The sequence below is a fragment of the Paraburkholderia unamae genome, from assembly GCF_003268775.1.
GTDB classification, from domain to species: Bacteria; Pseudomonadota; Gammaproteobacteria; order Burkholderiales; family Burkholderiaceae; genus Paraburkholderia; species Paraburkholderia unamae.
Genome location: NZ_QLSU01000005.1, coordinates 114,536 through 228,254, shown reverse-complemented (window position 1 = coordinate 228,254; position 113,719 = coordinate 114,536). Strand labels below are relative to the sequence as shown.

The window sequence follows — 113,719 nt, the reverse complement described above, 5'->3', positions numbered from 1 at the left end:
CCTGCTGGAGGCGCAGGATCGTCTCCAGGCCCGTGAATTCGCGCGGCGCGAAACCCGTGAGGTCGACGATGCCCGCATAGGCCGCCTCCGGCTTCACGAGGCGCGAGGCCTCGTGCGCCGTGCGGGCGGTCGCGAGCTCCCAGCCGCGGCTCTTCAGGTACGCGCCGAGCAGCGGGTCGGGCGTGCGCGCGACGTACAGCAACGTGCGCTCGAACTCCGGCGCCGCTTTGGCGTCGCGCGCGGGGCCGGCGTCGTGCGCTTCGTCGTGCCGCGCCGCGCCGCCCGAATGCGGCGGGCCGGTCACGGCGAGCCGCTGGCCCGCTCCGGCGAACGGTGTCACGGTGGCGCCCAGGTGGGAGGATTCACGCACGATCGGCCTCATGTCATCAGAAGGTATAGGGGAAGCGCACGCCGACGACGAAGTTCGGCGCGTCGGGCGTGAGGCCAACGGACACCGCGCCGTTGATCGTCAGATGCTTGTTGACCACGTGATTCAGGCCGAAGTTGAGCACCGAGGCGGTCGTCTCGCTGCCAGGCACGCCGGTCCACGCACCGCCCGGCTGCTTGGTCTTCGACTGCGGCTCGATCGCCATGGTGTACGAGATGCTGGCCGAATCCTTGTCGGAGAAGGCGAGGGCGACGCCGCCGCCGAACTGGATGATGTCGCCGAGCTTCACATCGGCGGGCTGGGTCTGCCCGATCACCGAGGAGATGTCGGCGAACGAGCGCGAGATGTTGTACGTGTACGAGAAGCTGCCGAACAGCACCACCGGGTCATAGGTCTTCAGCACCGAGACGCCGGCCGTCACGTTCCAGAAGCCCGTGCCCGTGGGCAGCTTGCTCGGCGCGACCAGGTTGGTGTTGTCGGGCGTGATCTGCTGCACCTTGATGCCGAACGGCGAAGTGCCGGTGGGCGTCTTCACGCGCAGGCTGCCGACCACGTCGGGAATGTTGTTGGTTTCCTTCAGGAACTGGTAGTAGATCCCGAAGTTCACGTCGCCGATGGCGTTCGAGTTGACCGACGCATCCGTGAGCGTGCTGGCCGAGCCGCCCGCGCCGCCCACGATGAAGGTGCTGTGCCGGTAGACGTACGGCACGTCGACGTCCACGCTCATGCGGTCGGTGATGCCGTAGCGCGTATCGAGATCGGCCGTGATCTGGTGCGATTTGGTCTGCCCCAGATTGATGTTGCCGAGGAAGATCGCGTCGAGCGCAAGGAACCCCGAGAGCTGCAACTGGCGGCGATCGTAGTAGGTGTCGCTGATGCCCCAGTCGAGCGTGAGCTTGTGGTCGAACAGCGGCGCATGCTCGCGCTGCACGACGGCTTCCTCGGCCTGCGTGCGGGTGGGCTCGGCGTTCTTCTGCGTTTCGCCCACCGTCGGGTTGACACCGACCGGCGCGCCTTGCTGCGGGCCGCTTGCGGCCGACGTGCCGGTTGCGCCGCTGGTCGGCCCGGCATCGGGTGAGGGCGGGTTCACGGGCACGCCCGTGGCGGTGCCCGTGAGCGCGCCCGGCGCCGTGGCGCCTGGCAGCGCCTGGGCGAGCGGCGGCAAGGGCACCGGCAGGCCGTCGGCGCCGGGCTGCTCGGCGACCGTGGCGTCGGACGCCGCGTCGGGCGCGCCCGCGCCCGGCATGCCGCGCCCGCGTTGCGCCATTTCGAGGTTCGTCACCTGGCGCTCGAGCGACTGGATCTGCCGCTGCTGTTCGTCGACCACACGCATGAGCGTGTTCAGCCGATCTTCGATCGACTGGCTTTGTAGCGCTTGCGCATGGGCGGATTGCGAGAGCGCGAACAGCAGGACCGCTGCTGGGATGGCGGCCAGCGCCACGTGGGGCGCGACCGTCCTCGACATCATCTTCATTGTTCTTCCCCCGGGATCGGGCGCGACGCGGAACCCCCTGGTCCCACGCCTGCGCACGTCGATGCACCTCATTCAATGTGTTGCTTTTCTCACGGGGCCGACGCCCGCGTGGTGGTCTCCTTTTTCATGCGTCTCGTCCCTCACGAGCCCCTTGGTTAGTGGAGGTTTCGCAGAGCCTGTAGTACGCCGATCTGCCGGATCATTTGCGACGACATCTGCTGCGTTTGCAGACTCAGTTGCAACTGGTTGGCGACCTGCTGGTTATTGCCTGCGACCTGGAGCAGCTGGGCGATCGCGCCGGCCTGTTGCGCGTTGCCCGGCACGATGTTTTGCGTGGCGATGCCCGCCGGCGTTTGCAGCGTCACGTTGACGCCGTTACTGCCGAACGAGATGCCCGCCTTGATGCTGCCGTTCGCGTTCGAAGCGGACGCGCTCGACTGGTTGGCCGCGCCTGGCAGGTTGGCGATCTGCGGCGCGTTGTTGTCGTAGGCGATGGTTGCGGCGTTGGCGCCCGCATTGCCGTTGCCGGCCACCTGGGTGATCTGCGAAACGCCGTTGACCGTCACGTTCTGGCCACCGGTGGCCGTCGCGTTCGGATTGGCGCCGCTGCCCGCGAGCGTGGTCCCGTTCTGCGTCGGGTCGATCACGTTCGCGTACGTTTTCACCTGCGCGCTCATCTGGTTGGCCGCGTTCTGGGCGACGGCGAGCGTGCCTTGCGCGACAGCCGTCGCGCCGTTGGGCAATTGCCACTGAGAAAGCAGGTTCAGAACGAACCCGGAAATCATGTCGCTGCCGGCATATTTGCCGGTCTGATGCGCGAGCACGTCGTCGTCGACGGTCTCGCAGCGGATGCCCTGCGCTTGTCCGTCGGCGTTCGCGAGAAACGCCGGCACCGGCTGCGGTAAGCCGATGCTGTCGGCCGCTTGCGCACCGCTCGAAAAAGCGCAGGCGAGCGCGGAGACGGCTGCCGCGATGCCACACTGTGAGAGGTTGCGTTTCATGATTCTTAGGACTTCAGAACATGACGGCCTTATCGAGGCCGTATTCGAAGAAGGGAGTCGCGGCCGTGCCATTGAGCAGTGCGTTTTCACGCAGCTTGAGCGCGAGCGACTCGTTGTTCTGCAACAGCGGAGAGTCCTCCAGGAACGGTTTGCCGAGCACCGCGAAGACGAGCCCGTTCCACGTCTTCGCGAAATCGTCCTCAGCGACGATACGGTTGCCGAGCGCGGGGTCCGCGATGAAGATGCGGCTGTTCTCGGCGTGCTTGACGATCACGAAGTGCTCATAGCCATCGATGTTCATGAGCACCAGCACGGGGATTTGCAGGTGGTAGAGCGCGTCGGTGTTGACGCGAAAACCGCGGCCGCGCAAGCCGATCGTCTCGACGAACTTCTTCATGTCGAGCATGGAGAAGCCGTTCTTGACGACCACCTCGGGCGTGGAGAACACCATCATGCGGCGGATCAGCTCAGGTTCCGGGATGTCGATGCCGTAGCCGTACTTGAGCAGCGTGGCGAGCGCGGCGGCGCCGCAGCTGTAGTCGTACTGCTGGTTGACGATGCTGCGATAGCGAATGTCCCGCATCGAGTGGATCGGAAGTTTGATCGGCACACCGATGAGGTTGGTCGCGTCGAGCGTCGACTGCGCGTGCACGGGCACGAGGGCCGCGGTGGCGGCAAGCGCCAGCGCGACAGCGCACATCCTGGACGCCGGGGACGATACGAGCCCGGACATGGTGGTCTCCTACCTTTTGGTTCACGCGCCGGCTTGCGTGAAACCGCCGGCGCGCGGTGCTGCTTGATATGGCAACAGCGGTATTACCGGGGCCCGACCTGACTTGCTGCCTGACTTGTGCCTGAGTCGGGCCCGTTACCTGCGGTCCTGCTGGCCGTGCTTAGTGGCCGTTGTTCATCGCGGCGATTGCCATGCCGTTGTGTTGCAGGTTGCCGATGCCGCCCGCGATGTTCACGCCGATGTTGCCGGTCGCGTTGGCGAGCGAGTTGGCGCCGAGGGTGGCCGTGCCCTGGAACTGGCCGGTTGCCGTCATGCCGGCGTTCTGCACGTTGTTGTCGGTCGCAACCATCGCAACCGTCGAGGCCGAACCCGGGCTTGCCGTCGTCACGGAGCCGGCGAGGCTGTTGTTCTGCGCGTTGCCGATACCGGATGCGACGTTCACGCCGACATTGCCCGAAACGTTAGCGAGCGAGCCGTCGCCGACCGACGCGTTCAGATTGAAGTTCTTCACGTTGGCCTTACCGCTGGAGGCTTGCGTGTTGAAGATCTGTGCGTTGCCGAAGACGTTGCCCATATCGACGGAAGCGAGCGCGACATCGTTGCTTTGCGCGTTGTTGATGCCTTCCGCGATGTTCACGCCGAGGTTGCCCGTCACGCCGGTTGCCGCGTTGCTGCCGGTGGTCGCGTCGAGCGTGCCGGCCTGTTGTGTGTTGATGTTCGCGGTGACCGAGCCGGTGGTGTGCTCGTCGACGGTGTTGAGCGTGTCGCTCACGTTATAGCCCCAGCCGTTGCTCGAGCTCGAGCTTCTCGAGGACGAACTCTTGTGCGAGTCGGCGCTCGTGCTCGATTCGCTGGACATGTGCGAGGACGCGTCCTTCGAGTTCTTCGAGTATTCGCTCGAAGCGCTGACGCTGGCCTTGAGCGAGCCGCTCGCCGACCCGTCGGCGTACGCCGTATTGGCGCTCGACGAGGTGCTGCTCTTGCTGTTGGTGTCGCTGTTGTTCCAGCTATTGCCACGCTTCGTGGTGTCGCTGTTGTCGTGCGAGCTCGCCGTCGTGTGCGACGTGCTTTCCGAGCCGCTCAGGCTGAGGCTCGACGAACCGTTCCTCCAGTTGCCCTTGTTGGACCACGAGGCGCCGAGCTTCAGGTCGCCGCTGCCCTTTTGCGAGTTCATCGAGTTGTTGCTGCCCGTGCTGCTGTACGTGCTCGTGCTGTTGTTGCTGCCCACGTCGCTCGACTTGTTGGTGCTCGACGAGTCGCTCGTGCCGCCGTTGTCCGTCTTCACGTGATACGAGGCGCTGGCGCTCGCGCTGAACGAGGCGCCGAAGCTCGAATTGCCCGATGCGCTCTTCGAATTCGAGCTGCTCGAATCGTGCGTGCGTGACGAGCTGCTCGACGACGAGTCGCTGCTCGACGACATCGAGTTGGAGTACTTGTAGAAGGAGTTGTCGCCCGTGCCCTTCACGCTGAAGTTGGTGTTGTTATAGGTCGTCGTCACCTTGCCGCTCAGATAGCTCTGAGCTTGCGGAAGGAGCGTGCCGCCGCCGGTGGTCTGGTTGTTGTTGATGACCGCGCCGGCAGTGCTCGAGACCGAGACGCAGCCGAACAGCGTGACGAAGCCTTCGATCCCGACACCTTCGGTGACGCCTGTGGCGTTAAAGAGGTACGCCATGTTCGATGGAACCGCATAAGCGGAACCTGCTGCCGAAGCAAGAACTGCCGCTGCTATGAGGGTGCGCTTCATGATTTCGCTCCGATACTGAGTGGTCAGTTAAAAAAGAGTGCCCGCCGGGGGACGGAGCACAAAACTGTTTGCCGTAGCATTACCGGCGCCGGCCGTCTGGTTCACCTGCACGAGGCCCGTCGCATTCCTGAATGCCGCACCGTCGATGCGTACCTCACGAATGCCCCCTGCCTGGGCCATTTGCCCCTGACCGCCGTTCGCTGCGGCCGCCGCGGACAGTTCTCCGTCCGAGACCGTCGCAACACCAATCGCTCCAGTGCTGATGAGGGCACTGTTGCGCTGGACATTGCCCACGCCCGCCGACTGATTCACCATCATTGCGCCGGTCGTGTTTGCAAAAGCTCCTGCACCAATCGTCGCGCTCGCGTCCTTCACGCGCGCCGAGACGGTGGCTAGCTGCTCGTCGCCATTCACGTTGATGGCGACGCTGCCGCTCGTGATCGTTAGCTGGTTGGATTGCGCGTTGTCGATGCCCGCTGTTTCGTTCACCGTAAGCGCGCCTTTGGTCGCGGTGCCGGCGTTCGGGGCGATGACCGCCGTTGCGCCGACCGTGGCCTGGGCCTGGGCGTGCGCGGCTCCCGCGAAGGCGAGCGCGGCGGCGCAGGCGAGCGCCGTGGGGATCGAATTGCGGGCCGCCGCGCGGGTCGCGCGCAACGTGTCGAGCAGACTGGGCAAGCGGCTCATTTCATGCCTCCCATCGCGCCCGTGAGCGGGGCGAGCGCGCCAGTGATCGTCGAGGAAATCGTGCTTCCGAGGCCGCCGCCGACGCCGGCGCTCGCGCCGGGGCCCGCGGCCGTGTTCGAGCCGGTCGCGTTGCCGGCGAGAATGCGCGTGATTGCCTGCACGCCAGCGGCCTGTGCGCTCATGGCGCCGTTCGTATTCACGCCGCTCGAGCCGTGCGCGTTGACGAGGTCGGTGTCGGTCACGAGCGCGGCCATTGCCGGGTCGAAGCTGTTCTTCGGAAACGTCGTGGCGCGCACGAGCACCGGGTCCTGGTTCTTCGGCACGTTGGCGAAGGCGCTGCGGGGCGTGATGTCGCGTTCGACGATGATGTCGCCGGGGTTCGTCACCTGCTGGGCGGCTACGCCCGTCGTGACACCCGCCGCCAGGACGCCGCACAGGGCGGCGGCGGCCTGGACGAGACGCCGGCTTGCGCCGTGCGTCAGCTTGCGTGCTGTCATCTCGGTCTCCTGTCGGCCCTGGTTGGCGCTTTCGCGTCGCCCGAGGCCCCATGTCCGGGCGCCGCTTCTGTTGCGGCGCGCCTGACACCGCGTCGCAACAGAAGCGGCGCGGTTTCCTATCTCATCGTTACTTTCTCGTGTAGCTCGCGAGGTTGCCCTGCGCGCTTTGGGTGGCGTCCACGGGAATCGGCAGCGGCGCCGGCGGCGCGATTTCATCCCACAGCGTCACACTGTTGTTTCCACGCATCAGTTGCGGCGTGGCCGCCACCATCACCATCCCGACGGCGCCGCCGCGCTGGCGCGAGAGCGTCTGGTCGTCGAGCGTGCCGGCGCCGGCGAATACCCCGTCGTCGCCGAAAGAAACCGGGTCGGCGGCGGCGCTGGCGGCTGTGATATTTGTTGCGTTTGTGTCGTCCGTGCCGACCGTGTCATTTGTGCCGGTCGCGGCAGACAGGGCGCTCGCGTCGAGCGTCGCGGGAATGAGTGCGCCAGGTGTTGCAGTAACGACATCCGGGGCGGCGCTCACGAAGCTGCCGACCTCTGCTTGCGCGGGCTGCGCGTCGTCCAGGGCCCCGGCCAGAGCGGCGGGCGAGAGGACGAGGAACGCGGCGGGAACGAGCACGGCGGCAAATGCGCTGCCGTAGCTAAAAACACTGCGCCGGACTGGCTTGACGATGAGTCGCATGGCGTATCTCCTGGTGCGGGACATTTAGCGAAACGTGTGCCATCGCCCGCAATCCATTGATACGCTTCGAGCCGCGCTATTTTCTGCAAATTTTGAATGGCGGATATTCGCCAAAATGTTTCAGTGCTGAAACGTGAGGCCGTTTAAACCCGTTGGCAATGCCATCCGGTTTCAAAGGAGAACGTTTGCGCGTCAGGCGCTTAACTATTGAGGGAATGGAAACATCCGTAATTATTTCTGCACTGACAAAATACCGGGAAAGACATGGAAACATTTCCATCGGTCCCTAAACCATTCCGTCCGCATAAATTCTATCCAAGTGCCCTGAGGCTATAGTAAGCTTCAGAAAAAGCCGTAATGCCAAAAAGAAAAAGCCCACAACTGGGCAAGTTGACACACACGCCACAACTCGGGGATTCACTGTCAGCAAAAGCAAGCGCGTTTACTGTTTCTCAGGCGCGCGAAAGGGGCTTTTTGCTGCGTGTCTGTACATTCAGGTGCGTGCCGTCATTCCCAAACGATAGTGTTGGCAAGAGGATCTGAATAATGGAACCTGCAACGCGGCAATTGGTGTACGTGACGCGAAATCCGGTCGAAGCGTTGAACCAGCGGTTCCACGAGCGTGGCTGGCAGGTGGAAGTCGTTGGCAACGCACGGGACGCACGACGCGCGTTACGCACGGGAATGCCTGCGGGGGGACTGCTCGATCTTTCAAGCGAATTCCACCTGCACGAGATCGGTTCGTTCGAGCCGTGCCTGACGTTGCCTAACGTGGGCTGGGTCGCCGCGACCACGACCGGCCAGTTGCAGGATGCCAACCTGCGCCGCCTCGTGCGCGATTACTGTTTCGATTACGTAACGGTGCCCTGGAGCGGCGAGCGTATCGTCGATTCAGTCGGTCATGCATATGGCATGGTTTCGCTCGGCGAGGCCGCATCGAACGACACCACGGGCGGCACGGAAGGCGAAATGGTCGGCTCGTGCGAGGCGATGCTGGCGCTGTTCCGTTCGATCCGCAAGGTCGCCATGACCGATGCGCCGGTGTTCATCTCGGGCGAGTCGGGTACGGGCAAGGAACTCACGGCGGTGGCGATCCACGAGCGCTCGTCGCGCCGCAATGCCCCGTTTGTGCCGATCAACTGCGGCGCGATTCCGCCGCACCTGTTGCAATCGGAACTGTTCGGCTACGAACGCGGCGCGTTCACGGGCGCGAGCCAGCGCAAGATGGGGCGCGTCGAGGCGGCCAACGGCGGCACGCTCTTTCTCGACGAAATCGGCGACCTGCCGATGGAAAGCCAGGCGAGCCTGCTGCGCTTTCTCCAGGAAGGCAAGATCGAGCGCCTGGGCGGCCACCAGTCGATGCCGGTGGACGTGCGCATCATCTCCGCCACGCACGTGGACATGCGCGCGGCGATGGTGGAAGGGCGCTTTCGTCAGGATTTGTATCACCGCCTGTGCGTGTTGCAGATCGACGAGCCGCCGCTGCGTGCGCGCGGCAAGGACATCGAGCTGCTCGCGCGGCACATGCTCGAACGCTTCAAGAAGGACGGCAGCCGCCGCCTGCGCGGCTTCTCGCCCGACGCCATCGCGGCGCTGCACAACTACAGCTGGCCCGGCAACGTGCGCGAGCTGATCAACCGCGTGCGCCGCGCCATCGTGATGTCCGAGGGCCGGGCGATCACGGCGCGCGATCTCGAACTCGGCGATTACGTCGAAGTGGTGCCGGTTTCGCTCGCCCAGGCGCGCGAAGCCGCCGAGCGCCAGGCCATCGAGCTTGCGCTGCTGCGCCACCGCGGGCGCCTGGGCGACGCCGCGCAGGAGCTTGGCATCTCGCGCGTGACGCTGTACCGGCTGCTGTGCGCGCACGGCATGCGCCACATGGAGAGCGAGCCGCTCGCGCCGCATCCCGGCGGCCTGGCTTCGGGCGCTTGAGGCCGGACTGGCTGCTTTGCGGTTGCATGGAGCAGAAGGCGGCTGAAAGCGCCGGGTTCGGGCTTCGCGCACCGACCGCGCACGGTGGCCGCCGTGGATGTTGCCGCGCCCATTGCGTGGCGTCTGAACTCGCTGCGCCTGGTTTCGCCGCGAGCTTTCCCTTGGGCTCCCCGTAGCCCGTCCTGTGGGCGTTTCGCCCTTGTCCCCGATTCGGTATGGGCACGCGCTTTTGGCGCGGCCGACCCCGGACGCGCGCGCCGGGTAAAATCCTCCTTTTCCATCCTGAATCCGAACCGGGCGCCCTGTGCCCGACGAGGGAACCGCGCATGAAACAGTATCTCGAGCTCGTCCGCTCGATTCTCGACACCGGCACCTGGCAGGAAAACCGCACCGGCATCCGCACGATCAGCCAGCCGGGCGCGATGCTGCGCTTCGACCTGCAAGAAGGCTTTCCCGCGGTGACGACGAAAAAGCTGGCATTCAAGTCGGCGGTGGGCGAGCTGGTCGGGTTTTTGCGCGCCTCGCGCAGCGCCGCGGATTTTCGCGCGCTCGGCTGCAAGGTCTGGGACGCCAATGCGAACGACAACGCCCAGTGGCTCGCCAATCCGTACCGCGAGGGCACGGACGACCTGGGCGACGTCTACGGCGTGCAATGGCGGCGCTGGCCCGCCTACAAGGTGCTCGACGCCGAAGCCGCCGCGCAGCTCGCCGACGCCCAATCGCGCGGCTACGCCGAGGTGGCGCGCTTTAGCGAGGACGGTCGGCAGAAAGTGCTGCTTTACAAGGCCGTCGACCAGCTGCGCCAATGCCTCGACACGATCATGAAAAACCCGTCTGACCGGCGGATTTTGTTTCATGGCTGGAACCCGGCCGTGCTCGAGGAAATCGCGCTGCCGGCTTGCCACCTGCTGTACCAGTTCTTGCCGAACCCGGTGAAGCGCGAAATCTCGCTGTGCCTTTATATCCGCAGCAACGACGTGGGTCTCGGCACGCCGTTCAACCTCACCGAGGGCGCGGTACTGCTGCATCTCGTGGGCCGGCTCACGGGCTATACGCCGCGCTGGTTCACGTATTTCATCGGCGACGCGCATATCTACGAAAACCAGCTCGGCATGCTCAACGAGCAGTTGCGCCGGGAGCCTTTCGCGAGTCCGCGCCTGGCCATCTCGGAGCGCGTGCCCGAGTACGCGAAAACGGGCGTCTACGAGCCGGAATGGCTCGAGAAGGTGGAGCCGTCCGACTTTTCCCTCGTCGACTACCGGCATCACGAGCCGCTCACCGCGCCGATGGCGGTGTAACCCCGGCGTGAATCCGCGATAAAAAAAGCCCGCGAACGGCGACGTTCGCGGGCTTTGTCGTTTGCGGCGCGGCGATCAGCCGTGGTGGTGGTCGTCGTGATTGCCGCCGCTTGCGCGCTCTTGCGGATGCGGCGCGGGTTGCGGACGCGCCTGAGGCTGCGGCTGCGGGTGAAATTCCGCGCGTTGCTGCGGTTGGGGCTGCGGCTGCGGATGGAATTCCGCGCGCGGTTGCGGCTGCGGACGCGCCTCGGCGCGCTGCTGGGGCTGCGGTTGCGGACGGAATTCCTGATGCGGTTGAGGCTGCGGCTGCGGGCGGGCCTCGGCGCGCTGTTGCGGCTGGGGTTGTGCCTGCGGGTGGAACTCCGCTCGCTGCTGCGGTTGAGGTTGTGCCTGCTGGCGGAACTCGGGGCGCGCCTCGGCTTGCGGTTGCGGGCGGGCCTGCGCCTGTGGCGGCACCTGCGGGCCATGCTGCGCCGCCGCCGGTTCGGGCATCCGTTGCTGTGGCTGCTGCTGTGGTTGCTGCGGTTGTGCACGCCCTTCGTTACGCGGCGCCTGCATGGCCAGCGCGGTCGGTCTGCCTGCCTCGTTGCCGGGCGCTTGTCCGCCTGCTTGTGCGCCTGCTTGTCCGCCCGGCTGTCCGCGCATGGCCAGCGGCGTATGCGGCTGCGTCCAGGCCGGCTGGTGGGCTTCGCCGCGCGGACCGTTCGCTACGTTGGCCATATTCGCGCCACTCGGACCCGGCTGGCCGGCTGCGGGCATGCCGCCTTGCGGCCGCCCGGCGAACTGCGGCGGGTGCGGCACGCCATGATCCTGTGCGGCGGCTGCGGGCATGCCGGGCTGGCCGTGCCCGGCGCCTCGCTGCATGGCGTTGAAGGCCGGTGCGCCCGGAGCGGGTGCGCCGCCAGGGACGCCCGGCCGGCCCGGCTGCGCCTGCCCTTGCGGGCCAGAGGGCCTTCCGGCCGCGCCGACGACGGGCGAATGCGGCGGCACGACCCGCACGTTCTGCGCGGGCCACGCGCCGTGCGCGGCAGGGGAGAAAGGCGAGAACGAAGCATGTGCCGGAGCCGAGACGCGCACCACCGGCGCGCCCGCGCCCGGCACGGTGCCGCCCGAGTGGGCGAAACGCTGCGCGAGGTTGTCGTGGAACGCGGGCGGCGCGACCGGTGCGCGCGTGGCGACGACCTGGCGCTGGTTGAGCGCCGCGGGTGGCCGGTAGTCCGCGCGGCGCAGGTTGGCGCCGAAGCTGCCTTTGACCGGCGCGATGCCGGGCGTGCCCGGCTCGATGCGCGCGTTGCGCCACTGCTGCGGATCGACGTGCTGCGCGAAGCGCGAGGTCTGCTGCCCATGGACGAAGGCCGTGGCCGGCACCGCGGTCACCGCGCCCGGCACGCGATAGTTCACATAGGTGTTGTGAACGTTGATGTTCGTGATGTTGACGTCGCGCCGATAGTTGTTGACCACGACGGTCTGGTTCACACGGTCGTAGTAATGCGGACTCCAGCCGCCCCAGTGCGGATGCCACGGCTCGCCCGGCCCGAGCGCGAACCACGCGACGCCCGCCGCCGCGACGCCGCCCACCGCCAGATTCACGCCCCAGTCGGCACCGCCGCCTCCACCGCCGACGAACGCGACCAGCGCAGGCGCGTAGACGGGTGGGGCGCTCTCCACGATCGGTCCCGGCACCCAGGCCCATGAATCGTCCACGTAGGCCCAGCGGCCGTAGTGATAAGGCGCGAAGCCCCACGGCGCGTCGTCGACCCAGGTCCAGCCCCAAGGCGCTTGCCAGACCCAGTGACCGTCGTGATAGGGCGCCCAGCCCGCGGGCACCGAACTCGGTGTCCAGACTTCGCCGTACTGCGGGTCGCTGCGCCACGTGCCGTTGTTGTCGAGATCCTGATAGCCGGGCATGTCACGCGAGACGTAGCGCGCCGAGACCGAGCGGTCTTCGGCCTGGTCGCGCGCGAGCCCCCACTGGTCGAAGGCGTCGGGCGCCGGTGCTTCGTTGCTCGCCACCTGCTGGAGGTCGGTGCCGCCGAAGCGCATCTGCTGGCCGGCCGTCATCGGCATCTGGCCGTTCTCGCCGTACACGGTCACGTTGCCGCTGCGCACGGTTACGGTCGTGGTGCTGCCGTCGGGCGCGACGTCCACGCGATAGTCGCCGGGGCTCGTCACGCCCAGCGCGAGGTTCGGCGTGTCGATTTCATAAGTCGTGCCCTGCGGAATTTCGCGCACGCGCGTGGAGAGCGTGCCTTGCGCCACTTTCAGTTGCGACGTCTGGTCGTCGAGGTTGAGGACGTCGAGGCTCGTTTGCGCGCCGAGGCGCACGGCCGTCGATCCGATGTGAAGCTCGGAGCGCCCGTTGGCATCGTTCCAGAGCTGGTCGCCCGTCGTGAGCGGGCGGTTGAGCTGCGCATACGACCAGTCGCTTGCGCCGGCCGGCTCGGTGGTCACGGCGCCGGCCATGTAGTCGAGGCGGGCGACGCGGCCAGGCGGATCGACGCTCGCGGCGCCCGGCGCGGGCCCGGCGTCGGGCGGCGCGGCCTGTGCGAAAACCGTGGGCGCGGCGGCGAGGTTCAGCGCGGCGAGCGCGGCCAGTGCGAACAGGGTGCGGCGGGTTGTGCGGCGAAACCGGGTGATCGTGATCGTAGGCGGCGTGGGCGTCGTAGGCGTGCGCGTTGTCATGTTCGTTCTCCTGTCGGCGGGACCGGGCGCTTGAGCGCTTGCTCCCACCCCATGCAGGGCACTGTATCCGGCGCGCGTGTTTCCATGCGCACGCATTTGTTAAGGCTTATGCAGGAGATGTAACAGAACGTGTGACGGAGGGCGAAACGCGAGATTTTGCGGGCGAAATCGGCGAAGTTGTTGGGTATTTGTCAGCTTATATTGGCGTGATTTGGCGCGGATTGGCGCTCTAAACCGCCACTAGCGCGTCGAACTCGCGCTGCCCCTTGGGCGTGATGCGCAGCACGCGCGGGCGACTCGTGCGCTCGATCCAGCCGCCCTGCGTCCACGAATCGAGCAGCGCCGCGCCCAGCGCGCCGCCCAGATGCGGCCGCCGCTCGCTCCAGTCGAGGCAGGTGCAGGCAAAGCGCCGCCGCCGCGTATGCAGCGCCGCGACGTCGACACCCCAGGCGGCGAGACGCGCCGCGCCTTCGGGCGTGGCTTCGAGCGTGTCGCCGTCGCGCACGAGCAGGCCGCCTCCCACGAGGCGCTCGAACACCTGCACGGCGACTTCACCGGCCATGTGGTCGTAGCAGGTGCGTGCGTGCCGCATCTCCAGCGGTACTGTGCGGACCGGGCGCGGCGCCGGACGCTGCGCGGCCACGACGTTGGTCGCGTGGGCGACGTTCATGAGCGCCTCGATGGTGGCGGCGATTTCAGGCGTCGCGATGCGGTAGTAGCGGTGGCGTCCGCGCACGTCGAGCGCGAGCAGGCCGCCGTCGGTGAGGCGCGCGAGGTGGCCGCTCGCCGCCGAAGGCGAGAGGCCCGCGATCATCGTGAGCTCGCCCGCGGGCCGCGCGCTGCCGTCCATGAGCGCCCAGAGCATGGCGGCGCGGCCGGGGTCGGCGAGCAGGGCGGCAACGCGCGCGAGACCCGGGAAATGGCTCGATTCGTCGGTAGCGGGGAGATTCATGGCAGTTTCCTGTTTCGTTTCGATGACGCCCACATCGTGACTCTAGCGAAACCGCGCAATCGACGTTTCACGGCGAGATGAAGTATCGATTGCAGGCACGTGGCTCCAGGCATGCGGCGTCGCGGACTGCGGTGCGCCGGGCCCCCGCGCTAGAATGGGTTTCTTTACGCAAGCCGCTTTCCCGTCATGAAACGCTTTCTGGTTCTTTTCGCTCTCGTTGCGCTCGCGCCCCTGTGTGCGGCCTGTGCGCAGGGCGGCTCCATGCCCTCCAGCAGCGGGAGCGGCATCACGATGTACGGCACGATCGACCAGGGCATCGCCGTCCACAACTGATCGAACCGTTGTGTATCGCAGTCGGATGGATTGGCAGAAATTGATGCAAGTTTGACCTGACTGCCATGCGCGTGCGTGCGATCATGGGGCGTCCTCTTTCGGATCGCCCCCAACGCCATGCCGCCCCAGACGTCCCATGCTTCCCCTGTCGCCGCTGCGCGGCACGTCGTGTTCGCCGTTGCGCCAGACCTCGTGCTGCTCGACGCCTGCGGTCCCGTCGAGGCTTTCTGGCGCGCGGAACTGGGCATGCGCGCTTTCCACGGCGCGCCTCAAGGCGAGCCCTGCGCCTATCGCACCACGCTCGCCTCGGTGGCGGGCGGCGTGCTGCCGACTTTCGCGGGCATGCCCATCGTCACCGAGCGGCTCGACGCGCTCGACCCCGCCACCATCGACACGCTTATCGTGCCAGGTGTCCCCATCGACGACGCCACCGTGCTCCAGCCCGAACTGGTCGCCTGGATCGCGGCGGCCGCGCCGCGCGCGCGCCGCGTCGCCTCGGTCTGCACGGGCGCGTTCTACCTCGCGGCGGCGGGGCTGCTGGACGGCCGCCGCGCCGCCACGCACTGGCGCAATGCCGCGCAGCTCGCGAAACGCTTTCCCCAGGTCGAGGTCGATCCCGAACCGATCTTCATCCGCGACGACCGCGACGGCCGCGCCGTGTGGACGTCGGCGGGCGTTTCGGCGGGCATCGATCTCGCGCTCGCGCTGATCGAGGAGGACTGCGGTCACGCGATCGCCATGCAGGCGGCGCGCCGCCTCGTGGTGTTCATGAAGCGGCCAGGCGGGCAGTCGCAGTTCAGCGAGGCGCTCACGGCGCAGGCCACGGCGGGCGGCGCCTTCGATGCGCTGCACGGCTGGATGGCCGCCAACCTGCACGGCGAGCTGAACGTCGAGCGGCTTGCCGAGGAAGCCTGCATGAGCCCGCGCACCTTTGCGCGCCGCTACGTCGAAGCCGTGGGGCGCACGCCCGCGCGCACCGTCGCGGCCATGCGCGTGGAGGCCGCCGCGCATGCGCTCGTGCAGTCGCGCCGCCCGCTCAAGCGCATCGCGGCCGACTGCGGCTTCGGCACCGAGCAGAATCTGCGGCGTGCCTTCGAGCGCAGCTACGGCGTGCTGCCGCTCGACTATCGCGCGCGTTTCGCGGCGAACTGACAGCGCGTTCACGGCGCGTTGACGGCAAGTTGAGCTCGCCCGCAGCCGGCTTCAGCATTGCGCTGCGGCTGTCGTGTTGCGCTCGTATAATCGACGGCTCCTTACCCCACAATTCGAGCCGCCAGAGCCGAATCGCCATGAGTAAAGCCGATATGAAGACGCCTACCCAGCCGCTGGACCGTTCGGAAACGACATTCCGGTTCCTCGCCGAACCGACTTCGGTGAATTTCGGCGGCAAAGTGCACGGCGGTGCGCTGATGAAGTGGATCGACGAGACGGCGTATGCCTGCGCGGCCGTCTGGTCCGGCCGCTATTGCGTGACGGTGAGCGTGGGCAACATCCGCTTTCGCCGGCCGATTCTCGTCGGCAACATGGTCGAGCTGCGCGCGCGCGTGGTCGCCACGGGCCGCACCTCGATGCACATCCACATCACCGTGCACGCGGGCGACCCCAAGAGCGGCCAGTTGCGTCTCACCACGGACTGCCTGATCGTGTTCGTCGCCGTCGACGAAAACGGCAATCCCATTCCCGTGCCGACGTTTGTGCCGGAAACGGAGGAGCAAAAGCGCCTCGCGAAATACGCGCTCGACGTGCGCGACGCGCTCGACGCGATCATCGAACTGAAGCCCGAGGAAGTGGCCAAGGGCGAAGTGTGAAGCCCACGACGCAAGCCATGCGCTGAACACGCATGAGAAAACGGGCGGCGAAGGTCGAAACCTCGCCGCCCGTTTTGCGTTCAGAACGCGGGATCAGGCTGGGATCAACTCCGCGATCCGGTACCCACCATCTCGCCCGGCTTCACCCATTCGTCGAATTGCTGTTCGCTCACGTGCCCGAGCGCGAGCGCCGCGGCCTTGAGCGTGGTGCCTTCCTTGTGCGCCTTCTTGGCGATCTGCGCGGCCTTGTCGTAGCCGATGTGCGGATTGAGCGCCGTCACGAGCATGAGCGACTCGTTGAGCAGCGCGTCGATGCGCGAGCGGTTCGGCTCGATCCCCACGGCGCAATGATCGTTGAAGCTGAGCGCGCCGTCGGCGAGCAGGCGAATCGATTGCAGCACGTTGTGCGCGATCATCGGCCGGAACACGTTCAACTCGAAGTTGCCGCTCGCGCCGCCCATGTTCACGGCCACGTCGTTGCCGAACACCTGGCAGCACAGCATCGTCACGGCTTCGGACTGCGTGGGATTGACCTTGCCCGGCATGATCGAGCTGCCCGGCTCGTTTTCGGGAATCGACAGTTCGCCGAGGCCGCAGCGCGGGCCGCTGGCCAGCCAGCGTACGTCGTTGGCGATCTTCATGAGGCTCGCGGCCACGGTCTTGAGCGCACCGTGCGCGAACACGAGCGCGTCGGCGGCGGCCATCACCTCGAACTTGTTCGGCGCAGTAACGAAGGGCACGCCCGTGAGCTTCGCAATGGTTTCGGCCACCTTGTGCGCGAACTGCGGGTGCGCGTTCAGGCCCGTGCCGACCGCCGTGCCGCCTTGGGCGAGCTCGTAGAGGTGCGGCAGCGACGATTCCACATGCTTGATGCCGTGATCGAGCTGCGCGACATAGCCCGAGAACTCCTGGCCGAGCGTAAGCGGTGTGGCGTCCTGGAGGTGCGTGCGGCCGATCTTCACGATGTCGGCAAAGGCTTTCGCCTTGGTGTCGAGCGTGTCGCGCAGCGTCTTGAGCGCGGGCAGCAGATGCTTGACGATGCCGTACGCGGCGGCCACGTGCATGGCCGTGGGGAACACGTCGTTGGACGACTGGCCGCGGTTCACGTCGTCGTTCGGGTGCACCTTGCGCGCCTCGCCGCGCTCGCCGCCCAGAATCTCGCTCGCGCGGTTGGCGATCACCTCGTTGAGGTTCATGTTGGTCTGCGTGCCGGAGCCCGTTTGCCATACGGCAAGCGGAAATTCGCCGGGGTGCTTGCCCGCGATGATCTCGTCGGCGGCCTGCACGATGGCGTGCGCCTTGGCTTCGTCGAGCACGCCGAGCGAAAGATTGACCTCGGCCGCGGCGCGCTTGATGGTGGCGAGCGCGGTGATGAGTTCGGGCGACTGCTTCTCCGTGGAGATGCGGAAGTTTTGCAGCGAGCGCTGGGTTTGCGCGCCCCACAGCTGCTGGGCGGGCACGGCGATTTCGCCGAAAGTGTCGCGCTCCATGCGGACGTTTTCGTTGCTTGCGGTCATGTGAGACTCCGGTGATTGAGGCGGCGCCGTTGGCTTGGGCTGTTCGCGCTTGTTGCGAAGGCGCCGCTTTCGTGACGGGTTCGTTTCCGCGTGGTGGCTGGGCTGCGGCGGCGCGGCGCGTGGTGCTCGGGCGGCTGCGCGGCCGGTGCGAAGGCGCGGCGGCGCTCGGTGCGCTGAGGGCGGCTTCGTGGCTGGCTCGACGGCGGAGGGTACGACGTACTGCACGTGTAGCACGTATTGCACGTATTGCACGTATTGCACGTATTGCAGGACCGACGGACTCGCTGCGACGCGCGGCGGGGCGATGGATCGCTCCGCCGTCGCGCTCACAGCTGGCTGTCGACCGGCAACAGCAAGAATAGCCCGGTTAGAAGATTTCGGTAGAAACCCGCACCAGGATCGAGGTTGTAGGTGCGGATCACGCCGTCTTCCTCATCGGTCCAGACGAGCGGCGAGGAGATCGCGCTGCCACGCATCGAAGCGAGCTGGTAGGGCGTCGCGAGCGTCACGCGGTAGCTCACTTTCGGCGAGGTCGCGAGCGCGAAATAGCCGGCCACCTCGTGCGCGATGGGCGGACTTTCGACGGCAAGCGCAAGCTCGGTATTCAGGTTCGCCGAGCGTGGATCGAGATTGAGCGAGCCGATCACGAGCGTGCTTTCGTCGATCACATAGGCCTTCGCATGCAGGCTCGCGCGCGAGCGCGAACCGACCACGCCGAAGCGCCGCTGCCCGGTGCGTTCGGGCTGGCGCGGCTTGAATTCATAAAGCTCGGCGCCGGCCTTGAGCATGGGCACGCGGTACGGGCTGTAGCCGGCCTGGACCGCGACGGCGTCGGTGGCCGCGAGCGAGTTGGTGACGATCGCCACGCGCACGCCCTGCGAGGTGAGCGTGCGTATTTCCTGCACGCCCGTGTCGTGCGGCACGAAATACGGCGAGAAAACCAGCACGCTGCTTTTCGCCTGATGGATGCGATCGAGCAGCGCGCGCATGGCGTCGCCCATCTCGCCATGCTCGGCGCCCGCGATCTTGCCGGGCGAGTCGGCCACGAACTCCCATTTCGCCCAGTTCAGGCCGAGCTCGCCGCGCGTGATCTGCTGCGCGAGCGGCGTGGCGTTGAGCGGCTTGGCGTTGTACGGATCGGCGGTTTCGCTCCAGTGCTTGCGCAGGTCGTCGCGCGCGGTGTCCAGATCGTGCGGATCGAACTTCTGATGATTGAGCACGCTCAAGGGGTACGAGATCGAGCTGTTCCAGTAAGCGTCGAAACTTGCCGAGACGTCTTGCGCGACCGGGCCCGCCGCGAGCATGTCGAGATCGGTGAACTGCAACGTCGGGCTCGCGCTGAAGTATTCGTCGCCGAGATTGCGGCCGCCCACGATCGCGAGCTCGTTGTCGACGATCGTCGCCTTGTTGTGCATGCGGCGCGTGAACTGGTCGACGTTCGTGAAGAAGTTGCGCGTGCGCAGGAGCATCGATTCGCTCGTGCTGCCATACGGATTGAACACGCGGATCTGGATGTTCGGATGGCTGTTGAGCGCAGCCATCAGACGGTCGATGTCGTGGAAGTTCAGGTCGTCCACGAGCATGCGCACATGCACGCCGCGATCGGCCGCATAGAGCGCCGAGCCGAGCAGCAGCTTGCCGGTGGTGTCCTCGTTGGCGATGTAGTACTGCATGTCGAGCGTCTTCGTCGCCGCCCGTGCGAGCGCGATGCGCATTTGCAGCGAGTCGGTGCCGGTGGCGAGCAGGCGAAAGCCCGACTGGCCGGGATGCGCGGCCTCGGGCGCGGCGAGCGCGAGGCCGAGCGGCGTGGCGCTCGCCTCGGACGCGGGCAGGGCCGAGGTGGTCTCGCGCGGGTAGTCGGTGGCGGGCGGGCGTGTCGCGCAGCCTGCGACGAGCGTGAAGCAGAGCAGCGCAAAAAGCGCGCGAAGCGTGCGCGGCGCGTGAGGCGCCGGCAACGGCGGCAGGCGGCGCGAAAAAACGGCGGGCAGGGCGAAATGCGCGGCCAAGCTGGATCTCCTTTGCGAACGTCGCATCGTGGGATGGTTCGTTTTCATTGCACGGCCTTCGCGGGGATTCTACGGGAAGCCGCCCGCCGTGCTTGCGGCAGCGGGCAAGCTGGCTGAGCAATTTTCGAACCTCATCGGCAGGGCGGCAAGGCGTGACGATTACGCTTGCAGCCCGGCCGCAAGCAGCGGCGCTCGCCGTGGCGCGACACTGCGCGCACGGCGAACAACAGGAGCGTGCGACGGAAGCGGAAGCGGAAGCGCTGGCGCGCTCGCGCATTGGGCGGCGCGTGCGGCGTGAGCGTCGAGACGCTCACGCCGGTGTTGCGTGGTCAGCCGCGCTCGGGCGTGGCGCGGGCGGCGCCTTGCGCGTCGCGCGAGCTGCCGCGCGCCGGCTTGCCGGCCCAGTAGCCCGCGAGCACCGAGCCCGAGAGGTTGTGCCACACCGAAAACAGCGCGCCGGGCAGGGCGGCGAGCGGCGAGAAGTAGAGCTTGCCGAGGGTCGCGGCGAGCCCCGAGTTCTGCATGCCCACTTCGATGGCGAGCGTGCGGCACACGGATTCGTCGAAGCCGAGCAGTCGGCCCCCCCAGTAGCCGCCGAGCAGGCCGATGCCGTTGTGCAGCACCACGCCGAGCGCGACGAGCGGGCCGACCGTGGCGATGCTCGCGTGCGTGCCGCCCACGACGGCCGCGATGATCGCGAGGATCGACACCATGGAGACGAGCGGCAGCACCGGCTCGACGCGGCGCACGAGGCCGCCCGCAAGGCGGTTCACGACGAGGCCGATCGCGATCGGCAGGCCGACGATTTGCAGGATGCTCATGAGCATGCCGTGCACGTCGACGACGATCGAGGCATCGACGTAGAGACGCGTGAGGAGCGGCGTCGCGAACACGCCGACGAGCGTGGAGAGCGCGCTGATCGTCACCGAAAGCGCGACGTCGCCGCGCGCGAGATAGATCATCACGTTCGACGCCGTGCCGCTCGCCACACTGCCCACGAGCACCATGCCCGCGGTGAGGTCGGGCGGCATGTGCAGCACCTTGGCGATCGCCCAGGCGGCGAGCGGCATGACGAGGTAGTGCAGGAAGATGCCGGCCGCCACGGGCGCGGGGCGCGTGAAGACGCGCTGGAAGTCGGCGAACGAGAGTGTCACGCCCATCGCCAGCATGATGATCATCAGGAGCGTGGTGACGTGCGGCGCGATTGGCGCGACGAGGCCCGGATCGAAGTACGCAAGCAGTGAAACGAGGACAGCCCAGAGCGGGAAGAGTCGGGTGATCGGGGCAAGCATGAAAGGGTGGTCCGTGAGAGGGGTTCGTTTTAGGTCGTGGCGCGCGTTGCCTCGCCGTGGCGGCGGGGCTGTCTCCTTTGTCGGCGGGACCTGGCGCTTTAGCACCCGGCCCCCTCCATGCAGCGCACGGTTCCTGCCCTCGTGGGACGGACGGCGCATGGGGCGCCAGCCGCCTATTTTAACCGCTTGCTTAACCCGTCACCTCGCACCCCTTATCTGGCCATTACGTGGCCATTACCTGGCTTGGGCGAGCAGGCTCATGCGGTGAAAGCGCCATGTCATGAGCACGGCGACCGTGGTGAGCCCCGCCGCGAGGCCCCACCAGAGGCCGAGCGCGCCAAGGCCGAAGTGGAACGCGAGCGCGTATCCCAACGGAAAACCGATGCCCCAGTAACCGAGCGTGGCCGCGACCATCGGCACGCGCGTGTCCTTCAGGCCGCGCAGGCAACCCGAGCCCACGGTCTGCGCGCCGTCGACGATCTGGAAGATGGCCGCGACGCCGAGCAGCGTGGCCGCGAGCCCGACCGTGTTGGCGTTGGCCGGATCGTCGAGATGCAGATAGAGCCCGACGATCCAGTGCGGCGCGAGCACCATCACGAGCGCCGAGAGCGTCATGAAACCCACACCGAGCGCGAGCGCGACGAAACCCGCGTGGCGCGCCGCGCGCGGCGCGCCCGCACCGATCCAGTAACCCACGCGCACGTTGGCCGCCTGGCCGATCGCGAGCGGCACCATGAAGGTCACGGAGGCCACGTTCAGGGCGATCTGGTGCGCCGCGAGCGGCGTTTCGCCGAGCAGGCCCGCGAGCAGGCCGGTGGCGAGAAAGAGCGTCGCCTCGACGGCATAGGTGATGGCGACCGGCCAGCCGATCGCAAACAACTCGCCCATGAGCGGCGCCGTGGGCCGGCGCGCGATCACGAAACGCTGGTGCGAGGGGCGCAGGTGCAGCAGGGCCATCAGCACGAACGCCGTGAGCCAGACCGTTGTGGTCGTGGCGGCCGCCGAGCCGAGAAAGCCCAGTCGCGGCAGCCCCCACACGCCGTGGATCAGCCCGTAATTGAGAAAGCCGTTGCTGAACACGCTCGCAATCGACACCCACAAGAGGCGCCGCGCCGCGCCGATGGCGGGCAGGAACGAGCGCATGAGCCCCACGCCGATCAGGCTCGCGGGCGCGCCCCAGCGCAGCACGGCCGTGTATTCGCCGATGTGATGGGCGAGCAGCGTCGGCTCGCCGAGCGCGCGCAGGATCGGCTCCGCGAACGAGAGCAGCGCGAAGGCGGGCAGCGAGAGCAGCAGCGAAAGCGCGAAGCCCGTCCAGTAGATGTGCGGCACCTGGCTTTCGTTGGCGGCGCCGCGCGCCTGCGCGACGCTCACGCTCACCGAGGTCAGCACGCCTTGCAGCACGGTCACCACGACGAAGAACATGTTCGCGCCGAGGCCGCCCGCGGCGAGCGCGTCGGCGCCCAGCGAGCCGAGCAGCACGGTGTCGGTGACGCTCATCGCCATCTGCGAGAGCTGGGCGATCGCGAGCGGTCCGGCGAGGCGGGCGGTGTCGGCGGCGTGGCGGCGCAGCGTGGGCGATGTGGAAACGGCGCGGCCGGAAAGCGTGGTTCGGGTCATGAAAAACAAGCGGCGCGAGATACGCGCCGCAAGGCTCTGAGTACGGTTGTCTGTCGAAACTGAAAGCTTATTGCGCGGCGGTCGCGTTGTCGATCCGCGCGCTCAAATACGGTGCATGGGTGTCGCTTGCGCGCAATTCCGGTCGGGCGCTTTGATGGGCGCATCGATCGGCACTTTAATCCGGCTCTTTGATGGCAATGCGCGTGTCGCCGAGCAGCACGACCTGGCCCGCGCGGATCTTGCAGGTCTTGCGCAGTTCGACCTCGCCGTCCACTTTCACCGCGCCCGAGGCGACGACCTGCTTGGCCGAGCCGCCGCTGTCCGCGAGGCCGGTGATCTTCAGGAGGTTGTGCAGTTCGACGTAGTCGCCGGTGAGCGTGAAATCGAGATTGGGCATGGCGGATCGGCATTCAGATGCGCGCGGGAGGCGCGCGAAGGGTGAGCATCATAAGCGATCGCCGGCTTGCCGCGGCCCTCTGTGGCGTACACGCTGCTGTCACATCTCGGGGCCAGATGTTATGAATTCGTCAGAAAGTGCAACGTTGAGTAACGTTGCGGGACCGCGCGGCGATCTTCAGACCAAAATGGTTTCACCCGGATCGACAGCGCCGCCCAACCTTGCTCATTCGTTTTACCGGGCGGCTACATCGAGCGGGGGCGCGGCTGTAGCGGACCTGTTCGCCGCAACCGAGCCTTCGGAACCACTGCAAAGAGGATACGCCATGACCCAGATTCGCAAACTGCTGACCGCTACCGCCGCTTTTGCCACCGTGACCACGGCCGCCGTGTTCGCGCAGGGTGCGTTTGCCCAAACTGCGACCCAGGGTGCGGCACAGGCCGGCGGCGGGGCGCCCGCGCTGGCACCTTCCGCCGCACCGGCGATGGCGCCGGGCCAGATGGGCGGCCAGGCACCCAGCCAGGCGCCGGCCGCTGCCGGTATCGCGCAACCCGCGCCCGCGCCGCAGAACCTGACGGCGCCGCAGTCAGCCGACCCGCTGGTGCAAAAGCGCAACGCGAACGCGGCGGCGAACGCCGAGTACCGCAGCGCCAAAAAGTCGGCGAATGCGGAGTACGGCGACGCGAAGAAGCAGGCGAAGTCGCAGTACAAGGCCCAGGTGCAGGACGCCAAGATCATCCACAAGGCCGACCGTCAGGCCAACGACTCGGAGATGAAAGACCAGATGATGAACGGCATGTCGGCCCAGCAGCAGGGCGGCCAGGTCCAGCAGGCTCCGCAGTCCTCGCAGTAAGCGACTGACGGCGGGACCGTTGGGACTGTTGGGAGCAGAAACGGCGGCGGCGTCCGGCAACGGGCGCCGCCGCTTCGTTTTCCGGCGCAGGCTCTCGGCCCGGCGCTGAAGTTGTCGCTAAATATCGCCAGATCGCCGCAGAATCAGGCGCTTGCGGATGCGGGGTGTATGGATATACAGTGTGCGTCGCCCTGTCCGATTCGCCACGCTCACCGTTCCTGCGCCCGCCGTGTCCACTGTTTCCATCGCCGATTCCTCGTCCGTCTCCGTCTCTGTCGCCGGCGACGACGTTGCCAGGCCATGCGCCGATACGGCCAACGCCGTTTCCGCGTGGCTCGCCAAGCTCAACGACGCGCAGCGCGAAGCTGTCGAGCACGGCGGCGAAGCGGGCTACGCGCCGGGCTCGGCGCTGCCGGGGCCGCTGCTCGTGATCGCGGGGGCGGGGTCGGGCAAGACCAATACGCTCGCGCACCGCGTCGCGCATCTGATCGCGAACGGCGCCGATCCGCACCGCATCCTGCTGCTCACGTTCTCGCGCCGCGCCGCGCAGGAGATGACGCGCCGCGTCGCGCGCATCGCCGCCGGCGTGCCGGGCGTGGCCGCCACGCTCGCGCAGGGGCTCACCTGGGCGGGCACGTTTCACGGCGTGGGCGCGCGCCTCTTGCGCGAATACGCGGATCACATCGGCCTGTCGCCGGCGTTTACGATCAACGATCGCGAGGATTCCGCCGATCTCATGAACCTCGTGCGCCACGAACTGGGTTTCTCGGCAAAGGAAAAGCGCTTTCCGTCGAAGTCCACGTGTCTTGCGATCTATTCGCGCGCGGTCAACACGGGCGATTCGCTCGCGAACGTGCTCAACCGCTCGTTCTCGTGGTGCCTCGAATGGGAACCGCAGTTGCGCGTGCTGTTCGCCTCGTACGTGGACGCCAAGCAGAAGCAGAACGTTCTCGACTACGACGACCTGCTGCTCTACTGGGCGCACATGGCCGCCGAGCCTGCGATTGCCGCCGATCTCGCGGGACGCTTCGACCATATCCTCGTCGACGAATATCAGGACACCAATCGGCTTCAGGCGTCGATCCTGCTCGCACTCAAGCCCGACGGCCGCGGCCTGACCGTGGTCGGCGACGACGCCCAGGCGATTTACTCGTTTCGCGGCGCGACCGTGCGCAACATTCTCGATTTTCCGGCGCAGTTCGACCCGCCCGCGCGTCAGGTGACGCTGGAGCGCAACTACCGGTCGACCGCGCCGATTCTCGCGGCGTCGAACGCCGTAATCGACGCGGCTGCCGAGCGCTTCACGAAGAACCTCTGGACCGATCGCCCTTCGCAGCAGCGCCCGCGACTCGTGACGGTCGCCGACGAGGCCACTCAGGCGCGCTACGTCGTCGAGCAAATCCTCGAGGCGCGCGAAGCGGGCATGAAGCTCAAGCAGCAAGCCGTGCTGTTTCGCGCCGCGCACCACAGCGCAACGCTCGAAATCGAGCTGGCGCGGCGCAATATCCCGTTCGTTAAATTCGGCGGACTGCGCTTTCTGGACGCCGCGCATGTGAAGGACGTGCTGGCGGTGCTGCGCTGGGCGGAAAACCCGCTCGACCGCGTGGCGGGCTTTCGCGTCACGCAATTGCTGCCGGGTGTGGGGCCCGCCAACGCCGCGCGCCTGCTCGACCAGGTGGCCGCCTGCACGGGCGCGTATCGCGCCGCCGAGGCGCTCGCGGCCTTCGCGCCGCCGCCGCGCGCGGCCGAGGACTGGCCCGCGTTCGCCTCGCTCGTCGACAGCCTTGCCATGCGCGCCACGCCGTGGCCCGCCGAATTCGAGCGCGTGCGGCGCTGGTACGAGCCGCATCTCGAACGCAATCATGAGGACGCCCAGGTGCGTCTCGCCGATCTGTTGCAGATGGAGAGCATTGCGAGCACCTACGCGTCGCGCGAGCGCTTTCTCACCGAACTCACGCTCGATCCGCCCGACGCCACGAGCGCCGAATCCGCCGATCCGCTGCTCGACGAGGACTATCTGATCCTCTCGACGATCCATTCGGCGAAAGGGCAGGAGTGGCGCAATGTGTTCGTGCTCAACGGCGTGGACGGCTGCATTCCGTCCGACCTCGGCGCGGGCAGCGACGAGGAACTGGAGGAGGAGCGACGTCTGCTCTACGTGGCGATGACGCGTGCGAAAGAGGATCTGCACATCGTCGTGCCGCAGCGCTTTTACGTGCACAACCAGGTGGCGTCGGGCGACCGGCACGTGTGGGCGTCGCGCACGCGCTTCATCGCCACGCCCATGCTGCCGCTGTTCGAATCGCGTGCGTGGCCGCCCGCGCCCGTGGCGAGCGCGCCGAGCGCGACGGGGCTCGCCGCCGCCGCGCAGGCGAAAGTCGAGATTGCCGCGAAGCTCAGGAAGATGTGGGATTAGGCGTGCGGCGCGCCGCCGGCGAGGCGGGCGCGCCGGCGCTCAGTGCCGCTGCTCTCGCGCCGCGGTCCGCTGCGGCGGCATGAAGAAGTTGCGCAGCCATGCGGCGAGGCGCGTGAACACGTCGTCGGGTTCTTCGACGAAGATCTCGGGCTTGAGCAGCCGCAGGTACTCCATGATCTGCTGCGCTTCCTGCTTCTGGAAGGCGCCGTGCGTGATGCCGAGCCGCAGCAGCCCGCGCAGTTCGCCCAGCCGCTCGCGCGCGGCGCTGCCGCTTGCCTGCTCGCAACCGATCTTGGCCTCGTACACGCGCTGGCGCAGCGACTCCGAAAGCCGCCAGGCGGGCGTCTGCATCGACTCCTCGAGCGCCTGGATGTCTTGCACGCTCGACTTGATCTGCGCCGCGAGCGGGTCGACGAGCGAGGCGTCGCCCTGGGCTTCGTTCACGATGGCCGCCGCCCAGTCGCGGCATTGCTTCGAGAGTTCGTCGGGCGTCCACTCGGGCCGCGACGCGACGCCAAAGCCGAATTCGCTTGCCTGACGCATCAGGATCGAGACGACCTCGGGAAATTCCTTGTCGAGCGTGCGCTTGGCCCACGCGTACTGGCCGCCCTGGAGCAGCCGCTGCACGGCGTGCTCGGTGAGCGGCGTCATGTTGTCGAGCAGTTTCGCGCGCAGGTAGTCCTCGAACGACGGCGTGGCGAACTGCGGGTCGAGCTTGACCGAGACGCGCAGGAACGCGTCGAAGTCCTTGCGCAGCGACGCAAGCGTTTCTTCTTTCAGATTGAGGGTGATCTGCCCCATTGTGGTTGCCCCGGTGTAATCCTTATCCCTTCTTATGCGCTCGCGCCGTTCGAGCACAGGCCCGCCAGAGCAGGCCTTGACGGGTTTATCGGCGGGACGGGCCGAAACTTGAGCGCACCTGCCGGGGAACGCCTCAGCGCAGGACGACGCCTTGCCAGAGAAAGAACACGCCGAGCCCCACCGCAATGGTGAGGAGCGGGCGCTTCGTGAGCGCGCTCACGACGATGGCCGCGAGCGCGCCGACGAGCTGCGGGTTGCGCCAGGTGAGCTCCGCGCCCTGGCCGTGAGGCGAGACCGCCATCGGCACGATGATGGCCGTGAGCACCGTGACGGGCACGAAGCCGAGCGCGGTGCGCACGAGCGGCGGGAACACGAGCCGCTCGCCGAGCACGAACACGGCGGTGCGCACGACCCAGGTGATGAGGGCCATGCCGAGGATCAGGACGACGTAGTTCATTGCCCGGCTCCGGCGGTGCGTTGGACGGTGGGCGGCTTGCGCGGGTGTTCGCCGCTCGCGCGCGCGCCGCGCGGCGTGCCGGGGCGCGACAGGACGACGCCGACCACCACGCCCGCGAGCACGGCGCCGAGCAGGCCGAGCTTGTACGGCCAGCCTTGCCAGAAGAAAGCGAGCACGCCCGCGGTTGCTGCCGCGGCGAAATAGCGCACGGCGACGAGCTGCGGCACCACGATGGCGATGAAGGTGGCGACCATCGCGAAGTCGAGGCCAAGCGACTGGAGCCCCGGGAAGGCGGCGCCGAACAGCAGGCCGACCGCGGTCCAGAGCTGCCAGTTCAGGTACATCGAGAGGCCCGAGCCGAGGAAGTGCCACGGCGAGACGTCGTCGCCGGGGGGATGGCGGCGGAAATGCGCCCAGGCGACCGCGAACACTTCGTCGGTCAGCAGGCCGCCCAGCGCGAGGCGCCAGCGCAGCGGCAGGTGCGACACGTAGGGCGCGAGCGTGGCGCTGTAGAGCACGTGGCGCAGGTTCACGATCAACGTGGTGGCCCAGATGACGGCGAAGCTCGCGTGCGAGGCGATCAGCCCGAGCGCGATGAACTGCGCGGAGCCGGCGAACACGGCGAGCGACATGAACTGGCCGTGCCAGAGCGAAAGCGGGCCCGAGGTGACGAGCGTGCCGAAAATCACGCCGAAGGGCGCGGCGCCGATCATCATGGGGATCGTGTCGCGCGCGCCGGCGGCGAATTCGGCGAAGCGCCCGGTTTGCGGCGTGGAATGGGTGGTCAAACTATCCTCCTGATACATGAGGACAGCTTAGCGGGCGGCCTTGCGCGTGGCTTGTACGTTCTTGCGGCGGGGTGCCGAAGCCTGGCGCCCCGGCGGCGCTCAGGACGACTGCCAGCGCCCTGGCGGCACGCCGAACATGCGGCGAAAGTGCCGCGTGAAGTGGCTCTGGTCGGTGAAGCCGCTGGCCGCGGCGACGTCGGCGACGGTGGCGCCGTCGCGCAGCGGGCCGAGCGCGCGTTGCAGGCGCAACTGCGTGCGCCACGCGTGCGGTGGCAGCCCGGTCGCCTGGGTGAACAGGCGCGTGGCGTGAAACGGCGAGAGGCCCACGGCCTGGGCGAGATCGGCCACGCGCAGCGGCGTGGCGAGATCGGCGGCGAGGAGCGCCTTCATCGTCTCCACGCGCGCATCGTTGGGGCCATGCTTGAGCGCGGCCTCGCGCGTGCGGCCGTAGCGCGTGAGGAGCGTCGAGAGCGCGTCGAGCAACGCGCCTTCTACGGCGAGCAGATCCGGATGTGCTGCATATGGCGCGTTCGCAAGCGCGGGGGCCTCGGGCGGCGCCGTGACGGTGCTCGTGCGGGCGTCGAGCCCGGCGTGTGTGCGCCGCCGGTCAGTGTCGCTTTCCAGCAGCCGGTGCGCGCGCGAGAGGCGGTGCGCGAGATCGAGATCGTGAATCACCTCGGAGTCGAACCACGGCAGCGGCTGCGCGCGGCCGGCGATTTCGGCGGCGAGGTCGTGCAGGAAGCCGATCGGCACGTACATCACCCGATAGCTCCAGCCTTTGTCGACAGCGCGCGAGCCCGTGTGCAGTTCGCCCGGATTGATGACCGGCACGGTGCCCGTTTCCGCGACATGCTGTGAGCCGCGATACCGGAAGCATTCCGCGCCGCCTTCGATCACGGGGATCGTGTAGGCCTCGTGCCAGTGGGGCGCGAACGTGTGCTCGTGGTATTCGGCTGTGACGAGATCCCCGCCGGGCAGCAGCGGCGTGCGCCAGTAGCGGGCGGAATCTCGGAAACGGGAGTCGGGCATCGTCAAAATCCTGCGCGGATCCTCAGTTTAGCGCAGTGGAATGGCCGTGCCCGCGGGCACCGGCACGGCGGTGACGCTGTTCTTCGCGCTGCCGCTCACGACGCGGTCGCTGTAGGTCAGGTAGACGAGCGCGTTGCGCTTCGCGTCGACCACGCGCACGACGTGCAGCGTCTTGAAGAGGAGCGACATGCGCTCGTTGAAGACGTCGGCCTGCTGCTTGAGCGGCCCCGTGAACGCGATTTGCCCGACCTGGCGGCAGGCGATCGACGCTTCGGTAGGGTCTTCGGCGAGGCCGAGCGTGCCTTTCACGCCGCCCGTGCGGGCGCGCGAGACGTAGCAGGTGACGCCTTGCACCTGCGGATCGTCGTAGGCCTCGACGACGACCTTGTCGGAGCTGGTCATGCGGAAGTTGGTGTTCACGCTGCCGATCTGCTCGGCGTGGGCGGCGGCGAATGCGCACAAGCTCGCGCAGGCGATGAGCGGGCGCGCGAGGCGTGCGGGGCGTGCAAAGAGGCGGGTGGATGTCATGCGGATTCCCGGAGGTGGCGAAGCGACATTATCGGGGAGGGTGGGGCCTGCGCGAGCGCTGACCGGACGCGGCGGCTACAGATGCTGTGGCAAATCCATGGCATCGTGAAGAATGCGCAGCACGTCGATGCATTGCGTAATGTCGGCATTGACGCGGAACAGGATGAAATGGCGTCCCTTGCGCCGGTTCCGGGCAACGTGGAGCGTCACGATGCCGGGGAGAATGTCGTCGCGCGCGCGTGCGCCAGGTATATCGGGGCCGGCCATCAGGTCCTGCAACGCGTGTGAGATCGTCGTTGCGTACGCGCGCGCCTGACCCGGGCCGAACTGCCCGGCGGACCAGCTCACAATGTCGAGGAAATCGTTTTCGGCGGAATCAGTCAGGCGAACGGTCCAGCCCGTCTGGCGGGCGCTCAACGTGCGCGCTTTGGGGGACTGTCGGGCGCAAGCGCGTTCGCGACGAGGCTATCCAGATGATCGCCGAGCGCATGCGCCGATGTGAAGCTGCGCAGGCGCCCCGCTTCGACATCGGAAAGGCCGAGGCGCGCCGCGTCGCGCAGCGCTTCGAGTCTCGCCTGCGTTTCGGCTTCCTCGCGCTCGATCAGGCGCAGGCCCGCGCGCAACACTTCGCTTGCGTTCTGAAAGCGCCCCGAATTGACGAGGGAATCGATCAGGTGAGCCTGATGGTCGGTAAGTACGACGTTGCGGGTGGGCATGGCGGCAGCCTTTGAGGGAAGCGCGGTAATTGGCAGATTATGCCATGGCGACCCAGCAGGCTATTTGATCGGAAAGAGGGGAGGCAGGCGAAAAGCGCGCAGCAAAAGAAAAAGGGGTTGCGTGCAACACGCAACCCCTCATATTTTGGCTCCCCGACCTGGGCTCGAACCAGGGACCTACGGATTAACAGTCCGGCGCTCTACCAACTGAGCTATCGGGGAACAGCAGTACAGCTACAACGCTTTACGTCATAAAAAAACCCGTTCTGATTAACGGGCTTTTGCGAATCTTGGCTCCCCGACCTGGGCTCGAACCAGGGACCTACGGATTAACAGTCCGGCGCTCTACCGACTGAGCTATCGGGGATCAACAAAAGCAGAGAACGAGATTCTATGGGGTCCAGCGGAGACTGTCAATACCCTGGCGCTATCTCTTTTAAGGCAGTGCGCATTGCAAGCGACTGTCCCGGCGCGCGACAGGGCGAAACCCCGAACAGGCGATTACCGCGCGATTAGCGTGCCAGAAGCTCGAGCTTGTCCTTCACGTCCTTGAATTCGTCGGCTTCCGGCAGCGGGGCCTTGGTCTTGGTGATGCTCGGCCAGCCCTTGGCGAGGTCGGCGTTCAGTTCGATGAACGCTTGCTGGTCGCCAGGCACGTCTTCTTCGGCGTAGATGGCGTTCACCGGGCATTCGGCAACGCACACGGCGCAGTCAATGCACTCGTCCGGGTCAATCGCGAGGAAGTTGGGACCTTCGCGAAAGCAGTCCACCGGGCACACATCGACGCAGTCGGTATAGCGGCACTTGATGCAGCTTTCGGTCACAACGTGAGTCATTCAGGCAACTCCTGCAAGCTTTTTGTATCGGGGGATGGCGGTTCGCCAAAAGCGGTATTGTAACTGATGAGGAATTACCCCAGCCACACGCCCGCACCGCGCGTTAGATCGTTTCGTGATTAGTTTATAAGATGGGGTGATCCGAGCGGCTTGAACCGAATGGCGTCGAATGATGTCGATTGCCCCTTTTGCGCAAGGGGGCGTGCAGACGGGTACACGGCGTGCGCGGTCATTCGGGTAACATGGGCGCACCGCTGGCGCCCGCCGCCCCGAGCCGTCGCAAGGCCCATATCCTGTGCCGCGTGCGGCTTTCGCGTTGCGCGGGCGCTATCCGATTGCAGTCCGGCTGGCCCATCATGATCATTACTTCGCTGCTCGATACCGATCTGTACAAATTCACGATGATGCAGGTGGTGCTGCATCATTTCCCCGCGGCCAATGTGGAATACCGCTTCCGCTGCCGCACGCCCAATGTCGATCTCGTGCCTTACGTCGACGAGATCCGCAGCGAGATCCAGAAGCTTTGCCGGCTGCGCTTTGCCGAGACCGAGCTCGAGTACCTGCGCAAGATGCGCTTCATCAAGAGCGACTTCATCGACTTTCTCGCGCTCTTTCACCTCAACGAAAAGTACATCACGGTGACGCCGTCGCCCAAGGGCAACGGCGAGATCGACATCGAGATCAAGGGGCCTTGGCTGCACACCATCCTCTTCGAGATTCCGGTGCTTGCCATCGTCAACGAGGTGTACTTTCGCAACACGCAGCATCATCCTCAGTACGAGGAGGGGCGCGAGCGCCTGCGTCACAAGATCGAACTGCTCGGCGCGAAGCCCGAATTCTCCGACTGCAAGATCGCCGACTACGGCACGCGCCGCCGCTTCTCGAAGCGCTGGCACGAGGAGGTGATCCTCACGCTCAAGGAAGATCTCGGCGAGCAGTTTGCCGGCACGAGCAACGTGTACTACGCGATGAAGCACAACCTCACGCCGCTCGGCACGATGGCGCACGAGTATCTCCAGGCGTGCCAGGCGCTCGGGCCGCGCCTGCGCGACTCGCAGATCTTCGGCTTCGAGATGTGGGCGAAGGAGTATCGCGGCGACCTGGGCATCGCGCTCTCCGACGTCTACGGCATGCAGGCCTTTCTGCGCGACTTCGACATGTACTTCTGCAAGCTCTTCGACGGCGCGCGCCACGATTCGGGCGATCCGTTCGAGTGGGGCGAGCGTCTGCTCAAGCACTACGAAGACAACCGCTGCGACCCGCGCACGAAGACCATGATCTTCTCGGACGCGCTCGACATTCCCAAGGTGCTGCGCCTCTACGAACGGTTTGGCGAGCGCTGCCGCCTCGCCTTCGGCGTGGGCACGAACCTCACCAACGACCTCGGCTACCAGCCGTTGCAGATCGTCATCAAGATGGTCCGCTGCAACGGCCAGCCTGTGGCCAAGCTCTCCGATTCGCCGGGCAAGAACATGTGCGACGACAAGGCGTATCTTGCCTATCTGCGTCAGGTGTTCGGCATCGAGCAGCCCACGGAAGAGGAAGGCGCGGGCAAGTAACGCGCGCGGGAGGCCCGCAAAGCCCGCAAAGCCCGCAAATCGCAAGGCGACGCCCCGGTATAATCGGCGCGTCGCCTTTCTTCATCTGACGAGGACGTTCATGGACACGACGGCCGCCCGCCGCAGCATACTCGCGCGCATTCGCGCGGCGCAGGGACGCGAGGCCACGCCCGCGGCGCACGAGCGGGAGGCCGTTGCCGACTACCTCGCGCGCCATCCCGAGGGGCCGCGCCCCGACCTCGAAGGCGATCTCGTCGCGCGCTTCGTGGGCGAGGCGCGCAAGATGTCGAGCACGGTGGACGAAGTCCAGCAGATGACCGACGTGCCCGCCGCCGCGCAACGCTATCTCGCCGAGCGCGGCTTGCCGATGCAGGCGGTGGCGTGGCAGACGCTCGAATCGTTCGACTGGGCCAGCGCGGGTCTGGCGGTGGCATTTCGCAAGCCCGAGGACCGCGATCTCGTGGGCCTCACCGGGTGCTTCTGCGCCACGGCCGAAACCGGCACGCTGGTGCTGCTCTCCAGCCCGCAAACCTGGGCCTCGGGCGCGCTGCTGCCCGAGACGCACATCGCCGTTGTGCCGGCTTCGCGCATCGTCGCAGGCCACGAAGACGCCTTCGCCCTCATGCGCGCCGAACGCGGCGAGCTGCCGCGCGCGGTCAATTTCGTCTCGGGGCCGTCGCGCACCGGCGACATCGAACAGACCATCATTCTCGGCGCGCACGGGCCGTATCGTGTGCATGTGATCGTCGTGCATGGCGCGTGAGCGCGTCGTAGTCCGCCGGTTCGCGGCCGCTGCGTTCGCCGCGCTGTCGTTGTCCGGCACGAGCGCACACGCGGCAACCTTCGATGGCGCCTCGCTCGGCGCGGTCTGGGCGTTGCCATTCGCCGGCATGCTGCTGTCGATCGCGTTCTTTCCCATGCTCGCCGCCGCGTTCTGGCATCGCCATTTCGGCAAGATCGCCGCGGCGTGGGCGCTCGCCTTTTTGCTGCCGTTCGCGCTCGCGCACGGAATCGGCGCGACCTATCCGCTGTTCGTGCACGCCATCGTCGACGAATATCTGCCGTTCATCGTCTTGCTCGGCGCGCTCTATACGATCGCGGGCGGCATCTGCGTCTATGGGAATCTGCGGGGGTCGCCGCGCACGAACACGGCGATCCTCGCGCTCGGTACGGTGCTCGCGAGCGTGATGGGCACGACTGGCGCGGCCATGCTGCTGATCCGGCCGCTCCTGCGCGCGAACGACAACCGGCGGCACAACGTGCACGTCGTCGTGTTCTTCATCTTCCTCGTCGCGAACGCGGGCGGCCTGCTCACGCCGCTCGGCGATCCGCCGCTTTTTCTCGGCTTCCTGAACGGCGTGGGATTCTTCTGGACTGCACAGCATCTTGCGCTGCCCATGCTGTTCGTGTGCGGCGTGCTGCTCGCGGTGTTCTACGCGCTCGATAGCTGGTACTTCAGCCGCGCGGGGGAGGCGCACGCCGCCTCGCTGGACCCGACGCCCGATTCGGGCGCGCTCGCCATCGGCGGCAAGGCCAATTTCGTGCTGCTCGCGCTGCTCGTCGCGCTCGTGCTGATGAGCGGCGTGTGGCGGCCGGGCGTCGTTTTCGACGTCGCGGGCGCGCACTTGCCGCTTCAGAACCTCGTGCGCGATGCGGGACTCGTTGCGCTCGCACTGATCTCGCTCGCGTTCACCTCGAAAGCGGCGCGCGCCGACAACGGCTTCGAATGGGCGCCGATCATGGAGGTCGCGAAGCTCTTCGCGGGCATTTTCGTGACGATCACGCCCGTTATCGCCATGCTGCGCGCGGGCGAGGCGGGCGCGTTCGCTACGCTGATCCGGCTCGTGAACGACGCGCCGGGCCGCCCGAACGAGGCGATGTACTTCTGGGCGACCGGCCTGCTTTCGTCGTTTCTCGACAACGCGCCCACGTATCTCGTGTTCTTCAATCTCGCGGGCGGCGACGCCAATGCGCTCATGGCGGGCGGCGCGAAAACGCTCGCCGCGATTTCGGCGGGCGCGGTGTGGATGGGCGCGCTGACCTACATCGGCAACGCGCCGAATTTCATGGTGCGGGCGATCGCGCAGTCGCGCGGCGTGCGCATGCCGGGTTTCTTCGGCTATGTTGGCTGGTCGGCCGCGCTGCTCATGCCGGTCTTTCTCGCGGCCACCTGGCTCTTTTTCGTCTAGCCCCGAGCCCGACGCGAGACTTCCCTGCGCGCCCCGTCACGCGCAACAATGACGGACATTCCGACAGAACGACTGAAGTGTGGAGAGCAACGATGCAAAAGATTCTCGTGGCGCGCCCGATCTTTCCCGACGTGATCGATCGGCTCAAGCAGTATTTCGACGTGGACTGGAACAACGGCGAGGCGCTTGCGCCCGAGGCGCTGCACCAGCGGCTCGCCGACAAGGACGGCGCGCTCACCGCGGGCGACCCCATCGGCGCGGCGGCGCTCGCGGCCGCGCCGCGTCTGCGCGCGGTGTCGAACATGGCCGTGGGCTACAACAACTTCGACATGGCCGCGTTCAACGCGGCCAACGTGCTCGGCACCAACACGCCCGACGTGCTCAACGAAACCACGGCCGACTTCGGCTGGGCGCTGATGATGGCGGCCGCGCGCCGCGTGACGGAATCCGGGCACTTCCTGCGCGCGGGCAAGTGGGACAAGTGGTCGTTCGACGCGTTTCTCGGCTCGGACATTTACGGCGCCACGCTCGGCGTGATCGGCATGGGCCGCATCGGCCAGGCGCTCGCGCGCCGCGCGCGCGGTTTCAACATGCGCGTGGTCTATCACAATCGCTCGCGCGTCGCGCCTGAGATCGAGCGCGAACTGAACGCCGAGTATCTTTCGAAGCAGGACCTCCTCAAGCAGGCCGACCACGTCGTGCTCGTGCTGCCTTACACGGCGGAGAACCATCACACGATCGGTGCGGCCGAACTCACGCTGATGAAGCCCACCGCCACGCTCACCAACATCGCGCGCGGCGGCATCGTCGACGACGCGGCGTTGGCGCAGGCGCTGCGCACGCGCCAGATTGCGGCGGCGGGCCTCGACGTGTTCGAGGGCGAGCCGCGCGTGCACTCCGCGTTGCTCGAAGTGGAGAACGTCGTGCTCACGCCGCATATCGCGAGCGCGACCGAAGCCACGCGCCGCGCCATGGCGAACCTCGCCGCCGACAACCTGATCGCCGCGCTCGGCGAAGGCCCGCGTGCGGGGCAGCCGCCCAATCCGATCAATCCCGCCGTGCTGGGGAACGCGCGTACATGAGTCCGCTTGCCGTCATGTCGCTGGCGCTCGTCGCGCTGGCGGCCGCGTTCGTCGTCACGCTCGTGGCCTTGCTGCGCGCCCGTCAGGGCCATGACGACGGCGAGGCCACGCTCGACGCGCTCGATCAACTGAGCGACCGCCTCGCGGCCTCGACCGACACGCAGGCGCGCGCGGCCGAGCGCATCGAGCGCGAGTTGCGCAACGAAATCGCGCGCACCGCGCAAACCTCGCGCAGCGAGTTCGGCGGCGGCTTCGCGCAGGTGCAGCAGGCACTCGCGGCGCAGCTCGGCAGCATGGCGACGGTGCAGAACAGCCAGATCGACGGCTTCGCGCAGCAACTCGCCAAGCTCACGGCCGCCAATACGCAGCAGCTCGACGTCGTGCGCCAGAGCCTGCATCAGCAAGCCCAGCAGGCGCGTGAGGAGCAGGGCGCCGCGCTGCGCCACTTCGGCACGGTGCTCACGCAGCAGCTCGCGCAGCTCACCGAGGCGAACGACCGGCGCTTCGCCGAAGTGCGCGCGACGCTCGAACAGCGTCTAAAGGACATCGAAGCGAACAACGCGGCGAAGCTCGAAGAAATGCGCCGCACCGTGGACGAGAAGCTGCACGCGACGCTTGAGCAGCGCCTTGGCGAGTCGTTCAAGCTGGTTTCCGATCGACTGGAGCAGGTGCATCGCGGGCTTGGCGAGATGCAGACGCTGGCGGCGGGCGTCGGCGACCTGAAGAAGGTGCTGACCAACGTGAAGACGCGCGGCACCTGGGGCGAGGTGCAGCTCGAAGCCTTGCTCGAACAGATGCTCACGCCCGAGCAGTACGCGAAGAACGTCGCGACCGTGCCCAAAAGCAGCGAACGCGTGGAGTTCGCGATTCGCCTGCCCGGACGCGGCGCGGGTGGCGCGGATCAGTCGGAGCCCGTGTGGCTGCCGATCGACGCCAAGTTTCCGCGCGAGGACTATGAACGGCTGATCGACGCGCAGGAGCGCGCCGATGTCGCCGCGATCGAGGAAGCCGGGCGCGCGCTCGAACTGCGCATCCGCGCGGAGGCGCGCACCATCGCCGAGAAGTACGTCGCGCCGCCGCACACGACCGACTTCGCGCTGCTGTTCCTGCCGACCGAAGGGCTCTACGCGGAAATCCTGCGCCGTCCCGGCCTGACCGACGTGCTCCAGCGCGACTACCGCGTGAGCGTCGCGGGGCCGACCACGCTCACGGCGCTGCTCAACAGCCTGCAAATGGGCTTCCGCACGCTGGCGATCGAGCGGCGTTCGAGCGAGGTGTGGCAGGTGCTGGGCGCGGTGAAGACGGAGTTCGGCAAGTTCGGCGACGTGCTCGCGCGCACGAAGTCGCAGCTCGAAACGGTCACGCGTTCGATCGAGGCGGCGGAGGTGCGCACCCGCGCGATGAACCGCAAGCTGCGCGACGTGGAGGCGTTGCCGGGCGAGACGGCGGCGAACCTGCTCGGCGATGCCTTGGGCAACGGCGAGCCGGCGGGCGATGGGGGATTCGGAGACGAGTGAGCAGCGCGTCTGCAAAAGCCGCGCGCCAAAGGACAACGGGCCGCCTGAATCCAGGCGGCCCGTTTGCATTCGAGTGCGTTCGGCGCGTGTGCGTTGCGCTTACCCGATCGCCGGTTCGGCGGGAGCGGCGAGCTTGTCGAGTGCGTCGCCGGTCATGCGCACGACGCGCCAGTCGGGCAGCACCGTCGCGCCGAGCTTCTCATAGAAGCCGATGGCCGGCGTGTTCCAGTCGAGCACGGTCCATTCGAAACGGGCGCAGCCGCGTTCGACGGCAATGGCCGCGAGCGCGCGCAGCATGGCCGTGCCGAGGCCGGTGCCGCGTTGCGAAGGCTGCACGTAGAGGTCTTCGAGATACAGACCGCGGCGGCTCAGGAAAGTCGAGTAGTTGTGGAAGAACAGCGCATAGCCGACGATGCGCCCGGCGTCCTCGGCAACCAGCGCCTCGGCGGCAGGGCGCGCGCCGAAGAGGGCGTCGGCGAGACCTTCGGCCGTGCCCGTGAACAGATGCGTGAGCTTCTCGAACTCGGCGAGCTCGTACATCAGCGCGTGCATCGCGCCGACGTCGGCGGGCGTGGCGGCGCGGATCGTCGCGGACGTCACGCTTCCTCCGGCACGTCCGAGAGATGGATCTCGATGCCGCCGAAGCGCGAAGCGACCCAGTTGTACGCATGGCAGGCGATCCACAGCAGGATGAAGCCGACGATCGCGTTGAGCAGCAGCGCGCTGAAGATGGTGGAGAGTTCGACCGACCCGTAGCGCACGAACGCCACGAGCACGCCGAGCAGCACGATCGGCACGCTGAAGGTCAGATACACGAGGATGAGCGCTTTGGCGGTCTGCCCCGCGGCGATGAACGAAATCTGTTTTTTCATAGGTGTCGGTCCGTATGTCGAGGTGGACGTGTGGGTACGTTTGATGGCCAGGCGCATTAGACGAGCCCATCGAACAGCATGATGTCGACGGCGTCGCCGGCATCGAGGTCTCCTGCCTCGTGCGCGAGCACGATGAAGCAGTTCGCCTCGCTCATCGTGCTGAGCGCGCCCGAGCTTTGCGAGCCGGTCGGCGCGACGCGCCACTGGCCTTTGGCGTCGCGGTGCGCGAGGCCGCGCTGGAACTCGGTGCGGCCTGCGCGCTTCTTGATCGGCTGCTCGCTCACCGCCGGCACGAGCGGCACGGGTTGCGCCTTCGCGCCCGCCATCGCCAGGAGGGCGGGGCGCACGATCTGGTAGAACGAGACCATCGTCGCGACCGGGTTGCCCGGCAAGCCGAACAGGAGCGCCGCGCGGCCCGCGCCGGGGTGTCCGCCCGACCAGATACGGCCGAACGCGAGCGGCCGGCCGGGGCGCATGGCGAGACCCCAGAAGGAGACGTCGCCGAGCGTTTGCAACTGGGTGCGCGTGAAATCGGCTTCGCCGACCGAGACGCCGCCGGAGGTTAGCACGACATCGGCCGTTTCGGCAGCCTGCTTGAGTGTGGCGGCGAGCGCGGCGGGGTCGTCGCGCACCACGCCGAGATCGATCGCCTCGACGTTCAGGCGTTGCAGCATGGCGCCGAGCGCGTAGCGGTTGCTGTCGTAGATGCAGCCCGGTTCGAGCGGCTCGCCGGGCGAGCGCAGTTCGTCGCCGGTGGAGAAGTACGCCACGCGCAGCCGTTGTTTGACGTTCGCCTCGACGAGACCGAGCGAGGCGAGCAGGCCGATGTCGCTGGCGCGCAGTTCGCGGCCGGATGCGAGCGCCACGCCGCCGCGCGCCAGGTCTTCGCCCTTGCGGCGGGCGTTCGCGCCGCGTTTTACCGCGCTCGCATCGAACGTGACGGCTTCGCCGCGCACCTGCACGCGCTCTTGCGGCACGACGGTGTCGCAGCCCGCGGGCATCGGCGCGCCGGTCATGATGCGCACGCACGCACCCGCCGCGACGGCGCCCTGATAGGGGTGGCCGGCGAACGCTTTGCCGCAGACCGGGAGCGTCAGCTCGCCCGATGCGCCGGCCGTGGCCAGCGCCGCGCCGTCGAAGGCGTAGCCGTCCATCGCGGAGTTGTCGTGCGCGGGAACGTCGATGGGCGAAATCACGTCGTTGGCCAGCACGCGCGCGAGCGCTTCGCGCAGCGGTACGCGCTCGCTCGCGGTGAGCGGCGTCACCCACTGCAACACGATGGCCTGCGCGGCGCTCACGGGCAAAGCTTGCGGATCGTACTGGCTGATGCACCCGGCGTTGCCGGGGAGATGGTTAAGCGTGGTCATCGAGTGAGGAAGCGTCGCATCCGCACCAGGTGTGCGGCGATCGTCCAGGCGGGCGTGCCGGCCGTGTGCCGGGGACGGCGGCTGGCCGGGCGCCGCCCGATTGCAATTCAGGCGCGTTCGAGTTCGGCCAGTTCCTGTAAGGAATTGATATTGTAAAACGCACGTTCATCGGCAAAGGCGACTTCGGCGGCCTTGTGGCGCGCGTACCACGCACGCACTTTGCGCTCGCCCGCCGTGAGGAAGGCGGCGAGGTCGTCGGCGAGCGAGGTGCGCACGAGCGCGAAAACGGGATGCAGCGAGACGACGCCTGCGGCGTTCGTCGTGGTCGCGGTCACGATGTCGGCGCCGGCCTCGCCGTGGGCGAGCGCCGCGTGGCCCAGTCGCGCGGCCAGGTCGGCGGGCAGCCAGGGCGAGTCGCAGGGCGCCGTGAGGAGCCACTCGGTGCGTGCGGCGCGCAGGCCAGCGAGCAGTCCCGCGAGGGGGCCGGGGAAGTCGGGCAGTGTGTCGGCGAGCACGCTCGCGCGCCACGGCGCGCCGAGCGCTGCATAGGCGTCCTGGTTGCGGTTCGCGCTGATGGCGAGCGCACCTGCTTGCGGCGCGAGGCGGGCGAGCACATGGGCCGCGAGCGGCTTGCCGTGCAATATCTGGAGGCCCTTGTCCACGCCGCCCATGCGCTGGCCGCGGCCGCCCGCGAGCACGAGGCCGGTGATCGATTCGGCGGGGATGGTTCGCTCGCTCATCGGCAGGATGAGCTCGGGGGGCGTGTCAGCCACCGATGTAGGACATTTCGATGCGGCGCTCGTCCGCGGAGGCGGGCGCCTGCGCGCTGCCGCGCAGTTGCGAGTAGCGGTCGGCGCGGCCTTCCCAGACTTGCGCGATCGCGCCGGTGAGTTCCGCGTCGGTGGCGCCGTTGCGCACCAACGCGCGCAGGTCGTAGCCCATCGAGGCAAAAAGGCAGAGGTACAGCTTGCCCTCGGTCGACAGGCGCGCGCGGGTGCAGTCGCCGCAGAACGCGCGCGTCACGCTCGATATCGCGCCGATCTCGCCTGCGCCGTCGGCATAGCCCCAACGCTGCGCCGTTTCGGCGGCGCTATGCGCTTCCAGCGGCACGAGCGGCCAGTGCTCGGCAATGCGGGCGACGACCTCGGCCGACGGCAGCACCTCGGTCATGTTCCAGCCGTTCGAAGTGCCCACGTCCATGTATTCGATGAAGCGCAGCGCCACGCCCGTGCCGCGGAAATGGCGGGCGAGCGGCACGATCTCGCCGTCGTTCGTGCCGCGCTTGACGACCATGTTGACCTTGAGCGGCGCGAGACCCACGGCGTGCGCCGCGGCAATGCCGTCGAGCACGTCGGCCACCGCGAAGTCGGCGTCGTTCATGCGGCGAAAGAGGGCGTCGTCGAGCGCGTCGAGACTCACCGTCACGCGCGTGAGGCCCGCGTCGCGCAGGGCGCGCGCCTTGCGGGCGAGCAGCGAGCCGTTGGTGGTGAGCGTGAGGTCGAGCGGTTCGCCCGAGGGCGTGCGCAGTGCGGCGAGGCGCTCGATCAGGAATTCGATGTTCTTGCGCAGTAGCGGCTCGCCGCCCGTGAGGCGGATCTTGGTGACGCCGAGTGCTACGAAAAGCCGCGCCAGGCGCTCGATTTCTTCGAGTGAAAGCAGCGCGGAATGCGGCAGAAACGGGTAGTTCTTGTCGAACACCGAGCGCGGCATGCAGTAGACGCAGCGGAAATTACAGCGATCGGTGACCGAAATGCGCAGGTCGCGCAGCGGCCGTGCGAGCGCGTCGAACACCGCGCCCGAGGGCGTGCGCGCGGGCCCCGCAGCCGGTTTGGGCGGCAGCGTGCGGATATCGGCAACAGGGATGATGCGTCGGGACATGGTGTCTTCGTTCTCGCGTTGCTTCGATTCTAGCCGAACCGGGCATTGGCGACTGCCGAGGGAGAACGCTGATATATCAAAAAAGCCGCCAAAAAAAAGCCCGCCGGAACGGGCGGGCTTTTTGGGGATGGCGCCGGGCCTGGAAGCCCGGCGCGGTGTCGGTGACACCCGTAGCGCTTACGGCTGGCGGGAGGTCTCGACCTGTTGCATCGGCGTTGCGTCGACCGGTGCCAGCGCCTTGCGCTCGCGCGGCGCGCGCGCGGGCTTCACGATCTGCGCGGCGACTTGCTGGGCGGCTTCCAGCTTGCCGGCGTCGGTGTTGACCCACACGAGGCCTGCCGATTCCAGCATCGGACGCAGCGTGTCGGCCGAGCCGCCGGTGGCGGCCGCAGCCGCCGGGGCCGGGCGCTGCGCGGCCGGCTCGGTGGTTGCGACGACCGCCGGGGCAGTCTCGACGGCGACTGGCGCCGCCTCCGGTTGAGCCACGGGCGCGGCCACCGGCGCTTCAGCCTGCGGCGCTTCGACGCGGTCTTCACGCACGGCCGGCTGCGATTCGACCTGAACCGGCTGGACCGGCTCGGTCGGCTCGACCGGCGTTTCCGTCGCCACGGGGGCTACGGGGGCTACGGGGGCTACGGGGGCTACGGGAGCGACCGACGCGACGACGGCTTCGACAGCGGGTTCGGCCGCAGCGACCGGGGCCGCCGGCTCTTCTGCCTTCTGCTCCACCGCGGGCGCGGTTTCGACCGGCGCAGGCGTCGGCTCGACCGGGGCTGCCGGCGCTGCGGCGTGCACAGCTTCGGGGGCGACGGTTTCGACCGGGGTGGTCGTCACGGCGACGGCCGGCGTCTGGCCCGCTTCGGCAACCACTGCGGCGGCCGGCAATGCGGTCACGACAGTCGTTTCGATCACGGATTCGACGCGCGCTTCCACAGCCGGCGCTTCGTGCACCTGGGCCGCAACGGCGGGCTGCTCGATGGCCGGTTGCTGCGGCGCGGCTTCATCCTCGCCACCTTCCGGGGCTTCCTGGCCTTCAGCGTCCGGCGTGAAGCCAGCGGCTTCCGTCTCGCGCTCGCGACGACCGCCGCGACGGCCGCGACGGCGGCGGCGGCGCTCTTCACCTTCACGCGGCAGGCCGTCTTCGTCGAGGCCCTGGCCTGCGCCTTCGCTCAGTTCGGTTTGCGGCGCTTCGACGCCTTCGGCGGCTGCCGTCGATGCGGCGTCCAGACGTTCTTCCTGGGCCTCCGCGGCTTCCGCCGGCTGGCGACGGCGCGGCTCACCGCGCTCGGCACGTTCGCCACGCTCACGGCGCTCGCCGCGTTCCTGGCGTTCGCTGCGGGCGGCGCCGGCTTCCGGCGTCACCTCGCTGCGCTCCTGGCCACGCTCGACGCGTTCGATGCGCTGTTCGCGATCGGCGCGTGCTTCGCGGGTTTCACGCGGTTCACGTTGCTCGCGCGGTTCACGCTGTTCACGCGGCTCGCGTTGCTCGCGCGGGGCACGGCCTTCGCGTGCTTCACGTTGCTCACGCGGTTCGCGCGGCTCACGTTGCTCGCGCGGTTCGCGATCCTCGCGGCGGCCAGACGGCTGGCCGGTGCGTGCGCCGCCCGTGGCTTCGCCACGGCCAGCCGCGTCGCGCCCGCCGGTACGGCGGTTACGGTTGCGGTCGCCGCCGGTCTTGTCGCCGCGCTCGGTGCGGGCTTCGCGGGTCGGGCGAGCGGTCTTTTCGGGTTGTGCGACCGGCGCCGGCGCGGGTGCCGCTGCCGGTGCGCCGCCAAAGAGGCGCTTGACCCAGCCGAAGAAGCCGCCGCCTGCGGGCGTGACGGCCACGGGCGCTGCGACGGGCGCGGCCTCGGCCGGCTTGACCGGTGCGCTCGGCGCCGGACGTTCCGGCGTGATGCCCTTGACCGCCGCTTCCTGCTTCGGCTTGGCTTCGGCGCTGCGCTTGCTGTAGCCGGTTTCCGACTCCAGTTCGCGAGCCGCTTCCTCGGCCATCTTCCACGAGGCGCGCGGGTCGTCGAGACGCGCGTCGTCGTGACGCAGACGCTCGAGCTTGTAGTGCGGCGTTTCGAGATGCTTGTTCGGGATCAGCACGACGCCGACCTTGAAGCGCGACTCGATCTTGTTGATTTCCGAACGCTTTTCGTTCAGCAGGAAGGCGGTCACTTCGACCGGCACCTGGCAATGGATTGCCGCGGTGTGCTCCTTCATCGCTTCTTCCTGGATGATGCGCAGGACCTGAAGCGCCGACGATTCCGTATCGCGGATATGACCCGTGCCGTTACAGCGCGGGCAGGTGACGTGGCTGCCTTCCGAGAGGGCGGGGCGCAGACGCTGGCGCGACAGTTCCATCAGGCCGAAGCGCGAGATCTTGCCCATCTGCACGCGTGCGCGGTCGTGGCGCAGGGCGTCCTTCAGGCGTTGCTCGACTTCGCGCTGGCTCTTGGCCGACTCCATGTCGATGAAGTCGATCACGATCAGGCCGCCCAGGTCGCGCAGACGCAACTGGCGCGCGACTTCGTCGGCGGCTTCCAGGTTGGTGCGTGCTGCCGTTTCCTCGATGTCGGCGCCCTTGGTGGCGCGTGCCGAGTTCACGTCGATGGCGACCAGCGCTTCGGTGTGGTCGATCACGATCGCGCCGCCCGAGGGCAGCGGGACGGTGCGCGAGTACGCCGTTTCGATCTGGTGCTCGATCTGGAAACGCGAGAACAGCGGCACGTCGTCGTGATACCGCTTCACCTTATTGACATTGTCCGGCATCACGATATCCATGAAGGCGCGTGCCTGGTCATAGATCTCGGTGGTGTCGATGAGGATTTCGCCGATGTCGGGCTGGAAGTAGTCGCGGATCGCGCGGATGACGAGGCTCGACTCCAGGTAGATCAGCATGGGCTGACCGGACGTGCCAGCCTGCGACGCCGCTTCGATGGCGCGCCACAGTTGCAGCAGGTAGTTCAGGTCCCACTGGAGCTCTTCGGCGGAGCGGCCGATGCCGGCCGTGCGCGCGATGATGCTCATGCCGTCCGGCAGTTGCAGCTGCGCCATGGTTTCGCGCAGTTCCTGACGGTCGTCACCCTCGATGCGGCGCGACACGCCGCCGCCGCGCGGGTTGTTCGGCATGAGGACGAGGTAGCGGCCGGCGAGCGAGATGAACGTGGTGAGGGCGGCGCCCTTGTTGCCACGCTCTTCCTTCTCGACCTGGACGATCAGTTCCTGACCTTCCTTGAGGGCGTCCTGAATGCGCGCACCGCGCATGTCGATGCCTTCGCGGAAGTACTGGCGGGCGACTTCCTTGAACGGCAGGAAGCCGTGGCGATCTTCGCCGTAGTTGACGAAACACGCTTCGAGCGAAGGCTCGATGCGCGTGACGATGCCCTTGTAGATATTGCCTTTGCGCTGTTCGCGCCCGGCGGTTTCGATGTCGATGTCAATCAGCTTCTGTCCATCGACGATAGCGACACGCAGTTCTTCCTGCTGTGTCGCGTTGAACAGCATTCGTTTCATAGAACGACTCCAGTGCGTTCGCGCGCAAGCCGCACGGTGCGCGGCGGCGACGCCAGGCAGCACGGTGCGGGCAGCGGCGAGCCGCGCCTTATTGTGTTGTCACAAGCACGCTGGAGCGGGAACGATGGCGGGGAGAATTGCCTTTTCTGGGCGCCGGTCCGGCGTTGCGTTGCCGAGGACGGGGCCGCGTGGGCACATGCGAAATACGTCTTCAAGAAGCGAAGAGACATGCCGCGGGTTCGCGACGGCACGGTTTTCCTGCGCTTCCGATCCACCTGCCGGCTGTGCCATGGCAACGGCCATGACAGACGCCTGCCGCAGCGGCGAACCGCGCGCGCGTACGGCTGGATCAGGTTCGCGGCCACAGATTCAATCGGGGCCGCGCACGGGAAGCTTGTCAGGAACGCCCGTCTTCCCCCTCGGGATGTCTCGCCACTTTTTGACGTCGCCATGTCCTGCACATTGCCAGGACGCTTCGGGCGCTCGCCGTATTTTCGCCACCAACGCGTCCAGCGGCGGTCACTTCGACCGCGCGGCGGGACACGCCGGATAAATTCTTTATACCAATGTTCCGTTACCGTCGGAGCCGTCCCTGACCGAACGTGCCTGTGGGCGCCGTCCCTGCCGGTGCGGGATTCCGTGCGTGCAACTCGTTGCTTCTCATCAAGCGGGGTGAGCAACCAGCCCCGGGCGCAAGTAAAATAACCGTTTATCGCTTGCAGCCTGCGCTCGCCGCGTGGTCCGAGTCCAGGATAACCCTCTTGGGGTTCGCAGGACATTTGGCCGTTTGGCCTACCATTGCGTCGGCGCTGGGCAAATTATATTCAGAATGAAAGGGTTAGGCAAAACATCCCAGAATCAGGTCGCGAGCGACCAGGTTTCGTTCGTCGAAATCGACGAGGGCGCGGCCGGTCAGCGCATCGACAATTTCCTCCTGCGCGTCTGCAAAGGCGTGCCGAAGAGCCACATCTATCGCATTTTGCGCAGCGGGGAAGTGCGCGTGAATAAGGGCCGGGTCGACGCGCAGTACCGGCTCGCCGAAGGCGACGTCGTGCGCGTGCCGCCCATCCGCACGTCGCAGTCGAGCGCGCCCGCCGGTGCCGCGCCCGTGCCGGCCGCCCAGTTTCCGGTGCTCTACGAGGACGACGCGCTGCTCGTCATCGACAAACCCGCCGGCGTGGCCGTACACGGCGGCAGCGGCGTGGCGTTCGGCGTGATCGAGCAGTTGCGCGAGGCGCGCCCGCAGGGCAAGTTTCTCGAACTGGTCCACCGGCTCGACCGCGAGACCTCGGGCGTGCTCATGCTCGCCAAGAAGCGCGCCGCGCTCGTGGGCCTGCACGCGCAGATGCGCGACAACCAGACCGACAAGCGCTATTTCGCCTGCGTCCACGGCGAATGGGCGAGCGACTGGGGCCGCCGGCGCGCCGTGAAGGAGCCGCTGCACAAGTATCTGACCCCGGAAGGCGAGCGCCGCGTGCGCGTGCAGCCCGACGGCATGCCCTCGCATACGGTGTTCAATCTCATCGAGCGCTGGCCCGGTTATGCGCTGCTCGAAGCCGAGCTCAAGACGGGGCGCACGCACCAGATCCGCGTGCACCTTGCGCACCTCGGGCTGCCCATCGTCGGCGACGCCAAGTACGGCGACTTCGCCCTCAACAAGGCGCTCGCGCGCACCGGCGCGCGGCCGGGCATCAAGCGCATGTTCCTGCATGCGCATCGCCTGAAGCTCGCGCACCCGATTACGGGCGAGCCGTTGCAGTTCGAGGCGCCGCTGCCGGCGGATTGCCGCGGCTTCGTCGAGGGGTTGCGCGCGCAGCGCGACAGCGCGAACGCCTCGCCCGCGCCTGACGCGGCCCGACCGGAATGACAAAAATATGACAGTGTTTGGAGAAGCCCTGTATGGCCCGACAGCAATTTGATCTGATTGTGTTCGACTGGGACGGCACCTTGATGGACTCGACCGCCCATATCACGCGCAGCATCCAGGCGGCGTGCCGGGACCTCGGCCTGCCGGTGCCCGGCGACGAGGCGGCGAGCTACGTGATCGGCCTCGGCCTGCGCGAGGCGTTGCAGATCGCCGCGCCCACGCTCGATCCGGCGGACTATCCGCGGCTCGTCGAGCGCTACCGCATTCACTATCTGCTCAAGGATCAGCAAACCGAGCTGTTCACGGGCGTGCGCGAAATGCTCACGGAGTTGCGCGACACCGGCTACCTGCTCGCCGTGGCGACCGGCAAGAGCCGCGTCGGGCTCAACCGGGCGCTGGCCGACTCGCACCTCACGAGCCTTTTCGACGGCACGCGCTGCGCCGACGAAACTTTCTCCAAGCCGCATCCGGCCATGCTCCACGAGCTGACGCGCGAACTGGGGCAGGATCTGAACCGCACGGTGATGGTCGGCGACACGACGCACGACCTGCAAATGGCGATCAACGCGGGCGCGGCGGGTGTGGGCGTGGCTTATGGCGCGCACGCTTCGGGGGCGCTCGAAAAGCTCGAGCCGCGTTTCGTTGCGCAGGACGTCGCGGCGCTCGCGCTGTGGCTGCGGGAGCACGCGTGAGCACCGCGCCGGTGGCGTCGGTGCACGATCCGGTGCGCGTGTGCGCGGCCGAAGAACTTGTCGAGGCCGGCGAAGGGTGGCGTATGAGCGCGAGCTACGCGGGCGGCGACGCCGTGGTGTTCTTCGTGCGCTACGGCGGCGAGGTCTACGGCTACCTGAACCGCTGCGCGCACGTGCCGATGGAGCTCGACTGGGTCGAGGGCCAGTTCTTCGAGTCGTCCGGGCTCTACCTGATGTGCGCGACGCACGGCGCGATCTACCAGCCCGACACGGGCAAATGCGTGGGCGGGCCGTGCCGCGGCGGACGATTGCGCCCCGTGCGCGTCGAGGAACGCGACACACCCGAGGGCCGTACGGTATTCTGGCTTCCGGACGACGATTTGCGTCCGACCCTATCGTGACCTTTTACCGCTCGCATGCCCGACAATCCGACCCCTGATTCGAACGAAGCGCCGCGCGCGGCTTCGTCAGACCGCGGCGCGCCGGCGCCCGGTTGGGAGCGCGAGGCGCTCGAACGCATCGCGCTTGCCGCCATCACCGAACAGCGCGCGGCGCGGCGCTGGCGGATCTTCTTTCGCTTCGCGTTTCTCGCGGTCCTGATCGTGCTCGCCTGGGCGGTGCTCGACATTTCGGGCGCGCGCGTGGAGAGCGAAGGGCGCCACACGGCGCTCGTCTCGCTCGACGGCGAAATCGGCTCCGACACCTCGGCGAACGCCGACGACATCATCAGCGCACTCGACAGCGCGTTCGACGACGACGGCACCGTGGGCGTGATCCTGCATATCGACAGCCCTGGCGGCAGCCCGGTGCAGGCGGGCATCATCAACGACGAGATCCGGCGTTTGCGCACGAAGTACCCGGCCATCCCGCTCTACGTGGTGGTGGGCGACATGTGCGCCTCGGGCGGCTATTACGTCGCCGCCGCGGCCGACAAGATCTACGTCAACAAGGCGAGCATCGTGGGCTCGATCGGCGTGCTGATGGACGGCTTCGGCTTCACGGGCCTGATGGACAAGCTCGGCATCCAGCGGCGCCTGCGCACCTCGGGAGAAAACAAGGGTTTCTTCGATCCGTTCTCGCCCGACACGCCGAAGATGGACGCACACGCGCAGGAAATGCTCGACCAGATCCATCAGCAGTTCATCGACACGGTGAAGGCGGGGCGCGGCAAGCGCCTGAAGGACTCGCCGGACATCTTCTCCGGCCTGTTCTGGACCGGCCAGAAGAGCGTGGAGCTCGGTCTGGCTGACGGCTACGGCGACACCGATTACGTGGCGCGCGAAGTCATCAAGGCGCCCGATGTCGTCGATTACACGGTCAAGCAGAGCCTGACCGACCGCGTGGCGAAGCGCGTTGGCGCGAGCATTGGCTCGGCCGCCGTGCATTCGCTGCTGCTCGGCGGCAAGCCGGCGCTGCACTGAGCGCCCGCGCGGCTCCGGTTCGGCTTCAAGGAAAATCGGCCGCTGCGTGAGTGAGTCACGCAGCGGCCGATTGGTTTTCGCGCTGAGGCGCGCTTAGTCGAGCGCGCAGTTAAACGCTCAATTCGCGAGCAGCAGGAAGATCGCTGGCCGCTTGTGCAACTCCGGCGCGGGCTTTTTCTTCCAGTCGGACACGGCGCGGCTCAGGATCGTCTCGGTGGGCAGCGTGAGGTCGGCTGCGACGCATACGAGCGTGGAGGGCGCGCAGTTCGCGAGCAAGGCGTCGAGCAGCGTGCGGTTGCGGTAGGGCGTCTCGATGAAAATTTGCGTTTGCTTGCCTTTTCGCGAGATCTGCTCCAGTTCGCGCAGTTTCTTCACGCGCTCGTTCGCGTCAACGGGCAGGTAGCCGTGAAATGCGAAGCTCTGGCCGTTCAGGCCCGACGCCATCAACGCGAGCAGGATCGAACTCGGGCCCACGAGCGGCACGACCTTGATGCCGCGTTCGTGCGCGCGCCGCACGAGCAGCGCGCCCGGATCGGCGACGGCGGGCACGCCCGCCTCGGAAACCAGCCCGGTGTCGACGCCGGCGAGCAGCGGCGCGAGCAGCTTGTCGATTTCGCCGGCCGGCGTATTGACATTGAGCTCGCGGATCTCGATTTCCTGGATCGGCAGCGTCGTGCCCACGCGCTTGAGGAACGCGCGCGTGGTCTTGGCGTTTTCGCCGATATAGCTCGCGAGCGTGCCCGCGCGCTCGCGCACCGGGGCGGGCAGCACGGCGTTGAGCGCGTCGTCGTCGCCTTCGCCGAGCGTGTTCGGGATCAGATAGAGCGTGCCCTTGGTTGTGGTCGTCATGCCTGTGTCTCCAGCAGCGGATAGCCCGCGGCGAGCAGCATGCGCGTGAGCGCGATGAGCGGCAGGCCGATCAGGGCGGTGGGGTCGTCCGATTCGATGGCTTCGAGCAGCGCGATGCCGAGCCCTTCCGCTTTCGCGCTGCCCGCGCAATCGTAGGGCGTTTCGGCGCGCAGATAGGCGTCGAGCGCGGCGTCCGGGAGGTCGCGAAAGCGTACCTTCGTGACGATATCGACGGTATCCGTTTGGCCAGTAGCGGTGTCGAGCAGGCTCAGGGCACTATGGAACAACACTTCGCGGCCGCGCATGGACTGCAACTGCGCGAGGGCGCGCTCGTGCGTGCCGGGCTTGCCGATCTGGTGGCCGTCGAACGTGGCGACCTGGTCGGACCCGATCACGAGCGTGCGACCGGCGCCGGTGGGCAGCGTTGCGGCCACGGCGCGCGCCTTGGCCTCGGCGAGGCGCAGCGCCGTGGCTTCGGGCGTTTCGCCGGGCTGCGGCGTTTCGTCCACGGCGGGCACGGCCGTGGTGAACGCAATGCGCAGCCGCTCGAGCAGTTCACGCCGGTAGCGCGAACTGGAGGCGAGGATGAGAGCGGGGCGGCCCGTGCGCGGGGCTTGCGAAGGAGAATCCAGCATGATCGGTCGGAGTAGACGGAATAGGTAAGCGCGGAACAGAAAAGCGGCTGAAACGGTGCCTGTAGCGTCAGTTCGGGTAGCGAAAAACGGGGGCGGATTTGCCGCCGCACCTCGTTAAAATCGTCCGAAATCCTCGCCCGCACAGGCACTTGCGTACGCGAGCTTAAGTGTTTGACTCACAAAGATAAAGGCGATATGATTTTGGGCTTTTCATTGGTACGCTCTCGTCGCACGTCTTGCGCAGGCGCCTGAATTTTGCGGCGCGGCGGGCAGAAGACGAGCAGACTAGCCTGAGACTCGATCGCCGTGGCGTTGCCGGCGCAGCGGGGCGGCGTGCCAGGCAAGCCGGGTGACTGGCGGTTCAAGCTGCCGGGTTTAAGCTGTCAGGTTAAGCGAACACCGGCCGCACACCCTGAAGCAGGAGAGTGCACATGACCGAACATCCTGGTAAGCCTGCTGGCGCCGAACTGAATCCGCGCGACTTCGATCTCTTCGAATTCGCGCGCAGCGAGCGCGAAGCAGCGGGCGTCGTGCGCGTCTCGCAAATGCCGCGCATGCTAAACGAAGTCCCGGTCGAGGCGCCAGATCGCGACACCGCGTTCACGTGGCAGGCGGCGGGCTTTACCCAGCAGGAATTGCAGGAAAACGGGACCGAAGGGCCGCAGCCATACCTGCGCCTGGCTGTCCACGGTGGCGCGTGGCTCACGTGCCAGCGGTGCCTTGCTCCTTATGAGCAGGCGTTCAATGCGGATGCGACCTTCCGTATCGTCCAGACGGAAGAAGAAGCGGACGAGTTTCCGCTCGACGACGATGAAGTCGAAGTGATCGTGGGCTCGCGCCATTTCGATCTCGTCGACTTGATCGAAGAGGAGCTGTTGCTCGCGCTGCCGCTGGTGCCGAAGCACGAAGTCTGTCCGGAAGTGCACGAAAGTCTCGCCTCGGGTGCCGATGGCGCGGACGGCGTGGACTCCGTGGACGACGTGCCGGAGCAGGAAATCGAGCCGGAAGAGCGCGTCAACCCGTTTGCGGCGCTCGAATCGCTCAAGAAGGACGGTCCTGGCAGCAAGCATTAAAGCTGCTGGCAGGGCAGGCAGTACCAGACGCGTGGGCCTGAGCCCGGAGTCCGGCCACCTCCCAAGGGTGGCGGCGGCCGGATCGGGCTGTGTTAGAATTCGGAAAATTTTCAGGAGTTATCATGGCAGTTCAACAAAACAAGAAGTCGCCGTCGAAGCGCGGCATGCACCGCTCGCACGATTTCCTCACGGGCGCGCCGCTGGCCGTCGAGCCGAGCACGGGTGAAGTGCATCTGCGTCACCACATCAGCCCGAACGGCTACTACCGCGGCAAGAAAGTCGTCAAGACCAAGAACGACTAATCGTTCCAGCGTGCGGCGCGGTGGTGTTCCACGGTGCGCCGCACATGGCGATTCCGTTCGCTTGACCATATTTCGGCTCGGCAAAAAAGGCGGCATTCAACTGCCGCTTTTTTATGCCTGAAATCCGTCGCATTCCATGACTGTTACGCTCACGATAGATTGCATGGGAGGCGACCACGGCCCGTCGGTGACGGTGCCTGCCGCAGTCCATTTCGTCCGCTCGCATCCCGACGCGCATCTCATGCTCGTGGGTGTCGAGTCGGCGGTTCGCGCCCAGCTGAAAAAGCTGAAGGCGTCGGACCATCCTGCGCTTTCCGTCGTACCCGCCACCGAGGTCGTCGCTATGGACGATCCGGTCGAGGTCGCCCTGCGCAAGAAGAAAGATTCGTCGATGCGCGTCGCGCTCAATCGCGTGAAGGAAGGCGAGGCCCAGGCCTGCGTCTCCGCCGGCAACACGGGCGCGCTCATGGCCGTCTCGCGCTATGTGCTCAAGACGCTGCCCGGCATCGAGCGCCCGGCCATCGCCTTCGCGATGCCGAACCCGCGCGGCTACACGACGATGCTCGACCTCGGCGCGAACGTCGACTGCGAACCGCAGCATCTGTTGCAGTTCGCGGAAATGGGCCATGCGCTCGTCGCCGCGCTCGAAGGCAAGGACCGCCCAACCATCGGGCTCCTGAACATCGGCGAAGAAGTCATCAAGGGCAACGAGACCATCAAGCGCGCGGGCGAACTCCTGCGTGCGAGCACGCTGAATTTCCGCGGCAATGTCGAAGGCAACGACATTTACAAGGGCACCGTCGACGTCATTGTCTGTGACGGTTTCGTTGGGAATGTCGCGCTCAAGACGTCGGAGGGCCTCGCGCAGATGCTCAACGACATGATCAAGGAAGAGTTCGGCCGCTCGTGGCTCACGAAGCTCATGGCGGTGGCCGCGTTGCCGGTGCTCATGCGCTTCAAGAAACGTGTGGACCATCGCCAGTACAACGGCGCCGCGCTGCTCGGCCTCAAAAGTCTCGTCATCAAGAGCCACGGCTCGGCCGACGCCTACGCGTTTGAGTGTGCGATCAATCGCGGGTATGATGCCGTCAAAAATGGCGTATCGGAGCGCCTTGCTCACGCCATGGAAGAAAACGCCGGTTCGTTCGAACGGGCGGCAGGCGAGCCCGGCAGCGCCCAGAACGTGCAAGCCGCGCAGGCTCCGGCCGCCCCCGGACCGGTGGCAGGCGAGGTGCCGCCCGGCGCCGCATCATCCTCGAAGGCATAATGGCTCAATCGACTCTCTATTCCCGCGTGATCGGCACGGGCAGCTATCTTCCACCTGATCGCGTCACCAACCAGGAACTGGCCGAACGGCTCGCCGCCAAAGGCGTCGAGACGAGCGACGAATGGATCGTGGCCCGCACGGGCATCCACGCGCGCCATTTCGCCGCGCCCGACGTCACGACGAGCGAACTCGCGCTCGCCGCGTCGCAGCGCGCGATCGCGGCCGCGGACGTCGATCCGCAAGCGATCGACCTCATCATCGTCGCCACCTCCACGCCCGATTTCGTGTTTCCGAGCACGGCCTGCCTCTTGCAGAACAAGCTCGGCATCCGCAATCACGGCGCGGCGTTCGACGTGCAGGCCGTGTGTTCGGGCTTCGCGTACGCCGTTTCGGTGGCCGACAGCCTGATCCGCAGCGGCCAGCACCGCACGGCGCTGGTGGTCGGCGCGGAGACGTTCTCGCGCATCCTCGATTTCAGCGACCGCACCACGTGCGTGCTGTTCGGCGACGGCGCGGGCGCGATCGTGCTCCAGGCGTCCGACGAACCCGGCGTGCTCTCGAGCGCGCTGCACGCGGACGGCAGCTATGCGCATATCCTGTGCACGCCGGGCAACGTGAACGGCGGCGTGATCGCGGGCAACGCGTTCCTGCACATGGACGGCCAGGCCGTGTTCAAGCTGGCTGTGAACGTGCTCGAAAAGGTCGCCATCGAAGCGCTCGAGAAGGCGCAGCTCACCGCCGATCAGGTCGACTGGCTGATTCCGCACCAGGCCAACATCCGCATCATGCAGGGCACCTGCCGCAAGCTCGGCCTGCCTGCCGAGCGCATGGTGGTGACGGTGGGTGAACACGGCAACACCTCGGCGGCGTCGATTCCGCTCGCCTTCGACGTCGCGGTGCGCGACGGCCGCATCAAGCGCGGCCAGAACGTGCTGATCGAAGGCGTGGGCGGCGGCTTCACCTGGGGCGCCTCCGTCATCCGCTTCTGAAATTCCTGAGCGGGCTTTCGCGCTCCCGCTGCAAGGCCGCCGCACGCAACACGCGCGCGGCCGGCAGCGGTTCATTCGAGCGCATCGCCCACCCGTTTTGATCGAATTTGGGGACGTTATGAAATTCGCGTTCGTTTTTCCCGGACAAGGCTCGCAGGCCGTCGGCATGCTCGACGCCTTCGCCGATAACGCTATCGTGCGCGAGACGCTGCAAGAAGCGTCCGACGCACTGGGCCAGGACCTCGGCAAGCTGATCGCCGCAGGCCCCGCTGAAGAGCTCAATCTCACCACCAACACACAGCCGGTCATGCTGACCGCCGCCTACGCCGTTTATCGCGCGTGGCAGCAGGCAGGCGGCCCGGCGCCGGCAATCGTCGCGGGCCACAGCCTCGGCGAATACACGGCGCTCGTCGCCGCCGGCGTGCTCGCGTTCCGCGACGCCGTGCCGCTCGTGCGTTTTCGCGCGCAGGCCATGCAAAACGCGGTGCCGGTGGGCGAGGGCGGCATGGCCGCCGTGCTCGGGCTCGACGACGACGCCGTGCGCGCTGTTTGCACGGAAGCTGCCGCCGCGAGCGGCGGCGTGGTCGAAGCCGTGAACTTCAACGCACCGGCGCAAGTCGTGATCGCGGGCCACAAGGGTGCGGTCGAGAAGGCCTGTGAAGTCGCCAAGGCGAAGGGCGCCAAGCGCGCGCTGCCGCTGCCGGTTTCGGCGCCGTTCCATTCGTCGCTGCTCAAGCCCGCCTCGGACCAGTTGCGCGACTACCTCGCGAGCGTCACGCTGAACGCGCCGCAAGTTCCCGTGGTGAACAACGTGGACGTGGCGTTCGAAACCGATCCCGCCAAGATTCGCGACGCGCTCGTGCGCCAGGCCGCCGGCCCCGTGCGCTGGGTGGAATGCGTGAAGGCGATCGCCGCGCAAGGCGCGACGCACGTGATCGAATGCGGTCCGGGCAAGGTGCTCGCGGGCCTCACGAAGCGTATCGACGGCAACCTGGTCGGCGCCTCGGTGGCCGATCCGAAGTCGCTCGAGGAAACCCTCGCGCTGCTCAAGGCCTAAGCCAAACCGCTAACGGATTCGAACGATGGAAAAAACTCTCGACAATCAAGCCGCGATCGTGACCGGCGCCACGCGCGGCATCGGCCGGGCGATCGCGCTCGAGCTGGCGCGCCAGGGCGCGACGGTGATCGGTACGGCCACCAGCGAAGCGGGCGCGCAGGCCATCACGGCCGCCTTCGAAGCGGCGGGCGTGAAGGGCCGCGGCGCGGTGCTCAACGTGAACGACGCCGCTGCGGCAGAAGCGCTCATCGACGCCACCGTCAAGGAATTCGGCGCGCTTGCGATCCTCGTCAACAATGCGGGCATCACGCAGGACAACCTGGCGATGCGCATGAAGGACGACGAGTGGGATTCGGTGATCGACACGAACCTGAAGTCGGTGTTCCGCCTCTCGCGCGCCGTGCTGCGCCCGATGATGAAGGCCAAGGGCGGCCGCATCATCAACATCACCTCGGTGGTGGGCTCGTCGGGCAACCCCGGTCAAGTCAACTACGCGGCCGCCAAGGCCGGTGTAGCGGGCATGACGCGCGCGCTCGCACGCGAGATCGGCAGCCGCGGCATCACCGTGAACTGTGTCGCGCCGGGCTTCATCGACACCGACATGACGAAGGATCTGCCGGCCGAGCAGCAGGCCGCGCTCAAGCAACAGATTCCGCTGGGCCGCCTCGGCAGCCCGGAGGACATCGCCCACGCAGTCGTGTTTCTCGCATCGCCGCAGGCGGCCTACATCACGGGCACGACGTTGCACGTGAACGGCGGCATGTATATGTCTTAACCGGATTCAGGTACTATCCGCGCCTTGATGCGCCTGATGCAAAACCTTGCTCAAGCGCCGTCGCGGATAACCGTTCCGGAACCTCGAGCGCCGCTTTTCAGCCAGGTCAAACCTGATAAAATGCGCGCACTCGCATTCATGAGCTAACTTTTTTCCCTTGGAGGGGTAATGGATAACATCGAACAGCGCGTCAAGAAGATCGTCGCCGAACAACTGGGCGTCGCCGAAGCTGAAATCAAGAACGAAGCTTCGTTCGTGAACGATCTGGGCGCCGACTCGCTCGACACCGTCGAACTGGTTATGGCTCTCGAAGACGAGTTCGGCATGGAAATCCCGGACGAGGAAGCCGAGAAGATCACGACGGTCCAGCAAGCGATCGACTACGCTCGCGCGAACGTCAAGGCCTAAGCGCCAGATTCCTGCCCGGGCCGCGCACGCCGTTTGCGCGCGCATGGCCCGGGAGGACGCTCGCCCGTGAAACCGCGTACGCCCACCGCACCCGTTGCGGGGCATCTGCCGGTCAACTAGCCACAGGGCTCACAGGAGCATTTCCTGTGGCCTCTGTGGCTTTTGTTTTTGTCATCTATGGAAAAGGGGTTACCGTGAGCCGCCGTCGAGTTGTTGTTACAGGCCTGGGGCTGATTTCGCCTGTTGGCAATAATGTTGCCGACGGCTGGGCCAATCTGGTCGCCGGGAAGTCCGGCATCGCCAATATCACGAAGTTCGACGCAACGAACTTCTCGACCCGCTTTGCCGGCGAAGTGAAGGGCTTCAACGTCGAAGACTACATGCCGGCGAAAGAAGCGCGTCACATGGATACGTTCATCCATTACGGCATCGCTGCGGGCATCCAGGCGATGCAGGACAGCGGCTTCGAAGTCACCGATGAAAACTCGGAGCGCGTGGGCGTCGTGGTGGGCTCGGGCATCGGCGGTCTGCCGATGATCGAAGTCACGCAAACGGAACTGCTCAACCGCGGTCCGCGCCGGATTTCGCCGTTCTTCGTGCCCGCCTCGATCATCAACATGATCTCGGGCCACCTCTCGATCAAGTACGGCCTCAAGGGCCCGAACCTCGCCATGGTGACGGCCTGTACGACCGGCCTGCACTGCATCGGCGAAGCCTCGCGCCTGATCGAGTACGGCGACGCCGACGTGATGATCGCGGGCGGCGCGGAATCGACCGTTTCGCCGCTCGGTATCGGCGGCTTCGCGGCCGCGCGTGCGCTTTCGCAGCGCAACGACGACCCGGCAACGGCCAGCCGCCCGTGGGACAAGGACCGCGACGGTTTCGTGCTGGGCGAGGGCGCAGGCGTGATGGTGCTCGAAGAGTACGAGCACGCGAAGGCGCGCGGCGCGAAGATCTACGCGGAAATCGGCGGCTACGGCATGAGCGGCGATGCGTATCACATGACCGCTCCGCTCGAAGACGGTGACGGCGCGCGCCGCTGCATGCAATACGCCATGCGCAACGCGGGCATCAACCCGAACGAGGTCAACTGGGTCAGCGCGCACGGCACCTCGACGCCGCTTGGCGACATCGCCGAAACCACGGCGATCAAGCGCGCGTTCGGCGACCATGCGAAGAACCTCGTCGTGAACTCCACCAAGTCGATGACGGGCCACCTGCTGGGCGGCGCGGGCGGCCTGGAGTCGGTGTTCACGGTGCTCGCCGTGCACAACCAGGTGTCGCCGCCGACGATCAACATCTTCAACCAGGACCCGGCTTGCGACCTGGACTACTGCGCGAACACCGCGCGGGACATGAAGATCGACGTCGCGCTGAAGAACTCGTTCGGGTTCGGCGGCACGAACGGCACGCTCGTCTTCAAGCGCCACGCTTGATCCAGCACGACGAGACAGCGGCCGCGCCGGCGCAGTTGCACGCGCCTGCCGGCCGCGCTCCCGCTTTTCTCCCGCGGCGCGCCGCTGCGCCGCGTCTTTCCCTGCGTCCGTCCCTCGCGCTGCAACTGCTCGTTGCGGCGGGGCTTGGCATGGCCACGGCCGCCGTCTACACGACGCTTGCGCCGTGGCTCGGCGCGTGGCGCGCCTTGCCCGCCGTGCTGGCGTTCCTTGCCACCGGCGCGCTTGCCGCTGCGGCCTGGCGACGCAGGCAGCCTGCGTTTCTTGAAATCGGGCCGGATTCGCTCGCGGCGTATGCGCGCGATGGCGCTTGCCTTGCTTCCGGGCGCCTCGTCGGTGCGTCGCAGTGGGGTGCGTGGCTGCTTGCGCTCGTCGTGGAGCAGGGCGCGCGGCGCACGACCTTGCTCATTGCGGCCGACGTACTTCCCGCGCAAGCTTTCCATACGCTCGCCGTGCGCGCGCGCAGCGCGGCCGGCCGCTGAGCGCGTTTCGCTGTAACGCATGTAACGGCTGTTACTCGCGTAACGTGAGACCGTGGCGGGGACGCTACAATGGTGCCCCCGCCTCTACTCATGAGCTAACGGATTTTTCAGGTGAGCGAAAAAGAAATTGATCAGGTTCTGGTCGAGCGCGTGCAAAAAGGCGACAAGGCCGCGTTCGAGCTCCTGGTCTCGAAATACCACCGCAAGATCATCCGGCTGATCTCGCGCCTCGTGCGGGACCCCGCCGAGGTCGAGGACGTGGCCCAGGACGCCTTCATCAAGGCCTACCGGGCGCTCCCGCAATTTCGTGGTGAATCGGCTTTCTATACGTGGTTGTACCGAATTGCTGTCAATACGGCGAAGAACTACCTTGCGACCCAGGGAAGGCGCGCCCCGACATCCACCGAAGCAGATGCAGAAGAAGCGGAAACTTTCTCGGACGCCGATCAACTAAGGGATATCAACACGCCCGAGTCGATGTTGATGAGCAAGCAGATCGCCCAGACGGTCAATGCTGCGATGGCGGTTTTACCGGAAGAGTTGCGCACCGCCATTACGCTTCGGGAAATTGAAGGGCTGAGCTACGAGGAAATTGCCGAGATGATGGGGTGCCCGATCGGCACCGTCAGATCGAGAATTTTCCGCGCTCGGGAAGCCATTGCGGCAAAATTGCGTCCGCTGCTGGACACTCCGGAAGGCAAGCGCTGGTAAGAAACCACCAGCTTCGCCCCGGGCGGCGACGCGATTCACCAGAATTGTTGGTGTCACCAGGGACGTTTGTCAGGAAATGGGGAGCATCATGGGGTCGGTCTCGATGCAATCGGTATCAAGCTCGCGCGGCGAGCGTCTGTCCGCCTTTGTCGACGGTGAAGGGTCGGCCGAGGAGCATCTGAACGGTAAATTGTTTGAACTCGACGGTGAAGGTCGTGCCGCCTGGTCGGAGTACCACCTGATCGGCGACGTGCTGCGCTCGGACGATCTGGCCCTCAGCCAGGCCGCGAGCCGCGCTTTCATGACGGGGTTCGCCGCGCGCTTTGACGCCGAGCCGCATCTGCTCGCACCGGCGGCGCTGCCGCAGGGCGCGCAGGCGGGGCGCAACGAGCGGGTGGGGCGCATTCTCGCGCTGCGCCGCCGCGTGATGCCGTCGCTGGCCGTGGCCGCCGCGGCTGCCACGCTCACGTGGATCGTCATGCCGCAAATGCGCGGCGTGGGCATGGCGGGCGCGCCGCAAATCGCCGCCGTGCAGTCGCAGGGCGACGGCGTGCAACGTGTGGCGATGAACACCACGCCGGCGCCTGTCTCCGGCGCTCAGGACGGTAATATCATCCGCGACGCGCGCCTCGACGAATATCTTCAGGCTCATCAGCAGTTCGCGCAGCAGCCGGTCATGTCGGATTCCATGCCGTATATCCGCTCTGCCGCTCTCACCACGCAAGGCCAATAAGTTTGATGCAGACATTGCGGTTGAATAAAACGACAATCTTCGGGCGGTTGCCGGCATTCATTTGCTGCGCGGCCGTGATGTTCACCGCTCTGTCTGCCGTCTCGCCTGCCCGCGCGCAAGGCGCGTCGGCGGTCGATCCCGCCACGCGCCAAAGCGCCGCGCAATGGCTCGACCGCATCCAGCAGGCTGCCCAGCAGCAGAATTACGACGGCACGTTCGTCTACCAGCGCGGCGAGTTCGTGCAGTCCTCGCGCATCACGCACTACGCATCGAAGGCGGACGGCGAATTCGAGAAGCTCGAAAGTCTCGACGGCAAGCCGCGCACGATGCTGCGTCATAACGACGATCTCTATACGTTCGTGCCCGAGCGCAAGCTGCTCGTCGTCGAAAAACGCCAGAACCGGGACGCCTTTCCGGCGCTGCTTTCCACGAGCGGCGACCAGGTACTGGCCGTCTACGATCCGAAGATGCTCGGCACCGACCGCGTGGCGGGCCTCGACAGCCAGGTGATCGAACTCGATCCGAAGGACAATTTCCGCTTCGCCTACAAGCTGTGGGCCGACGCGAAAACCGGTCTGCTGCTGCGCTCGCAGATGCTCGATCCGTCGAATGGCCAGGTGCTCCAGCAACTCGCGTTCACGCAGGTGCGTGTTGGCGGGCCGGTCGACAAGACCCCGATCGTCAACGGCATGCGCAATACCGCGGGCTGGAACGTGGTGCGCCCGCCGCTCGAAGCGGTCGACATGCAGGCGCAGGGCTGGTCGTTCGGCCAGGCCGCGCCGGGCTTCGTCAAGATTCGTGAAGTGCGCCGCCCCATGGCCGCGCGCGACTCGGGCGAGCCGCCCATTCCGGTCGATCAGGCCGTGTTCTCGGACGGGCTCTCCACGCTTTCCGTGTTCGTCGAACCGATCAAGAACAATAGCCGCAAGGAAGGCTCGGGCAGCAGCGGCGCGACCCACGTGCTCGTGAAGCGCCGCGGCGACTACTTCATCACGTTGCTTGGCGAAGTGCCCCAGAGCACGTTGCAGCAGTTCGCGTCTGCCATAGAATACAAGGCTCCCAGGTAACCCATTCCTTCGGCTGACTTCGATATGACGATTCTCCCGCTGCGCAAATTCTTCGCGGCCGCGGTCGTGGCGGCGTGCCTGCCGTTCGCGCCGCACGTGGCATCGGCGGCGCCGGCCGCCAATTTGCCCGACTTCGCCGACCTCGTGGACAAGGTGGGGCCGTCGGTCGTCAATATCCGTACCACCACGCGCGTGTCGAGCGCCCAGCGCGGCCTGCCGCCGGGCATGGACAACGGCGACATGTCGGAGTTCTTCCGCCGCTTCTTCGGCATTCCGCTTCCGCAAGGACCGCAGGGCCAGTCGCCGCGTGGCGGCCAGGGCGGCGGGCAGGGTGGCGGTCAAGGCGGCGGCTCGGATTCGGGCCCGGACGGCGGCAACGACAGCGAACAGAACAGCGGCGTGGGTTCGGGCTTCATCCTCTCGAGCGACGGTTACGTGATGACCAACGCGCACGTTGTGGACGACGCGGACAGCATCTACGTGACGCTCACCGACAAGCGCGAATTCAAGGCCAAGCTGATCGGCGTCGACGACCGCACCGACGTGGCCGTCGTGAAGATTCAGGCCTCGAATCTCCCGGCTGTGACGATGGGCGATTCGAACAAGGTGCGCGTGGGCGAGTGGGTCGTGGCGATCGGTTCGCCGTTCGGCCTCGAGAACACCGTGACCGCGGGCATCGTGAGCGCGAAGGGACGCGACACGGGCGACTATCTGCCGTTCATCCAGACCGACGTGGCCGTGAACCCCGGCAACTCGGGCGGCCCGCTCATCAACATGCAGGGCGAGGTGATCGGCATCAACTCGCAGATCTATAGCCGCACGGGCGGCTTCATGGGCATCTCGTTCGCGATTCCGATCGACGAGGCGATGCGCGTGGCGGATCAGCTCAAGACGAGCGGCAAGGTCACGCGCGGTCGCATTGCCGTGGCGATCGGCGAGGTGACGAAGGATGTGGCCGACTCGCTCGGTCTGCCCAAGACGCAAGGCGCGCTGGTTTCGAGCGTCGAACCGGGCGGTCCGGCCGACAAGGCGGGCATTCAGCCGGGCGACATCATCCTGAAGTTCAACGGCGCGAGCGTCGATACCGCGACCGACCTGCCGCGCATGGTGGGCGACACGAAGCCGGGCACCAAGGCGACCATCACGATCTGGCGCAAGGGCGCGACGCGCGACCTGCCCATCACGGTTGCCGAGATGCAGACGGACAAGAGCGCCAAGGCCGACCCGAAAAAGGCGCCGGAGCCCAAGCCCCGTGCGTCGAATACGCTCGGTCTCGCGGTGGTCGACATTCCCGCCGACCAGATGGCCCAGCTCAAGATCAAGGGCGGCGTGCTGGTGGATTCGGCGGACGGCCCGGCCGCCCGCGCCGGTCTCCAGAAGGGCGACATCATCCTGCGCGTGGGCGACACGGATATCACCAGCGCGAAGCAGTTCCAGGACGTGACCGCGCGTCTCGACACGCAGAAGATGGCGGCGGTGCTCGTGCGGCGCGGCGACAACACGCAGTTCGTGCCGATCCGTCCGCGCGCGCCGGGGCAGAAGTAAGTCCATGCGCACGCCCATGCGGTCGACGACAGCAGCGCCGGGCGCACTCGCACGGGCGAGCGCGCACCTCGTGCTGTACGGCCGCGCGTGGTGCCACCTGTGCGAGGATATGCGCGTGGCGCTCGAACCGCTCGCGGTTGCGGCGGGCGCACGGCTCGACGTGATCGATGTCGATTCCGACCCCGCGTTGCAGGCGCGCTACGATGAACTCGTGCCGGTGCTGGTGTGCGACGGCATCGAGTTGTGCCACTATCGGCTCGACGAAGCGCGCGTGCGCGCCACGCTCGGGCTCGGCGCCGATGTGCCGAGCGTGCTGCCGGCGCCGCCGAGCGGGGTGTAAAACTTTCCTCCGGCTTGCCGCGCGATGCGTGCCCCGCGAGATGACCTGTCCGCCACTTCAGCGGATGGTTCGCCTGTGGGACCCCTTTTCGGCTAAAATAGTCCGGTTTTTCATCTGTTTACGAGGCGTGCCCAGCTTTCGTTGGGGCGCGCCTTTTTCGCTTGATCGGCACTGAATGGATCATATTCGTAACTTCTCGATCATTGCGCACATCGACCATGGCAAGTCGACGCTCGCCGATCGCATCATCCAGCTGTGCGGCGGCTTGTCCGACCGCGAAATGGAATCGCAGGTGCTCGACTCGATGGATCTCGAGCGCGAGCGCGGCATCACGATCAAGGCGCAGACCGCAGCCCTCACGTACAAGGCGCGTGACGGCAAGGTCTATAACCTGAACCTGATCGACACGCCGGGCCACGTCGACTTCTCCTACGAGGTGAGCCGCTCGCTCTCCGCGTGCGAAGGCGCGCTGCTCGTGGTGGACGCGAGCCAGGGCGTCGAGGCGCAGACGGTGGCGAACTGCTACACCGCGATCGAACTCGGCGTGGAAGTCGTGCCGGTGCTCAACAAGATCGACCTGCCCGCCGCCAACCCCGAAAACGCCATCGAGGAAATCGAGGACGTGATCGGCATCGACGCGACCGACGCCACGCGCTGTAGCGCGAAAACGGGCCTCGGCGTGGACGACGTGCTCGAATCGCTCATCGCCAAGGTGCCGCCGCCCAAGGGCGATCCGGAAGCGCCGTTGCAGGCGCTCATCATCGACTCGTGGTTCGACAACTACGTCGGTGTGGTGATGCTCGTGCGTATCGTCAACGGCACGCTGCGTCCGAAGGACAAGATCAAGCTGATGGCCACTGGCGCGCAGTATCCGGTCGAGCACGTGGGCGTGTTCTCGCCGAAGTCGCGCAACCTGGAATCGCTTTCGGCGGGGCAGGTGGGCTTCATCATCGCCGGCATCAAGGAACTGGCCGCGACCAAGGTGGGCGACACCGTCACGTTGGTGACGAAGCCGGCCGTCGAGCCGCTGCCGGGCTTCAAGGAAGTGAAACCGCAGGTGTTCGCGGGTCTCTATCCGGTCGAAGCGAACCAGTACGACGCGCTGCGCGAATCGCTCGAAAAGTTGAAGCTCAACGACGCTTCGCTGCAATACGAGCCGGAAGTGTCGCAGGCGCTGGGGTTCGGCTTCCGCTGCGGCTTCCTGGGCCTGCTGCACATGGAAATCGTGCAGGAGCGTCTCGAGCGCGAGTTCGACATGGACCTCATCACCACGGCGCCGACCGTGGTGTACGAAGTCGTGCAGGCCGACGGCACGCTGATCAAGGTCGAGAACCCGGCGAAGATGCCGGAGCCTCCGAAGATCGCCGAGATCCGCGAGCCGATCGTGACCGTGAACCTGTACATGCCGCAGGACTATGTGGGTTCGGTCATCACGCTCTGTACGCAAAAGCGCGGCAACCAGATCAACATGCAGTACCACGGCCGCCAGGTGCAGCTCACGTACGAAATCCCGATGGCGGAAATCGTGCTGGACTTCTTCGACCGCCTGAAGTCGGTGTCGCGCGGCTATGCGTCGATGGACTACGAGTTCAAGGAATACCGCAGTGCGGACGTCGTGAAGGTCGACATGCTGATCAACGGCGACAAGGTCGATGCGTTGTCCATCATCGTGCACCGTTCGCAGTCGCAGTACCGCGGCCGGGAAGTGGCGGCGAAGATGCGCGAGATCATCCCGCGCCAGATGTACGACGTGGCCATCCAGGCCGCGATCGGCGCGCACATCATCGCGCGTGAGAACATCAAGGCGCTGCGCAAGAACGTGCTGGCCAAGTGCTACGGCGGCGACATCACGCGCAAGAAAAAGCTGCTCGAAAAGCAGAAGGAAGGCAAGAAGCGCATGAAGCAGGTCGGCTCGGTCGAGATTCCGCAAGAGGCCTTCCTCGCCATCCTTCGTGTCGAAGACAAATAAGCCGCACAACGGATCTCTACATGAATTTTGCGCTGATACTCTTTGTGCTCGTCGTCTTGACGGGTGTAGCGTGGGTTGCAGACAAACTGGTTTTCATGCCGCGCCGGCGTCTCGCCGCCGATGCGGCGGTTGCGGATTTCGATCGTCAGCAGGAGCGTATTGGCGAGCGTTTCGCCGATGAAAACGCGCCCGTCACGCGTCAGAACCTGCGTAACGAAAAGCTGCGTCAGCCGTGGTGGCTCGAATACACGGCAAGCTTCTTTCCCGTCATCCTGATCGTGTTTCTCGTACGCTCGTTCGTCGTCGAGCCGTTCAAGATTCCGTCGGGCTCGATGGTGCCCACGCTGCTGGTCGGCGACTTCATCCTCGTGAACAAGTTCGACTACGGCATTCGCCTGCCGATCACGAACACGAAGGTCACGCAGGGACGCCCGCTCGAGCGCGGCGACGTGGTCGTGTTCCGGTATCCGAAAGACGAGTCGGTCGACTACATCAAGCGCGTGATCGGCCTGCCGGGCGACGTGGTTGCCTACCAGGACAAGCAGCTCACGATCAACGGCAAGCCGGTGCCTGAAACGTCCGTTGGCGACTACTTCGACGAAGAGCGCATTGGCTACGCGAAGGAGTTCACGCAGGACCTCTTCGGCCGCAAGAACAACATCCTCAACAACCCCGCGGTGCCGCCGTTCATCGTGGGCGCCGAGGACTATCCGTATCGCGACAACTGCCAGTACAACGCACGCGGCGTGATCTGCAAGGTGCCCGCGGGCAACTACTTCATGATGGGCGATAACCGCGACAACAGTGCGGACAGCCGCTACTGGGGCTTCGTGCCCGACGCGAACATCGTGGGCCGCGCGTTCTTCATCTGGATGAACTTCAGCAATCTGAAGCGCGTTGGCGCATTCCATTGAGTCGCACTTGATGTGCGCGCCCTGTGCACGCACATCGCGACGAAGATGCCGCGCGTAACCGCAACACACGCAGCAAGAAAAAACGGTTGCTCGAACGGACGTCTCGCTCGAATCGCGCGCATCGCATCTTCGCGCGCTACTTGAAGAACCCTCGGTAACGTCGCTTCATCACGGTTTTTCGCCCGCCACCCCGCGTTTTCGCGGGGGGCGGCGGGCGCGTTATACTCTCCCCATGCCCCAATCTCCGTTGGAAAGCCGTTTGCGCTACGAATTTCGCAATGCGGAATTGTTGCGCCAGGCTTTGACCCACCGCAGTCACAGTGCCACGCATAACGAACGCCTCGAATTCCTCGGTGATTCGGTTCTAAATTGCGCGGTGGCTGCCCTATTGTTCCAACGTTTTGGCAAGCTGGACGAAGGCGACCTCTCGCGCGTGCGCGCGAATCTGGTCAAGCAGCAGTCGCTCTACGAAATTGCTCAGGCCCTCAATATTGCCGACGGCCTGCGTCTTGGCGAGGGCGAGTTGCGCAGCGGCGGCTTCCGCCGCCCGTCGATCCTCGCGGACGCGCTGGAGGCCATTTTCGGCGCGATCTTCCTCGACAGCGGCTTCGACGCGGCGCAGACGGTCATCAAGCGCCTCTACGTGCCGATTCTCGATCACATCGACCCGCGCACGCTCGGCAAGGATGCCAAGACGCTGCTCCAGGAGTATCTCCAGGGCCACAAGATTGCGCTGCCGACCTATACGGTCGTCGCGACGCATGGTGCGGCGCACAATCAGCAGTTCGAAGTCGAATGCACGGTGCCCAAGCTCGACGTGAAGGTGTCGGGTTCGGGGGCGAGCCGTCGCGCGGCCGAGCAGGCCGCAGCGAAGAAGGCGCTCGACGAGGTGATGGCGGCGGCGCCCGCGCTGGTCGCCAAGCCGCGCCGTTCGAAGGGCGCGCGCGCCCCGAAAACCGAACCTGAGGTCGTCCCCGGCGTGACGGGCGTGCAGGGCGCGCTCGACCTGCGTGCGCCGGAGCGCCGCGAGCGCGCGGCCGCGCGTACGGCGGCACAAGGCGCCGCGGCAGGCGAGGGCGCTGAGCGCGCCGCGGCGGCGCAGGGTGCGCCGCTGGCGGTCATCCGCGCGGCGCATGTGCAGGAGCGTCCGGCGGAGAAGGACAAACCCGCGAGTTCCGACGGCGTGCCGTCGGCCGGTGCGATCGGCCATCGTTCGGGCGCGGCGAAAACCGAATCCGCGCATCGTCCGGTCGAGCGTGTGCAAAACGCCGCACCTGCTGCCGAAGCCCGCCCCACACTGCGTGTTCGCGAAGCGACGGCAACGAGCGCGAGCGACGCGCCGGCGCCGGCCGAAAGCGCCACCGATGCCGACCCTGAAGCGCACGCCGAAATCGCCGCGGCGATTCCCGTGCGCGCGGCCGATGCCGGCCACTGATTCCACCTGCGCGCGCCACTGGCGCGCCTCCCGTATTTTTATTCCGGTCCGATCATGAACGCTCCCACTTCCACTCCTGCCGGCTTCCGTTGCGGCATGGTCGCGATCGTCGGCCGTCCGAACGTTGGCAAGTCGACGCTGATGAACGCGCTGGTCGGCCAGAAGATCAGCATCACGTCGCGCAAGGCGCAGACTACGCGCCATCGCATCACCGGCATCAATACGATCGACGACGCGCAGTACGTCTTCGTCGACACGCCCGGTTTCCAGACGCGCCACAGCACCGCGCTCAACCGCTCGCTCAATCGCGCGGTGACGTCGACGCTCAGTTCGGTGGACGCCGTGCTGTTCGTGATCGAGGCCGGCAAGTTCGGCCCCGACGACCAGAAGGTCCTTGACCTGATTCCGCCGAATGCGCCCACGATCCTGATCGCCAACAAGATCGACCGCGTGACCGACAAGGGCACGCTGTATCCGTTCATCCAGCAGGTGCAGGGTCTGCGCGAGTTCCGCGAGATCGTGCCGCTCTCGGCCAACGATCCCGCCGACATCAAGCGCCTGCTCGCGACGCTCAAGCCGTATCTGCCCGAAGGCGAGCCGATCTACGGCGAAGACGACCTCACCGACCGCAGCGAGCGCTTCCTCGCCGCCGAGATCCTGCGCGAGAAGGTGTTCCGCTGGACCGGCGACGAATTGCCGTACACGAGCACCGTCCTGATCGACAAGTTCGAGCAGGAAGGGCGCCTGCGCCGCATTTTCGCGACGATCCTTGTCGAGCGCGATACGCAGAAAGCGATGGTGATCGGCCAGAAGGGCGCAAAGCTCAAGCAGATCAGCACCGAGGCGCGCGTCGACATGGAAAAGCTGTTCGACGGCCCCGTGTACCTCGAGACCTTCGTGAAGGTGAAGAGCGGCTGGGCCGACAACGAAGCCGGGCTGCGCGCCTACGGTTACGAGTAAGCACGACGGGCACCGCGTATGAGTGACGGCGCAGCCGGAACCCTGCACGACGACTGGCCCGCGCCCGATGAAGCGCAGGCCGACGAAACGAATGCCTCAGACGAGGCATTCGAAGCCCCTGGCACGCGCCGCTCGCGTACGGCAGGTGCCAAGACCACGAAGGCCGCCAAGGACGCAAGGGTCACGAAAGGCGGCGCAACGCGCAACGCGATGACCGAAGGCGCCGACGCGACGCTCGAAGGCCGCGCGCAGCCGCGTCCCGCCCGCAAGACGACCGCGCGCTCGCAACTGCCGCGCGCCTCACGCAGCACGACTCCCGACTACCGCATCGCCGAGCAGCCCGCTTTCGTGCTGCACAGCTACCCGTACCGCGAAACCAGCCTCATCATCGATGTGCTTTCGCGCGACCACGGCCGCGTCGCACTCGTCGCGAAGGGTGCAAAGCGCCCCCATTCGGCGCTGCGCGGCGTGCTGCAAACCTTCCAGCCACTCGCGCTCTCGTGGACCGGCAAGGGCGAAGTGCGCACGCTCACCGGCGCCGAGTGGGTGGGCGGCATGCTGCCGCTCACGGGCGATGCGCTCCTGTGCGGCTTCTACGTGAACGAGCTGCTCGTGAAGTTCATCGCGCGCGAAGATCCCCACCCCGAACTCTTTCGCCATTACGTCGTCACGCTCACGCGCCTCGCGCACGACGAGCCGCCCGTGCAGGTGTTACGCTCGTTCGAGCGCGTGCTGTTGCGCGAGGCGGGTTACGCGCTCGCGCTCAACCGCACCGTGAGCCGCAAGACCGTGGTGGCCGAAGGGCGCTACGTGTTCGATCCGGAACGCGGCGTGCGCGAGGCCTCCGACGAGTGGCCCGTGCAATGGCCGGTGCTCTCGGGTCAGACGTTGCTCGATATGGAAGAGGACGATTACCATCGGCCTCAAACCGTTGCGCAGAGCAAGGCGCTCATGCGCTTCCTGCTGAATAACTACCTTGGCGGCACGCCGCTCGCGACGCGCCAGATCCTGATCGACTTGCAGAACCTATGAGCTTCTTTCTCACTTCGCCCAACGTGATCGACCTCGGCGTCAACATCGACCACGTCGCCACGCTGCGCAACGCGCGTGGCACTGCTTATCCCGATCCGATCCGCGCGGCGCTCCTCGCCGAAGAGGCGGGCGCCGACGTGATCACGCTGCACCTGCGCGAGGATCGCCGCCATATCGTCGACGCCGACGTGCGCACGCTGCGCCCGCAACTGAAAACGCGCATGAACCTCGAATGCGCGGTGACGGCCGAGATGCTCGACATCGCCTGCGAGATCCAGCCGCAAGATGTTTGCCTCGTGCCCGAAAAGCGCGCGGAGCTCACGACCGAGGGCGGCCTCGACGTCGCGGGCCACTTCGACGCCGTCGCCGCCGCGTGCCGTCAACTGGCCGAAGCGGGCTGCCGCGTGTCGCTCTTCATCGACCCGGACGAAACGCAGATCCGCGCGGCGCACGAAGCGGGCGCGCCCGTGATCGAGCTGCACACGGGCCGCTACGCCGAGGCGCACGACGCGGGCGAGCAGGAGCGCGAATTCGAGCGCGTGGTGGCGGGCGTGAACTGCGGCAACAGCCTTGGCCTGAAGGTGAACGCCGGACACGGCCTGCACTACACGAACGTGCAGCAGATCGCCGCCATCGACGGTATCGTCGAACTGAACATCGGCCACGCGATCGTTGCGCACGCAATCTTCGCGGGCTGGGAAAACGCGGTGCGCGAAATGAAGGCGATCATGGTTGCGGCGCGTCTGGGCTCGCGCGCCTGAACCGGGCTTCCCGCAGGGCGCAAGCGCAACGCTCACGCAATCGACATCCATACTCGGGAGTCTCATGGCGATCTACGGTATCGGCACCGACATCATCCAGGTGAGCCGCGTGGCGGCGGTCATGGAGCGCACCAACGGTCGCTTCGCCCCGCGCGTGCTCGGCCCGGACGAGCTGGCCGTGTACGAGGCGCGCAAGGCGCGCTCGGAGGCGCGCGGGCTCGCTTACCTGTGCACGCGCTTTTCCGCGAAGGAGGCGTTCTCGAAAGCGATCGGCATGGGCATGCGCATGCCGATGACCTGGCGCGCCATGCAAACCCTCAACGAGCCGGGCGGGCGGCCGGTGATCGTCGCTTCGGGCGAACTCGCGCACTGGCTCGACGAACGCGGCATCACGGCGCGCGTGAGCATCACCGACGAACGCGATTACGCGGTGTCGTTCGTGGTCGCCGAAATCAACGGCTGATATCCCACGCATCCCACGCCGCGCGCGGCGCGGCATCTACGCAAAAACTGATCGATGAAGAGACTTTCCGGACCGGTAATGCTCGACGTGGTCGGCACCACGCTGACCGACGACGACGTGCGCCGTCTTGCGCATCCCATGACGGGCGGTGTGATCCTGTTCGCGCGGCATTACGAGAACCGCGCGCAGCTCGTCGCGCTCACCGACGCGATTCGCGCGGTGCGCGAGGACCTGCTGATCGCCGTCGACCACGAGGGCGGCCGCGTGCAGCGCTTTCGCACCGACGGCTTCACGGTGCTGCCCGCCATGGGGCGCCTGGGCGAACTGTGGGACAAGGACGTGCTGCTCGCCACCAAGCTCGCGACGGCAGTGGGCTACATCCTCGCGAGCGAGTTGCGCGCGTGCGGCATCGACCTCTCGTTCACGCCGGTGCTCGATCTCGGCTACGGGCAATCGAAGGTGGTGGGGGACCGCGCGTTCCATCGTGACCCGCGCGTCGTCACGCTGCTCGCCAAGAGCCTGAATCACGGCCTCTCGCTTGCGGGCATGGCCAATTGCGGCAAACACTTTCCGGGTCACGGCTTCGCCACGGCCGATTCGCACGTCGCGGTGCCTGTGGACGAACGCCCGCTCGAAGCGATCCTCGGCGAGGACGCACTGCCTTATGACTGGCTCGGCCTTTCGCTTTCGGCGGTCATGCCGGGGCATGTGATCTATCCGAAGGTCGATGCGAAGCCGGCGGGCTTCTCGCGCATCTGGGTCGAAGAGGTCCTGCGCAAGCGGCTGCGTTTCACCGGCGCCATCTTCAGCGACGATCTCTCGATGGAAGCGGCGCGCCAGGGCGGCACGCTCGTGGAGGGCGCGCGCGCGGCGCTCGAGGCCGGCTGCGACATGGTGCTGATCTGCAACCAGCCGCACGAGGCGGAAAAAGTGCTCGACGCGTTGCGCAACGTGGAGCCGCGCCGTGCCGCGAAGGCGTCGGGCCAGCGCATCAGGCGCATGCGCGCGCGCGGCAAGGCGCAGCGCTGGGACAAGCTCGCGGCCGACCCCGGCTATGTCGAAGCGCAGGCGCTGTTGCGCAGCGTCTTGCCCTGAGCGAAGCAGCGCACGCCACACGCAGCGGGAAAGAGAAAAGGCGGCCCTTCGGTGACGAAGGGCCGCCTTTTTTATCGGCCGCTCAGCGCATTTCAGTTCAGGCGCATGCGTTGCAGCTTGTTGTAGAGCGTCTTCGGGCTGATGCCGAGCAGGGACGCCGCTCGGTGGCGCGTGCCGCCCACGGCGTCGAGCGTCGCGCGAATCAGCATCTCTTCCACGTCGGCGAGCGGCGTGCCCACCGTCACCTGCACGCGGCCGCCGTTCATGTCGCGCGGGCTCGCGCCGCTGCTTTCCTCGGCCTGCAAGGTTTCCAGCACCTCGCCCGACGCGTGCCACGCGCGCTTCACGCGTTCCTGCAACTCGCGCACGTTGCCGGGCCAGTCGTAGGCCAGGCATTCGCGGATGAACGACGGCGCGACGAGGCGCGACGCGCCCGCCATGCCGTGCACCAGCGCGTCCTGATTGAGCTCGTCGACACACGCGCATGCGAGAAGCGCGGCGTCATCGTCGCGCTCGCGCAGCGGCGGCAACGGCAGTGCCGCGGCGTCGAGGCGCAGCCACAAATCCTGGTGCAGCATGCCTTGCTGGACCGCTTCGCGCGGCACGGCCCGCGTGGCGGCGACGAGGCGGAAGTCCGTGCCCACCTCGCTGTTGCCGCCCACGCGCATGAAGGTTTGCGAATCGAGCGCGCGCAGCAGCGTTTCCTGCTGCTCGCGCGGCAGGTCGGTTAGCTCGTCGATGAAGAGCGTGCCGCCGCCCGCCTGATCGACGAGGCCCGGCTCGCGCTGCTCCGCGCCACTGAACGCGCCGCGTTCGTGGCCGAACAGCACGCTCGCGAGCGGTCGTCCGCTCGCCGCCTCGGCAACGAGCGCGCGGGCGTCGCACACGACGAACGGCCCTTTGCGGCGGCGGCTCAACTGGTGCAGCGTGCGTGCGGCGACTTCCTTGCCGGTGCCGGCCTCGCCGTGCACGAGGATCGCGGATTCGGTGGGCGCGAGTTGTTCGAGCGTGTCGTAGACATGCTGGATCGCGCCGCTGCGCCCGAGCATGGGCCCGAAGCGCCCCATCTGGCGCAGCGCGGCGCGCAGCGTGCGGACCTCCTCGGTCAGCTCGTAGGGACGCGGAATGCGCGCGAGCAGGCTGCGCAGGCGCGGAATATTGACCGGCTTGAGCAGATAGTCCCAGATGCCGTGGCGCAGGCCTTCGATCGCGCTTTCCACCGTGGCGTTGCCGGTCATCACGATGACGGGTAGCGCGCCGCCCGGCGGTTGCGCGGGCAGATGCGGGAGCAGTTCGAGGCCGCCGCCATCGGGCAGGTTCAGGTCGACGAGCACGACATCGGGGATAAAGCGCGCGAGCGCGGCGCGCGCCTCGGCGAGTGTGGCGGCAGTGTCGACGGAGAATCCGTCGGCTGACAGGATCGCTGAGAGACCTGACAGGCTGTTCGGATCGTCTTCGACAATCAGGGCGTGTGGCATGGCGGTAGCGGCTTACGGATGAGCGCGGTCGCGCCGGCGGCTCGCGCACGGATGGCGCGGGCGCCCCGGCAGACGGCTGCGCGGCGCGCGGAAGCGCGGCACGATACGAAAGGTTTCACCGAGATCACCGGGATGTCTCGAAGCAGGTGTTTCAGTTGCGGTCCTCCCAGTTGTGCTGCGCCAGGGCGGGGGCGCGACGGCGCTGCCGGGCGCTGAGCCACCGGCGGCCGTGCAGCGGGTCAAGCCGCGGACGCATGGCGCCCTGGCGTCTGCGCAAACCCCCTGTTGCCTGCAAGTGGGCGGCCGTACCGGCCATGCCGTGAACGGCGCGTCAGTCGCGCGGCCGGTGCGCGTCGAACCAGCGGCGCACTTCCAGTTCCGCTTCGTCACGCGTCTTGCCGTAGCGTTCCTGGATCAGGCCGGCCAGGCGATCCGCCTGTCCTTTGGCCTTCACGAGCTCGTCGTCCGTCAGCTCGCCCCACGCCGCCTTGGCCTTGCCGATCAACTGCTTCCACTTGCCTTCAGCAATGTCGTTGTTCATCGTGTTTCTCCTGTTCGGGGAAAGACCATGCGCGAAGCACGCTCGATCACCCTCACAGCAGAAATCGTGCCGCGAGACATTCCTTGCCGGCGCGCACCGCAGCCTGCGTGGCCACCCGCGCCGCAGCGGCAGGAAGTACGCTAATGCACGTGCAAAACCGGTAAGGATTTCCCGTGGCAGTCTCAAACATACACGTTCGGGAAAAAAAGAAAAAGCGCCCCGAGGGGCGCTTTGACGACGGTGCCGGCCTTTTGCCGCGAGGGGCAGCGCGGGCGGATGCCGCTCACGCTGCAATTGCCCGCGAACGTGCTGCCTTAGGCGCGGCTGCGGTACTCGTTCGTACGCGTGTCGATTTCGATCTTGTCGCCGATGTTGCAGAAGAGCGGCACTTGCAGCTCGAAGCCGGTGTGCAGCTTGGCGGTCTTCAGGACCTTGCCCGACGACGTGTCGCCCTTGACAGCCGGTTCCGTGTAGATGATTTCGCGCACGAGCACGGTCGGCAGTTCGACCGAGATGGCCTTCTCGTTGTAGAACACGACTTCGCAAGCCATGCCGTCTTCGAGGTAGTTCAGGGCGTCGCCCATCATCTCGCCTTCGACTTCGAACTGGTTGTAGTCGGCGTCCATGAACACGTACATCGGGTCGGCGAAGTACGAGTAGGTCACTTCCTTGCGGTCGAGCACGACGACGTCGAACTTGTCGTCGGCCTTGTACACGGTTTCCATGCCCGCGCCGGTCAGCAGGTTCTTGAACTTCATCTTCACGACGGCGGAGTTGCGGCCCGACTTGTTGTATTCGGCCTTCTGCACGACCATCGCGTCGTTACCGATCATCACGACGTTGCCGACGCGGAGTTCCTGTGCGGTCTTCATAGTAAAAAACTGTCCTGTCCAGATTGAGTAGCTTCGAGTGTGCGCGGCGGCAAACGTCGCAAGCGGGTTCGGATGGTGCGACCCTGTTTGGTGTGCTTTGGCAAGCTCACCGCGAGGGGCGCCGAAGTCGAAGCGCTTGAGACGGCTGCCGTCGGATAACCGCTTATTTTAACTGACTTTTTGCGAATTCGGCTAGATTTCCAGCGAGGTCGCCAACCCGCGCCAGTTCGCCCGCCCAACCGCTTGCGCGCGCGCGGCAGGCGGGCAGGTGCTGGGCGAAATCGGCCCAATCGGGCGCGCCGCGGCCATTCCACGCATGCCAGAAACGCTCGAGCGCGGCGCGCGGCGCTTCGGGCAGCGTGCTGCCGTAGTGGGCGAGCGCGGCGTCGAGTTTCGGCAGATGGGCGTCGTCGGCTTGCGGGTAGATGTGCCAGACGAACGGCCGCGCCGCCCACTGCGCGCGCACGAAAGAGTCCTCGCCGCGCACGAAGTTGAGGTCGCTTGCCCAGAGCAAGGGGTCATAGCCACGTTGCTCGGTGAACGCCAGCGCTTGCGCATGCAGCGCGCCGCGCGTGGCCTGCGAGCCTGCACCGAATGCCGGGACGCCGAAAAATCGCGCCAGCGCGCCCGAAATGCGGCCCTCCGGCACGAGCAGGAAAACCGGCTTGCCGCCGTCGCGCCACTGTTCGAGCAAGGGGGCGATGGCCGGGTTCTCGTAGGCGAAAAGCGAGATCACGGTGGTTTCGGGGCCGGGCGGCGGACCGCCCGTCGCGTTGCGCCACCAGGTTTCGCGCGCGTCGGCCGAGCGCTCGAAGGCGAGTCGTTCGGCGTCGAGCGTGCGCTCCTTGAGCACACCGCCGGTGCCGGGGCCGAGGCCGGGGAAGAAGAAATGCTTGGAGAGCGCGTAGCGAGGATGCGGCGAGGGACGCAGATGGAAGTCGGCCACCCAGTCCTCGGCGCTCAGGTATTCGAGATTGAGCCAGACGGGCTTGCGCGTGCGAGCGGCCATCGCGGCGACATAGACGGGGGGCAACTCGCAGGCGAACGCCTCGATCACCACATCGGCGATCTGGAGCGTGTCGCCGGCGTGCGCGGGCGCGTGCCAGTGCTCGACGAGCACGCCTTCGACGCTTTGCGTCGCGCGGCCTGTGTCGAGCGTGGGGCAGAGCTTCTGGAACGCGTGCAGGTCGTCGACGAACAGGCGCACCTGCCAGCCGTGCTCGTGCGCGAGTTGCCGCGCGAGCCGCCAGCACACGCCGATGTCGCCGTAATTGTCGATCACCGCGCAGAACAGGTCGCAGGCAATGGGCGCGCCGGTAGCGCTAGTGGGGGAGCGGGCTTCTGTCATGGCGATTGCGGTGTGCTGGTGACGCGGCGCGGCCGGTATGCGGGCATCTGCGGCCATCTGTGGCCATTTGCGGGCGCAGGCGGGCAGGTTCGGCGCGGCACGGAATGATCTAAACTTGCGATTCTAGGATACCGCCATGAACGCGTCGCGACGGCGGCGCGGGTCGCAACGCCCTCAAATGACCGAGTGGCCGGAGCGACCAGCGTGGCCATCGCGCCACAAAGACTTCGAAGCCTTACCCGTCCCCGGAACTGGATGACCGACACCGACGTTTTCGACCCGAAAAAGACGCTCGCGCAGTTACCGCACCTGCCCGGCGTCTATCGTTATTACGACGCGCAAGGCGCGGTGCTTTACGTCGGCAAGGCGCGCGATCTCAAAAAGCGCGTGTCGAGTTATTTCACCAAGACGCAACTCTCGCCGCGTATCGCGATGATGGTCTCGCGCATCGCGCGCATCGAAACCACGGTGACGCGCTCCGAGGCCGAGGCGTTGCTGCTTGAGAACAATCTCATCAAGGCGCTCACGCCGCGCTACAACATCCTGTTTCGCGACGATAAGTCCTATCCGTTTCTCAAGCTGACGGGACACACGTTTCCGCGCATGGCGTACTACCGTGGCGCTGTCGATCGCAAGAACCAGTATTTTGGGCCGTTCCCGAGCGCTTCGGCCGTGCGCGAGAGCATCCAGATCCTCCAGCGCGTGTTCCAGTTGCGCACCTGCGAAGACTCGGTGTTCAACAACCGCACGCGGCCGTGCCTCCTGCATCAGATCGGGCGCTGCACGGCGCCTTGCGTGGGCGCGATCAGCGAAGAGGACTACGCGCGCGACGTGAGCAACGCGTCGCGCTTTCTGCTCGGGCGCCAGAACGAAGTGATGAAGGAGCTCGAAACGAAGATGCACGCGTTCGCCGCCGATCTGAAGTTCGAGCAGGCGGCGGCCGTGCGCAACCAGATGAGCTCGCTGTCGACCGTGCTGCACCAGCAGGCCATCGAAACGGGCAGCGAAAGCGACGTCGACATTCTCGCGGTCGTGGCGCTGGGCGGGCGCGTCTGCGTGAATCTCGCGATGGTGCGCGGCGGGCGGCATCTGGGCGACAAGGCTTACTTCCCGGCGCACGTCGAGCGCGCGCTGACGGACGAGGAGGGCGGCGTCGCGGAGGACATCGACAGCGACACCGTGGTTGCGGCAAGCGCGCTGAAGTCCCTGCCGTCGCTTGCGCGCAAGACGGTGGCGGATTTCGTGGACGAGGAGCAGCAGAACGCCGCTCATGAGGACGAGGCCGCCGCGCCGGACCCGCTCGCCATTGCGGCCGATCTCGCGGACGAGGAAGAGGACGCCGGCGACGATGTCGCCGCCGCAGCGGCCGGAAGCGATGCGCCCGCAGCAAGTGCAGGCGGGCGCCGGAAGCGTGAAATCGGCATCGAGTCCGAAGTGCTCGATGCGTTCATCGCGCAGCATTACTTCGGCAATCGCGTGCCGCCGGTGCTCGTGGTGAGCCATCCACCCGCGAACCGCGAGCTCGTCGACGTGCTCGGCGAGCAGGCGGGCCACAAGGTCGTGCTGCTGCGCCAGCCGCAAGGCCAGAAGCGCGCGTGGCTCGCGATGGCCGAGCAGAACGCGCGCCTCGCGCTCGCGCGGCTGCTCTCGGAACAGGGCTCGCAACAGGCCCGCACGCGCACGCTCGCGCAACTGCTCGGGCTCGAACTCGACGATCTCGCGCATCTGCGCATCGAGTGTTTCGACATCAGCCACACGATGGGCGAGGCGACCCAGGCGTCATGCGTGGTGTATCACCATCACAAGATGCAATCGAGCGACTACCGGCGCTACAACATCACCGGCATCACGCCCGGCGACGACTACGCCGCGATGCGCCAGGTGCTCACGCGCCGCTACGAGAAGATGGTGGCGCAGGCCGCGCGCGCCGAGCCCGATGAGTCGCCGGTGCGGGCGCCGGCCCCCGATCCCGCCGATCCCAGCGCGTTGCCGGACACGGCCGAGGGTGTCGAGGCCGCCGAGGCGCCCGCGCCCGGCGGCACGCTGCCCAACATCGTGCTGATCGACGGCGGCAAGGGGCAGGTCGAGATCGCGCGCCAGGTGTTCACCGAACTGGGTCTCGATCCGGCGATGCTGGTGGGCGTGGCGAAGGGCGAGGGGCGCAAGGTGGGTCTCGAAACGCTCGTGTTCGCCGACGGCCGCGCGCCGCTCGAACTCGGCAAGGAGAGCGCGGCGCTCATGCTGGTCGCGCAGATCCGCGACGAAGCGCACCGCTTCGCCATTACGGGCATGCGCGCGAAGCGCGGCAAGACGCGGCAGACCTCGCGCCTCGAGGAACTGGAAGGCGTGGGCGCGAAGCGGCGGCAGCGGCTGCTCGCGCGCTTTGGCGGCTTGCGCGGCGTGATGGCGGCGAGCGTGGAGGATCTCGCGAGCGTGGAGGGCATCTCGCACGCGCTCGCCGAGCAGATCTACCAGCAGCTTCACTGATGCGCGCGGCGGGCGGTCCGGACCGGCTCGCCGGGCCTTCCTTACGGTTGCTTGTGGCACGTGCGGCGACGCGGCACAATTGCATCTCCCATAATTGCATCTTCCCCGACCGATAGCGCCAGCCGATGCCGTTCAATATTCCGATTCTCCTGACCTGGCTGCGGATCCTGGCGATTCCGCTCGTGGTAGGCGTGTTCTATCTGCCGCAGACGATGCTTTCCCCGATGCAGCAGAACGTGGCGGCGATGCTGCTCTTCGTGCTGGCGGCGCTGACCGACTGGTTCGACGGTTTTCTCGCGCGCAAGTGGAATCAGACGTCGTCGTTCGGCGCGTTTCTCGATCCCGTCGCGGACAAGCTCATGGTGACGGCGGCACTGCTTGTGCTCGTGCATCTCCAGCGGCTCGACGCGGTGATCGCGCTCGTGATCGTCGGCCGCGAGATCGCCATTTCGGCCTTGCGCGAATGGATGGCGCAGATCGGCGCGTCGAAGAGCGTGGCCGTGAACTCGCTCGGCAAGTTCAAGACGGCGTGTCAGATGGTCGCGATTCCCATGCTGCTGTTCTATGCGCCGCTCACGCTCGGCGGCGTGACGCTGTTCGACTCGCGCGTGTGGGGCGCGTGGCTCATCTATGTGGCGGCCTTCCTCACGATCTGGTCGATGCTCTACTACATGAAGCTCGCGTGGCCGCAGATCCGCGAGCGGGGGAGCCTTTGAGCAGACGCCCGTGAACCGTGCTGCGACCCCCATGCGGTTTTTTTTAAAAAGATCACCGCAAGGGGTTGACACGATTCAGCGGGTTATACATAATCTCACTTCTCCGCTGCGACGAAACAGCAGCAAGCAAGTAGATGCGGTGGAGATAGCGGAAGATAAGCGGTAGTTAAGCGAAATCGGAAGCAAAATGCGGGAGTAGCTCAGTTGGTAGAGCGCAACCTTGCCAAGGTTGAGGTCGCGAGTTCGAGACTCGTCTCCCGCTCCAGATTTTAAGGTGCGGCGTTTTTGCGGTAGAAAAACGAAGTGCCGAAGCAGTAAGGCAGTGCAGTAAAAAGCAGGACATTTGCGGGAGTAGCTCAGTTGGTAGAGCGCAACCTTGCCAAGGTTGAGGTCGCGAGTTCGAGACTCGTCTCCCGCTCCAAATGCCAAGGGGAAGCAGCGCTTCCCTTTTTGTTTGGCAGGCCTGGATCACAGTATCGGGTCATCAAACAAATCTGTCCGGTCGTTGCGGGCGCAAGCAGTTTTTGGCGTGTTCCGTAGTCCGGTCAGTCCGCTTCTGGCGCGATAGCAAAGCGGTTATGCAGCGGCCTGCAAAGCCGTTTAGGCCGGTTCGACTCCGGCTCGCGCCTCCAGATGTAAAGCAAAAGCCACCTTCGGGTGGCTTTTGCTTTTTTCGCGTCCATTTTTGTGCAGGCATCGAGCGCCGCTGACGCACAATAGCCGCAACGCCATCACTGCGGCCTCCCGACATGCCCATCGAACTCCCCGAAGACGCGCGCACCGAGGCGATCGCGTCCATCCAGCGCTATTTCGACGCCAACATGGAAGAGCCGATCGGCAACATCGCCGCGGGCGCGCTGCTTGGCTTCTTTCTCGAAGAAATCGCGCCGGCCGTGTACAACAAGGCCATCGCCGACGCGCAGGAGAGCATGCAGGCGCGCATCGTCGACCTCGACATCGACCTGCACGAGGAGGCGTTCCAGTACTGGCGCAAGTACGAGCAGCCGCGCCGGCGCAAGTGAGGCCGCGCACGGCATAATCGTGGGCATTCGCGATGTTTTGACGGAAATCACAGATCATGACCGTGCAGTCCCCCGCCTTGCCGCTTCCCCAATTCGACTGGCAATGGAAAGCCTTCGACGCACTCGATGCGCGCGACGTCTACGCCATGCTCAAGCTGCGCTCCGACGCGTTCGTCGTCGAGCAGAACTGCGTGTACGGCGACATCGACGGTCTCGACTTCGGCGCGTGGCACTTGTTCGCGTGGAGCGAGCGTGACGGCGTGCGCGAACTCGCGGGCTATCTGCGGGTGCTGCTGCCCGATGCCGAGGACGCCGACGTGCGTATCGGCCGCGTGGTGACGTCGCAGCACCATCGCGGCATCAAGCTCGGCAATGCGCTGCTCGAACGCGCCATCGTCCAGATCGGGCGTCAATGGCCGGACGTGGCGATGCGTTTGCATGCCCAGGCCCATCTCCAGAAGTTTTACGGCGCGTTCGGCTTTTCGCCCGTGGGCGAGATCCACGACGAGGACGGCATTGCGCACGTCTGGATGCGCTCGGCATAACCTGCGGGCCTCGCATGCCGCGAGCGCGCTCATGTGCGCTCAGGTGCGCAGCGTGTCGCCTTCGTCGTGGGGCGCGCTGTCTTTGGCGCGAGCGCCGGGGCGCCGGTCCTGCTGCAAGCGTCCGCGCGCGGATAGCCGCATCCAGTGGCGCAGCGCGATTAGCGCGCCGACCACGCTCATCATCGATCCCGGAATCCACAGCAGCAGACCGCCAATCTGCTGGTCGCGCATGGGCGAGAGCCAGGTGAACGCGCGTCCGCAGATCGAGTAGACGGGATAGAGCTCGCGCGACGTGAAGAAGATGAACGCGCCGAGCACGATTTGCGGCGGAATGGCCGCGATCACCACCAGCACGCGCTTGCCCGGCGAGAGGCGCGCGGGCGGCGCGGGGCGCGAGTCGAGCACGAGCCACCAGAACAGCAGCCCGTCGATCACCATGCTCCAGTTCATCACGCGATACAGGCGCCAGTCGAGCATCGCGATGAAATGGATCGGCGAAAAGAGCCAGAAGTAGATGAGCCCGACGAACAGCGTGACCGCAACGACGGGGTGCATCACGATGTCGAGCGCCACCCGTACGGGCCGCGCGGCGAGCACGGGCCGCACGATACGCTGCCGCAGCCTGAACGGAATGCCCGCGCGCAGTGCCGCGCCGGGGTAGGCGAGCGCGATGAAGAACGGGCCGATGTGATGCAGCACCAGGTGCTGCGCGCGATGCATGAAGAACTCGTGCTCGAAGAAGTAGTCGAGCCGCGTATGCAGCGCGACGTAGAGCGCCACGAGACCGAACCAGAACGAAATCTGCCGCGCGAGAGACACGCGCGCATGCCGCTTGCCGCGCACGAACAGAACCGCCGTGAGCAGGGTGGCGATCATGACGGTCGGCGAAGGCTCCCAGGGCTGGAGCCAGTAGAGCAGGGTCATCGCGAGCATGGCGGTGGGCTCATCGCGGGTTCAGGTTGCTTGCGCGCGCAACGACGCCGCGCATTACTGCTGCGAAGGTGGCTTCACTGCGAACGGCGTGTTCAGCGTCTCGCCGTCGGAGAACTGAAGCTTCACGTTTACCGTGTCGCCCGGCGCGATCTTGTGCTGCGCCTTTTCCAGCATCAGGTGGTAGCCGCCCGGCGCAATGGCGAGCGTGCCATGCGCGGGCACCGTCGCCTTGTGCACCATCACCATTTTCTGCGTCGAGCCGTTCGAGACGGTCTGGTGCAGCATGACCATGCCGTAGGCATCGCTCGACACGCTCACGAGGTCGACGGGCTGGTCGCCGTCGTTTTTCAGCGTCACGTAGCCGGCGGCCGGCAGGTCGTTGGGCAGCCAGCGCACCCAGGCGTTCTGAGCGGTGACCGTACCGGCGGCGTACGCGGCCGGCGCGAAGGCGGCGAGCGAGCCGAGCATGCCGAGTGCACAGCCAAGGGAGACGGTGAGCGACTTGAGGTTGTTCGTCATGAGGTTTCTTCCTGTTGCGTTTGCGGTTGCAAGTAAGACTCGATGATGGGGGGCTCGGGCGGGCATGCGTTCATGCGGGCGCGTCGATCACGCGGCGCAGGTCGTGGACGATGGCGTCCGGCGTGTCGTGGTCGGTGACGAGCAGGCGCGCGCGGCCTTGCGCGTCGAACACATAGACGGCCGAACTGTGCGTGACCTCGTAGCTGCCGTCGGGGTCGCGCTTTTCCATCTGGTACGCGACGCGGTAGCGCTGCGCGAGCGATTCGATCTGCGCATCGGTGCCGCTCAGGCCGCGCGCGTGCTGCGCGTCGAACGCGCCCACGTAGGCGTGCAGCGCCTGCGGCGTGTCGCGTGCGGGATCGACGCTCACGAAGAGTATCCGCACGTTGCGGGCATCGGGGCCGAGTTTTGCTATGACCTGCATCAGGCGCGCCATCGTCTCCGGGCAGACGTCCGGGCAGTGCGTGTAGCCGAAGTAGACGAGCGTGGTGATGCCGCGAAAGTTCGCGGCCGTGACGTTTTGGCCGGTGTCGTCCGTGAGCGCGAAGTCGAGGTCGGGCAGGTGGCCGCTCACGTTCGTCAACTGCCATGGCTCGCCAGGATGCGAGCATGCGCCGAGCAGCACCGCGCCCGACACGGCCGCCGCGACCGTCGCGCGCCGCACGCACCACGTTGCGCGGCCGAGGCGGGCGTGCAACGTGCTCAGCGATCGAACAAGCGATGAAGCAAGCGATAGCGCGGGAGTGGGGAACAATGGCGGGCTCGTTGACTCGATTGATCTGGCCGGCCGCGCGCGGGAGGCATGGAGGCTCGGCTTGTGGCTGCGACTGTAGCAAAATTGGACTCGCGCCGTCGCAAGCGCTCCGCTGCGCGCCGATATGTCGCAGCGGGCGCAAAGCCCGGCTCAGCGCCGGTGGCGGCGATTCGTATGATGAGACCGCGTGGGGTGGATTCCGGGCCGCGGCGGCCGCTGCCCGGCTGCTCAGCCCCTTACTTTCTCGAAAATCGACTGAAGGCGCGGTAAGATTCGCACACTTTCTCCGGTGTCCGCTCGCGGCCCGGACCATACCCGGCCGCGAGGCCGAGGGACGAAAAGAACGTAATGCAAGCACTTCCGGCAGTCCTGCCGCCTGAACAGACGGCATTTTTCTTCGATTTCGACGGCACGCTCGTCGATCTGGCGCCTACGCCCGACGGCGTGCTCGTGCGGCCCGACATGCTCGCACTGCTGCACGAACTGCGGCGCGCGACGCATGGCGCGGTGGCGATCGTGTCCGGGCGCGGCATCGACAGCATCGATGGCTTTCTCGGCATGCCCGACATCCCCGTGGCGGGCCTGCACGGCGCCGAGCGGCGCGACGCCAACGGCGACACACAGCGCGTCGGCTTCAACGACCAGCGCCTGCTGCACATGGAGCAGGTGCTTGCCGAGGTGGTGCGTACCCACGCGGGCATGCTGCTGGAGATCAAGGGCGCTTCGCTCGCGCTGCACTACCGCAACGCGCCCGAGCACGAGGGCGCCGCGCGCGCCGCGACCGAGCGCCTCGCCGCCGACTACGCCGACGCCTACGTGCTCCAGCCCGGCAAGATGGTCTACGAGATCAAGCCGAAAGACGTCGACAAGGGCCGCTCGCTGCGCGCGTTTCTCGACGAGCCGCCGTTCGCGGGCCGCAACCCGGTGTTCGCCGGCGACGATCTGACCGACGAGAAGGGCTTTGCCGTCGTCAACGCCCTGGGCGGGCTGTCGATCAAGGTCGGCGGCGGCGACACCATCGCGCGCTCGCGCGTGGAGTCGGTCGAGGCGCTGCTCGGCTGGCTCGCGTCGATCGTCGCGGCCATGCCCGGCGCCCGGTGACCCCACTCATGCGTCGCCTCCTGGCTCTTGCTGATAACCCGCCGCGCGCCGCCGCCCTGCGCGCGCAACGCTTTTCCGATTTACCGTACGGACCCTGCACCTCATGAGCCGATTGATCATCGTGTCGAACCGCGTCGCGCCGATTTCTGAAGGCGGTCCGGCCGCGGGCGGCCTGGCGGTCGGCGTGTACGACGCGCTGAAGGAAACCGGCGGCATGTGGTTCGGCTGGAGCGGGGAGGTGCTCACCTCCGGCCAGCCGCAGATCGCGCTCGAGGAGCGCGGGCCGGTGACTTTCGCCACCATCGGCCTGTTGCGGCGCGACTACGACCAGTACTACCGCGGCTTTTCGAACGCCACGCTGTGGCCTGCGTTCCATTACCGCGCCGATCTCGTCCAGTACGACCGCCACGAATACGAAGGCTATTGCCGCGTGAACGCGTGGCTCGCGCAGCAGCTCGTACCGCTCCTGCGCGAGGACGACGTGATCTGGGTGCACGACTATCACCTGATTCCGTTCGCCCGGGCGCTGCGCGCGGCGGGCGTGAAAAATCGCATCGGTTTTTTCCTGCATATTCCGTTTCCGGCCTCACAGGTGCTGCTGGCGGTGCCGCCGCATCGCGAACTGGTCGAGGCGCTGTGCTCGTTCGATCTGCTCGGCTTCCAGACGAAGCCCGATGTGCGCGCCTTCTGCGACTACATCGTGAACGAGGCGGGGGGCGCGATTGAGAAGCAGGCGAACGGCCTCACGCGCATCGAGGCGTTCGGACAGACGCTCTGCGCGGGCGATTACCCGATCGGCGTGTATCCCGACGAGATCGCCGAACTCGCCAAGGCCGGCGAGCGCGGCAAGCCGGTGCGCACGCTCAAGGCCACGCTGCACGGGCGCAAGGTCATCATGAGCGTGGACCGGCTCGACTATTCGAAGGGGCTCGTGGAGCGTTTTCGCGCGTTCGAGCGCCTGCTCGACCACTCGACGGCGCAGCGCAACAAGGTTTCGTTCGTGCAGATCGCGCCGCCCACGCGCGCCGACCTGCATGCCTATCAGGACATCCGGCTGCGCCTCGAGGCGGAGTCGGGGCGCATCAACGGCCGCTTCGCGGAACTGGACTGGACGCCGATCTGGTACATCCACCGCCAGTACGAGCGTTCGGTGCTGGCGGCGCTGTTCCGCGCGTCGCACGTGGGTTATGTCACGCCGCTGCGCGACGGCATGAACCTCGTCGCCAAGGAGTACGTTTCCGCGCAGGACCCCGAAGATCCGGGCGTGCTCGTGCTTTCGCGCTTCGCGGGCGCGGCCCAGGAGCTCGAAGGCGCGCTGATCGTCAATCCGCTCGACATCGACGGCATGGCCGACGCCCTCGGCCAGGCGCTCTCGATGCCGCTCGCCGAGCGCCTCTCGCGCTATCGCGACATGATGGTGCAGCTTCGCGAGAACAATGTTTCGGTTTGGCGCGACCGCTTCTTGCGCGACCTGGGCGAGGTCAGCGTGCGGCGCGGCGTGGCCTTGCCGCCGCTGGAGCGTGCGCCGGGCTGAACGCCCAAGCCTGCTGGCGACGCCAAAGACGAAAAAAAAGCCGCTTCGGGCCATGCCCTGAAGCGGCTTTTTTGCGTCCGGAGCCTTGGGAGGCTCGCGGCGCGCGTCAGGCCACGTGTTTCTCGTCGGTCTTTTTGTTGCCCAGATGCAACGTGGACTGCTTGCCGTACTGCTTGGCGAGCAGATCGCGATAGAGGCCCGGGCGGTTGCGCAATTCCTCGGGGCTGCCGTCGTCGATCACCTTGCCCGCGCTCATCACGATGATGCGGTCGAAGTTGTGCAGCGTCGAGAGACGGTGCGCGATGGCGATCACGGTGCGGCCCACCATCAGCCGGTCGAGCGCCTGCTGGATGGCTTCTTCGGATGCGCTGTCGAGCGCCGAGGTCGCCTCGTCGAGCAGCAGGATCGGCGAATTCTTGAGGATGGCACGCGCGATGGCGATGCGCTGGCGCTGCCCGCCGGAGAGCTTCACGCCGCGGTCGCCCACGATCGTGTCGTAGCCCTCGGGCATCGCCTCGATGAAGTCGGCGCAGCGCGCCTCGCGGGCCGCGGCCAGCACTTCCTCGCGGGTCGCCTCCGGGCGGCCATAGGCGATGTTCTCGTAGATCGTCCGGTGCAGCAGCGAAATGTCCTGCGGTACGAGCGCAATCGCATGGCGCAAGCTGTCCTGGGTCACATGCGCGATGTCCTGACCGTCGATCTTGATGGCGCCGGCCTGGGTGTCGTAGAAGTGCTGGAGCAGGGCGAGCACCGTGGTCTTGCCCGCGCCCGACTTGCCGATCAGGCCCACGCGCTGGCCCGCCTCGATGCGCAGGTCGAAGTGGTCGAGAATCGGCTTGCGGTGCGGGTAGGCGAAGTTCACGCCCTCGAAATCGACCTGGCCGCCTTGCGCCACGAGTTCCGTGGCGTCGTCGCGGTCGGGCATGCCGTGCGGTTCGAGCAGCGTTTGCACGGCTTCGGCGAGGCGCGCCACGTGTTGGGTCACGTCCACGAGCGCCACCGCGAGGTCGCGCGTGCCGTGCAGGATCGTGAAGCCGAGCGAGCTGACCAGCACGATGTCGCCGGAAGTCGCCTTGCCCTGGTCCCACAGCCACAGCGCCCAGCCGAGCAGGCCGGCGGAGAGCATGGCCGTGATCACGGCGTGCAGCAGACGCAGCTTTTCGAGGTAAAGCAGGCTCTGGCGGCGCGCGTCGAGTTCGGCCTTCACGGTCGAGCCGAAGCGCTTTTGCTCGCGGAACGTCATGCCAAAGGCGCGCACGAGCGCCATGTTGCCAATCACGTCGACGAGTTCGCCGTCCACGGCGGCCGCCTTGGAGGCGAACGTGTGGTGGCGCGACGAGCCGCGCCCGGCCAGCTTGAAGAGGATCACCGAAAGAATGGCTGAGCAGAGCAGCAGGCCCGCCGCCATCAACGGATTGACCGCGATGATCATGACGATTGCACCCGCCACGGCGATACAGGGCGGCAGCACGTTCCAGGCGGTGGTGTTCTCGGCCGTGTAGACGGCGTTCGAGGTCGCGGTGATGCGGCTGGCGAGCGTGCCGGGCTGCTTTTCGGCGTAGTAGGTGGGGGAGTGCCCGCTCAGATACTGGAACAGGTCGCGCCGCAGGTCGCCCGTGACGGCGACGAAGGTGTGCGCGGCGAACCATCCGCCGACCCGCCAGAGCAGGTTGTCGGCGGCGATCAGGCCAACCAGGATGGCGAAGGCGGTCCACAGCGGCCCCGGATGGTGGCGGCCCGCGCCGAGCACGTCGATCAGATGCTTGATCGCGTACTGCGACGCAAGCGCGCAGCCGACGGCCGCGAACACGCTGGCGAGCACGATGGCGTGCGCGAGCGGGTGGCGCTTGATGTAACGGAAAAGAAACGCGAGCGGGTGCCGCGCATAGCTCGCGAGCTTTGCGTTGTGGGCGTTACGCTGGGCGATGGTCAGATGTTCCAATTGATCGGCGGTCGGTCTGACGGAACTTCGTCCGTGCAAGTTCAAAAAAGTGAGGAAGCGCGCAACGGCTACGAACGGCTTCAGGCGCGCGGCAGCGAAGGCGGACTTCCCGCATTGTAAACACCCCACGCACATGGCGCACCGCCTGTGCCCGGCGGACGCGCATCATATCGCGACACGAACGCCGGGGATACGGATTGGGGACATGCTGTTGCGGCAGAGGTTCAACAGGAATCCCGGGGCGTTTTAGAGATAGACGTTTTAGAGATAGAATTACGGATTGCATTCGGAACGGCGCTGTGCTCATGCCAGTGACGCCATCCGCCGGAGCGGAGGAGTGCAACCCGGGATGCCAAAAAGCGGCATTTGTCCGCAGTTGCGTTTCGCCTCGCAGTCCCCAAATCTAGAACTGTCTTAGAAAACAGTGGGTTGCGGAGTGTTTCCGGTTTGTAACAACGTAAAGACTTTGAAATGATCTAGCCGGTATTTTCCCTGGTCCGGGATAATGCCGACTCGGACGGCGTAGGGAATTTGACAGCTTCTGTGTCAACGACCGCGAACCCTGCGCGTTTACCGCCTGAACCGCCGCGTGTGCTTTCTTGCCACTTCACAACTGCGTCGGGTCTGTGTCCGGAATTCCGGCGCGGTTAGCGGTAAGGAACGCCTGGTATGGCGCGTGGCGACAAGGATGCCGCAGCCTGCATAGGTCGATTGTCAAATTTGCAGTCTATTGCCCGATATTTTACGAGGAAGGAGTTCACCACTATGCGAATCGCTCAAATCGCTCCGTTGCACGAGGCGGTTCCTCCCAAGCTGTACGGCGGCACGGAACGGGTGGTCTCCTACCTGACCGAAGCGCTGGTCGAGCAGGGCCACGACGTCACGCTCTTCGCTAGCGGCGATTCGATCACCTCGGCAAAGCTCGAAGCATTCTGGCCGCAGGCGCTGCGCCTCGACCCGACGATTCGCGATGTGATGGCTCCGCACATGCTGCTGCTCGAAGAAGTGCGCCGCCGCGCGGACGAGTTCGACGTGCTGCATTTCCACATCGACTACTACCCGTTCTCGCTGTTCCAGCGTCAGCCGGTGCCCTTCGTCACCACGATGCACGGCCGTCTGGACCTGCCGGAACTGCAACCGATCTTCACGGCGTTCAACGACGTGCCGGTCGTTTCGATCTCGGACAACCAGCGCATTCCGCTCCAGCAAGCCAACTGGCAGCAGACCGTCTACCACGGCCTGCCGGAAGACGTGCTCAAGCCGATCCCGAACGTCGAGCCCGGCTACCTTGCCTTCCTCGGCCGCGTTTCGCCGGAGAAGGGTCTTGACAAGGCGATTCGCATCGCCGGCCAGGCGGGCATGAAGCTCAAGGTCGCCGCCAAGATCGACAAGGCCGACCGCGCCTACTACGAAGAAGTCATCAAGCCGCTGATGGCGCTGCCGCACGTCGAGTACATCGGCGAAATCGGCGAGCACGAAAAGCGCGAGTTCCTCGGCAACGCGCACGCCCTGGTGTTCCCGATCGACTGGCCGGAGCCCTTCGGCCTCGTCATGATCGAAGCCATGGCCTGCGGTACGCCGGTCATCGCCTTCAAGCGCGGCTCGGTGCCGGAAGTCATCGAAAACGGCGTGTCGGGCTTCGTCGTCGAAGACGAAATCAGTGCAGCCGCGGCGGTCAAGCGCCTGTCGACGCTGCCGCGCGCCGCCGTGCGCAAGGCGTTCGAAGACCGCTTCTCGTCGAAGGTGATGGCGCGCAACTACGTCGCCGTGTACGAAGACCTGCTGCGCCAGAAGCACCGTACGGTGCTGCGCGAAGTCAACGCGGGCTAAGCTCGCAGTGAAGCCGGGCGCGCTGCGGCGCGGCCGGTTTCCTCCGTTTTTCCTCCAGCGCCCCGGTGCCCGTGCACCGGGGCGTTGTCACGTCAGCGGGACATTGACGGGGATTCAGGGCGGCCGGCAGTGAGGCGCCCGCTTAATGTCCCTATAATGGCCGTGCCGTAAAATCCGCGGTGCCCATGAAGACAGAGCAGAGGAGTATTCCCTTGGCGAGAACCCGACCGACGCCCACGGCCACCGTACCCGGTGCCGGGACGCTCTTCGCGCTGCGCGCGATCGGGCTCGTGATCCTGGCGCGCTGGCTGCACTCCATGGCGCAGATGAATTTCCTCGCCGCGCTCGAAGCCATGGCGTCGTCGCCCGCGGCGTGCCTGAACCTCGTCTTCCTGTTCCTGCTCATCGTGCTGCCCGGCGCGAAGGCGCGCGTCGAGCGGCCGTTCCACCCGCTGCCGCAGTGGCTGCGCCAGGCGCTGCGCTTTTTCGGCGTGCTCGGTTTTCTGTTCGCCATCGGCTCGATCGGGATGTACGTCTGGTCCGCGGGCTGGCGGAGCACCATTCGCGCCGTGGCCGACACCAATGGCTGGCTCGTCGCCGCGCCGGCGTTGTATGCCGCCGTGGTGTGGATCTGCCGGCCGCGTGCGCTCTGGCGCAGCAATTTCGCGGCGCGGCGTTTTGCGATCGGGCGCTTTGCTGTGTCGATCGACGCCGCCACGCGCACGACGGTCGTGTGGCAGGAGAGCCGCAAGGTTGGCCAGTATGACGCGCGCGAGCTTGCGGTGCGCTGGCTGGCGGGCGCGTCGCCTGGCGGCGTGTCCGCACCCGGTCCCGCGCTTTTGCCTGCGCCGGCCGGGATGCAGGCAGGTGTCACCGAAACCGGCGATGCTGTCGCTGCGACTGGTGTTGCCGACATTGCCGGACCTGACGTCAGCACGGATGCACCGGATGGCGCCTCCGCGCAGGGGAGCGTGCCGCCCGCTGCGACGCCGGCGGCGGCTGCACCTGCCGCACCCGCCGCTGCGCCCGCGGGCAAGTCCGGACGCCAGCCGAAGATCGAATTGCTGTGGGACTCGCCGGCCGCGGCGGGGCACAACCGTCAGACCGTGTTCCGCGCGCGGCTCGCTTCCGAAGGCGACCGCGCGGCCGCGCGTGCGCTCGACGCCGCACTGAAACAGGCCTGACACTGCCCGCGTCGCGTCGCGTCGCGTCGCCCGCTTGCCGCTGCTCATTGCTTCTTGCCGTTGCTTGCCGTTCCTGTCGTCCGTTCGAAGGAGTCGCAATGCTCATACGCTGGTTGCTTGCCGCCGTCCATCTGCTCGCCTTCGGTTTCGCGCTCGCCTCGATCCTGCGGCGCACTCGCGGCTTGCGCCGCTGCACCTCCACCGAAGACCTGCCCGCGATCTTTCGCGCCGATAACGGCTGGGGCGGCTCGGCGGTCGTGCTGGTCGTGACCGGAGCAATGCGCGCGTTCGGCGGCTTCGAGAAGGGCGCCGCGTACTACCTGCACGAACCGCTCTTCCACGTAAAAATGGGCGCACTCGTGCTGATCCTCCTGCTTGAAATCGCACCGATGATGGCACTGCTGCGCTGGCGCCTCGCGGTGCGGCGCGGCGATGTGCCCGACCTCACGGGTGCGCCGAAGTACGCACGCATCGGCGTGTGGCAAACGGTGCTGCTCGTCGTGATGGTGTTCGCGGCCACGGGCATGGCGCGCGGCATCGGCCTCGATACCGGCGGCGAATAGGACGTTTTGAATAGAGCGTTTTGGCCGAGCCAAAAGAAAACCCGCGCGGCGGCGGGTTTTCCGGGGTGCAGCGTGTTGCTTCGCGTTACTGAAGGTTGCCCGCGACTGCCACCGTCTGCCCGGTGATGTAGTTCGACTCCGGCGAGCAGAACAGATACACGCCGCCCGCCGCTTCCTCGGGCGTGCCGCCGCGGCCGAGCGGATTGCGCTGCGCATGCGTCTTGAGCATGTCGGGGTTCAGGCCCACGCGAATATCGCGGCCGTCGATTTTCACCGTCGCACCCGCTTTCGCGTCGGCGCTCGTCATGCGCGTGTGGATCAGGCCGAACGCCACCGCGTTCACGTTCACGTTGAAGCGCCCCCATTCACGGGCGAGCGCGCGCGTCATGCCGATCACCCCTGCCTTGGCCGACGAGTAATTCATCTGCCCCGCGTTGCCGTTGAGCGCCGACACTGACGAAATGTTCACGATCTTGCGATATACCTCGCGCCCTTCGGCCACGTCGGCGGCGTGCAGCGCCTTCACGTGCGGATAAGCGGCGCGCAGGATGCGGAACGGCGCGGTCATGTGGCAGTCGAGGATCGCGTACCACTGCTCGTCGGTCATCTTCTGGATCACGTCGTCCCAGGTGTAGCCGGCGTTGTTGACGATGATATCGATGCCCTTATACGTGCTCATCGCCGTGTTGATGAAGCGCTCGGCGAAGTCCGGGGCCGTGACGTTGCCCACGCAGGCCACGGCTTGCGCGCCCATCTTCCTGAGCGCTTCGACCGTCTCGTGTGCCGGTTCGGCGTCGAGGTCGTTCACGACGATGCGGGCGCCTTCGCTCGCAAGCTTTTCCACAATCGCGCGGCCAATGCCGCGTCCCGAACCGGTGACGAGCGCCACCTTGCCATCGAGCTTACCCATGCTGCTTTCTCCTTCGATCATTTGATTCGGATTGCTTATAGAGAAACCACGGCGTCGCCCACGACGCGCGGTTCGCCATACTGGTTGGCGGTCTGGATTTCGAGGCGCACGCGCTGCTCGCCTTCGGCCTGGAATTTCTCGACCACGCGCCCCGTGCAGACGATGCGATGGCCGAGATGCGTGATGCCCACGAAGCGCACGCCGAACTGGCGCACCTGGCGCTGATCGACCCACTGCGTGAGCAGGCGGCCGAGCCAGGCCATCGAGAGCATGCCGTGCGCGAACACGTCGGGCATGCCCGCGCGGCGCGCGTAGTCGATGTCGATATGCACGGCGTTGTGATCGCCCGACGCCCCCGCGAAGAGCGCGAGCATCTTGCGGTCGACGGGGGGCAGTTCGAGCGGGGGGAGGGTGTCGCCCACCTTGATCGAGTCGTACTGGATGGTCATGCGAATTCTCCGTTCAGCCGTTGCGTTGCACGATCACGCTGCGCAGATCGGCCACATGCTCGCCGCGCTGGTTCGTTACGCGCGTCTCTCGCACCACGAACTCCAGCGCGCCGCCTTTCTTGTCGTAGATGTCCGCAATGCGCGACTCGAACAGCAGCACATCGCCGGCATAAGCGAGCCGGTGATACGTGAAGGTCTGCTCGCCGTGCAAAATGCGTGGCAGCTCGATGCCGATCTCGTCGCGCCACGACGCATCGGGCTGCTCGAATTCGAGCGAGAACAGAAACGTGGGCGGCAGCGGCAGGGCGGGATGGCCCGCGTCGCGCGCGGCGGCTTCGTCGAAGTACACGCGATTCGTTTCGCCGATCGCCTTCGCGAAGAAGCGCAGCCGGCCGGCTTCCGCCACCGCGCGAAACGCGGGCAGCGTCTTGCCGATGAATTGTTTGTCGATCATGTCGATGGCCCTCAGTCGCGAGCGAGGCTCACGTTCAAACCGACTTGTAGACCGTGACGACGCACGCGCCGCCCAGGCCCACGTTGTGCGCGAGCGCGACCTTCGCGCCTTCCACCTGGCGCTCGCCGGCCGCGCCGCGCAGTTGCTGCGTGAGTTCGTAGCATTGCGCGAGGCCCGTTGCGCCGAGCGGGTGGCCCTTCGAGAGCAGGCCGCCCGAAGGATTGACGACCCATTCGCCGCCATAGGTGTTGTCGCCGTCGTTGACGAGTTTTTCGCCTTCGCCTTCCGCGCACAGGCCGAGCGCCTCATAGGTCAGCAACTCGTTTTGCGCGAAGCAGTCGTGCAGCTCGATCACGTCGATGTCGCGCGGGCCGATGCCGGCTTGCTCATAGGCGATCTTCGCCGCCGACTGCGTCATGTCGAAGCCGACCACGCGGATCATGTCACGCGCGTCGTACGTGCTCGGCGTGTCGGTGGTGAGCGCCTGACCCGCGATGACCACGTTGGCGCGCAGGCCGCGCTTCTTCGCGAACGCCTCGGAAACCACGAGCGCCGCCGCCGCGCCGCAGGTGGGCGGGCAGGCCATGAGGCGCGTGAGCACGCCTTCCCAGAGCATCGGCGCGGCCATCACGTCTTCGGTCGAGACGACGTTACGGAACACGGCGAGCGGATTGCGCGCGGCGTGGCGGCTTGCCTTCGCACGGATCTTCGCGAAGGTTTCGAGCTTCGTGCCGTACTTCTTCATATGCGACATACCCGCACCGGCGAACTGGCGAATGGCGTTGCTCAGGCCCTCGGGGCGGCCGACCAGTTCGTCGGTGACGTCGAGCGCACGTTCCAGGGCGCTGGCGCGGTCCGTCCACACCGACTTCAGCGCGCCCGGACCCATGAACTCGAAGCCGACGGCCAGCGCACATTCCACGGCGCCGCTCTGCACGGCCTGGCGCGCGAGGAACAACGCGGACGAACCGGTCGCGCAGTTGTTGTTCACGTTGATGACGGGGATGCCCGTCATGCCGACCTGGTAGAGCGCCTTTTGGCCGCTGGTCGAGTCGCCGTAGACATAGCCCGCGTAGGCTTGTTGCACGTCGGTGTAGTCGAGCCCCGCGTCGGCGAGCGCCTGGCGAATCGCCGTGGCGCCCATCGTGTCGTAGGTTTCGCTCGTGCCGGGCTTCTTGAACGGAATCATGCCGACGCCAGCGATATATGCGCTTCGAGTCATATCGGTACTCCTAAATGTATTGAGATTTTTTAAAGCTTGCGCGAGATCAGGTCACGCATCACTTCGCTCGTGCCGCCGTAAATGCGGTTGACGCGCGAGTCGCAGAAGGCGCGGGCCACCGGATATTCGAGCATGTAGCCGTAGCCGCCATGCAGTTGCACCATGTCGTCGAGCGCCTTGCCGAGCGACTCGGTCGCAAAGAGCTTCACCACGGCCGCTTCTTCGAGCGTGAGGCGGCGGCGTACGTGCTCCGAGAGGTAGTGATCGACCATCAGACGTACGGCGAGCGCCTGGGCCTTGATGTCGGCAAGCTTGAACTTGGTGTTCTGGAAGTCCCACACGGTCTGGTTGAACGCCTTGCGGTCCTTCACGTAGTTCAGCGTGTGCTCGAGGCACGCTTCGAGCTTCGCGGCCGCGCCCACGGCGATCGACAGCCGTTCCTGCGGCAGTTCCGCCATCAGATACGCGAAACCCTTACCTTCCTCGCCGAGGCGGTTCGAGACCGGCACGCGCACGTTGTCGAAGAAGAGTTCTGCCGTGTCCTGCGCGTGCTGGCCTACCTTGTCGAGCTTGCGGCCGCGGCGGAAGCCTTCACGGTCCGCCTCCACGACGATCAGGCTCACGCCTTTGGAGCCCGCCGCCGGGTCAGTCTTGCAGACCATGATGATGAGGTCGGCATTCAGACCGTTGCTGATGAAGGTCTTGCTGCCGTTGATCACGTATTCGTCGCCGTCGCGAATGGCGGTCGTGCGCACGGCCTTCAGGTCGCTTCCCGTGCCAGGCTCGGTCATGCCGATGGCCAGAATGTATTCACCCGAGCAAACCTTCGGCAGCCAGCGCTGCTTCTGTTCTTCGTTGCCAAGGCGCGCGATATACGGGGCGATGATGTCCGAGTGAACCGGGAACCCGAGGCCGCTCACGCCGGCGCGGTTGATTTCCTCGTTGAGCACGGCTGCGTGGCCGAAGTCGCCGCCGCCGCCGCCGTACTCGGTGGGTAGCGTGAGGCAGAGCAGGCCTTCGCGGCCGGCTTTCAGCCAGGTCTCGCGGTCGACCTTGCCGGCTTTGTCCCATTCGGCCTGCTTCGGCACGCATTCTTTTTCAAGGAAGCGGCGCGCAGTGGTGCGCAGCATCTCGTGGTCGTCGCGGAAGACGTTGCGGTTGATTTGCATATCAGGATTCCTGAATGTAGGCGTTTGCGTTCTTGACTGTGGATCAAGGCGGGGGGATCAATGCGCGCGTGCGATATGCGCGGCAGGTTCGGGAAGATAAAGCGCGTCGACGAGGTGAGCCCGGCGCGCACGCGTGACGGCCTGATTGACGTAACCCTTATCGGCGATCTCGTTGGCGTCCATGGAGGGCGGTTCGGCCATCAGCACGAGGCGCTCGACGTGAACGCTCGCACCCTGGCCCCGCTGCCCACGCAGCCGTTCGCTCAACTCGGCAATGAGAATGGGGTGCTGCACGAGCGCGGCGGCGTCGAGGCCGGCGAGTTCCGGCGCGAGACGCTGGCATGCGGCCACGTTCGGCCAGGCAAGCGCGGCGACATAGGCATGATCGTGCCCGCAGATCACGGCGTCGGTGAGCAGCGGTGCGCAGCGGTCGAGCAGCGCGAGGCGCATTGCGCCCGTGCGCACCCAGGTGCCGTTGGTGAGCTTGAAGTCTTCGACCACGCGCCCCGCGAACAGCAAGCCTTCCGAAGGATTATGCGGATTGGCGAAGCGCACGGCGTCGCCCAACTTGAAGAAGCCTTCATCGTCGAAAGCGGCAGCGGTGAGTTCGGGGTGCTTGATATAGCCGCCGAACACGTTCGCACCGCGCATGCGGATCTCATAGCGCTCGTCAGCGCCTTCGAGCGGCACGAGTTTGACCTCGGAGCCCGGCACCGGCGTGCCGATATTGCCGACCGTGTCGGTGGGCCAGCCGCAGAAGGTGCCCATGCCGCTCGTTTCCGTGCAGGCGAGACCGCTCATGAAGGCGATGCGCTGGCCGATGGTTTTTTCCGCGACGCGCTGAATGCGCTCCCAGACCTCGGTGGGCAGGCTCGCGCCGCCGTAGCCGAAGAAGTGGACCTTCGAGAACAGGTTCGCAGCAAGTTCGGGATCGCGTTCAAGCTCGTTGGCGAGCACGGTCCAGGCCGAGGGCACGCTCGTGAAGATCGTGGGCGCCACCTCGCGCAGGTTGCGCACCGTGCGCTCGATCATGCCGGGCACGGGACGACCGTCGTCGATATAGTGGGTCGCGCCGAACTGGATCGAGCGCCCCAGGTTCAGCACGCCGCCCAGACCGTGGTGCCACGGCAGCCAGTCGAGGAACACGGGCTCGGTGTCGCGCAGGAAGGCGAGGTTGTCGGCGAAATAGGAGGCTACCGCCTTGAAGTTGCGGTAAGTCAGGTTGACGCCCTTGGGCGTGCCGGTCGAGCCCGACGTGAAGAGCACGCGTGCCGTCGCCTCGGGCGCGATTGCCGCGTGCGCGGCGGCAACGGCCGCGCGGCGCGACTCGGTCAGTTCCGTGTGCGAGAGCGTCGCCCAGTCGATCTGGCCTGCGCCGGCGCCGCGCACGGCGATGACCGGGGCGCCCAGATGCGCGAGCGCGGCGAGTGCGCGCTCGAAGGGTGTGGTGCTCTGCACGAACAGCGCCGCGGGCGGCACCAGATCGACCACGGCCCTCAGGCGTGCGAAGTCCTGGCTCAGCGTTGAGTAGGCGGGTGAAACCGGCGCGATGGGAACGCCCACGTATTCGGCGGCGAGCAGCACGATGGCTTGCTCGATCGAATTGCCAGAAAGCAGCATAAGCGGATGTGCCTGATCGAGGCCCATCTCAAGGAGGGCTGCGCCGACACACTGCACTTGCTGCCATAACTCGCGCCAGCTTACGCGCCGCCACGCGCCGTCGCCGCCGCGCTCACAGAAGGCGGCGCTCTCGCCGCGCGTGCTCGCCCAACTCTCGATGAAATCCGCGAAGCTGCCTTCGGCGATGGCGGGCGGCGGGTTGGCCGGACGGAGGATCAAGCTGCCGTCGCGGTGCTTTTCAACGAGCGTCTGGCGATGGGGCATGCGGACCGGCCGGAAGGCGAGCGGCGGCGAAATGTTGGCCGTGAGCGTACTCATTGAGCCGTGTCTCCTGACGTTTGCGTGCAGTCCGTAGGCCGCACCACGTTGATTGTGTCTGTGTCGGGCGGGGTTCCGCCGGGCGGAACCCCTTGAAACCAAGGATAGCGGGTGGAGCGGTGGGCCGTACCACCCGAACCGGGTAGCGCCTGCGCGCCCGCGTGCGGAAGACGCAGGTCGGCTATTCGATGCCGAGGTCGCGCACGCGGGCGACCGCTTCGTCGCGGCTCGACACGCCGAGCTTGCCGTAGATGTTCTTGAGGTGCCATTTGACCGTTTCCGGCGAAATGCCCAGCGTGCGCGCGATTTTCTTGTTGGGCATCGCTTGCGCGAGCAGGCTCACGACCTTCGTTTCGCGCTCGCTGAGCGTGTCGGCGCCGCCTGGCGCCGCAACGCGCTCGAGCGCCGCTTCGTTCGTCGTGCTCGCGAGGGCGGCGGCGCTCGCCTGCGCGGCGCGCAAGCGGTCGACGTAGAAGGCCAGCACCGGGTCGACGCTGTCGTCACGATCATCCGCAGTGCCAGGCAAGCCCGCGCGCACGACCTGTTCAGCGAACGAGACGATGCCGGGGTCGACGTCGAGCACGCTGCGCACGAGGCCAAGCCGGTGGCCGAGGCGCAGGCCCATGAGCGCGGTGCCCCGTGCCGTGTCCATACGCCCGCGCCGCTGGTCCACGAGCGCCGATTGCATGCGTAGCTGGACGACGTGATGCTGCCCGCCGCGCTCGCCGCAAAGCGCGATGAGCGCCGGCAGGCGCATGGCCGCACCCTCGAAGTCTTCGTGTGCGAGGCACCAGCTCACATGCGAGCGCTCGGCGAGCGCGTGAGCGTCGTGCCACGCATTCGGCTGCGTGGGCCGCAGGCGCGCCGCGATCATGTCGAGGCGCGCGAGGTGGCTTTGCGCGTCGTCGTACTGGCCGCATTGCAGATGCTGGCGAACCTGCGCGGCGAGACTGTGCGCGAGGAGCCGCGCCAGACCCTGGCGGCTTGCGTATTCTTCGAGCCGCTCGAGGTAGGCGAGCGCATCGAGCCGGTGCCCCTCGGCCCAGTGCGCCGCCGAAAGCACGGTGAACACGCGTAGTACGGAGTCCGGAATGGACACGCGTTCGAGCACGTCGACGCGGTCTTCGAGCAGCCGTCGCGCACCGGCGATGTCGTTGAACTCATAGAGCGCCTCGCCTAGCTGGGCTGCCGCGAGGCAAGCGGCTTCCGCCGCGCTGCTGCCGCGCTGGTCGGCCTCCGCGAGCACGTCGCGGCTGATGCGCTCGACTTCCTGGAAGCGCCCTTCGAGGGCGTAACTGAAGCCGACGATGCAGCGGCCGTTGAGCATGCCGCCTGGGGTGCCGATCAACGGCGCGCCGGCGAACAGCAGATGATCTGCATCGGACTGGATGGCGCGGGCCTGCTCGTAGTCTCCGTGGCGCATGTAGAGCCACGACAGCAGATTGTTGCGCGCGCCGATCGATATGCTGTTGGTGTCGGGCGGCGTGGCGAGTATCTGCGGCAGGATCGCCATGGCGCTTTCGGCGTCGTCACGCTGCACGTCGACGGCGGCGCGCAGCAGCGTGAGCCGGTATCGTGCGGCGACGTCGTCCGCGGGAATGTCGGCGTCGAGGCGGGCGATGGTGGCGGCGCAGGCCTCGAAGTCTCGCGCATACAACTGGAGTTGCAGTCGCCACAGGCGCAAGTCGATCCTCGCCTCGATCTCGGCATGCGGCAGCAGATGCATTAGCGAGGCGAGCCGGCGCAGATCGCCCGAGAATTGCAGCTTGCGCGCCACCTTGAGTACGAGTTCGGCGGCGGCGGCCGGTTCGCCGGCCAGCAGTGCGTGGCGCACCGCTTCTTCCCTGAGTCCATGGTCGCGGAACCAGCACCACGCCGCATGGTGCACTTTGCGCTGCAAGAACTCGCTGCGTTCGCGCAAGCGTTCGAGCAAGGTTTCGCGAAACAGGGGATTGAGCCGGTACCAGGTCTCGTTGCCCACGCGCTCGATCTGCGCGATGAAGAGGTTGTCGTTTTCGAGGCGCGCGAGCAGCGCGAGCACTTCGCCCGACGGCTGCTCGTCGCCGACCAGCGCGACGCACAGCGACGAGCACAGGCGAGCGCAAACCGACATGCGCACGAGCAACTCGACTTCGCTCGCGGAAAGGCGCGACAGGACTGCGCGCTCGAAGTAGTCGCCGAACGCGCGCGCGTCGTGCAGATGCGTGCTTGCGAGCGACGCCGAGACGTCCGCTGTGCCGATGGACGTGCGGCGGCGCTTGAGGTGCATGGCGAAGAGCTGAAGGCCCGTTACCCAGCCGTCGGTCAATTCATGCATTTCGCGCGCATCGCGCTCGCTCACCTCGCCGAGTTGCGCGCGCAGGTATTGCGCCGATTCGGCAAAGGTGAAGCGCAGGTCGCGCATGTTGAGTTCGAGCACCAGATCCTGATCGCGCAGGCGGCCAAGCGACACAGGAAAACTGCCGCGCGACACGAGCGCGATGTGCAGGTTGGGCGGCGCGTAGTCGATGAGCCATTGCAACGCGCGATGACTGCGCGGGTTGGTGACGTGGTCGAGGTCGTCGACGACGAGGGCGAGGTCGGCGGAGCGGCTGGCGATGGCGCGCACGAGCGCGATGACGGTGCGCTCGACCGCTTCGTCGTCCACGCCGCGCCCGCCGAGGAGGGCGGCTTCGCGGCAAATGGCGGGATCGACCTGGGCGAGACTCGCCACGAGGCCGTCGACGAAGCTTGCCAGGTCGTCGTCTTCGGGCGCGAGCGTGAGCCAGGCGAGGTCGAAGCCGAGCGGCAGCAGCGCCTCGCGCCAGGCGAGCAACGTGGTGGTCTTGCCGCAGCCGGCGGGCCCCTGGAGCACGATGCAGCGCTTGCGGCGGGCTTCGATCAACTGGCCGACCACACGCTCGCGCGCGACGACGCGCGTCTTGTTGCGCGGTGCCATCACCCGGGGCGATGCGCCGGTGGCGGCAGAAGGGGAATCGGGCCGGCGTTGCGGCATGTTCGCGTGCGCCTTGCAGTCGTGGCGGCGCGATGACTGCGCGCGCCCGATGACCAAACGAGGATCGGGCTATTGTAGCGCGCGCGGTTGCGCGAACGCGCGGGGGGAGCGGCGGAGCTTGCCGCACTGCAATGCGGCGGTGCAACGAGGTCCGGCGCCCAACGGCGAAGGCGGCTAGGCATCGGCGGCCGCTTGCGCTCGGGCGGGCGCGGCGCCGGAGCGTTCGCGCAGGACATGAACCACTTCGCCTTGCGCGCGCCAGGCGTGGCACGTGTCGAGCATGGGAAGCAGCGGCGAGCGCTCGCCGCGCACGGCTTCGGCCAGGCGCTCATGCGCGTCCTGCCGCAGCCCAATGAGCGTCTGGAACGCCGTGGTGGCCATCGGGCCGAGCAGTTCCGTGAGGTGCGTGCAACCCCGCGTGCCGCCCAACCGCGTCTTCACTTCCTTCATGAAACCATTGCCAATCGTGATGCCAACCAGCTTCGCGTAGGCCTCGTTGATCTGCGCGCACCAGGGCGTGGGCGCGCTGTCCGTGCGCGCGTGCGCCGCGCGGATCACGAGAGTCTCATCGACCGTGAGCGTGAGCCGCATGTCGTGGATCGCGCCGCCACTCGGCACGTCCTTGAACAACAGGGCCGAGTCGTGGCCCTTCGTGTCCGTCATGCGGGCTTCGATGTCGTAGAGGCCGTCCTCGCGCACGTAGCCGGTGCAAACGATCTGGCGCGTGTGCGCCAATTTCCGCGGCACCTCCGCGGTGTAATTTTGAGACATGAGATGCCACTCCTGAATACGCCACAGCGACGAAAGGCGCGATATCGCGATGGTGCACGGGGTTCGGGCAAGTGTCCCCACCCCGCGCGGGTGGCCGCCGCGCGCAGGCATTGCCGGGTCTCGCGGAAGAACGCGTGCCGGTCGGGGTATTCCCGTCCCCACTCCGTTTGGGTAGTTGCTCGTCAATTCGTCCCTGCAACACTGCGCCGCATGTGCCTGCCGGCGCCAGACGGCGCAAACCGGTTGCACATTCGCCGCGCCTCTCGCACGCGGCAATCAAAAAAGAGGAGACGTGCATGCGTTTTATCAGCAAAGGGATTTGCGGTGCCACGCTGGCCGTGATGGCCGGCAGCGTCGCGGCGCAGTCGAACGTGACGTTGTACGGTGTGGCCGATGTATTCCTCCAGTATCTGGATAACGGAGGTAAACATTCGTATTCCGAACGAAGTGGCGGAAACGCCGGATCGATGTTCGGCCTGAAAGGGAGTGAGGATCTCGGCAACAGCCTGAAAGCGGTGTTCAACGTCGAAGCCGGGTACAACATCAATAACGGAGGGCTGTTCGCGGATACCACCGCGCTCTTCTACCGGCAAGCATGGGTGGGCCTCACACACGACAAGTACGGCTCGCTTACATTTGGGCGCCAGTATCAGCCGACGTTCTGGGTCGTCTACCCGTCCGATCCTTTCCGCGGCAACGAAATTCTTTCGCCGCTTTCGGCGGGGGTGCTGGCAGTCGATCGCAACACACTCGCCGCCCAGTACGCAACGGGCCGCACGAGCAACTCGATACTCTACAAGTCACCGAATCTCGCGGGTTTCCAGCTTTATGCGCTGTACGGCTTTTCGGCTACCACCACTCAGCCGGTGCCGGAGACCTCGGGCAACACGCTCGACCTGGGGCTCTCGTATTCGGCGTACGGGCTGTACGCGGGCATCGCCTACCAGTACCAGCATCCCGGTACGGCGACGATCGCGGGGTTGCCCGCCGCGCTCAACCTGCTTGGGACCGAGCACTTTACGAGCGCGCTCGGCTACCGCATCGGCATCGTCAATCTGCAATTCAACTACGCATATAACCGTCCACACGACGCTGCGCCGCACTCGCTCGCGGCCCTGCTCGGTGCGGGCAAGTCGTCGAGCCTGATGGAGTTCGGCGCGACGATTCAGGCCACACCGGCCGATACGATTGAGGTCGCAGCCGTCGAGCGCAATGTGCGCGGCGCGCACGACAACACTCCGGGCGTGCAGGTCGGCTATGACCACAGCATCTCGAAGCGCACGGCGTTCTACATGCGCGCGGGCTACCTGAAGAACAACGGCAGCGCCACGATGAGCTGGCCGGGTGTCTCGGTGACGGAAGGCGGCACGAAGCAGGTGCTCGCCGTGCTTGGCATGACGCACCGCTTCTGACCCGCTCATGCCGCGGGCCAGCCGCTATTCGCAGTCGACAGCAATCAACGAGGAGGGACCAGAATGAATTTCACCCGCGACGGCCGCATGTTTGCCATGGCCATGCTTTTTGCCGCCTCATTGCAGGCTCATGCGCAGGGCGGTGAGGCGCCGGCTTCCGCGCCCCTTGGCGAGGCGGCCTCGGCCGACGCCGCGCCAGCTCCGTCGAAGGCCGCCGATCGCGCCCTGCGCCGACGCGTGCTGAACGCCCTCGCGAAAGCGAAGGGGCTGCGCGCGAGCGGCATTAGCGTGCGCGCGACCCATGGCGCGGTGACGCTGGAGGGATGGGTGCCGGAACAGGCGCAGATCGATCAGGCGACGCGCGTTGCCCAGGGTGTGACGGGGGTGAATTCGGTGAAGAACACGTTGACACTCTCGACGTTCTAACCCGCCGACGGGACGGGCGAGCGGGACCGGCAACGGTCCCGTTTCCTTTTGTTTCGCCTACATCGTCACCGACTTGCATTCGAGAAATTCGGCGAGGCCCTCGGCGCCGTACTCGCGGCCGTTGCCGGACGTCTTGTAGCCGCCAAAGGGCACGTTCACGTCGAGCATCGCGCCGTTGATGCGCACCGAGCCCACACGCAGGCGCGCCGCCACTCTTCGCGCGCGCTGCGCATCGTTCGTGGCGATATAGCCCGCGAGTCCGTAGACGCTGTCGTTCGCAATGCGGATGGCGTCCTCTTCGTCGTCGTAGGGGATGATCGCGAGCACGGGGCCGAAGATCTCTTCACGCGCGATCGTCATGCCGTTGTGAACGCCGGCGAAGATCGTGGGCCTCGCATAGAAGCCGCGCGCGAGGCCCGGCGGGCGACCCGGGCCGCCTGCCGCGAGGCGCGCGCCTTCGGCAATGCCGGTTTCGATCATGTGCTGAACTTTCTCGTACTGTGCGCGGTTGGCGAGGGGACCCATGCGCGTGGCCGGATCCGTCGGGTCGCCGACCGTCACGGTGTTCGCGGCGGCCGCCGCGATGGCGACGGCTTCGTCGTGGCGCGCGCGTGGCACGAGCATGCGCGTGGGCGCGATGCAGGTTTGCCCGGCGTTCGCCATGCACTGCGCGACACCGCTCGTCACGGCGCTCTGGAGATCGGCGTCGTCGAGAATGAGCAAAGCGGATTTGCCGCCCAGTTCCTGGGCGACGCGCTTGACGGTAGGCGCGGCGCTGATCGCGACTTCCACGCCCGCGCGCGTCGAGCCAGTGATGGAGACCATGTCGACGTCGGGATGCGAGGCGAGCCGTGCGCCTACGGTGGGGCCTGCGCCGAACACCATGTTGAACACGCCCGGCGGCGTGCCGGCCTCGTGCAGGATGTCGGCGAAGATCATGGCGTCGAGCGGGGCGATCTCCGAAGGCTTGAGCACCACGGTGCAGCCCGCCGCGAGCGCGGGCGCGACCTTGGCCGCGATCTGGTTCAGCGGCCAGTTCCAGGGCGTGATGAGCGCGGCGACGCCGATCGCCTCGCGGCGCACGTAGCTCTTGCCATGCGTCGTTTCGAACAGGAAATCGCGCAGCGTGTCGATGGCCGCGCGCAACTGGGCGAGGCCGATCGGCGCCTGGAGCGCGTTGCACAGCGAGATGGGCGCGCCGATTTCCTGGCGTACCGCGTCGGCGATGTCGGGCAGGCGTCGCTGATAGATCGTGGCGATGCGCTCGAGCAGGGCGATACGCGTTTCGCGGCTCGTTTCGGACCATGCGGGAAAAGCGGCGCGCGCGGCAGCGACGGCGCGATCGGTGTCCTCGGCGCAGCCCATCGCGAGGGTGCCGATGCGTTCTTCGCTTGCGGGATCGACGATGTCGAACGGGGCGCTATTGGCGTCGGTGTCGTTATTGGCGTCATCGGCGCCCGGTCGCGCGGGCTCGACCCATTGCCCGTCGATATAGAAGCGGTTCAACGTTTTCATGATGTGTCTCCAGTGTCGGTCGGGGACCGGCTCAAACCGGTCGATCGCCGATCACGGTGGCGCGCATCATGTGCCGCACGGCCGGGTAGTAGTCCTGGATCGCATAGTGCTGGCACGACCGGTTGTCCCAGAACGCGATCGTGTTCGGCCGCCATTTCAGGCGCACCTGGTACTCGGGCACCTGCGCCTGGCGAAACAGGCGCTGGAGCAGCTCCATTTCGGCGAGCTTGAAGTCGAAGCCCACGCGATACTGCTCGGCGCTCTTGTGGCCATAGTTGGCCAGGTGCGTCGTGAAGGCCTCGTTGACGTAAAGGATTTTCTCGCCGGTTTCCGGGTGCGTGCGCACGACCGGATGCGTGACGGGCGGGAAGTGCTTTTTCATTTCGGCATGCTGATCTTGCGGTACGGCGATACCGAAGAGCGGCAGAAAATCGTGCGTGGCCGTGAGATCGGCGATGCGCGTCTTGACGTCGTCGGGCAGGCCTTCGTAGGCCGCGACCATGTTGATCCACAAAGTGTCGCCGCCGACCTCGGGGCATGTCACGCAGCGCAGCATCGAGCCCATCGAGGGGATCTCGCGCCACGATACATCGGAGTGGTAGAGGTTCTCGCGGCCGCGCTTCGCATCGTTGCGGCCGAGAACGACCAGTTCGGGATGGTCCGAGTGATGCGGAAACGCCGGATGGACTTCCAGTTCGCCGAAGCGGCGGGCGATGGCCACGTGCTGCGCGGGCGTGATGTCCTGGTCGCGGAAGAACAGGACCTTGTACTTGAGCAGCGCGCGGCGCAACGCCAGGTAGGTCGCATCGTCGAGCGGATCGCGCAGGTCGATGTCGCCGATCTCCGCGCCGATGGTCGGCGTGTGGCGGGTGACGGTAAAGGGCCAGCTTTCGGACTGCTGAGGATTGGCCTGTGCCTCGACGGGCGCGCAGACGGTTGCTTGCATGTGACTCTCCATGATCGACGTATAGGTATAGGTATGGGTTTGGCCGCCGTGGGCGGCGGCTCTTTCTTCGGTTCTTCGATGAATCGCGCGCGGCGCGCGCCCCGTTCGTTCAGGCGGTAACCGGCGCCGCGGCTTCGCCTGGCGTGCGCAGCGAGCGCTCGGGATGCAGCCAGCGCAACGCGGCCAGCGCCGCGAGGAACAGCAGCACCGCCGTGACGCCAATGCCGATCTCGTAGGCGTGCGCGCCCGTGGCGGAATTCGCCTGGATGAGCCGGCCGACTACGGCGGGCCCGACGGCCGCGCCGAGACTCGCAACGGCGGTATTGATTGCGATGACCGAGCCGCGCTGGGCGAGCGGCACCATCTCGGCGATCATGGCGGGGCCCAGCGTCAGGCAGAACGTGGACAGCGCGGCTGCAAGGGCATAGCAGAGTACCTTCTGCATGGGCGTGAGATCGATCGCGGCCAGCACGAAGAAGAGCAGCGCGCCCGCGATCATGACGATGCTCGTGAGCCGCGCACGGGCATCGCGCGTGGTCGCGCCGAGCCGAAGCATGCGCTGCGAGAGCGCGCTCAAGCCGATGTTGATGGGGGCGGCGAACGCGATGACGAGCGCGAAGAGGCGGCCCGCCGTGATGCCGTCGAAGCCGAGTCCCTTTTCGAGGTAGGTGGGCAGCCACGTGATGGTCTGACCGAGCAGCCAGTAGGCGACGAAGCCGAGCAGGAACACCGAGAGAATGGACGCGTCGGTGAGGATCTTGCGGTAGGGCAGGCGTGGCCCCCCGGCCGTTACCGGCGCGGTGGAGTCGGCACTCGTGCGTCGCACGGTGTCGAGCGTGCCTTCACGGCCGAAGAGGAGCCACAGCGCGCACCAGACCACGCCTACCGCGGCGAGCACGAAGAAGTTGATGCGCCAGCCCCAGCGCTGGGTGATCGCGGGAATCAGGAGCCCGGCCAGCACCATGCCGACCACGGCGCCCTGGTTGATGACGGCGACGGGCACGCTGCGCTTGTGATCGGGAAACCACTTGAAGAGGGCGTGGACCGAGGTCGGGAACGACGGGCCTTCGGCCGCGCCGAGTATCACGCGGCAAAGCAGCAGCGCGAGCGTGCTCGTGGTGAACGCCTGCGGAATCTGCAAGACCGACCAGCTGACGGCCATGGCGAGCAGGATCCAGCGCGTTTGCACACGGTTCGAAAGAAAGCCGACGAGCACCGTCGAGGTCGAGAAAAGCCAGAAAAAGCTGCCCGCGACGAAGCCGAACTGGGCCGGCGAGAGATGCATGTCGGCCATGAGCGGCACGGCGACCATGCCGAGGACGATCTTGTCGAGAAAGTTGATCGTGGCGAGTATCGTGAGCAGGGCCGTGACGGTCCAGGCGGACTTCGGCTGCCAGGAAGAGGAAGTGGACATGGGCGATCTCGTGGTGTCGGCTGGCGCCGGACTGATGTGTGCAACGCGGGATATGGCCAGGTCTGCGCGAGACGTTTGCGCGCGCCGGCCGGCGCAGTGGAATCAGGACGGGAAGTCGGTGATTTCGAGATGGATGGGGGAAGCGATGACGCCCGGTGTTTTCATGATGTCTCCTTGTCCGTGCGCGGGGTTTTCCATCGCGCTTTCGGTATTGCCTGTGTCTGGCGTTACCTTAGGAGCCTGGTCACGCGGGGCAACCACCCCGGGCGGGTAGGCCAGGGATTTCCTCAGTGGGAAGGAGGCAGGAGAGAGAGGTGCGGCCTGTTGCGCGCTGCGAGGCAGAGCCACAAAGCAAAAAGCCTCGTTGCTTGCGCAACGAGGCTTTTTATTCTTCGGTGTTTGTCGTTACCAACACCAGGAATTCTGGTGGGTAGTACTGGGATCGAACCAGTGACCCCTGCCGTGTGAAGGCAGTGCTCTACCGCTGAGCTAACCACCCGAAGAGATTCAAATTATGCCGGGCATTTTCGATCTTGTAAAGCCCTTTTTTAAGCATTTTGCGCATCGGCCGTTTTTTCTTCGGCAGGGGCGGGTTGGGTGCGCCAGACCGCCGTGCCCTTGACCGCCTTGTCGAGGTCGTCGAGCAGCGCATTGTGTGCGCTCAGCTCATCGTCGCTGGCCGCGATTACCGGCAATTCGATCGACTCGAGCCGCACGCGCGGCGCGGCGGCTTCGCCCGGCGCGGCGTGCTCGCCCAGCATGTCGATGACGAGGCTCTCCTGGCCGCGCGTCATCGCGAGATAGACCTCGGCGAGCAGTTCCGAGTCGAGCAACGCGCCGTGCAGCGTGCGGTGCGCGTTGCTGATGCCGAAGCGGTCGCACAGCGCGTCGAGGGAGTTGCGCTTGCCGGGGAAGATCTGCTTGGCCTGCACGAGCGTGTCGATCACCTCGCCGCAATGTTCCTTGAACGACGGCTTGCCGAGCAGCGCGAGCTCGGCGTCGAGAAAGCCGATGTCGAAGGGAGCGTTATGGATGATGATGTCCGCGCCCGTCACGAAGTCGAGGATCTGGTCCGCGACTTCGGCGAACTTCGGCTTGTCGGAGAGGAACTCCGTGGTCAGGCCGTGCACCGCGAGCGCCCCCGGATCGCTGTCGCGTTCCGGGTTCATGTAGAAGTGCAGGTTGTTGCCGGTGAGCCGGCGGTTCACCAGCTCGACGCAGCCGATTTCGATGATGCGGTCGCCCGTGCGGGCGTTCAGGCCGGTGGTTTCGGTATCGAGAATGATCTGGCGCATGTCGTGTAAGGCTCAATAGGGTGACGCGAGGTGCTACGGGGCGGCTCAGCGTGCGGCGAGCGTGGCGACGCCGCGGTTCGCGAGCGCGTCGGCGCGCTCGTTCTCCGGGTGGCCGGCGTGGCCCTTCACCCAGCGCCACTCGATCTCGTGCTGGGCGACGAGCGCATCGAGGCGTTTCCACAGGTCGTCGTTCTTGACCGGCGTTTTGGCGGCCGTCATCCAGTTCTTCTTCTTCCAGCCGTGAATCCACTCGCTGATGCCTTTTTGCACGTACTGCGAGTCGGTGTGCACGATCACCTTGCACGGGCGCTTGAGCGCTTCGAGCGCCGCGATCACGCCCATCAGTTCCATGCGGTTGTTGGTCGTGCCTTGCTCGCCGCCGAACAGTTCCTTTTCCTGCCCGCCAAAGCGCAGCAGCGCGCCCCAGCCGCCGGGGCCGGGGTTGCCCTTGCAGGCGCCGTCCGTGAAGATTTCGACGAAATCGGGTGTGCTCATGTGTCCTTGTTGCGTGTTGGGGAAGGGGTGGTGGCGGCCGCCTTCAAACTCGCCGCCAGCACCGGCTTTTTGACCTTCAGCGGTCCGACGAGGCGCATGCCGCGCACGCGCTTGATCGCCGTGACCATATAGATAGCGCCGAAAATCGGCCACCAGCGGTCGCCCGCGGCTTCCATGAAACCGTAGCGGCCAAGCCACTGCTCGGTCGCGAGCGGCGGACGATAGCAGCCGAAGCGCCCGCGTTCAAGCTCGAAGCCGAGCAGCTTGATCCAGTCTTTCAGGCGCGTGAAGGCGATCAGGTCCTGCCGCGCGGGCAGGAACGGATGGCCGGTCAGCTTGCCCACCGACTGGCGAGCGCCCCACAGCGAAAGCGAGTTGAAGCCGACGATCAGCAGTTGCCCTTCAGGCATCAGCACGCGTTCGGCCTCGCGCAGCAGGCGGTGCGGGTCGCTCGTGAATTCGAGCGTATGCGGCATCACGATGAGGTCGACGCTCTGCGCCTCGAACGGCAGATCGAGATAGTCGCACCACACGGTGCTGCGGCCCAGGGGGGCGTGGGGCGCCTGCGGCCCGACGGCGGCAGGCAAGCCGACGCCTTCCGGCGCGCCCGGCACGCCCATTGGCACTGCGCCCGGCACGGTATAAGGCGCGCTCGCGGCGCTGGCGGCGTCGAGCACGAGGCCGCGGCACGACATGCGGTTCTCGCGCAGGGCGTCGAGTTGGGGCAGGCCGAGCTGCAACGCATGGTAGCCGAATACGTTCGACACCACGCGGTCGAGCTGCTTCTGTTCCCAACCGAGCACATACCTGCCGGCAGGCGATGCGGTCCAGGCGGGCCAGTCTATAATCAATCGGTCAGACATGTCGAAAAATACGTCGCCCCATGAAGAGTCCGCTTGAGTACGCGCGTTCGTGCGAGACGAGCGCTGCTTGCGCTGTATACGAGTACGTACCGGTTCCGGCCTTTGAAGACAATTACATCTGGGTCGTGTCGGACGGCCTCAATGCCGTCGCCGTCGATCCGGGCGACGCCGCGCCGGTTCGCGCGTACCTCGCGCAACGCGGCTGGCGGCTCGTCGCTATTTTACTCACCCATCACCACAACGACCATGTCGGCGGTGTGGCGGACCTGCTCGCGCACGCGCGCGTGCCCGTCTACGGTCCCGCCGGCGAGGCGCTCGGCCCGCTCGATCCGTTCGTCACGCGCGTGAAGGGCGGCGACACGGTGCACCTGGATGCCCCCGCGCTCGACTTCACGGTGATCGACGTGCCGGGCCACACGCGCGGCCACATCGCGTACTTCCAGGCCGCCGACACCACCGGCACGCCGCATCTTTTTTGCGGCGACACGCTGTTCGCCTGCGGCTGCGGCCGCCTCTTCGAGGGTACGCCCACGCAGATGCTCGCGTCGCTCGATGCGCTCGCGGCGTTGCCGGGCGAGACCCACGTGCATTGCGCACACGAATACACGCTGTCGAACATCCGCTTCGCGCTTGCCTGCGATCCCAAAAACGCCGCACTGCGCGACTGGAGTCGCGAGGCGGCGTCATTGCGCGAGCGCGGCGTGCCGACCCTGCCCACGACGATCGCGCACGAGCGCGCCGTCAATCCGTTCCTGCGCGCGGGTGATGCGGCTGTCCAGGCCGCGCTCACCGAGGCGCTGCACGAACCGGTGCCGGATCGGCTCGGGGCTTTCACGATGATGCGCGAATGGAAGAATCGGTTCCGCTGACCCACCCGGGTCAGGGGGCATGCTCAACCCAATCGTCCGGAATCACACCCAAGCTATGGATTTCATGGATTTTTTTCAAACAATTCCGATTGACGGAAACGGACTCGTTCCGTACTATCGGCTGCAAATTCCAGCCATGCGGATGTAGATTTTCATGCGATTCATACTCAGTGCGCTGCTGGTCCTCATGCTCGCCGCCTGTGCGGGCGGGGGACAGTCTGCGAGTTCACTAGCCCCAGCCAACGCCCAAACCAACGCCGACCTCATTCGCAGGACCTCCGCAGCGAAAGAAACGATTAACGTCGATCAAGGTTCCGTCAATCAGTTGACGAGCGCCGATGCCGACCTTTGGGGGCGCATCCGTCGCGGCTTCCAGATGCCCGACCTCCAGAGCGATCTGGTCGACATGAACGCCAACTGGTATGCGCAGCGGCCCGACTACGTCGCGCGCATGACCGAGCGTTCGCAAAAGTACCTCTACCACATCGTCGAGGAACTCGAGGCGCGGCACATGCCCACCGAGCTCGCGCTGCTGCCCTTCATCGAATCGGCGTACAACCCGCAGGCGCTCTCGGTCGCGAAGGCGGCCGGCATGTGGCAGTTCGTGCCGGGCACCGGCCGCACCTACAACCTCAAGCAGAACATGTGGCAGGACGAGCGCCGCGACGTGCTGGCCTCGACCAGCGCCGCGCTCGACTATCTCTCGCGCTTGCACGACATGTTCGGCGACTGGTATCTCGCGCTCGCCGCCTACAACTGGGGTGAGGGCAACGTGCAGCGCGCCATTGCGCGCAACGAGGCGGCAGGCCTGCCGACGGACTATCAAAGCCTGCGCATGCCGAACGAAACACGTAATTACGTGCCGAAGCTGCAAGCGGTCAAGAACATCGTGATGAACCCGCAGCAGTACGGGCTCACGCTGCCGTCCATTCCGAACCACCCGTATTTCGTCACGGTCACGACCTCGCACGACATCGACGTGGATGTCGCCGCCAAGCTCGCGAACATGTCGACCGACGAGTTCCGCTCGCTCAACCCGTCGTTCAAGAAGCCGGTCATCCTGGGTGCGACCGACCCGCAGATCCTCCTGCCGTTCGACAACGCGAGCGCCTTCGAGCGCAACCTCAAGTCGTACTCGGGCCAGCTTTCCTCGTGGACGGTCTACACGACCGACGCGCGCACCACGCCGGCCGCGATCGCGCAGAAGATCGGCGTGGACGCTGACACGCTGATGTCGGTGAACAAGATTCCGGCGGGCATGCGCCTGAAGGCGGGCTCGACACTCGTGGTGCCGCGCACCGACGACGCCGACGACGAGGACATCAGCGCCGACGTGGCCGAAAGCGCCGTGCTGGCCATGGAGCCGGACGTGCCCGACACGCGCAAGATGCTGATCCGCGTGCGCCGCAAGCAGTCGATGGAAACGGTGGCAAGCCGCTATGGCGTGTCGGTTGGGCAGTTGAAGGCCTGGAACAAGACGCGCCGCGATCTCGTCGCGCCGGGTCAGGTGCTCGTGCTGCACGTGCCGGTCAACAAGGCCATGCCGAGCGAACCGGGGCCTGAGCGTCTGGCAACGAACGTTTCGGGCGGCGGCGTGCAGCGAATTGGCACCCGCGTTGCAGACACGGGGCCAAAGTCGCGATACGATAAGAAGCACGGTCGCGCGCACACCGAGGTCGTCAAGGTTTCCGAACCGGTCAAGGCCAAAACGGTCAGCGCTGCGCCCAGCAAGGCGTCCAAGGGTGCGGCAAGCCGCGCGAAGGCCGAAACCCAAACGCAGAAGCACAAGACAAAATAGCGGCTGGCGAAGGGTGCTCAAACGTGCGTTGCGGGGGCAGCGCATGGTATTTCGCTCCGATCACTTTTCCGTTTTGTTCATTTTGTTGCGCTTGACGCCGTCACCCCGCCAGGTGGCGGCGTTTTCATTGGTGGGCCGCATCGAAAAAGGGCGGGAATGCGGTTGCGTTGCGCGAGGCATTGCTTGCCGCCGTGCGGCTGCCCGCTATAGTGGAAAGTGCCGTGCACCGGGGTGCGAGGGCGCTCGCCGTCGCCGGCGTCATCCTGAAATTTGAAGGAAAGGTGACTTTCGCGCTATAATTTCAAGGTTTGAGCTTATCAACCCGCACCCTAGCGCCTACCTCCTCCCATCCGTTCATCCGCCGCCCGCGCTTCACCGTCGACTGGCCGGCTGCCGCCCGATCGAGCGTCACAAACGCACGTTCAGGCCCGGCGCCAGGGACAGCCAAAAAACGCACGGAGAAGCAGCGAAACGAGCGAGCCGCGCGCGCGTTCCCGCCCCATCAGGCTGGAATGCCGACGCCGCAGCCGCTCCCAGGTCGCAAGATCGCAACGTCGGATAACAGGTCGGCACAGGGTGCTCCCCCAAGGAGTCTCCCGTGTTGCCGTCATTCTCTCCCGCTCTGCTCGCGCTCGCCGACGGCACGGTCTTTCGTGGTTACTCGATCGGCGCGCCGGGTCATACGATCGGTGAAGTCGTGTTCAACACGGCCATCACCGGTTATCAGGAAATCCTGACCGACCCGAGCTACGCTCGCCAGATCGTCACCCTCACGTATCCGCATATCGGCAACGTCGGCGTCAATGCCGAAGACGTCGAAGCCACGAAAGTCCATGCCGCCGGTCTGATCATTCGCGACCTGCCCACGCTCGCCTCGAACTTCCGCATGGAGCGTACGCTCGGCGACTATCTGAAGGACGAAGGCGTGGTCGCCATCGCCGGTATCGACACGCGCAAGCTCACGCGTATCCTGCGCGACAAGGGCGCGCAGAACGGCGCGATCCTCGCCGGTTCCGACGACGAAGCCCGTGCCATCGAACTTGCGCGCTCGTTCCCGGGCCTCGCGGGCATGGACCTCGCCAAGGTCGTTTCGACCGACAAGCCGTACCAGTGGAACACCACGGAATGGCGTCTGGGCGAAGGCTACCGCACGCAGTCGGCGCCGAAGTACAAGGTCGTCGCGTTCGACTACGGCGTGAAGCAGAACATCCTGCGCATGCTGGCCGAGCGCGGCTGCGACGTGACGGTGCTGCCGGCGCAGTCCACGGCTGAAGACGCGCTCGCGCTCAACCCGGACGGCGTGTTCCTCTCGAACGGCCCCGGCGACCCGGAGCCGTGCGACTACGCGATCAAGGCCACGCAAGCCTTTATCGAGCGCGGCATCCCGACCTTCGGCATCTGCCTCGGTCACCAGATCATGGGCCTCGCCGTGGGCGCCAAAACCATGAAGATGAAGACGGGCCACCATGGCGCGAACCATCCGGTGAAGGATCTCGGCAACGGCCGCGTGGTCATCACGTCGCAGAACCACGGTTTCGCGGTGGACGCCGACACGCTGCCCGCAAACGCGCGCGTGACGCACGTGTCGCTGTTCGACGGCACGCTGCAAGGGTTCGAGCTGACCGACAAGCCCGCGTTCTGCTTCCAGGGCCACCCGGAAGCGTCGCCGGGTCCGCACGAC

At 66.5% G+C, this 113,719-nt stretch carries 105 protein-coding genes and 6 tRNA genes (2 of these 111 cut by a window edge); 55 read left to right on the top strand and 56 right to left on the bottom strand.

The window, feature by feature from the left end; genetic code table 11:
• The 8 genes from C7401_RS10515 to C7401_RS10480 all read right to left on the bottom strand — a co-directional run.
• On the bottom strand, positions 1–370 hold the start of the coding sequence (locus C7401_RS10515; RefSeq protein ID WP_258396974.1) for a sigma-54-dependent transcriptional regulator. Its footprint begins 1,187 nt before the window's first position; 370 of the gene's 1,557 nt are visible here — the first part of the coding sequence; its start codon is at positions 368–370; its stop codon lies beyond the left edge, outside the window.
• Between the two features lie 16 nt (positions 371–386).
• Entirely contained in the window at positions 387–1,862 is a 1,476-nt protein-coding gene (locus C7401_RS10510; RefSeq protein WP_112171312.1) for a hypothetical protein, read from the bottom strand.
• Between the two features lie 155 nt (positions 1,863–2,017).
• Positions 2,018–2,863: a peptidase C39 gene (locus C7401_RS10505; protein WP_112171311.1), complete on the bottom strand. Its 846-nt coding sequence runs from the start codon at positions 2,861–2,863 to the stop codon at positions 2,018–2,020.
• 13 nt (positions 2,864–2,876) lie between these two features.
• Complete coding sequence (locus C7401_RS10500) at positions 2,877–3,596, bottom strand: C39 family peptidase (protein WP_181565544.1); 720 nt, start codon at positions 3,594–3,596, stop codon at positions 2,877–2,879.
• A 160-nt stretch (positions 3,597–3,756) separates the two neighbouring features.
• Entirely contained in the window at positions 3,757–5,340 is a 1,584-nt protein-coding gene (locus C7401_RS10495) for a FapB/FapC family functional amyloid domain-containing protein (protein WP_112171309.1), read from the bottom strand.
• Between the two features lie 27 nt (positions 5,341–5,367).
• Positions 5,368–6,024, bottom strand: a complete 657-nt coding sequence (locus C7401_RS10490; protein WP_112171308.1) for a FapB/FapC family functional amyloid domain-containing protein — start codon at positions 6,022–6,024, stop codon at positions 5,368–5,370.
• Positions 6,021–6,521 (bottom strand): FapA family amyloid fibril periplasmic chaperone, encoded by a 501-nt coding sequence (locus C7401_RS10485; RefSeq protein WP_112171307.1) that lies wholly within the window; start codon positions 6,519–6,521, stop codon positions 6,021–6,023. Before C7401_RS10485 ends, C7401_RS10490 begins: the two co-directional genes overlap by 4 nt.
• Before the next feature lie 127 nt (positions 6,522–6,648).
• Complete coding sequence (locus tag C7401_RS10480; RefSeq protein WP_258396973.1) at positions 6,649–7,206, bottom strand: hypothetical protein; 558 nt, start codon at positions 7,204–7,206, stop codon at positions 6,649–6,651.
• 546 nt (positions 7,207–7,752) lie between these two features.
• On the opposite strand from C7401_RS10480, the gene C7401_RS10475 reads away from it, so the two are divergent.
• Both C7401_RS10475 and C7401_RS10470 read left to right on the top strand, forming a co-directional pair.
• Complete coding sequence (locus tag C7401_RS10475; RefSeq protein WP_112171306.1) at positions 7,753–9,138, top strand: sigma-54 dependent transcriptional regulator; 1,386 nt, start codon at positions 7,753–7,755, stop codon at positions 9,136–9,138.
• A 326-nt stretch (positions 9,139–9,464) separates the two neighbouring features.
• Complete coding sequence (locus tag C7401_RS10470) at positions 9,465–10,436, top strand: thymidylate synthase (protein WP_112171305.1); 972 nt, start codon at positions 9,465–9,467, stop codon at positions 10,434–10,436.
• A 75-nt stretch (positions 10,437–10,511) separates the two neighbouring features.
• Here the strand turns inward: C7401_RS10470 and C7401_RS10465 are convergent, their stop codons facing one another.
• On the bottom strand, positions 10,512–13,118 hold the full coding sequence (locus tag C7401_RS10465) for a DUF6600 domain-containing protein (protein WP_112171304.1): 2,607 nt from the start codon (positions 13,116–13,118) through the stop codon (positions 10,512–10,514).
• A 229-nt stretch (positions 13,119–13,347) separates the two neighbouring features.
• Positions 13,348–14,070 (bottom strand): ArsR/SmtB family transcription factor, encoded by a 723-nt coding sequence (locus tag C7401_RS10460; RefSeq protein WP_112171303.1) that lies wholly within the window; start codon positions 14,068–14,070, stop codon positions 13,348–13,350.
• Between the two features lie 186 nt (positions 14,071–14,256).
• Between C7401_RS10460 and C7401_RS44920 the strand changes: the two genes are divergently transcribed.
• From C7401_RS44920 to C7401_RS10450, 3 genes are all read left to right on the top strand, one after another.
• On the top strand, positions 14,257–14,403 hold the full coding sequence (locus C7401_RS44920; RefSeq protein ID WP_165841895.1) for a hypothetical protein: 147 nt from the start codon (positions 14,257–14,259) through the stop codon (positions 14,401–14,403).
• 117 nt (positions 14,404–14,520) lie between these two features.
• Positions 14,521–15,555 carry a GlxA family transcriptional regulator gene (locus C7401_RS10455; protein ID WP_112171302.1) on the top strand — a complete coding sequence of 345 codons (1,035 nt, stop codon included), beginning with the start codon at positions 14,521–14,523 and terminating at the stop codon, positions 15,553–15,555.
• Positions 15,556–15,707: 152 nt separating this feature from the next.
• Positions 15,708–16,211 carry an acyl-CoA thioesterase gene (locus C7401_RS10450; RefSeq protein WP_112171301.1) on the top strand — a complete coding sequence of 168 codons (504 nt, stop codon included), beginning with the start codon at positions 15,708–15,710 and terminating at the stop codon, positions 16,209–16,211.
• Positions 16,212–16,315: 104 nt separating this feature from the next.
• Here the strand turns inward: C7401_RS10450 and fumC are convergent, their stop codons facing one another.
• From fumC to C7401_RS10420, 5 genes are all read right to left on the bottom strand, one after another.
• Positions 16,316–17,728 carry a class II fumarate hydratase gene (gene fumC / locus C7401_RS10445; RefSeq protein ID WP_112171300.1) on the bottom strand — a complete coding sequence of 471 codons (1,413 nt, stop codon included), beginning with the start codon at positions 17,726–17,728 and terminating at the stop codon, positions 16,316–16,318.
• A 326-nt stretch (positions 17,729–18,054) separates the two neighbouring features.
• Positions 18,055–19,761, bottom strand: a complete 1,707-nt coding sequence (locus C7401_RS10440) for a phospholipase D family protein (protein ID WP_112171473.1) — start codon at positions 19,759–19,761, stop codon at positions 18,055–18,057.
• 302 nt (positions 19,762–20,063) lie between these two features.
• Positions 20,064–21,026 (bottom strand): ketopantoate/pantoate/pantothenate transporter PanS, encoded by a 963-nt coding sequence (panS, locus tag C7401_RS10430; protein ID WP_112171298.1) that lies wholly within the window; start codon positions 21,024–21,026, stop codon positions 20,064–20,066.
• Positions 21,027–21,260: 234 nt separating this feature from the next.
• Positions 21,261–22,646 carry an MATE family efflux transporter gene (locus C7401_RS10425; protein ID WP_112171472.1) on the bottom strand — a complete coding sequence of 462 codons (1,386 nt, stop codon included), beginning with the start codon at positions 22,644–22,646 and terminating at the stop codon, positions 21,261–21,263.
• A gap of 175 nt (positions 22,647–22,821) precedes the next feature.
• Positions 22,822–23,043, bottom strand: a complete 222-nt coding sequence (locus C7401_RS10420; RefSeq protein ID WP_112171297.1) for an RNA-binding S4 domain-containing protein — start codon at positions 23,041–23,043, stop codon at positions 22,822–22,824.
• A gap of 325 nt (positions 23,044–23,368) precedes the next feature.
• On the opposite strand from C7401_RS10420, the gene C7401_RS10415 reads away from it, so the two are divergent.
• Both C7401_RS10415 and C7401_RS10410 read left to right on the top strand, forming a co-directional pair.
• Positions 23,369–23,896 carry a hypothetical protein gene (locus C7401_RS10415; RefSeq protein ID WP_112171296.1) on the top strand — a complete coding sequence of 176 codons (528 nt, stop codon included), beginning with the start codon at positions 23,369–23,371 and terminating at the stop codon, positions 23,894–23,896.
• A gap of 244 nt (positions 23,897–24,140) precedes the next feature.
• The gene (locus C7401_RS10410) at positions 24,141–26,312 is read left to right on the top strand and encodes an ATP-dependent helicase (protein ID WP_373864434.1); all 2,172 of its coding nucleotides are present in this window, start codon (positions 24,141–24,143) and stop codon (positions 26,310–26,312) included.
• 39 nt (positions 26,313–26,351) lie between these two features.
• Here C7401_RS10410 and C7401_RS10405 read toward each other — a convergent pair whose 3' ends face one another.
• The 10 genes from C7401_RS10405 to fdxA form a co-directional block, all read right to left on the bottom strand.
• Positions 26,352–27,113 (bottom strand): DUF4088 family protein, encoded by a 762-nt coding sequence (locus C7401_RS10405; protein ID WP_112171294.1) that lies wholly within the window; start codon positions 27,111–27,113, stop codon positions 26,352–26,354.
• Positions 27,114–27,246: 133 nt separating this feature from the next.
• Positions 27,247–27,570, bottom strand: coding sequence for an AzlD domain-containing protein (locus C7401_RS10400; RefSeq protein WP_112171293.1), 324 nt, complete (start codon positions 27,568–27,570; stop codon positions 27,247–27,249).
• Positions 27,567–28,376, bottom strand: a complete 810-nt coding sequence (locus C7401_RS10395; protein ID WP_112171292.1) for an AzlC family ABC transporter permease — start codon at positions 28,374–28,376, stop codon at positions 27,567–27,569. Before C7401_RS10395 ends, C7401_RS10400 begins: the two co-directional genes overlap by 4 nt.
• 81 nt (positions 28,377–28,457) lie before the next feature.
• Positions 28,458–29,387, bottom strand: coding sequence for an AraC family transcriptional regulator (locus C7401_RS10390; RefSeq protein WP_112171291.1), 930 nt, complete (start codon positions 29,385–29,387; stop codon positions 28,458–28,460).
• Positions 29,388–29,414: 27 nt separating this feature from the next.
• A complete protein-coding gene (locus tag C7401_RS10385) occupies positions 29,415–29,915 on the bottom strand; it encodes a CreA family protein (RefSeq protein ID WP_112171290.1) in 501 nt (166 codons plus the stop codon).
• 75 nt (positions 29,916–29,990) lie between these two features.
• Positions 29,991–30,332: a type II toxin-antitoxin system RelE/ParE family toxin gene (locus tag C7401_RS10380; protein ID WP_112171289.1), complete on the bottom strand. Its 342-nt coding sequence runs from the start codon at positions 30,330–30,332 to the stop codon at positions 29,991–29,993.
• Entirely contained in the window at positions 30,329–30,631 is a 303-nt protein-coding gene (locus C7401_RS10375) for a type II toxin-antitoxin system ParD family antitoxin (RefSeq protein WP_112171288.1), read from the bottom strand. The genes C7401_RS10380 and C7401_RS10375 overlap by 4 nt, the downstream gene beginning before the upstream one ends.
• A gap of 146 nt (positions 30,632–30,777) precedes the next feature.
• Positions 30,778–30,853, bottom strand: a tRNA-Asn gene (locus C7401_RS10370).
• A gap of 69 nt (positions 30,854–30,922) precedes the next feature.
• Positions 30,923–30,998, bottom strand: a tRNA-Asn gene (locus tag C7401_RS10365).
• Positions 30,999–31,143: 145 nt separating this feature from the next.
• Positions 31,144–31,467 (bottom strand): ferredoxin FdxA, encoded by a 324-nt coding sequence (gene fdxA / locus C7401_RS10360; protein ID WP_112171287.1) that lies wholly within the window; start codon positions 31,465–31,467, stop codon positions 31,144–31,146.
• Between the two features lie 356 nt (positions 31,468–31,823).
• Between fdxA and pncB the strand changes: the two genes are divergently transcribed.
• The 5 genes from pncB (at position 31,824) to C7401_RS10330 (ending at position 37,814) form a co-directional block, all read left to right on the top strand.
• Positions 31,824–33,026 carry a nicotinate phosphoribosyltransferase gene (pncB, locus tag C7401_RS10350; protein WP_112171286.1) on the top strand — a complete coding sequence of 401 codons (1,203 nt, stop codon included), beginning with the start codon at positions 31,824–31,826 and terminating at the stop codon, positions 33,024–33,026.
• Positions 33,027–33,126: 100 nt separating this feature from the next.
• Entirely contained in the window at positions 33,127–33,789 is a 663-nt protein-coding gene (locus tag C7401_RS10345) for a LutC/YkgG family protein (protein ID WP_112171285.1), read from the top strand.
• On the top strand, positions 33,779–35,215 hold the full coding sequence (locus tag C7401_RS10340; RefSeq protein ID WP_112171284.1) for a sodium:proton antiporter: 1,437 nt from the start codon (positions 33,779–33,781) through the stop codon (positions 35,213–35,215). The genes C7401_RS10345 and C7401_RS10340 overlap by 11 nt, the downstream gene beginning before the upstream one ends.
• A 92-nt stretch (positions 35,216–35,307) precedes the next feature.
• Positions 35,308–36,297, top strand: coding sequence for a 2-hydroxyacid dehydrogenase (locus C7401_RS10335; RefSeq protein WP_112171283.1), 990 nt, complete (start codon positions 35,308–35,310; stop codon positions 36,295–36,297).
• Complete coding sequence (locus C7401_RS10330) at positions 36,294–37,814, top strand: DNA recombination protein RmuC (RefSeq protein WP_112171282.1); 1,521 nt, start codon at positions 36,294–36,296, stop codon at positions 37,812–37,814. Before C7401_RS10335 ends, C7401_RS10330 begins: the two co-directional genes overlap by 4 nt.
• Before the next feature lie 99 nt (positions 37,815–37,913).
• On the opposite strand, the gene C7401_RS10325 is transcribed toward C7401_RS10330, so the two are convergent.
• The 6 genes from C7401_RS10325 to C7401_RS10300 form a co-directional block, all read right to left on the bottom strand.
• On the bottom strand, positions 37,914–38,366 hold the full coding sequence (locus tag C7401_RS10325; RefSeq protein WP_112171471.1) for a GNAT family N-acetyltransferase: 453 nt from the start codon (positions 38,364–38,366) through the stop codon (positions 37,914–37,916).
• Between the two features lie 44 nt (positions 38,367–38,410).
• Positions 38,411–38,686, bottom strand: coding sequence for a hypothetical protein (locus C7401_RS10320; RefSeq protein WP_028212919.1), 276 nt, complete (start codon positions 38,684–38,686; stop codon positions 38,411–38,413).
• Positions 38,687–38,742: 56 nt separating this feature from the next.
• A complete protein-coding gene (gene moeA, locus C7401_RS10315) occupies positions 38,743–40,053 on the bottom strand; it encodes a molybdopterin molybdotransferase MoeA (protein ID WP_112171281.1) in 1,311 nt (436 codons plus the stop codon).
• Between the two features lie 107 nt (positions 40,054–40,160).
• Entirely contained in the window at positions 40,161–40,793 is a 633-nt protein-coding gene (gene mobA, locus C7401_RS10310) for a molybdenum cofactor guanylyltransferase MobA (RefSeq protein ID WP_112171470.1), read from the bottom strand.
• A gap of 25 nt (positions 40,794–40,818) precedes the next feature.
• Complete coding sequence (gene moaA, locus C7401_RS10305; RefSeq protein ID WP_112171280.1) at positions 40,819–41,931, bottom strand: GTP 3',8-cyclase MoaA; 1,113 nt, start codon at positions 41,929–41,931, stop codon at positions 40,819–40,821.
• 177 nt (positions 41,932–42,108) lie between these two features.
• Positions 42,109–45,432 (bottom strand): Rne/Rng family ribonuclease, encoded by a 3,324-nt coding sequence (locus C7401_RS10300; RefSeq protein WP_112171279.1) that lies wholly within the window; start codon positions 45,430–45,432, stop codon positions 42,109–42,111.
• Between the two features lie 829 nt (positions 45,433–46,261).
• Here C7401_RS10300 and C7401_RS10295 point away from each other — a divergent pair.
• From C7401_RS10295 to C7401_RS10280, 4 genes are read left to right on the top strand one after another with little or no spacing between them, the layout of a single operon-like run.
• A complete protein-coding gene (locus tag C7401_RS10295) occupies positions 46,262–47,299 on the top strand; it encodes an RluA family pseudouridine synthase (RefSeq protein WP_112171278.1) in 1,038 nt (345 codons plus the stop codon).
• A gap of 32 nt (positions 47,300–47,331) precedes the next feature.
• Entirely contained in the window at positions 47,332–47,991 is a 660-nt protein-coding gene (locus tag C7401_RS10290; protein ID WP_112171277.1) for an HAD-IA family hydrolase, read from the top strand.
• Entirely contained in the window at positions 47,988–48,392 is a 405-nt protein-coding gene (locus C7401_RS10285; RefSeq protein WP_258396970.1) for a Rieske (2Fe-2S) protein, read from the top strand. The genes C7401_RS10290 and C7401_RS10285 overlap by 4 nt, the downstream gene beginning before the upstream one ends.
• A 15-nt stretch (positions 48,393–48,407) precedes the next feature.
• The gene (locus C7401_RS10280) at positions 48,408–49,412 is read left to right on the top strand and encodes a S49 family peptidase (RefSeq protein WP_112171276.1); all 1,005 of its coding nucleotides are present in this window, start codon (positions 48,408–48,410) and stop codon (positions 49,410–49,412) included.
• 117 nt (positions 49,413–49,529) lie between these two features.
• On the opposite strand, the gene C7401_RS10275 is transcribed toward C7401_RS10280, so the two are convergent.
• Positions 49,530–50,261 carry an SAM-dependent methyltransferase gene (locus tag C7401_RS10275; protein WP_112171275.1) on the bottom strand — a complete coding sequence of 244 codons (732 nt, stop codon included), beginning with the start codon at positions 50,259–50,261 and terminating at the stop codon, positions 49,530–49,532.
• On the bottom strand, positions 50,258–50,896 hold the full coding sequence (locus tag C7401_RS10270; RefSeq protein ID WP_112171274.1) for a Maf-like protein: 639 nt from the start codon (positions 50,894–50,896) through the stop codon (positions 50,258–50,260). Before C7401_RS10270 ends, C7401_RS10275 begins: the two co-directional genes overlap by 4 nt.
• A 431-nt stretch (positions 50,897–51,327) precedes the next feature.
• On the opposite strand from C7401_RS10270, the gene C7401_RS10265 reads away from it, so the two are divergent.
• The 22 genes from C7401_RS10265 to nagZ all read left to right on the top strand — a co-directional run bounded on the left by C7401_RS10265 (position 51,328) and on the right by nagZ (position 71,728).
• Positions 51,328–51,969: a DUF177 domain-containing protein gene (locus C7401_RS10265; protein ID WP_112171273.1), complete on the top strand. Its 642-nt coding sequence runs from the start codon at positions 51,328–51,330 to the stop codon at positions 51,967–51,969.
• Between the two features lie 122 nt (positions 51,970–52,091).
• Positions 52,092–52,271, top strand: coding sequence for a 50S ribosomal protein L32 (gene rpmF, locus C7401_RS10260; RefSeq protein WP_018441573.1), 180 nt, complete (start codon positions 52,092–52,094; stop codon positions 52,269–52,271).
• A gap of 136 nt (positions 52,272–52,407) precedes the next feature.
• Positions 52,408–53,538 (top strand): phosphate acyltransferase PlsX, encoded by a 1,131-nt coding sequence (plsX, locus tag C7401_RS10255; protein WP_112171272.1) that lies wholly within the window; start codon positions 52,408–52,410, stop codon positions 53,536–53,538.
• Positions 53,538–54,527, top strand: a complete 990-nt coding sequence (locus tag C7401_RS10250; protein WP_112171271.1) for a beta-ketoacyl-ACP synthase III — start codon at positions 53,538–53,540, stop codon at positions 54,525–54,527. The genes plsX and C7401_RS10250 overlap by 1 nt, the downstream gene beginning before the upstream one ends.
• A 118-nt stretch (positions 54,528–54,645) precedes the next feature.
• Positions 54,646–55,584: an ACP S-malonyltransferase gene (fabD, locus tag C7401_RS10245; RefSeq protein ID WP_112171270.1), complete on the top strand. Its 939-nt coding sequence runs from the start codon at positions 54,646–54,648 to the stop codon at positions 55,582–55,584.
• Between the two features lie 25 nt (positions 55,585–55,609).
• A complete protein-coding gene (gene fabG / locus C7401_RS10240) occupies positions 55,610–56,359 on the top strand; it encodes a 3-oxoacyl-ACP reductase FabG (protein ID WP_112171269.1) in 750 nt (249 codons plus the stop codon).
• A 168-nt stretch (positions 56,360–56,527) separates the two neighbouring features.
• Positions 56,528–56,767 carry an acyl carrier protein gene (gene acpP, locus C7401_RS10235; protein WP_004197638.1) on the top strand — a complete coding sequence of 80 codons (240 nt, stop codon included), beginning with the start codon at positions 56,528–56,530 and terminating at the stop codon, positions 56,765–56,767.
• A 194-nt stretch (positions 56,768–56,961) separates the two neighbouring features.
• Positions 56,962–58,203, top strand: coding sequence for a beta-ketoacyl-ACP synthase II (fabF, locus tag C7401_RS10230; RefSeq protein ID WP_112171268.1), 1,242 nt, complete (start codon positions 56,962–56,964; stop codon positions 58,201–58,203).
• The gene (locus C7401_RS10225; RefSeq protein ID WP_258396968.1) at positions 58,200–58,703 is read left to right on the top strand and encodes a protein YgfX; all 504 of its coding nucleotides are present in this window, start codon (positions 58,200–58,202) and stop codon (positions 58,701–58,703) included. Before fabF ends, C7401_RS10225 begins: the two co-directional genes overlap by 4 nt.
• A gap of 111 nt (positions 58,704–58,814) precedes the next feature.
• Complete coding sequence (gene rpoE, locus C7401_RS10220) at positions 58,815–59,414, top strand: RNA polymerase sigma factor RpoE (RefSeq protein ID WP_027795258.1); 600 nt, start codon at positions 58,815–58,817, stop codon at positions 59,412–59,414.
• A gap of 88 nt (positions 59,415–59,502) precedes the next feature.
• The gene (locus tag C7401_RS10215) at positions 59,503–60,147 is read left to right on the top strand and encodes a sigma-E factor negative regulatory protein (RefSeq protein ID WP_112171267.1); all 645 of its coding nucleotides are present in this window, start codon (positions 59,503–59,505) and stop codon (positions 60,145–60,147) included.
• Positions 60,148–60,152: 5 nt separating this feature from the next.
• Complete coding sequence (locus C7401_RS10210) at positions 60,153–61,214, top strand: MucB/RseB C-terminal domain-containing protein (RefSeq protein WP_112171467.1); 1,062 nt, start codon at positions 60,153–60,155, stop codon at positions 61,212–61,214.
• Between the two features lie 24 nt (positions 61,215–61,238).
• Entirely contained in the window at positions 61,239–62,759 is a 1,521-nt protein-coding gene (locus C7401_RS10205; protein ID WP_112171266.1) for a DegQ family serine endoprotease, read from the top strand.
• A gap of 4 nt (positions 62,760–62,763) precedes the next feature.
• Entirely contained in the window at positions 62,764–63,099 is a 336-nt protein-coding gene (locus tag C7401_RS10200; RefSeq protein ID WP_258396966.1) for a glutaredoxin family protein, read from the top strand.
• Positions 63,100–63,274: 175 nt separating this feature from the next.
• Positions 63,275–65,068 (top strand): translation elongation factor 4, encoded by a 1,794-nt coding sequence (gene lepA / locus C7401_RS10195; RefSeq protein ID WP_112171264.1) that lies wholly within the window; start codon positions 63,275–63,277, stop codon positions 65,066–65,068.
• A 20-nt stretch (positions 65,069–65,088) separates the two neighbouring features.
• Positions 65,089–65,982, top strand: a complete 894-nt coding sequence (lepB, locus tag C7401_RS10190) for a signal peptidase I (protein ID WP_112171263.1) — start codon at positions 65,089–65,091, stop codon at positions 65,980–65,982.
• Between the two features lie 232 nt (positions 65,983–66,214).
• Complete coding sequence (gene rnc, locus C7401_RS10185; protein ID WP_112171262.1) at positions 66,215–67,417, top strand: ribonuclease III; 1,203 nt, start codon at positions 66,215–66,217, stop codon at positions 67,415–67,417.
• 54 nt (positions 67,418–67,471) lie between these two features.
• Positions 67,472–68,377: a GTPase Era gene (gene era, locus C7401_RS10180; RefSeq protein WP_112171261.1), complete on the top strand. Its 906-nt coding sequence runs from the start codon at positions 67,472–67,474 to the stop codon at positions 68,375–68,377.
• Positions 68,378–68,395: 18 nt separating this feature from the next.
• A complete protein-coding gene (gene recO, locus C7401_RS10175) occupies positions 68,396–69,409 on the top strand; it encodes a DNA repair protein RecO (RefSeq protein ID WP_112171260.1) in 1,014 nt (337 codons plus the stop codon).
• Positions 69,406–70,170, top strand: a complete 765-nt coding sequence (pdxJ, locus tag C7401_RS10170) for a pyridoxine 5'-phosphate synthase (protein WP_112171259.1) — start codon at positions 69,406–69,408, stop codon at positions 70,168–70,170. Before recO ends, pdxJ begins: the two co-directional genes overlap by 4 nt.
• A gap of 64 nt (positions 70,171–70,234) precedes the next feature.
• Entirely contained in the window at positions 70,235–70,633 is a 399-nt protein-coding gene (gene acpS, locus C7401_RS10165) for a holo-ACP synthase (RefSeq protein WP_112171258.1), read from the top strand.
• Between the two features lie 54 nt (positions 70,634–70,687).
• Positions 70,688–71,728, top strand: coding sequence for a beta-N-acetylhexosaminidase (gene nagZ / locus C7401_RS10160; protein ID WP_112171257.1), 1,041 nt, complete (start codon positions 70,688–70,690; stop codon positions 71,726–71,728).
• 92 nt (positions 71,729–71,820) lie between these two features.
• Here the strand turns inward: nagZ and C7401_RS10155 are convergent, their stop codons facing one another.
• The 4 genes from C7401_RS10155 to earP form a co-directional block, all read right to left on the bottom strand.
• On the bottom strand, positions 71,821–73,206 hold the full coding sequence (locus C7401_RS10155) for a sigma-54-dependent transcriptional regulator (protein ID WP_112171256.1): 1,386 nt from the start codon (positions 73,204–73,206) through the stop codon (positions 71,821–71,823).
• Between the two features lie 331 nt (positions 73,207–73,537).
• On the bottom strand, positions 73,538–73,747 hold the full coding sequence (locus C7401_RS10150; RefSeq protein WP_112171255.1) for a CsbD family protein: 210 nt from the start codon (positions 73,745–73,747) through the stop codon (positions 73,538–73,540).
• A gap of 314 nt (positions 73,748–74,061) precedes the next feature.
• Positions 74,062–74,619 carry an elongation factor P gene (gene efp, locus C7401_RS10145; RefSeq protein WP_112171254.1) on the bottom strand — a complete coding sequence of 186 codons (558 nt, stop codon included), beginning with the start codon at positions 74,617–74,619 and terminating at the stop codon, positions 74,062–74,064.
• A gap of 163 nt (positions 74,620–74,782) precedes the next feature.
• Positions 74,783–75,967 (bottom strand): elongation factor P maturation arginine rhamnosyltransferase EarP, encoded by a 1,185-nt coding sequence (earP, locus tag C7401_RS10140; protein ID WP_258396963.1) that lies wholly within the window; start codon positions 75,965–75,967, stop codon positions 74,783–74,785.
• A gap of 255 nt (positions 75,968–76,222) precedes the next feature.
• On the opposite strand from earP, the gene uvrC reads away from it, so the two are divergent.
• The 7 genes from uvrC (at position 76,223) to C7401_RS10105 (ending at position 80,737) form a co-directional block, all read left to right on the top strand.
• Positions 76,223–78,454 (top strand): excinuclease ABC subunit UvrC, encoded by a 2,232-nt coding sequence (gene uvrC / locus C7401_RS10135; protein WP_112171252.1) that lies wholly within the window; start codon positions 76,223–76,225, stop codon positions 78,452–78,454.
• A gap of 125 nt (positions 78,455–78,579) precedes the next feature.
• Entirely contained in the window at positions 78,580–79,170 is a 591-nt protein-coding gene (gene pgsA, locus C7401_RS10130) for a CDP-diacylglycerol--glycerol-3-phosphate 3-phosphatidyltransferase (RefSeq protein WP_112171251.1), read from the top strand.
• A 189-nt stretch (positions 79,171–79,359) separates the two neighbouring features.
• A tRNA-Gly gene (locus C7401_RS10125) sits at positions 79,360–79,435 on the top strand.
• An 80-nt stretch (positions 79,436–79,515) separates the two neighbouring features.
• Positions 79,516–79,591 (top strand) — tRNA-Gly (locus C7401_RS10120).
• Positions 79,592–79,728: 137 nt separating this feature from the next.
• Positions 79,729–79,802, top strand: a tRNA-Cys gene (locus C7401_RS10115).
• Positions 79,803–79,919: 117 nt separating this feature from the next.
• Complete coding sequence (locus C7401_RS10110) at positions 79,920–80,192, top strand: DUF2164 domain-containing protein (protein WP_112171250.1); 273 nt, start codon at positions 79,920–79,922, stop codon at positions 80,190–80,192.
• Between the two features lie 56 nt (positions 80,193–80,248).
• Entirely contained in the window at positions 80,249–80,737 is a 489-nt protein-coding gene (locus C7401_RS10105) for a GNAT family N-acetyltransferase (RefSeq protein ID WP_112171249.1), read from the top strand.
• A 39-nt stretch (positions 80,738–80,776) separates the two neighbouring features.
• Here the strand turns inward: C7401_RS10105 and C7401_RS10100 are convergent, their stop codons facing one another.
• From C7401_RS10100 to C7401_RS10090, 3 genes are all read right to left on the bottom strand, one after another.
• On the bottom strand, positions 80,777–81,661 hold the full coding sequence (locus C7401_RS10100; protein WP_112171466.1) for a cytochrome c oxidase assembly protein: 885 nt from the start codon (positions 81,659–81,661) through the stop codon (positions 80,777–80,779).
• A gap of 63 nt (positions 81,662–81,724) precedes the next feature.
• Positions 81,725–82,138, bottom strand: a complete 414-nt coding sequence (locus tag C7401_RS10095; protein ID WP_373864433.1) for a copper chaperone PCu(A)C — start codon at positions 82,136–82,138, stop codon at positions 81,725–81,727.
• A 121-nt stretch (positions 82,139–82,259) separates the two neighbouring features.
• On the bottom strand, positions 82,260–82,826 hold the full coding sequence (locus tag C7401_RS10090) for an SCO family protein (RefSeq protein WP_258396985.1): 567 nt from the start codon (positions 82,824–82,826) through the stop codon (positions 82,260–82,262).
• A gap of 465 nt (positions 82,827–83,291) precedes the next feature.
• Between C7401_RS10090 and otsB the strand changes: the two genes are divergently transcribed.
• Complete coding sequence (gene otsB / locus C7401_RS10085) at positions 83,292–84,044, top strand: trehalose-phosphatase (protein ID WP_112171247.1); 753 nt, start codon at positions 83,292–83,294, stop codon at positions 84,042–84,044.
• 103 nt (positions 84,045–84,147) lie between these two features.
• On the top strand, positions 84,148–85,578 hold the full coding sequence (gene otsA / locus C7401_RS10080) for an alpha,alpha-trehalose-phosphate synthase (UDP-forming) (protein ID WP_112171246.1): 1,431 nt from the start codon (positions 84,148–84,150) through the stop codon (positions 85,576–85,578).
• Between the two features lie 106 nt (positions 85,579–85,684).
• Here the strand turns inward: otsA and C7401_RS10075 are convergent, their stop codons facing one another.
• Entirely contained in the window at positions 85,685–87,520 is a 1,836-nt protein-coding gene (locus C7401_RS10075) for an ABC transporter ATP-binding protein (protein ID WP_112171245.1), read from the bottom strand.
• A 765-nt stretch (positions 87,521–88,285) separates the two neighbouring features.
• Here C7401_RS10075 and C7401_RS10070 point away from each other — a divergent pair.
• From C7401_RS10070 to C7401_RS10060, 3 genes are all read left to right on the top strand, one after another.
• Positions 88,286–89,350: a glycosyltransferase family 4 protein gene (locus C7401_RS10070; protein WP_112171244.1), complete on the top strand. Its 1,065-nt coding sequence runs from the start codon at positions 88,286–88,288 to the stop codon at positions 89,348–89,350.
• 212 nt (positions 89,351–89,562) lie between these two features.
• Positions 89,563–90,534 carry a hypothetical protein gene (locus tag C7401_RS10065; protein ID WP_112171243.1) on the top strand — a complete coding sequence of 324 codons (972 nt, stop codon included), beginning with the start codon at positions 89,563–89,565 and terminating at the stop codon, positions 90,532–90,534.
• Positions 90,535–90,632: 98 nt separating this feature from the next.
• Positions 90,633–91,097, top strand: coding sequence for a DUF2214 family protein (locus C7401_RS10060; RefSeq protein WP_112171242.1), 465 nt, complete (start codon positions 90,633–90,635; stop codon positions 91,095–91,097).
• A gap of 85 nt (positions 91,098–91,182) precedes the next feature.
• Here the strand turns inward: C7401_RS10060 and C7401_RS10055 are convergent, their stop codons facing one another.
• The 8 genes from C7401_RS10055 to C7401_RS10020 form a co-directional block, all read right to left on the bottom strand.
• Complete coding sequence (locus C7401_RS10055; RefSeq protein ID WP_112171241.1) at positions 91,183–92,007, bottom strand: SDR family NAD(P)-dependent oxidoreductase; 825 nt, start codon at positions 92,005–92,007, stop codon at positions 91,183–91,185.
• Between the two features lie 35 nt (positions 92,008–92,042).
• Positions 92,043–92,456 (bottom strand): MaoC family dehydratase, encoded by a 414-nt coding sequence (locus C7401_RS10050; protein WP_112171240.1) that lies wholly within the window; start codon positions 92,454–92,456, stop codon positions 92,043–92,045.
• Between the two features lie 13 nt (positions 92,457–92,469).
• On the bottom strand, positions 92,470–92,910 hold the full coding sequence (locus tag C7401_RS10045; protein WP_112171239.1) for a MaoC family dehydratase N-terminal domain-containing protein: 441 nt from the start codon (positions 92,908–92,910) through the stop codon (positions 92,470–92,472).
• Positions 92,911–92,944: 34 nt separating this feature from the next.
• On the bottom strand, positions 92,945–94,132 hold the full coding sequence (locus tag C7401_RS10040) for a lipid-transfer protein (RefSeq protein ID WP_112171238.1): 1,188 nt from the start codon (positions 94,130–94,132) through the stop codon (positions 92,945–92,947).
• A gap of 29 nt (positions 94,133–94,161) precedes the next feature.
• A complete protein-coding gene (locus C7401_RS10035) occupies positions 94,162–95,301 on the bottom strand; it encodes an acyl-CoA dehydrogenase family protein (protein WP_112171237.1) in 1,140 nt (379 codons plus the stop codon).
• A gap of 57 nt (positions 95,302–95,358) precedes the next feature.
• Complete coding sequence (locus C7401_RS10030) at positions 95,359–97,239, bottom strand: feruloyl-CoA synthase (RefSeq protein ID WP_112171236.1); 1,881 nt, start codon at positions 97,237–97,239, stop codon at positions 95,359–95,361.
• A 181-nt stretch (positions 97,240–97,420) separates the two neighbouring features.
• The gene (locus C7401_RS10025; protein ID WP_244314852.1) at positions 97,421–100,177 is read right to left on the bottom strand and encodes a winged helix-turn-helix domain-containing protein; all 2,757 of its coding nucleotides are present in this window, start codon (positions 100,175–100,177) and stop codon (positions 97,421–97,423) included.
• 231 nt (positions 100,178–100,408) lie between these two features.
• The gene (locus C7401_RS10020; protein ID WP_112171235.1) at positions 100,409–101,005 is read right to left on the bottom strand and encodes a DUF2889 domain-containing protein; all 597 of its coding nucleotides are present in this window, start codon (positions 101,003–101,005) and stop codon (positions 100,409–100,411) included.
• Positions 101,006–101,301: 296 nt separating this feature from the next.
• Between C7401_RS10020 and C7401_RS10015 the strand changes: the two genes are divergently transcribed.
• Together C7401_RS10015 and C7401_RS10010 are read left to right on the top strand one after the other, a co-directional pair.
• Positions 101,302–102,417 (top strand): porin, encoded by a 1,116-nt coding sequence (locus C7401_RS10015; RefSeq protein ID WP_112171234.1) that lies wholly within the window; start codon positions 101,302–101,304, stop codon positions 102,415–102,417.
• Between the two features lie 63 nt (positions 102,418–102,480).
• Positions 102,481–102,843, top strand: coding sequence for a BON domain-containing protein (locus tag C7401_RS10010; RefSeq protein ID WP_112171233.1), 363 nt, complete (start codon positions 102,481–102,483; stop codon positions 102,841–102,843).
• Between the two features lie 57 nt (positions 102,844–102,900).
• Here C7401_RS10010 and C7401_RS10005 read toward each other — a convergent pair whose 3' ends face one another.
• The 7 genes from C7401_RS10005 to C7401_RS09975 form a co-directional block, all read right to left on the bottom strand.
• Positions 102,901–104,358 (bottom strand): aldehyde dehydrogenase family protein, encoded by a 1,458-nt coding sequence (locus C7401_RS10005; RefSeq protein WP_112171232.1) that lies wholly within the window; start codon positions 104,356–104,358, stop codon positions 102,901–102,903.
• Positions 104,359–104,389: 31 nt separating this feature from the next.
• Complete coding sequence (locus C7401_RS10000; protein ID WP_181565542.1) at positions 104,390–105,304, bottom strand: TauD/TfdA dioxygenase family protein; 915 nt, start codon at positions 105,302–105,304, stop codon at positions 104,390–104,392.
• A gap of 109 nt (positions 105,305–105,413) precedes the next feature.
• Positions 105,414–106,718: an MFS transporter gene (locus tag C7401_RS09995; protein ID WP_112171230.1), complete on the bottom strand. Its 1,305-nt coding sequence runs from the start codon at positions 106,716–106,718 to the stop codon at positions 105,414–105,416.
• A 424-nt stretch (positions 106,719–107,142) separates the two neighbouring features.
• Positions 107,143–107,217, bottom strand: a tRNA-Val gene (locus tag C7401_RS09990).
• 49 nt (positions 107,218–107,266) lie between these two features.
• Positions 107,267–108,013, bottom strand: a complete 747-nt coding sequence (dnaQ, locus tag C7401_RS09985) for a DNA polymerase III subunit epsilon (RefSeq protein ID WP_112171229.1) — start codon at positions 108,011–108,013, stop codon at positions 107,267–107,269.
• A gap of 45 nt (positions 108,014–108,058) precedes the next feature.
• The gene (gene rnhA / locus C7401_RS09980; protein WP_112171228.1) at positions 108,059–108,508 is read right to left on the bottom strand and encodes a ribonuclease HI; all 450 of its coding nucleotides are present in this window, start codon (positions 108,506–108,508) and stop codon (positions 108,059–108,061) included.
• Entirely contained in the window at positions 108,505–109,371 is an 867-nt protein-coding gene (locus tag C7401_RS09975; protein WP_112171227.1) for a class I SAM-dependent methyltransferase, read from the bottom strand. Before C7401_RS09975 ends, rnhA begins: the two co-directional genes overlap by 4 nt.
• 20 nt (positions 109,372–109,391) lie before the next feature.
• On the opposite strand from C7401_RS09975, the gene gloB reads away from it, so the two are divergent.
• The 3 genes from gloB to carA form a co-directional block, all read left to right on the top strand.
• Positions 109,392–110,240: a hydroxyacylglutathione hydrolase gene (gene gloB, locus C7401_RS09970; protein ID WP_112171226.1), complete on the top strand. Its 849-nt coding sequence runs from the start codon at positions 109,392–109,394 to the stop codon at positions 110,238–110,240.
• 154 nt (positions 110,241–110,394) lie between these two features.
• Positions 110,395–112,038, top strand: coding sequence for a transglycosylase SLT domain-containing protein (locus tag C7401_RS09965; protein ID WP_112171225.1), 1,644 nt, complete (start codon positions 110,395–110,397; stop codon positions 112,036–112,038).
• A 598-nt stretch (positions 112,039–112,636) separates the two neighbouring features.
• Positions 112,637–113,719 carry the 5' portion of a glutamine-hydrolyzing carbamoyl-phosphate synthase small subunit gene (gene carA, locus C7401_RS09960; protein WP_112171224.1) on the top strand. 54 nt of this gene lie beyond the right edge of the window, so only the first 1,083 of its 1,137 coding nucleotides appear in the window; its start codon is at positions 112,637–112,639; its stop codon lies beyond the right edge, outside the window.

Coding starts and splice junctions, on each gene's coding strand:
- C7401_RS10510 (WP_112171312.1), bottom strand. CDS start 1,862: ATGAAGATGATGTCGAGGACGGTCGCGCCCCACGTGGCGCTGGCCGCC.
- C7401_RS10505 (WP_112171311.1), bottom strand. CDS start 2,863: ATGAAACGCAACCTCTCACAGTGTGGCATCGCGGCAGCCGTCTCCGCG.
- C7401_RS10500 (WP_181565544.1), bottom strand. CDS start 3,596: ATGTCCGGGCTCGTATCGTCCCCGGCGTCCAGGATGTGCGCTGTCGCG.
- C7401_RS10495 (WP_112171309.1), bottom strand. CDS start 5,340: ATGAAGCGCACCCTCATAGCAGCGGCAGTTCTTGCTTCGGCAGCAGGT.
- C7401_RS10490 (WP_112171308.1), bottom strand. CDS start 6,024: ATGAGCCGCTTGCCCAGTCTGCTCGACACGTTGCGCGCGACCCGCGCG.
- C7401_RS10485 (WP_112171307.1), bottom strand. CDS start 6,521: ATGACAGCACGCAAGCTGACGCACGGCGCAAGCCGGCGTCTCGTCCAG.
- C7401_RS10480 (WP_258396973.1), bottom strand. CDS start 7,206: ATGCGACTCATCGTCAAGCCAGTCCGGCGCAGTGTTTTTAGCTACGGC.
- C7401_RS10475 (WP_112171306.1), top strand. CDS start 7,753: ATGGAACCTGCAACGCGGCAATTGGTGTACGTGACGCGAAATCCGGTC.
- C7401_RS10470 (WP_112171305.1), top strand. CDS start 9,465: ATGAAACAGTATCTCGAGCTCGTCCGCTCGATTCTCGACACCGGCACC.
- C7401_RS10465 (WP_112171304.1), bottom strand. CDS start 13,118: ATGACAACGCGCACGCCTACGACGCCCACGCCGCCTACGATCACGATC.
- C7401_RS10460 (WP_112171303.1), bottom strand. CDS start 14,070: ATGAATCTCCCCGCTACCGACGAATCGAGCCATTTCCCGGGTCTCGCG.
- C7401_RS44920 (WP_165841895.1), top strand. CDS start 14,257: ATGAAACGCTTTCTGGTTCTTTTCGCTCTCGTTGCGCTCGCGCCCCTG.
- C7401_RS10455 (WP_112171302.1), top strand. CDS start 14,521: ATGCCGCCCCAGACGTCCCATGCTTCCCCTGTCGCCGCTGCGCGGCAC.
- C7401_RS10450 (WP_112171301.1), top strand. CDS start 15,708: ATGAAGACGCCTACCCAGCCGCTGGACCGTTCGGAAACGACATTCCGG.
- fumC (WP_112171300.1), bottom strand. CDS start 17,728: ATGACCGCAAGCAACGAAAACGTCCGCATGGAGCGCGACACTTTCGGC.
- C7401_RS10440 (WP_112171473.1), bottom strand. CDS start 19,761: ATGCGACGTTCGCAAAGGAGATCCAGCTTGGCCGCGCATTTCGCCCTG.
- panS (WP_112171298.1), bottom strand. CDS start 21,026: ATGCTTGCCCCGATCACCCGACTCTTCCCGCTCTGGGCTGTCCTCGTT.
- C7401_RS10425 (WP_112171472.1), bottom strand. CDS start 22,646: ATGACCCGAACCACGCTTTCCGGCCGCGCCGTTTCCACATCGCCCACG.
- C7401_RS10420 (WP_112171297.1), bottom strand. CDS start 23,043: ATGCCCAATCTCGATTTCACGCTCACCGGCGACTACGTCGAACTGCAC.
- C7401_RS10415 (WP_112171296.1), top strand. CDS start 23,369: ATGACCCAGATTCGCAAACTGCTGACCGCTACCGCCGCTTTTGCCACC.
- C7401_RS10405 (WP_112171294.1), bottom strand. CDS start 27,113: ATGGGGCAGATCACCCTCAATCTGAAAGAAGAAACGCTTGCGTCGCTG.
- C7401_RS10400 (WP_112171293.1), bottom strand. CDS start 27,570: ATGAACTACGTCGTCCTGATCCTCGGCATGGCCCTCATCACCTGGGTC.
- C7401_RS10395 (WP_112171292.1), bottom strand. CDS start 28,376: ATGTATCAGGAGGATAGTTTGACCACCCATTCCACGCCGCAAACCGGG.
- C7401_RS10390 (WP_112171291.1), bottom strand. CDS start 29,387: ATGCCCGACTCCCGTTTCCGAGATTCCGCCCGCTACTGGCGCACGCCG.
- C7401_RS10385 (WP_112171290.1), bottom strand. CDS start 29,915: ATGACATCCACCCGCCTCTTTGCACGCCCCGCACGCCTCGCGCGCCCG.
- C7401_RS10375 (WP_112171288.1), bottom strand. CDS start 30,631: ATGCCCACCCGCAACGTCGTACTTACCGACCATCAGGCTCACCTGATC.
- fdxA (WP_112171287.1), bottom strand. CDS start 31,467: ATGACTCACGTTGTGACCGAAAGCTGCATCAAGTGCCGCTATACCGAC.
- pncB (WP_112171286.1), top strand. CDS start 31,824: ATGATCATTACTTCGCTGCTCGATACCGATCTGTACAAATTCACGATG.
- C7401_RS10345 (WP_112171285.1), top strand. CDS start 33,127: ATGGACACGACGGCCGCCCGCCGCAGCATACTCGCGCGCATTCGCGCG.
- C7401_RS10340 (WP_112171284.1), top strand. CDS start 33,779: ATGGCGCGTGAGCGCGTCGTAGTCCGCCGGTTCGCGGCCGCTGCGTTC.
- C7401_RS10335 (WP_112171283.1), top strand. CDS start 35,308: ATGCAAAAGATTCTCGTGGCGCGCCCGATCTTTCCCGACGTGATCGAT.
- C7401_RS10330 (WP_112171282.1), top strand. CDS start 36,294: ATGAGTCCGCTTGCCGTCATGTCGCTGGCGCTCGTCGCGCTGGCGGCC.
- C7401_RS10325 (WP_112171471.1), bottom strand. CDS start 38,366: ATGCACGCGCTGATGTACGAGCTCGCCGAGTTCGAGAAGCTCACGCAT.
- C7401_RS10320 (WP_028212919.1), bottom strand. CDS start 38,686: ATGAAAAAACAGATTTCGTTCATCGCCGCGGGGCAGACCGCCAAAGCG.
- moeA (WP_112171281.1), bottom strand. CDS start 40,053: ATGACCACGCTTAACCATCTCCCCGGCAACGCCGGGTGCATCAGCCAG.
- mobA (WP_112171470.1), bottom strand. CDS start 40,793: ATGAGCGAGCGAACCATCCCCGCCGAATCGATCACCGGCCTCGTGCTC.
- moaA (WP_112171280.1), bottom strand. CDS start 41,931: ATGTCCCGACGCATCATCCCTGTTGCCGATATCCGCACGCTGCCGCCC.
- C7401_RS10300 (WP_112171279.1), bottom strand. CDS start 45,432: ATGAAACGAATGCTGTTCAACGCGACACAGCAGGAAGAACTGCGTGTC.
- C7401_RS10295 (WP_112171278.1), top strand. CDS start 46,262: ATGAAAGGGTTAGGCAAAACATCCCAGAATCAGGTCGCGAGCGACCAG.
- C7401_RS10290 (WP_112171277.1), top strand. CDS start 47,332: ATGGCCCGACAGCAATTTGATCTGATTGTGTTCGACTGGGACGGCACC.
- C7401_RS10280 (WP_112171276.1), top strand. CDS start 48,408: ATGCCCGACAATCCGACCCCTGATTCGAACGAAGCGCCGCGCGCGGCT.
- C7401_RS10275 (WP_112171275.1), bottom strand. CDS start 50,261: ATGACGACCACAACCAAGGGCACGCTCTATCTGATCCCGAACACGCTC.
- C7401_RS10270 (WP_112171274.1), bottom strand. CDS start 50,896: ATGCTGGATTCTCCTTCGCAAGCCCCGCGCACGGGCCGCCCCGCTCTC.
- C7401_RS10265 (WP_112171273.1), top strand. CDS start 51,328: ATGACCGAACATCCTGGTAAGCCTGCTGGCGCCGAACTGAATCCGCGC.
- rpmF (WP_018441573.1), top strand. CDS start 52,092: ATGGCAGTTCAACAAAACAAGAAGTCGCCGTCGAAGCGCGGCATGCAC.
- plsX (WP_112171272.1), top strand. CDS start 52,408: ATGACTGTTACGCTCACGATAGATTGCATGGGAGGCGACCACGGCCCG.
- C7401_RS10250 (WP_112171271.1), top strand. CDS start 53,538: ATGGCTCAATCGACTCTCTATTCCCGCGTGATCGGCACGGGCAGCTAT.
- fabD (WP_112171270.1), top strand. CDS start 54,646: ATGAAATTCGCGTTCGTTTTTCCCGGACAAGGCTCGCAGGCCGTCGGC.
- fabG (WP_112171269.1), top strand. CDS start 55,610: ATGGAAAAAACTCTCGACAATCAAGCCGCGATCGTGACCGGCGCCACG.
- acpP (WP_004197638.1), top strand. CDS start 56,528: ATGGATAACATCGAACAGCGCGTCAAGAAGATCGTCGCCGAACAACTG.
- C7401_RS10215 (WP_112171267.1), top strand. CDS start 59,503: ATGGGGTCGGTCTCGATGCAATCGGTATCAAGCTCGCGCGGCGAGCGT.
- C7401_RS10210 (WP_112171467.1), top strand. CDS start 60,153: ATGCAGACATTGCGGTTGAATAAAACGACAATCTTCGGGCGGTTGCCG.
- C7401_RS10205 (WP_112171266.1), top strand. CDS start 61,239: ATGACGATTCTCCCGCTGCGCAAATTCTTCGCGGCCGCGGTCGTGGCG.
- C7401_RS10200 (WP_258396966.1), top strand. CDS start 62,764: ATGCGCACGCCCATGCGGTCGACGACAGCAGCGCCGGGCGCACTCGCA.
- lepA (WP_112171264.1), top strand. CDS start 63,275: ATGGATCATATTCGTAACTTCTCGATCATTGCGCACATCGACCATGGC.
- lepB (WP_112171263.1), top strand. CDS start 65,089: ATGAATTTTGCGCTGATACTCTTTGTGCTCGTCGTCTTGACGGGTGTA.
- rnc (WP_112171262.1), top strand. CDS start 66,215: ATGCCCCAATCTCCGTTGGAAAGCCGTTTGCGCTACGAATTTCGCAAT.
- era (WP_112171261.1), top strand. CDS start 67,472: ATGAACGCTCCCACTTCCACTCCTGCCGGCTTCCGTTGCGGCATGGTC.
- recO (WP_112171260.1), top strand. CDS start 68,396: ATGAGTGACGGCGCAGCCGGAACCCTGCACGACGACTGGCCCGCGCCC.
- pdxJ (WP_112171259.1), top strand. CDS start 69,406: ATGAGCTTCTTTCTCACTTCGCCCAACGTGATCGACCTCGGCGTCAAC.
- acpS (WP_112171258.1), top strand. CDS start 70,235: ATGGCGATCTACGGTATCGGCACCGACATCATCCAGGTGAGCCGCGTG.
- nagZ (WP_112171257.1), top strand. CDS start 70,688: ATGAAGAGACTTTCCGGACCGGTAATGCTCGACGTGGTCGGCACCACG.
- C7401_RS10155 (WP_112171256.1), bottom strand. CDS start 73,206: ATGCCACACGCCCTGATTGTCGAAGACGATCCGAACAGCCTGTCAGGT.
- C7401_RS10150 (WP_112171255.1), bottom strand. CDS start 73,747: ATGAACAACGACATTGCTGAAGGCAAGTGGAAGCAGTTGATCGGCAAG.
- efp (WP_112171254.1), bottom strand. CDS start 74,619: ATGAAGACCGCACAGGAACTCCGCGTCGGCAACGTCGTGATGATCGGT.
- earP (WP_258396963.1), bottom strand. CDS start 75,967: ATGACAGAAGCCCGCTCCCCCACTAGCGCTACCGGCGCGCCCATTGCC.
- uvrC (WP_112171252.1), top strand. CDS start 76,223: ATGACCGACACCGACGTTTTCGACCCGAAAAAGACGCTCGCGCAGTTA.
- pgsA (WP_112171251.1), top strand. CDS start 78,580: ATGCCGTTCAATATTCCGATTCTCCTGACCTGGCTGCGGATCCTGGCG.
- C7401_RS10110 (WP_112171250.1), top strand. CDS start 79,920: ATGCCCATCGAACTCCCCGAAGACGCGCGCACCGAGGCGATCGCGTCC.
- C7401_RS10105 (WP_112171249.1), top strand. CDS start 80,249: ATGACCGTGCAGTCCCCCGCCTTGCCGCTTCCCCAATTCGACTGGCAA.
- C7401_RS10100 (WP_112171466.1), bottom strand. CDS start 81,661: ATGACCCTGCTCTACTGGCTCCAGCCCTGGGAGCCTTCGCCGACCGTC.
- C7401_RS10095 (WP_373864433.1), bottom strand. CDS start 82,138: ATGCTCGGCTCGCTCGCCGCCTTCGCGCCGGCCGCGTACGCCGCCGGT.
- otsB (WP_112171247.1), top strand. CDS start 83,292: ATGCAAGCACTTCCGGCAGTCCTGCCGCCTGAACAGACGGCATTTTTC.
- otsA (WP_112171246.1), top strand. CDS start 84,148: ATGAGCCGATTGATCATCGTGTCGAACCGCGTCGCGCCGATTTCTGAA.
- C7401_RS10070 (WP_112171244.1), top strand. CDS start 88,286: ATGCGAATCGCTCAAATCGCTCCGTTGCACGAGGCGGTTCCTCCCAAG.
- C7401_RS10060 (WP_112171242.1), top strand. CDS start 90,633: ATGCTCATACGCTGGTTGCTTGCCGCCGTCCATCTGCTCGCCTTCGGT.
- C7401_RS10055 (WP_112171241.1), bottom strand. CDS start 92,007: ATGGGTAAGCTCGATGGCAAGGTGGCGCTCGTCACCGGTTCGGGACGC.
- C7401_RS10050 (WP_112171240.1), bottom strand. CDS start 92,456: ATGACCATCCAGTACGACTCGATCAAGGTGGGCGACACCCTCCCCCCG.
- C7401_RS10045 (WP_112171239.1), bottom strand. CDS start 92,910: ATGATCGACAAACAATTCATCGGCAAGACGCTGCCCGCGTTTCGCGCG.
- C7401_RS10040 (WP_112171238.1), bottom strand. CDS start 94,132: ATGACTCGAAGCGCATATATCGCTGGCGTCGGCATGATTCCGTTCAAG.
- C7401_RS10035 (WP_112171237.1), bottom strand. CDS start 95,301: ATGCAAATCAACCGCAACGTCTTCCGCGACGACCACGAGATGCTGCGC.
- C7401_RS10030 (WP_112171236.1), bottom strand. CDS start 97,239: ATGAGTACGCTCACGGCCAACATTTCGCCGCCGCTCGCCTTCCGGCCG.
- C7401_RS10025 (WP_244314852.1), bottom strand. CDS start 100,177: ATGGCACCGCGCAACAAGACGCGCGTCGTCGCGCGCGAGCGTGTGGTC.
- C7401_RS10020 (WP_112171235.1), bottom strand. CDS start 101,005: ATGTCTCAAAATTACACCGCGGAGGTGCCGCGGAAATTGGCGCACACG.
- C7401_RS10015 (WP_112171234.1), top strand. CDS start 101,302: ATGCGTTTTATCAGCAAAGGGATTTGCGGTGCCACGCTGGCCGTGATG.
- C7401_RS10010 (WP_112171233.1), top strand. CDS start 102,481: ATGAATTTCACCCGCGACGGCCGCATGTTTGCCATGGCCATGCTTTTT.
- C7401_RS10005 (WP_112171232.1), bottom strand. CDS start 104,358: ATGAAAACGTTGAACCGCTTCTATATCGACGGGCAATGGGTCGAGCCC.
- C7401_RS10000 (WP_181565542.1), bottom strand. CDS start 105,304: ATGCAAGCAACCGTCTGCGCGCCCGTCGAGGCACAGGCCAATCCTCAG.
- C7401_RS09995 (WP_112171230.1), bottom strand. CDS start 106,718: ATGTCCACTTCCTCTTCCTGGCAGCCGAAGTCCGCCTGGACCGTCACG.
- dnaQ (WP_112171229.1), bottom strand. CDS start 108,013: ATGCGCCAGATCATTCTCGATACCGAAACCACCGGCCTGAACGCCCGC.
- rnhA (WP_112171228.1), bottom strand. CDS start 108,508: ATGAGCACACCCGATTTCGTCGAAATCTTCACGGACGGCGCCTGCAAG.
- C7401_RS09975 (WP_112171227.1), bottom strand. CDS start 109,371: ATGTCTGACCGATTGATTATAGACTGGCCCGCCTGGACCGCATCGCCT.
- gloB (WP_112171226.1), top strand. CDS start 109,392: ATGAAGAGTCCGCTTGAGTACGCGCGTTCGTGCGAGACGAGCGCTGCT.
- C7401_RS09965 (WP_112171225.1), top strand. CDS start 110,395: ATGCGATTCATACTCAGTGCGCTGCTGGTCCTCATGCTCGCCGCCTGT.